The sequence below is a fragment of the Sporosarcina luteola genome (assembly GCF_023715535.1).
Lineage (GTDB): Bacteria > Bacillota > Bacilli > Bacillales_A > Planococcaceae > Sporosarcina > Sporosarcina luteola_B.
On record NZ_JAMBOI010000001.1, the window covers coordinates 1 to 115,343 of the forward strand.

At 47.2% G+C, this 115,343-nt stretch carries 97 protein-coding genes; 14 read left to right on the top strand and 83 right to left on the bottom strand.

Features of this window, described 5'->3' with window-relative positions; all coding sequences use genetic code 11:
* Window positions 1–153 precede the first annotated feature (153 nt).
* Window positions 154–363: a hypothetical protein gene (locus M3191_RS00005; protein ID WP_251697407.1), complete on the top strand. Its 210-nt coding sequence runs from the start codon at window positions 154–156 to the stop codon at window positions 361–363.
* A 39-nt stretch (window positions 364–402) separates the two neighbouring features.
* Here the strand turns inward: M3191_RS00005 and M3191_RS00010 are convergent, their stop codons facing one another.
* From M3191_RS00010 to M3191_RS00030, 5 genes are all read right to left on the bottom strand, one after another.
* Window positions 403–2,781 carry a bifunctional 2',3'-cyclic-nucleotide 2'-phosphodiesterase/3'-nucleotidase gene (locus M3191_RS00010; RefSeq protein ID WP_251697408.1) on the bottom strand — a complete coding sequence of 793 codons (2,379 nt, stop codon included), beginning with the start codon at window positions 2,779–2,781 and terminating at the stop codon, window positions 403–405.
* 169 nt (window positions 2,782–2,950) lie between these two features.
* Window positions 2,951–4,327, bottom strand: coding sequence for an ABC transporter substrate-binding protein (locus tag M3191_RS00015; protein WP_251698042.1), 1,377 nt, complete (start codon window positions 4,325–4,327; stop codon window positions 2,951–2,953).
* Window positions 4,328–4,361: 34 nt separating this feature from the next.
* Window positions 4,362–5,180 (bottom strand): carbohydrate ABC transporter permease, encoded by an 819-nt coding sequence (locus M3191_RS00020; protein ID WP_435368124.1) that lies wholly within the window; start codon window positions 5,178–5,180, stop codon window positions 4,362–4,364.
* Window positions 5,177–6,061: a carbohydrate ABC transporter permease gene (locus M3191_RS00025; protein ID WP_251698044.1), complete on the bottom strand. Its 885-nt coding sequence runs from the start codon at window positions 6,059–6,061 to the stop codon at window positions 5,177–5,179. The genes M3191_RS00020 and M3191_RS00025 overlap by 4 nt, the downstream gene beginning before the upstream one ends.
* A gap of 14 nt (window positions 6,062–6,075) precedes the next feature.
* Window positions 6,076–7,209 (bottom strand): ABC transporter ATP-binding protein, encoded by a 1,134-nt coding sequence (locus M3191_RS00030; RefSeq protein WP_251697409.1) that lies wholly within the window; start codon window positions 7,207–7,209, stop codon window positions 6,076–6,078.
* A gap of 138 nt (window positions 7,210–7,347) precedes the next feature.
* On the opposite strand from M3191_RS00030, the gene M3191_RS00035 reads away from it, so the two are divergent.
* Window positions 7,348–8,214 carry a glycerophosphodiester phosphodiesterase family protein gene (locus tag M3191_RS00035; RefSeq protein WP_251697410.1) on the top strand — a complete coding sequence of 289 codons (867 nt, stop codon included), beginning with the start codon at window positions 7,348–7,350 and terminating at the stop codon, window positions 8,212–8,214.
* Between the two features lie 144 nt (window positions 8,215–8,358).
* Here the strand turns inward: M3191_RS00035 and M3191_RS00040 are convergent, their stop codons facing one another.
* From M3191_RS00040 to aceA, 4 genes are all read right to left on the bottom strand, one after another.
* A complete protein-coding gene (locus M3191_RS00040) occupies window positions 8,359–9,525 on the bottom strand; it encodes a pyridoxal-phosphate-dependent aminotransferase family protein (protein WP_251697411.1) in 1,167 nt (388 codons plus the stop codon).
* Between the two features lie 131 nt (window positions 9,526–9,656).
* Window positions 9,657–9,782 (bottom strand): YhfH family protein, encoded by a 126-nt coding sequence (locus tag M3191_RS00045; protein ID WP_251625604.1) that lies wholly within the window; start codon window positions 9,780–9,782, stop codon window positions 9,657–9,659.
* Between the two features lie 19 nt (window positions 9,783–9,801).
* On the bottom strand, window positions 9,802–11,376 hold the full coding sequence (gene aceB / locus M3191_RS00050) for a malate synthase A (protein ID WP_435368127.1): 1,575 nt from the start codon (window positions 11,374–11,376) through the stop codon (window positions 9,802–9,804).
* Between the two features lie 67 nt (window positions 11,377–11,443).
* Window positions 11,444–12,715: an isocitrate lyase gene (aceA, locus tag M3191_RS00055; protein ID WP_251697413.1), complete on the bottom strand. Its 1,272-nt coding sequence runs from the start codon at window positions 12,713–12,715 to the stop codon at window positions 11,444–11,446.
* Window positions 12,716–12,899: 184 nt separating this feature from the next.
* Here aceA and M3191_RS00060 point away from each other — a divergent pair, with 184 nt between their 5' ends.
* Window positions 12,900–13,361 (top strand): LytTR family DNA-binding domain-containing protein, encoded by a 462-nt coding sequence (locus tag M3191_RS00060; protein WP_251697414.1) that lies wholly within the window; start codon window positions 12,900–12,902, stop codon window positions 13,359–13,361.
* Window positions 13,362–13,385: 24 nt separating this feature from the next.
* On the top strand, window positions 13,386–13,580 hold the full coding sequence (locus M3191_RS00065) for a hypothetical protein (RefSeq protein ID WP_251697415.1): 195 nt from the start codon (window positions 13,386–13,388) through the stop codon (window positions 13,578–13,580).
* A gap of 38 nt (window positions 13,581–13,618) precedes the next feature.
* Here the strand turns inward: M3191_RS00065 and M3191_RS00070 are convergent, their stop codons facing one another.
* The 3 genes from M3191_RS00070 to M3191_RS00080 all read right to left on the bottom strand — a co-directional run bounded on the left by M3191_RS00070 (window position 13,619) and on the right by M3191_RS00080 (window position 18,947).
* Window positions 13,619–14,764, bottom strand: coding sequence for a polysaccharide pyruvyl transferase family protein (locus M3191_RS00070; RefSeq protein ID WP_251697416.1), 1,146 nt, complete (start codon window positions 14,762–14,764; stop codon window positions 13,619–13,621).
* Between the two features lie 231 nt (window positions 14,765–14,995).
* Window positions 14,996–17,251: an S-layer homology domain-containing protein gene (locus M3191_RS00075; RefSeq protein WP_251697417.1), complete on the bottom strand. Its 2,256-nt coding sequence runs from the start codon at window positions 17,249–17,251 to the stop codon at window positions 14,996–14,998.
* A gap of 232 nt (window positions 17,252–17,483) precedes the next feature.
* A complete protein-coding gene (locus M3191_RS00080) occupies window positions 17,484–18,947 on the bottom strand; it encodes an O-antigen ligase family protein (RefSeq protein WP_251697418.1) in 1,464 nt (487 codons plus the stop codon).
* Window positions 18,948–19,222: 275 nt separating this feature from the next.
* Between M3191_RS00080 and M3191_RS00085 the strand changes: the two genes are divergently transcribed.
* Window positions 19,223–21,217 carry an S-layer homology domain-containing protein gene (locus tag M3191_RS00085; RefSeq protein WP_251697419.1) on the top strand — a complete coding sequence of 665 codons (1,995 nt, stop codon included), beginning with the start codon at window positions 19,223–19,225 and terminating at the stop codon, window positions 21,215–21,217.
* 44 nt (window positions 21,218–21,261) lie between these two features.
* Here the strand turns inward: M3191_RS00085 and M3191_RS00090 are convergent, their stop codons facing one another.
* The 23 genes from M3191_RS00090 to M3191_RS00200 form a co-directional block, all read right to left on the bottom strand.
* Window positions 21,262–23,526, bottom strand: a complete 2,265-nt coding sequence (locus tag M3191_RS00090; RefSeq protein WP_251697420.1) for an S-layer homology domain-containing protein — start codon at window positions 23,524–23,526, stop codon at window positions 21,262–21,264.
* Between the two features lie 108 nt (window positions 23,527–23,634).
* A complete protein-coding gene (locus M3191_RS00095; RefSeq protein ID WP_251697421.1) occupies window positions 23,635–24,600 on the bottom strand; it encodes a hypothetical protein in 966 nt (321 codons plus the stop codon).
* A gap of 184 nt (window positions 24,601–24,784) precedes the next feature.
* On the bottom strand, window positions 24,785–25,369 hold the full coding sequence (gene leuD, locus M3191_RS00100; RefSeq protein ID WP_251697422.1) for a 3-isopropylmalate dehydratase small subunit: 585 nt from the start codon (window positions 25,367–25,369) through the stop codon (window positions 24,785–24,787).
* 32 nt (window positions 25,370–25,401) lie between these two features.
* Window positions 25,402–26,811 (bottom strand): 3-isopropylmalate dehydratase large subunit, encoded by a 1,410-nt coding sequence (gene leuC / locus M3191_RS00105; RefSeq protein WP_251697423.1) that lies wholly within the window; start codon window positions 26,809–26,811, stop codon window positions 25,402–25,404.
* A gap of 19 nt (window positions 26,812–26,830) precedes the next feature.
* Entirely contained in the window at window positions 26,831–27,931 is a 1,101-nt protein-coding gene (leuB, locus tag M3191_RS00110; RefSeq protein WP_251697424.1) for a 3-isopropylmalate dehydrogenase, read from the bottom strand.
* A 381-nt stretch (window positions 27,932–28,312) separates the two neighbouring features.
* The gene (locus M3191_RS00115; protein ID WP_251697425.1) at window positions 28,313–29,857 is read right to left on the bottom strand and encodes a 2-isopropylmalate synthase; all 1,545 of its coding nucleotides are present in this window, start codon (window positions 29,855–29,857) and stop codon (window positions 28,313–28,315) included.
* Window positions 29,844–30,878 carry a ketol-acid reductoisomerase gene (gene ilvC / locus M3191_RS00120; protein WP_251697426.1) on the bottom strand — a complete coding sequence of 345 codons (1,035 nt, stop codon included), beginning with the start codon at window positions 30,876–30,878 and terminating at the stop codon, window positions 29,844–29,846. Before ilvC ends, M3191_RS00115 begins: the two co-directional genes overlap by 14 nt.
* Before the next feature lie 34 nt (window positions 30,879–30,912).
* Window positions 30,913–31,428, bottom strand: a complete 516-nt coding sequence (gene ilvN, locus M3191_RS00125; RefSeq protein ID WP_251693811.1) for an acetolactate synthase small subunit — start codon at window positions 31,426–31,428, stop codon at window positions 30,913–30,915.
* Window positions 31,425–33,152, bottom strand: coding sequence for an acetolactate synthase large subunit (ilvB, locus tag M3191_RS00130; protein ID WP_251698045.1), 1,728 nt, complete (start codon window positions 33,150–33,152; stop codon window positions 31,425–31,427). Before ilvB ends, ilvN begins: the two co-directional genes overlap by 4 nt.
* 375 nt (window positions 33,153–33,527) lie before the next feature.
* Window positions 33,528–35,195 carry a dihydroxy-acid dehydratase gene (gene ilvD / locus M3191_RS00135; protein ID WP_251697427.1) on the bottom strand — a complete coding sequence of 556 codons (1,668 nt, stop codon included), beginning with the start codon at window positions 35,193–35,195 and terminating at the stop codon, window positions 33,528–33,530.
* Window positions 35,196–35,700: 505 nt separating this feature from the next.
* A complete protein-coding gene (locus M3191_RS00140) occupies window positions 35,701–36,243 on the bottom strand; it encodes an IseA DL-endopeptidase inhibitor family protein (protein WP_251697428.1) in 543 nt (180 codons plus the stop codon).
* An 83-nt stretch (window positions 36,244–36,326) separates the two neighbouring features.
* Window positions 36,327–37,298 (bottom strand): bile acid:sodium symporter family protein, encoded by a 972-nt coding sequence (locus M3191_RS00145; RefSeq protein ID WP_251697429.1) that lies wholly within the window; start codon window positions 37,296–37,298, stop codon window positions 36,327–36,329.
* Window positions 37,299–37,363: 65 nt separating this feature from the next.
* On the bottom strand, window positions 37,364–37,669 hold the full coding sequence (locus tag M3191_RS00150) for a Zn-ribbon domain-containing OB-fold protein (RefSeq protein ID WP_251697430.1): 306 nt from the start codon (window positions 37,667–37,669) through the stop codon (window positions 37,364–37,366).
* 4 nt (window positions 37,670–37,673) lie between these two features.
* Window positions 37,674–38,807, bottom strand: coding sequence for a thiolase C-terminal domain-containing protein (locus tag M3191_RS00155; protein WP_251697431.1), 1,134 nt, complete (start codon window positions 38,805–38,807; stop codon window positions 37,674–37,676).
* Window positions 38,804–40,285: a class I adenylate-forming enzyme family protein gene (locus M3191_RS00160; protein ID WP_251697432.1), complete on the bottom strand. Its 1,482-nt coding sequence runs from the start codon at window positions 40,283–40,285 to the stop codon at window positions 38,804–38,806. The genes M3191_RS00155 and M3191_RS00160 overlap by 4 nt, the downstream gene beginning before the upstream one ends.
* Before the next feature lie 5 nt (window positions 40,286–40,290).
* Window positions 40,291–40,764, bottom strand: coding sequence for a PPC domain-containing DNA-binding protein (locus M3191_RS00165; RefSeq protein ID WP_251697433.1), 474 nt, complete (start codon window positions 40,762–40,764; stop codon window positions 40,291–40,293).
* A complete protein-coding gene (locus tag M3191_RS00170; protein ID WP_251697434.1) occupies window positions 40,757–41,515 on the bottom strand; it encodes an SDR family NAD(P)-dependent oxidoreductase in 759 nt (252 codons plus the stop codon). The genes M3191_RS00165 and M3191_RS00170 overlap by 8 nt, the downstream gene beginning before the upstream one ends.
* Window positions 41,516–41,527: 12 nt before the next feature.
* On the bottom strand, window positions 41,528–42,847 hold the full coding sequence (locus tag M3191_RS00175) for a TRAP transporter large permease (protein ID WP_251697435.1): 1,320 nt from the start codon (window positions 42,845–42,847) through the stop codon (window positions 41,528–41,530).
* Window positions 42,844–43,329: a TRAP transporter small permease gene (locus M3191_RS00180; protein WP_251697436.1), complete on the bottom strand. Its 486-nt coding sequence runs from the start codon at window positions 43,327–43,329 to the stop codon at window positions 42,844–42,846. Before M3191_RS00180 ends, M3191_RS00175 begins: the two co-directional genes overlap by 4 nt.
* A 15-nt stretch (window positions 43,330–43,344) precedes the next feature.
* Window positions 43,345–44,367, bottom strand: coding sequence for a DctP family TRAP transporter solute-binding subunit (locus tag M3191_RS00185; protein ID WP_251697437.1), 1,023 nt, complete (start codon window positions 44,365–44,367; stop codon window positions 43,345–43,347).
* Window positions 44,368–44,371: 4 nt separating this feature from the next.
* On the bottom strand, window positions 44,372–45,697 hold the full coding sequence (locus tag M3191_RS00190) for a (Fe-S)-binding protein (protein WP_251697438.1): 1,326 nt from the start codon (window positions 45,695–45,697) through the stop codon (window positions 44,372–44,374).
* Entirely contained in the window at window positions 45,690–47,102 is a 1,413-nt protein-coding gene (locus M3191_RS00195) for an FAD-linked oxidase C-terminal domain-containing protein (RefSeq protein ID WP_251697439.1), read from the bottom strand. Before M3191_RS00195 ends, M3191_RS00190 begins: the two co-directional genes overlap by 8 nt.
* Window positions 47,103–47,297: 195 nt before the next feature.
* Window positions 47,298–48,401: a CdaR family transcriptional regulator gene (locus M3191_RS00200; protein ID WP_251697440.1), complete on the bottom strand. Its 1,104-nt coding sequence runs from the start codon at window positions 48,399–48,401 to the stop codon at window positions 47,298–47,300.
* Between the two features lie 322 nt (window positions 48,402–48,723).
* On the opposite strand from M3191_RS00200, the gene M3191_RS18620 reads away from it, so the two are divergent.
* The gene (locus M3191_RS18620) at window positions 48,724–48,900 is read left to right on the top strand and encodes a sporulation histidine kinase inhibitor Sda (protein ID WP_353056486.1); all 177 of its coding nucleotides are present in this window, start codon (window positions 48,724–48,726) and stop codon (window positions 48,898–48,900) included.
* Between the two features lie 21 nt (window positions 48,901–48,921).
* Here M3191_RS18620 and M3191_RS00210 read toward each other — a convergent pair whose 3' ends face one another.
* Window positions 48,922–50,310: a S41 family peptidase gene (locus tag M3191_RS00210; RefSeq protein WP_251697442.1), complete on the bottom strand. Its 1,389-nt coding sequence runs from the start codon at window positions 50,308–50,310 to the stop codon at window positions 48,922–48,924.
* 239 nt (window positions 50,311–50,549) lie between these two features.
* On the opposite strand from M3191_RS00210, the gene M3191_RS00215 reads away from it, so the two are divergent.
* Window positions 50,550–51,695: a polysaccharide deacetylase family protein gene (locus tag M3191_RS00215; RefSeq protein WP_251697443.1), complete on the top strand. Its 1,146-nt coding sequence runs from the start codon at window positions 50,550–50,552 to the stop codon at window positions 51,693–51,695.
* Window positions 51,696–51,908: 213 nt separating this feature from the next.
* Here the strand turns inward: M3191_RS00215 and M3191_RS00220 are convergent, their stop codons facing one another.
* Entirely contained in the window at window positions 51,909–53,405 is a 1,497-nt protein-coding gene (locus M3191_RS00220) for a class I adenylate-forming enzyme family protein (protein WP_251697444.1), read from the bottom strand.
* Between the two features lie 170 nt (window positions 53,406–53,575).
* Here M3191_RS00220 and M3191_RS00225 point away from each other — a divergent pair, with 170 nt between their 5' ends.
* Together M3191_RS00225 and M3191_RS00230 are read left to right on the top strand one after the other, a co-directional pair.
* Window positions 53,576–54,508 (top strand): LCP family glycopolymer transferase, encoded by a 933-nt coding sequence (locus M3191_RS00225; protein ID WP_251697445.1) that lies wholly within the window; start codon window positions 53,576–53,578, stop codon window positions 54,506–54,508.
* A gap of 84 nt (window positions 54,509–54,592) precedes the next feature.
* Window positions 54,593–55,825, top strand: a complete 1,233-nt coding sequence (locus M3191_RS00230) for a cytochrome P450 (RefSeq protein WP_251697446.1) — start codon at window positions 54,593–54,595, stop codon at window positions 55,823–55,825.
* 106 nt (window positions 55,826–55,931) lie between these two features.
* On the opposite strand, the gene M3191_RS00235 is transcribed toward M3191_RS00230, so the two are convergent.
* The 38 genes from M3191_RS00235 to M3191_RS00420 all read right to left on the bottom strand — a co-directional run bounded on the left by M3191_RS00235 (window position 55,932) and on the right by M3191_RS00420 (window position 99,479).
* Window positions 55,932–56,585 carry a pilus assembly protein TadG-related protein gene (locus tag M3191_RS00235; protein ID WP_251697447.1) on the bottom strand — a complete coding sequence of 218 codons (654 nt, stop codon included), beginning with the start codon at window positions 56,583–56,585 and terminating at the stop codon, window positions 55,932–55,934.
* Entirely contained in the window at window positions 56,582–56,938 is a 357-nt protein-coding gene (locus M3191_RS00240) for a pilus assembly protein (protein ID WP_251697448.1), read from the bottom strand. Before M3191_RS00240 ends, M3191_RS00235 begins: the two co-directional genes overlap by 4 nt.
* Before the next feature lie 51 nt (window positions 56,939–56,989).
* Window positions 56,990–57,397 (bottom strand): hypothetical protein, encoded by a 408-nt coding sequence (locus M3191_RS00245; protein ID WP_251697449.1) that lies wholly within the window; start codon window positions 57,395–57,397, stop codon window positions 56,990–56,992.
* Window positions 57,385–58,053, bottom strand: a complete 669-nt coding sequence (locus tag M3191_RS00250) for a hypothetical protein (RefSeq protein WP_251697450.1) — start codon at window positions 58,051–58,053, stop codon at window positions 57,385–57,387. Before M3191_RS00250 ends, M3191_RS00245 begins: the two co-directional genes overlap by 13 nt.
* Window positions 58,050–58,397 carry a hypothetical protein gene (locus M3191_RS00255; RefSeq protein ID WP_251697451.1) on the bottom strand — a complete coding sequence of 116 codons (348 nt, stop codon included), beginning with the start codon at window positions 58,395–58,397 and terminating at the stop codon, window positions 58,050–58,052. Before M3191_RS00255 ends, M3191_RS00250 begins: the two co-directional genes overlap by 4 nt.
* The gene (locus M3191_RS00260) at window positions 58,394–58,990 is read right to left on the bottom strand and encodes a hypothetical protein (RefSeq protein ID WP_251697452.1); all 597 of its coding nucleotides are present in this window, start codon (window positions 58,988–58,990) and stop codon (window positions 58,394–58,396) included. The genes M3191_RS00255 and M3191_RS00260 overlap by 4 nt, the downstream gene beginning before the upstream one ends.
* 3 nt (window positions 58,991–58,993) lie before the next feature.
* Complete coding sequence (locus M3191_RS00265) at window positions 58,994–60,721, bottom strand: hypothetical protein (RefSeq protein ID WP_251697453.1); 1,728 nt, start codon at window positions 60,719–60,721, stop codon at window positions 58,994–58,996.
* Between the two features lie 15 nt (window positions 60,722–60,736).
* Window positions 60,737–62,146, bottom strand: coding sequence for a vWA domain-containing protein (locus M3191_RS00270; RefSeq protein ID WP_251697454.1), 1,410 nt, complete (start codon window positions 62,144–62,146; stop codon window positions 60,737–60,739).
* Between the two features lie 23 nt (window positions 62,147–62,169).
* Window positions 62,170–62,376 carry a hypothetical protein gene (locus M3191_RS00275; protein WP_251697455.1) on the bottom strand — a complete coding sequence of 69 codons (207 nt, stop codon included), beginning with the start codon at window positions 62,374–62,376 and terminating at the stop codon, window positions 62,170–62,172.
* Between the two features lie 29 nt (window positions 62,377–62,405).
* The gene (locus tag M3191_RS00280; RefSeq protein WP_251697456.1) at window positions 62,406–63,338 is read right to left on the bottom strand and encodes a type II secretion system F family protein; all 933 of its coding nucleotides are present in this window, start codon (window positions 63,336–63,338) and stop codon (window positions 62,406–62,408) included.
* Between the two features lie 4 nt (window positions 63,339–63,342).
* Window positions 63,343–64,269: a type II secretion system F family protein gene (locus tag M3191_RS00285; RefSeq protein WP_251697457.1), complete on the bottom strand. Its 927-nt coding sequence runs from the start codon at window positions 64,267–64,269 to the stop codon at window positions 63,343–63,345.
* Window positions 64,263–65,615 (bottom strand): CpaF family protein, encoded by a 1,353-nt coding sequence (locus M3191_RS00290; RefSeq protein ID WP_251697458.1) that lies wholly within the window; start codon window positions 65,613–65,615, stop codon window positions 64,263–64,265. The genes M3191_RS00285 and M3191_RS00290 overlap by 7 nt, the downstream gene beginning before the upstream one ends.
* 13 nt (window positions 65,616–65,628) lie before the next feature.
* The gene (locus M3191_RS00295; protein WP_251697459.1) at window positions 65,629–66,789 is read right to left on the bottom strand and encodes an AAA family ATPase; all 1,161 of its coding nucleotides are present in this window, start codon (window positions 66,787–66,789) and stop codon (window positions 65,629–65,631) included.
* A gap of 33 nt (window positions 66,790–66,822) precedes the next feature.
* Entirely contained in the window at window positions 66,823–67,599 is a 777-nt protein-coding gene (locus tag M3191_RS00300; RefSeq protein WP_251697460.1) for a flp pilus assembly protein CpaB, read from the bottom strand.
* Window positions 67,600–68,082: 483 nt separating this feature from the next.
* A complete protein-coding gene (locus tag M3191_RS00305; protein ID WP_251697461.1) occupies window positions 68,083–72,609 on the bottom strand; it encodes an endonuclease in 4,527 nt (1,508 codons plus the stop codon).
* A gap of 367 nt (window positions 72,610–72,976) precedes the next feature.
* The gene (locus M3191_RS00310; RefSeq protein ID WP_251697462.1) at window positions 72,977–74,722 is read right to left on the bottom strand and encodes an AAA family ATPase; all 1,746 of its coding nucleotides are present in this window, start codon (window positions 74,720–74,722) and stop codon (window positions 72,977–72,979) included.
* 480 nt (window positions 74,723–75,202) lie between these two features.
* Complete coding sequence (locus M3191_RS00315) at window positions 75,203–76,300, bottom strand: ABC transporter ATP-binding protein (RefSeq protein WP_251697463.1); 1,098 nt, start codon at window positions 76,298–76,300, stop codon at window positions 75,203–75,205.
* A 33-nt stretch (window positions 76,301–76,333) separates the two neighbouring features.
* Entirely contained in the window at window positions 76,334–77,059 is a 726-nt protein-coding gene (gene nagB, locus M3191_RS00320) for a glucosamine-6-phosphate deaminase (RefSeq protein WP_251697464.1), read from the bottom strand.
* On the bottom strand, window positions 77,052–78,209 hold the full coding sequence (gene nagA / locus M3191_RS00325; RefSeq protein ID WP_251697465.1) for an N-acetylglucosamine-6-phosphate deacetylase: 1,158 nt from the start codon (window positions 78,207–78,209) through the stop codon (window positions 77,052–77,054). Before nagA ends, nagB begins: the two co-directional genes overlap by 8 nt.
* A gap of 17 nt (window positions 78,210–78,226) precedes the next feature.
* A complete protein-coding gene (locus tag M3191_RS00330; protein ID WP_251697466.1) occupies window positions 78,227–79,105 on the bottom strand; it encodes a MurR/RpiR family transcriptional regulator in 879 nt (292 codons plus the stop codon).
* A gap of 19 nt (window positions 79,106–79,124) precedes the next feature.
* A complete protein-coding gene (locus tag M3191_RS00335) occupies window positions 79,125–80,075 on the bottom strand; it encodes a GNAT family N-acetyltransferase (protein WP_251698046.1) in 951 nt (316 codons plus the stop codon).
* Between the two features lie 16 nt (window positions 80,076–80,091).
* A complete protein-coding gene (gene murQ, locus M3191_RS00340; RefSeq protein ID WP_251697467.1) occupies window positions 80,092–81,000 on the bottom strand; it encodes an N-acetylmuramic acid 6-phosphate etherase in 909 nt (302 codons plus the stop codon).
* Window positions 81,001–81,011: 11 nt separating this feature from the next.
* On the bottom strand, window positions 81,012–82,178 hold the full coding sequence (locus tag M3191_RS00345) for an exo-beta-N-acetylmuramidase NamZ family protein (RefSeq protein WP_251697468.1): 1,167 nt from the start codon (window positions 82,176–82,178) through the stop codon (window positions 81,012–81,014).
* Between the two features lie 2 nt (window positions 82,179–82,180).
* The gene (locus tag M3191_RS00350) at window positions 82,181–83,152 is read right to left on the bottom strand and encodes a carbohydrate ABC transporter permease (RefSeq protein WP_251697469.1); all 972 of its coding nucleotides are present in this window, start codon (window positions 83,150–83,152) and stop codon (window positions 82,181–82,183) included.
* 14 nt (window positions 83,153–83,166) lie between these two features.
* Complete coding sequence (locus M3191_RS00355; protein ID WP_251697470.1) at window positions 83,167–84,120, bottom strand: carbohydrate ABC transporter permease; 954 nt, start codon at window positions 84,118–84,120, stop codon at window positions 83,167–83,169.
* 93 nt (window positions 84,121–84,213) lie between these two features.
* Window positions 84,214–85,539 carry an extracellular solute-binding protein gene (locus M3191_RS00360; protein WP_251697471.1) on the bottom strand — a complete coding sequence of 442 codons (1,326 nt, stop codon included), beginning with the start codon at window positions 85,537–85,539 and terminating at the stop codon, window positions 84,214–84,216.
* A gap of 210 nt (window positions 85,540–85,749) precedes the next feature.
* Window positions 85,750–86,907 (bottom strand): anhydro-N-acetylmuramic acid kinase, encoded by a 1,158-nt coding sequence (locus tag M3191_RS00365; RefSeq protein WP_251698047.1) that lies wholly within the window; start codon window positions 86,905–86,907, stop codon window positions 85,750–85,752.
* Between the two features lie 115 nt (window positions 86,908–87,022).
* Entirely contained in the window at window positions 87,023–88,585 is a 1,563-nt protein-coding gene (gene nagZ / locus M3191_RS00370) for a beta-N-acetylhexosaminidase (RefSeq protein ID WP_251697472.1), read from the bottom strand.
* Window positions 88,586–88,614: 29 nt separating this feature from the next.
* Window positions 88,615–89,322, bottom strand: coding sequence for a PIG-L deacetylase family protein (locus M3191_RS00375; RefSeq protein WP_251697473.1), 708 nt, complete (start codon window positions 89,320–89,322; stop codon window positions 88,615–88,617).
* Window positions 89,323–89,334: 12 nt separating this feature from the next.
* Complete coding sequence (locus M3191_RS00380) at window positions 89,335–90,387, bottom strand: serine hydrolase domain-containing protein (RefSeq protein ID WP_251697474.1); 1,053 nt, start codon at window positions 90,385–90,387, stop codon at window positions 89,335–89,337.
* 5 nt (window positions 90,388–90,392) lie between these two features.
* Window positions 90,393–91,349 carry a GNAT family N-acetyltransferase gene (locus M3191_RS00385; RefSeq protein WP_251697475.1) on the bottom strand — a complete coding sequence of 319 codons (957 nt, stop codon included), beginning with the start codon at window positions 91,347–91,349 and terminating at the stop codon, window positions 90,393–90,395.
* Window positions 91,346–92,329 carry an N-acetylglucosamine kinase gene (locus tag M3191_RS00390; protein ID WP_251697476.1) on the bottom strand — a complete coding sequence of 328 codons (984 nt, stop codon included), beginning with the start codon at window positions 92,327–92,329 and terminating at the stop codon, window positions 91,346–91,348. Before M3191_RS00390 ends, M3191_RS00385 begins: the two co-directional genes overlap by 4 nt.
* Window positions 92,330–92,359: 30 nt before the next feature.
* Entirely contained in the window at window positions 92,360–93,934 is a 1,575-nt protein-coding gene (locus M3191_RS00395) for a SpoIID/LytB domain-containing protein (protein ID WP_251697477.1), read from the bottom strand.
* 411 nt (window positions 93,935–94,345) lie between these two features.
* Window positions 94,346–95,491, bottom strand: a complete 1,146-nt coding sequence (locus M3191_RS00400) for an ABC transporter ATP-binding protein (protein ID WP_251697478.1) — start codon at window positions 95,489–95,491, stop codon at window positions 94,346–94,348.
* Window positions 95,492–95,509: 18 nt separating this feature from the next.
* Entirely contained in the window at window positions 95,510–96,280 is a 771-nt protein-coding gene (locus M3191_RS00405) for an HAD family hydrolase (RefSeq protein WP_251697479.1), read from the bottom strand.
* On the bottom strand, window positions 96,277–97,098 hold the full coding sequence (locus tag M3191_RS00410) for a carbohydrate ABC transporter permease (RefSeq protein WP_251697480.1): 822 nt from the start codon (window positions 97,096–97,098) through the stop codon (window positions 96,277–96,279). Before M3191_RS00410 ends, M3191_RS00405 begins: the two co-directional genes overlap by 4 nt.
* A 12-nt stretch (window positions 97,099–97,110) precedes the next feature.
* Window positions 97,111–98,082, bottom strand: coding sequence for a carbohydrate ABC transporter permease (locus M3191_RS00415; RefSeq protein ID WP_251697481.1), 972 nt, complete (start codon window positions 98,080–98,082; stop codon window positions 97,111–97,113).
* A 71-nt stretch (window positions 98,083–98,153) separates the two neighbouring features.
* Window positions 98,154–99,479: an ABC transporter substrate-binding protein gene (locus M3191_RS00420; RefSeq protein WP_251697482.1), complete on the bottom strand. Its 1,326-nt coding sequence runs from the start codon at window positions 99,477–99,479 to the stop codon at window positions 98,154–98,156.
* Between the two features lie 621 nt (window positions 99,480–100,100).
* Here M3191_RS00420 and M3191_RS00425 point away from each other — a divergent pair.
* On the top strand, window positions 100,101–100,787 hold the full coding sequence (locus tag M3191_RS00425; protein ID WP_251697483.1) for a C40 family peptidase: 687 nt from the start codon (window positions 100,101–100,103) through the stop codon (window positions 100,785–100,787).
* A gap of 47 nt (window positions 100,788–100,834) precedes the next feature.
* On the opposite strand, the gene M3191_RS00430 is transcribed toward M3191_RS00425, so the two are convergent.
* Window positions 100,835–101,755, bottom strand: coding sequence for a patatin-like phospholipase family protein (locus tag M3191_RS00430; protein ID WP_251697484.1), 921 nt, complete (start codon window positions 101,753–101,755; stop codon window positions 100,835–100,837).
* A 96-nt stretch (window positions 101,756–101,851) separates the two neighbouring features.
* On the opposite strand from M3191_RS00430, the gene M3191_RS00435 reads away from it, so the two are divergent.
* Window positions 101,852–102,415, top strand: coding sequence for a hypothetical protein (locus M3191_RS00435; protein WP_251697485.1), 564 nt, complete (start codon window positions 101,852–101,854; stop codon window positions 102,413–102,415).
* Here M3191_RS00435 and M3191_RS00440 read toward each other — a convergent pair.
* A complete protein-coding gene (locus M3191_RS00440; RefSeq protein WP_251697486.1) occupies window positions 102,385–103,404 on the bottom strand; it encodes a C40 family peptidase in 1,020 nt (339 codons plus the stop codon). The genes M3191_RS00435 and M3191_RS00440 overlap by 31 nt on opposite strands.
* Before the next feature lie 143 nt (window positions 103,405–103,547).
* Here M3191_RS00440 and M3191_RS00445 point away from each other — a divergent pair, with 143 nt between their 5' ends.
* Window positions 103,548–104,606, top strand: coding sequence for a YsnF/AvaK domain-containing protein (locus M3191_RS00445; protein ID WP_251697487.1), 1,059 nt, complete (start codon window positions 103,548–103,550; stop codon window positions 104,604–104,606).
* 384 nt (window positions 104,607–104,990) lie between these two features.
* Here the strand turns inward: M3191_RS00445 and M3191_RS00450 are convergent, their stop codons facing one another.
* On the bottom strand, window positions 104,991–105,467 hold the full coding sequence (locus tag M3191_RS00450; protein ID WP_251697488.1) for a hypothetical protein: 477 nt from the start codon (window positions 105,465–105,467) through the stop codon (window positions 104,991–104,993).
* A gap of 151 nt (window positions 105,468–105,618) precedes the next feature.
* On the opposite strand from M3191_RS00450, the gene M3191_RS00455 reads away from it, so the two are divergent.
* Window positions 105,619–106,041, top strand: coding sequence for a general stress protein (locus M3191_RS00455; protein WP_251697489.1), 423 nt, complete (start codon window positions 105,619–105,621; stop codon window positions 106,039–106,041).
* Between the two features lie 76 nt (window positions 106,042–106,117).
* Here the strand turns inward: M3191_RS00455 and M3191_RS00460 are convergent, their stop codons facing one another.
* The 5 genes from M3191_RS00460 to M3191_RS00480 all read right to left on the bottom strand — a co-directional run bounded on the left by M3191_RS00460 (window position 106,118) and on the right by M3191_RS00480 (window position 113,776).
* Window positions 106,118–106,915, bottom strand: coding sequence for an ABC transporter ATP-binding protein (locus M3191_RS00460; RefSeq protein WP_251697490.1), 798 nt, complete (start codon window positions 106,913–106,915; stop codon window positions 106,118–106,120).
* Window positions 106,890–107,942 carry an ABC transporter permease gene (locus M3191_RS00465; RefSeq protein ID WP_251697491.1) on the bottom strand — a complete coding sequence of 351 codons (1,053 nt, stop codon included), beginning with the start codon at window positions 107,940–107,942 and terminating at the stop codon, window positions 106,890–106,892. The genes M3191_RS00460 and M3191_RS00465 overlap by 26 nt, the downstream gene beginning before the upstream one ends.
* Window positions 107,943–107,959: 17 nt before the next feature.
* Window positions 107,960–108,946: an ABC transporter substrate-binding protein gene (locus M3191_RS00470; protein ID WP_251697492.1), complete on the bottom strand. Its 987-nt coding sequence runs from the start codon at window positions 108,944–108,946 to the stop codon at window positions 107,960–107,962.
* Between the two features lie 236 nt (window positions 108,947–109,182).
* Window positions 109,183–109,926 (bottom strand): hypothetical protein, encoded by a 744-nt coding sequence (locus M3191_RS00475; protein ID WP_251697493.1) that lies wholly within the window; start codon window positions 109,924–109,926, stop codon window positions 109,183–109,185.
* A gap of 19 nt (window positions 109,927–109,945) precedes the next feature.
* Window positions 109,946–113,776, bottom strand: a complete 3,831-nt coding sequence (locus M3191_RS00480; protein ID WP_251697494.1) for an AAA domain-containing protein — start codon at window positions 113,774–113,776, stop codon at window positions 109,946–109,948.
* Between the two features lie 187 nt (window positions 113,777–113,963).
* Here M3191_RS00480 and M3191_RS00485 point away from each other — a divergent pair, with 187 nt between their 5' ends.
* Window positions 113,964–114,905 carry a general stress protein gene (locus M3191_RS00485; protein WP_251697495.1) on the top strand — a complete coding sequence of 314 codons (942 nt, stop codon included), beginning with the start codon at window positions 113,964–113,966 and terminating at the stop codon, window positions 114,903–114,905.
* Window positions 114,906–115,343 lie beyond the last annotated feature (438 nt).

Consider the following 115,343-nt stretch of genomic DNA (forward strand, 5'->3'; position numbering starts at 1 on the left):
CCATATCTAGGTTAAAATTAAGTTGGGCCATTTTCCATTCCTCCAAATGTTTATCGTGGTTGAAAACATTTTATCACAGGGGATGGAAAAGGCCTTTTCCTATTTACACAATTATATGGACTCAATCTTGCTTTGGACGCGCGGGAACTCGCTTTGGACGCGTGGCCACTTACTTTGGACGCGCGACGGCTCGCTTTGGACGCGCAGCGGCTTGCTTTGGACGCGTGGCAACCCACTTTGGACGCGCGGCGACTTGCTTTGGACGGGTGGCCACTTGCTTTGGACGCGCGGCGACTCACTTTGGACGCGCAGCGACCCACTTTGGACGTGCAGCGGCTCACTAAGTATGCAGATACAATATAAAAAGAGCAGGAAAAATCCCCTGCTCTTCTCGCTTTATAATTACTTCAATTGAATTGAAAAGTTGGCAAATCCGTCTTTCGTCGGTGCGACAAATTCGATTCCGCTATCTGCTGGAATCAAGTCTTTCGCTTTTGCCGATGTTTCAAATACGATTTTCACATCTCCATCAACCGGAACGAACTTCCAATTGCCGTCAGTCGATGGATCGATTGTTTCTTCCGCAATCATATAATCCATGATCGCTTCACGATTTTCATATGCATATTCGATTTTATCGGATGCATTGATGACACCTGGGAAGCTTCCGCTGCCACGGTAATTGTTCGTCACGACGATGAATTTCTGTGCGAGATCGATTTCCTTGCCGTCAAACTGTAAATTGACGATACGGTTTGCATCAGCATTGATCGTTTTTCCGGCATAGTCGTATTTCGCTGGTTGAGTGACGTCGATTTCATACGTCACGCCGTCAATCACGTCGAAGTTATACGTACGGAATTCCGGATTGATCAAATTTTGCTGTTCTGTTGAAGCCGGGTCGATTTGATTGAATTGACCCGCTGACATTTCGAGCCATTCCTTCACATCCGCGCCTGTCATGACGAGCGCATTCACTGTATTATCAAAGACATACAAGTCTGCTACGTTCTTGATTGCAACTTCCCCCGAAGGAATGTCAGTATAGTAGTTTGCCCCGTTGCGTCCGCCCGCTTTGAACGGTGCACCCGCGGAAAGGATTGGTAGGCTATCATACTCTGTGCCTTTCAATTGCTCTTCGACATACCATTTCTGTGCGTTTGTAACGATTTGAATGGATGGGTCATCTTTCACTAAAGAAAAATAGCTCGTAATCGCGGATGTCGTTTTGCCGACAGGGCTGCGGACATATTCGATTGTACCTTCATGGGCTTCTTTCACAGCTTTGATGACTTTTTCCGAAGCAGCGTCCGATTTCGAGTCGATTTTACGGACAGCGCCTTTCCCGCTTACTACTTTCCAGCTGTCGCCGTCTTTTTCAAGAACAAGATCCATGACGCCTAAATGGCTTCCGAATTTGCCCGGCATGACGACAGGAGTTCCGTTCACTGTGCCGTTATCGCTGTCGACATTTTTCAAATCGGCAAAATCACCCGGGAATACGGAGTGGTTATGGCCAGTCAGAATCGCATCGACTCCATCAATTTGGGAAATTTGATAAACAACATCATCTTCCCCTTTCGTATGGGTTTCATCTCCCATTCCTGAGTGGGAAAGAACGATGACTACATCAGCGCCCGCCTCTTTTATTTCAGGGACGAATTTTTCGACAGTGTCTGCAGCATCTTCCGCAGTCACTTTCCCTTCAAGATGAGAACGATCCCAACGCATAATGCCCGGAGCGACAACACCGATGACGCCGACTTTAAGCTCATGCTTCGCACCGTTGCCGTCAACAACTTCCTTATCCATGATGACGTATGGCGTGAAGCGGTTCTTACCCGTTTCTGCGTCATAAACGTTCGCATTCAATACCGGAAATGACGCTTCCGACAAGACGAGATCCAAAAAGTCTAGACCGTAATTGAACTCATGGTTCCCTAATGTGCCTGCATCATAATCTAGCGCTTGCAAAGCTGCCAACGCCGGGTGAAGCTCCCCTTTTTCCAATGGATCAACAGACACTTTATATCCGCCAAGCGGCGTTCCTTGAATCAAATCCCCATTATCGAATAATAGGTTATTCGGATTTTCAGCGCGTGCAGCGTCGATAAGAAGAGCTGTTTTCGCCAATCCGAACTCATTTGTCGGCTTGTCCTGGTAATAATCATAGTTCACAAAGTTCGTATGCAAATCGCTCGTGCCGAGAATACGCAATGCGACAGCATCTTTATTCGTTTCTTCCCCTTCAGGTGCGGCATTATACACCGCGAGCAATCGTTCGATGATCTTCTTCACTTGTCCTTTTGTCACGACTTGCTGAGGTTTCGCAGTGCCGTTCTCATATCCTCTGAATAAATCAAGTCCGACGCTTTTCGCCAGTTCTTCAGGTTCATCCGTTTTGAAGTCCGCCTTATCTTTGAAGCGGTCCAATAACGTGACCGGATAAGATTCTTCCGATTTCACTGCACGTGATGCGATTAAAAACGCGTGCTCGCGTGTCAGCTTCTCGTTCGGTCTGAGTTCGGTCGAAGTGGAACCTTTTATGAGTCCATTTTGTTTTGCCGCTTCAACGATAGGAGCCAACGTTGAGTCGACGTCCGTAAATTCATTTGTGCTTCCATCTCCTAATTCGAGATCGAGCGCTTCCACGACAGCCGAAATGAATTCACCGCGTGTCACATCTTGACTCCCTGCCGCCTTCGCGACAGACATTGAAAAACCGCCGAATGTCAGTGCCAATACAGCAATCCACATTCCAGCCTTCCGAATGAAAGACATAATTCCATCTCCCCTGCTTATTTATTATTTCAAGTGCAATTTTGCACATAAAACCAATTTTGGAAATCTACTAATCTTTATACTAACATAGTTGGCTAATAGCTCTATCCGTTATCTCATGCACAAAAGCCGGCCGGCAATCGATAGTTGATTGCCGGACAGCCTCTACTCATTTTTTCGTCTTGTTTGCGATTTCCATCGCACGGTTCGTTCCTTCAGCAGCCTTATCAAGGACTTCCTGCGGACCTTTTCCTTGGTAGAGCTCTTCCAAGGCTGTTACGATCTGCTGTCTAGATTCAGGGAAGACGGAAATGAGCGCGCCTTGTGTAGCAAGCCCTGGAACCGTATCTTGAAGCTGATCCACCGTCACTTTGAATTGCGGGAATTCAGCCCACTTGTCTTTTACGTTCTGCTCTTCATACGCAGCAGGGTTGATGGCGAAATATCCTGTGTCAAGATGCCATTTCGCTTGGACTTCAGGCGTCGTCATGTACTTCATGAACTCCCATGCCGCTTCCTGATCCTCTTCTGCAATCCCTTTGGACATCCATAACGAAGCGCCGCCGATGACTACGCCGTTCCGCTTTACTTCATCCGCATGCGGAATATAAGCGACACCGACGTCAAATGGAGCGTTCTTGATTGCGCCCGCTACACCCGCAGACGAGTCCATATACATAGCAACTTTACCCGTAGCAAATGCGGAGCGGATATCATCCCAGTTCGTTCCGAAGTTTCCGAAAGTACCTGCTTTGTTCATCGTATCGAGGAAACGGAATACGTTCAGCCCTTCAGGACCATTGAATAAAGCCTCAGTTGCATCTCCCGATCTTCCGTTGTCTTCATTTACATACAAGCCGCCCTGCGTCGCAACGAGCTGCTCGAAGAACCAACCGTATGTCAGCATGGAAAACCCATACATCTCATCCGTTTTCAGCTTCGCAGCCGCGTCGATCACTTCCGCGAACGTTTCAGGAGCTTTATCAGGATCAAGCCCCGCCGCTTTGAACGCGTCTTTGTTGTAGATCATGACAGGCGTAGATGAGTTGAACGGCATTGAATAAAGTTCACCGTCGACGCGGTAGTAGTTCAAAATATTCCCCTCAAGCTGGGAAAGATCATAATTGTCTTCGTCGATGAATTTCTGCATCGGCTCGATATAGCCGCTGTCGATCATATATTTTGTTCCGACTTCAAACACTTGCGTTATGGCAGGAGCATCCTTCGTTCCACCGACGCCGCGGAGCTTCGTCAACGACTCTTCATAGGACCCTTGGAATTCCGCCTTCACTTCGTATTTGTCCTGGGATTCATTGAACCCTTTGACGATGGCGTCGATCGACTCCTGTCCTGTGCCAGACATCGCATGCCAGAACTCGATGGATACTTTTTCGCCAGTCGCGGCGCCATCGGTTTTCGTCCCTTCCGTTTCTGAAGATGTGTCATTCGTTTTTGGTTCATCCTTATCCTTGCTGTCGCTGTTCGTACAAGCCGTCAAAATTGCAACAGCCAAAATCAACATCCAAAACAAAGACGATTTGATCATTTTCTTCAATTAACAAGCACCCCTTTTTAATCGATTATTTCAATGCGCCTTGTGATAATCCTTTTTGCAGCTGCTTCTGTCCGATGAACAGCAAAAGCAGCGTCGGTATGATGACTACGATGACTCCTGCCATGACCACCCCCCATTCGGTTGCGATTTCTTGGGACTGCAGCTGCTTCAGGCCAATCTGTACGGTCCGCACGGATTTATTTGTCGTAATGAGCAGCGGCCATAAATACATATTCCAAGTCGTCAGGAAGCCATAGGCGCCCAATGTGACGAGGCTTGTTTTCGAAACTGGCAGGACGACCCGCCAGAAAAAGCGGAACCGGCTTAAGCCTGCAATTTGTGAGGCTTCGTGCAGCTCCTTCGGAATTGTGAGGAAATGCTGGCGAAGCAGGAATGTGCCGAATGCGAGCGCGAAAAAAGGCAACGTGAGCCCCTGGTACGTGTTGAACCAGTCAAGCTTGCGGATTGTGAACACGTTCGGAATCATCGTAGCTTCCCAAGGAATCATCATTGTTGAAATGAACAGGAAGAAGATGAAATCCCTTCCTTTGAATTTTAAAAAGACGAATGCATAGGCAGCAAGACTGCAGACGACGAGCTGGCCAAGCATGACGCTCACCGAAACGATGAAGCTGTTCAATAAGTAGTTCAGCAAAGGCAATCGGCTGAACACTTTGCTGTAGTTTTCAAAACTGAGCGACTCCGGAAAAAATTTACCTTGGATGATCTCCGGCCCCGTCATGAATGAAATCATGAATGCGTACAATACCGGAAAGAAGACGAATGCTGATGTGACAATCAAAAGGAAATAAATCCATATCTTTTGAGGGAGCCCCATTTTCATTGGTAATGCACCTTCCTTTCACCCAATTTGAATTGGAGGATGGTGACAATCAAGATGATGAGGAATAAAATGACGGCTTGTGCACTTGCGGTTCCGAACTGATAGTTGATGAACGCCTCCCGGTAGATCGAGTAGACAATCAAGTTCGTCGACTGCGAAGGTCCGCCTTTCGTCAAAATATCGATCTGGCCGAACGTCTGGAACGCATTGATGAGGGAAATCGTGATGATGAAGAACAGCGTAGGCGACAGCATCGGCAAGGTGATGCGCCTCAATCGATAGAAATAGCCTGCACCATCGATTCTCGAACTCTCGTAAAGATGTTCGTCGATGTTTTGCAAACCACCTAGCAGAATTAGGAATGAAAAACCAATATTCATCCAGATCGTGGAAATTGATACGGATAACAATGCCCATTCAGGATCGAGCAGCCACTGGATCTGCGGAAGACTCAAGACGCCCAGCAACCGGTTGAACATCCCGATGCTTGGGTTGAACATGAATAGCCAGATGACGGATGATGCCGCCACCGAGATGCCCATCGTAGACGAATACATCGTCCGGAAGAAGCCGATGCCCTTCAATTTTTCATTTGCAAGCAGCGCGAAAAACAGCGCAAGAACGATTGTAATTGGAACTGTATACAAGACAAAAAGCCCCGTCGCTTTCATGCTGTTTTGGAATTCAGATGAGCCGAGCAAGTACACGAAGTTTTCAAATCCAACCATTATGGCGGCATTTCCCGTCTGATCCGTTAGGAAAAAGCTCAAATAGATCGTCCGGAACATTGGATAGAATACGAAAACGGAAAACAGAATAATAGAGGGTAATAAATAAAGGGCAGCTGTCCGGCCGTCCACGGTTTTCCGCCACATCGTCATCGTTGAAGGACGGGTCATGGTGACACCTCTTGCTGCTTGACGTAATTGCCATAGTCGATCGTCTTTTTAATGAGTTCTCCGCTCTGTTCGTCAAAGATGGACAAAGATTCGAATTCCATTCGGACAGGTATCCGGTCGCCGATGTCGATATGCCATTGACCGCTCCATTTCGCCATCCATTCCTCCTCACCCATTTTGAATGAAAAGACGGTTTCATTCCCGAGGATTTCCACATTCGTCACTTCCACGTGGAAAACGTCTTCCGCTACCGTTTCCGGTGCTATCGGATGAAGGCTTTCCGGCCGGACCCCGACAGTCATGGATTGCCTTGGGAGTTTTCCGATGTCATCAACTGGTACGGACAACCGCAGCGCATTACCGATGACCAGTTCAGAAGCCGATAAATCGAATTCAGCTTTTGCCAGGTTCATCGGCGGTGCTCCAATGAACGTCGCGACGAACGGATTTGCAGGATAATTGTAAATATCGATTGGCTTTCCGATTTGCTGGATCTTTCCTTCATGGAGGATCATTATTCGGTCGCCCATCGTCATCGCTTCCACTTGGTCATGGGTGACGTAGATCATCGTAATGCCAAGGCTCCTTTGAATCCTTCTGATTTCCGAGCGCATATGGGCCCGCAGTTTGGCGTCCAGATTGGATAAAGGCTCATCCATCAGGCAGATCGGCGTCTCACTGACAATTGCTCTTGCAAGGGCGACGCGCTGCCGCTGCCCGCCGGAAAGTTCACGCGGCTTGCGCTCGAGATAGTCCGTCAAGCCGAGCATTTCCGCCACTTCGACCGCCTTTCTCCGCTGCTCCTCCTTCTTCATCTTTTTCACATCGAGGCCGAACGTTATATTTTGCTGAACCGACAAATGCGGATATAGTGCATAATTTTGAAAGACCATTGAAAGATCACGTTTATTAGGAGACAGGTTATTCGCGACCTTCTCCCCGATTTTCAATGTCCCGCCGGTGATTTCCTCTAGACCTGCAATCATCCGGAGCATCGTGCTTTTTCCGCATCCTGAAGGACCGACAAGGACAAAAAACTCGCCCGGCTCAATTGTAACGTTTATATTGGATATAACGTCCACTTGCTTATCGTATGATTTAGAGACGTCTATCAATTCAACTCTTTTCATTGATCAAATTCCTTTCTGTAAATACCTCTATAGTAATCTGAATAAATGTACTAGTGACACACTTCGATAAAAGGCGTCATGATTCCTTCCTTTTTTCAAAATCTTTACAATTACTTTACGTTCAAGGAGGAAATATCCGTGAAAAAAGGGGTTCTTCTAAGCTTGCTTATCCTTCTATCGGCATGTTCGACGGCATCTATGGCGGCATCTTTGCCTGCCGACAAGTTTCTGATCATCGCGCATCGGGGGGCTTCCGCCTATGCCCCGGAGCATTCCTTGCTTTCCTATGGATTGGCAGTGCAGATGAAGGCGGATTATATCGAATTGGATGTGCATATGACGAAAGACGGAGAACTAGTTTCGATGCATGACCCTTTCGTTCATTTGCCGGATGGCAGAAAACAGATCGCAGAAGTGGATTTCCAGGAGTTAAAAGAAATTCGCCGTGAGTCTGACTACGACGGGAAGCTTTCGGTTTCATTGCCTGAAGGAATCGATCCGCTGCGCATCGTCAGTACGGAGGAGATTTTTTCGTACTTCCAAGATGATGTCAATTACTATATCGAACTGAAGACACCCGCCTCCTACCCGGGAATCGAGGACGCTTTGCTCGGACAGCTAAGGGCATTCGGGCTGCTGCCGTTAGAAGACATGGAACTGCCGAAAGTGATCCTGCAATCATTCGATGCCAGATCTCTAAAGAGCATCCATGAGCAGGAGCCGGCCATTCCGCTTATTCAACTGTATTCGGTGAAAAATGAAACGATGCTAACGAAAAAACGATTGGAAAAAGTCGCGGAGTATGCGTCAGGCATAGGCATCGATAAGTCGGTTGTAACAGAGGAGTTGGTTGAGCTTGCACATGATGAGGATTTGCATGTACATCCGTTCACTGTGAATGAAGAGAAGGAAATCCGTCGCATGATTGAAATCGGCGCAGATGGCATCTTTACAGATGTGCCGGATGTCGCGGTCGAGGTGGTTGAGGAGATGCGGGGTGAGTAAGGGTTTTCCAGCTGAATGGGAGTGGCCAAAGTCCCGGAATGAGCATAACTGTGGTATAGTCGCGCATAACTAGCGCAAACTCGCGCATAGCTTTTCCAGGCTAGAAAAAACCTCCCTATTCGATAGAATAGGGAGGTTCTGTCTTCAAACGAGTGATTTTACTTCTTCCTTGAATCGGTTTACGGCTAGCTCGATCGGCGCTTCGTGACCGGCTTCCTTCAATGCTTCACCGATCTTTTCGATTGCAGAAATAAGCATCTGTTCCGTCGTGTTGCCCATATGGCCGAGGCGGAATGCTTTGCCGCCAAGATGTGCCAACGCGCCGGCGACGATAAGTCCTTCTTTCGCCAATGCGGACCTGAATTCAGCGTCATCCAAGCCTTCCGGATACTGGAAGCAGCTCAATGTCGATGCCGCAACCGCTTCGTCTGCCAACGGCTTCATGCCGTATTCCCGGAGTGCAGCGCGGACGCCTCGTCCAAATGCCGTATGCCTCGCATATCGTTTTTCCAAGCCTTCCTCCAGAACAAGTCTCATGCCTTCATCATATGCATAAATCAAGTTAACCGGAGGCGTTGCGAAGTATTTCGACGGATCATGCATGATTGGAATCCAGTTTTCAATATCGCAATAGTACGCCGGAATATGTCCGAGCTGCTTGCGTGCATCCAATGCGGTTTGATTGAACGCGACAATCGCAAGTCCCGGTGGAACGCCGATCGCCTTTTGGGAGCCCGTAAGCACAACGTCGATCTTATAGCCTGCGCCGCCATACTCCTTGCTCATATCCTCTTCCATCGCGGCAGTTGCGCAAACTCCGTCCAATATGACGAGTGCGCCGTGTTTTTTCACGATCGGAACGAGCGCTTCCAAGTCGGCAGCCACACCTGTGGACGTATCAGCGTGTGTGATCGTCACCGCCTTGTATGTATGCTCCGATAATTTGCGCTCCACTTCTTCCGGTGCAACCTGCTGTCCCCATTCGGCTTGAAGGACATCAATCTCGATTCCGAACGCCTTCCCAAGTTGAATGAAACGGTCACCGAAATATCCGTGGCTGATGACCAATAGACGTTCTCCGGCACCGACCGTATTGACAAGAGCCATTTCCATGCCGATCGTACCCGACCCGGCGATGACAAATACCTCTCCATCTGTTTTGAACATCTCGCGCGTCCTCTCGATCGAACGCTTGTAAATCTCGACAAAGCGCGGATCTGTATGCCCTCTTGTCTCACTTGCCATTGCATCGTAAATCGAATCGACGACAGGCGTCGGTCCAGGAATCAATAACATCTCTTCATTTCGCAAAACGACATCCCCTTTACGTTAGATTTCCTCTTCTATTATACCCCATTCTCCGTGAGAGGTATGAAACCCTCTTTATTCTAATGAAAAATAGAGAAAACCCGTTCCCCATTTGAGGAGACGGGCCAATTTCTTCAATCCTTATGCTTGCCGATGCAGCGTTCGCATTCATAGAGCAGGGATTCAACTTTCTCAACGATTTCACAACCGCATTCCCGGCAGATCTTTTTCGACTTTTGCATTTCATTCGTCTTTTGCATAATGAACCTCCTCCTTTTCCTATGATAGTTTTCTATATCCCGGCAATGTCAGGAATTCCTCAAACTCATCTCGAAGCGTCAACTCGACGAACAGCTCAGCCGCCTCTTTGAATTTGCCGAAACGGTATTCCCGTTCGCCGAAGGTTTTCTTTAATTTCTTCATCTCCTCGGCAAATACATTCATGAATAAATCAACATCGATTTTCCTGCCATCCTCCAACTTGCCTTCCGGATGGCGGATCCATTGCCATACTTGAGAGCGGGAGATTTCCGCGGTAGCCGCATCTTCCATCAGGTGATTAATCGGCGCTGCTCCATTCCCTTTCAACCACGAAGCGATGTACTGGACACCGACGCTGCAATTCATCCGAAGCCCTTCCTCCGTAATCGTCCCGGTCGGCACTTCCAGCAACTCAGCCGCCGTCACTTGCACATCTTCCCGTTTCCTGTGAACTTGATTAGGCGTTTCCATATGTGCATCAAATTCAGCCATCGCGACCGCGACTAGGCCTGGATGAGCGACCCACGTTCCATCATGCCCATCCGTCACTTCCCGGCGTTTATCCTCGGCGACCTTCCTGAATGCTTCCTCATTCGCTTCCGGATTGTTGCGGATCGGAATCTGAGCCGCCATCCCGCCCATCGCAAACGCGTTCCGCTTGTGGCATGTCTGGATGCATAGCTGTGTATAGGCTCTCATGAAAGGCGATGTCATCGTCACTTGCCCTCGGTCCGGCAAGATGACATCCGGTTGACTGCGGAGGCGTTTGATAAAGCTGAATATATAATCCCAGCGGCCGCAGTTCAGCCCCGCAATATGGTCTCGCAGTTCATAGAGAATTTCATCCATCTCGAATGCAGCGGGAATCGTTTCAATCAACACCGTCGCACGGATCGTACCAGTCGGAATGCCCAGTTTCTCCTGCGCGAAGACGAATACTTCATTCCACAATCTTGCTTCCAAATGGCTTTCGAGCTTCGGCAAGTAGAAATACGGACCCGTTCCCCGTTCCAATAATTCCATTGCATTATGGAAGAAATAAAGCCCGAAATCGAAGAAGCCTCCTGCCATCGGTTCGCCGTCAATTAGGATATGCTTTTCATCCAAATGAAGACCTCTTGCCCTCACCATTAAAACGGCTGTCTCTTCATTCAAAGAGTACTTCTTTCCATTGGAAGCCTGCTCGAACGAAATTGTCCTTCTTATGGCATCTTTGAGATTCAGCTGACCGTCTATCATATTCGACCACGTCGGCGAAGTCGCATCTTCAAAATCAGCCATGAACGCTTTCGCTCTGGAATTAAGTGCGTTGATAATCATTTTCCGATCGACGGGGCCGGTGATTTCAACACGCCGATCCTGCAAATCGGGAGGAATCGGCGCCACCGTCCAATCTCCTTCCCGAATATGCTTCGTTTCTTCAAGAAAGCCCGGCTTTTCGCCAGCGTCAAACCGGCGTTGCCTCGTCTCCCTTGCCGCCAGCAATTCCTTTCGCCGGCCATTGAATGTTTCGTGCAGGCTATAAAGGAATTCGAGCGCTTCCGGCGTCAGGATTTCCTCCGTCCCCGCCGTCATTTCACCGATTACATCCATATTGAAACGCGTCTGTTGAGTTGTCAGTTGAATCATCCTTTCATTTATTCGTGGAATCGTTAGGTAATTAAACGAATTGCGCCTCTTCCGTCGACCCCTTCATGGCCGTTGTTGAGGAAGTGCCTCCTGAAATGACCTGTGCCACTTCGTCGAAATAGCCCGTTCCGACTTCGCGTTGGTGGCGGGTCGCTGTGTACCCTTTCGATTCATTCGCGAATTCCGCTTCCTGCAGCTTCGAATAGGCCGCCATCCCGTCTGTTTTATAGCCATGCGCCAACTCGAACATGCTGTGATTCAATGAATGGAAGCCCGCCAATGTGACGAATTGGAATTTATAGCCCATCTTGCCGAGCTCGCGCTGAAATTTGCCGATTGTTTCGTCATCCAAGTTCGATTTCCAGTTGAATGAAGGCGAACAGTTATAGGCGAGCATTTTGCCCGGGAATTTCTCATGGATGGCGTCCGCAAAGCGTTTCGCTTCTTCAAGATCCGGCGTCGATGTTTCACACCAGATAAGATCGGCGTATGGCGCGTAAGCGAGCCCGCGGGCAATCGCCTGCTCGATGCCGGTTTTCGTCCGGTAAAATCCTTCCGGCGTGCGTTCTCCGGTAATGAATGCATGGTCGCGTGGGTCGACGTCGCTCGTGATCAAATCCGCCGCATCGGCATCCGTCCTCGCGATGATGATTGTCGGGACACCGGATACGTCAGCAGCCAGCCTTGCCGAAATCAAATTCCGGACTGCATTCTGCGTCGGAAGAAGCACTTTCCCGCCAAGATGGCCGCATTTTTTTTCCGAGGCGAGCTGATCTTCGAAATGGACGCCCGCCGCACCTGCTTCAATCATCGCTTTCATCAATTCGAATACATTCAACGGACCGCCGAATCCAGCTTCCGCGTCGGCAACAATCGGAGCAAACCAATCGAATCCATCAAGCCTGCCTTCCGCGCAGTCAATCTGATCCGCACGCTGCAACGCCTGATTGATACGTTTGACGACATTCGGCACGCTGTTCACTGGGTATAGGCTTTGATCCGGGTACATCTGCCCCGCCATATTCGCATCCGCCGCCACTTGCCAACCGCTTAGGTAAATTGCCCGGAGTCCCGCCTTCACTTGCTGGACGGCCTGATTGCCTGTCAAAGCGCCGAGCGCAGCGATGAAATCCTCTTCATGAAGCGATTTCCAGAGCCGCTCCGCCCCTCTCTTCGCCAATGTATGCTCAATTTGAACAGATCCCTGTAATTTAATGACGTCCTCTGCACTGTATCCACGCTCAATCCCTGCCCACCGTTCATCCTGCCAGCTTCTCTCCAACTGCTCGACTTGTTCCTTCATTTCATTCCTCACCTTTCATTTGATAGAGTAATTGATACTTTCCTACTGTTCCACAACAGTATTAGTTGTTATACATTACTATATAACAGAATAATTAAACTGTCTGTGCATTCCGACAAAACGATAGTTTCATAGGATGAATGGGGAAATAGCTCGATGAAATCGAAAAGGGGAAGATGAATCAATGGAGAAAAAGAGGTCGCGCGAAGAATTCTTTCAGCAATTTGCCAATCTAGATTGGATTCCCGTCAAAATAAACGGCGAGCCTGCTGCACTCGTCGTCAACCTTCCGCATGATTATGAATTGGTTAAAGCAAGTCCGCTTCGGTTGCTCACCGGAAAGCTCGGGGATGAATGGTACCCGGTACCGATTGAACAGATCACTCATATCGAAAGCTTTCAGAAGAAGACGTTCTTCTATACAGAGGACGGGCAATTCAGCGTTTCATGCACTTTGAAGGAGCTGGATAAGCGACTTCCTGAGGTGTTTTTGCGTATTCACCGCTCATACATCGTGAATACGGCTAAAATTTCGAGGATCTCCCGCGATTTCTCATCGAACCTTGTCGTAACATTAGTGGATGGCACTGAACTGCCAGTGAGCCAGTCGTATGTGAATGATGTGAAATGTGTGCTGGGGTTTTGATGAGAGGGAGTTTTGGAGGGGCACTTGGACGCGATAGGCACCGCTTTGGACGCGCAACCGTTCACTTTGGACGCGGGAGGCACCGCTTTGGACGCGCAACCGTTCACTTTGGACGCGGGAGGCGCCGCTTTGGACGCGCAACCATTCACTTTGGACGCGGGAGGCGCCGCTTTGGACGCGCAACCGTTCACTTTGGACGCGATCCAAAAAAAGCTCTAAAAAAACCGCCGGATGAGAACTCATCCGGCGGCACTACATCATTTATTCAATGCATTCGTAAATTGTACCGTTCCATTCATCGCTTCGTCGTACAGCTTCCTAGAAAGCTGCTCCGTTTGCTGCAAAGTCCCTTGCCAGTCGGCACTCATTTCATTAAACGCCCCAAGGAAATACTCGTCATTTTCATGGAGCTCGTCGATCGGGAATGAAAAGCGGTCCAGCCCTGCCAAGCTCATGAAGTCTTTCACTTTATGGTGATATGAAATCGCCATGATCGGCGTTTCTGTGCACGTCGCCAAAATCAAGGAGTGCAAACGGGTTCCGATGACGATATCTTGTTGCTCCGTCACATCCAAAATCTTGGACGGCAACAGGTTTTCATCGATGATCGTCGTTTTTGCTTTCTCCGCCATCAAGTCTTGAATATCCTTCGTTACATTTGCGTCCTGCGGAAATTTCGTCGCAAAGAACGTGATGTCGACATTGTGCTCTGCAGCGAGCTTGTCCAGATTTTTCGCCATGCCCACTATATACTTCTGATATTTATCAGGATTTCCTTCCGGCCAGTAATCTGCGTTGTAATAAGGGACTGCGGTCACACCGATTTTTGTCGGCTTATCGGATTTCGCAGCGACACCTTCTTCCCGCAATGAAAATGCAGGATCGCCGATGACATCGACTTTTTCGTTAACGCCGATCGATCGCAATAACTCCGCGGATTCCGGGTCCCGAACAGAGACACTTTCAGCATGCTTACACATATAGCGGATGAACCATTTCCCTAGAGATGTATGCAATGGACCAGCTCCGCAGCCATAGATGACATATGGTGTACTCGACTGCTTGGCCATCATCGCATACGATCCGTACAAAGGCGCTTCGCGACGATACAAGTCCATCAGGATGCCGCCGCCGCCGATGATGAGCAGATCGAGCTTTTTCACGACTCTTTTATTTTGACGGAACGTCTCGATGAACGTCTTGACGGCATTCCCTTTTTTATAATACAGCGGATAGCTTTCCACTCCGTAACGCTCGGCTGTCTGCTTCGGATTGTTACTGAAAATGGTCAGCTGAGACGTACTGATATTGAACGTGGACGTCACTTGTTTCACGAGGCTGAGCAGAATCGCTTCGTCCCCGTTATTATCGTTACCGTAATTTCCTACAATTCCTATTCTCATAATCCAACTTCCTTCTACAAATAATGTACCCATTATAACATGCAAAAGCGGAGGGCGCCTGCATAGAGGCGACAGGCATAAGACGAAGATGCGGCGTGGCGGTTTTTGCCACAGAGCAGCTTTGACTTATGCCCCCGAGCCTCTGGCGCCCGCAGCTAGATGATAATGCTTCATTGACAAAGAAAAAAATGCCGCGGACCGGAAATTCGGTCCGACGGCATATCTATCATCTTATCGATTAATGGCGCGGTATAGGAATGCGCTGAATTGGGCGCGGTTCACCGGTTTATTCGGTTCGAAGTTCCCCTTTTCATTCCCAGTCGTAATTTTGTGGTTCGCTAGGGTATGAACTTGTTTGTACGCCCAGTGGCTGGAAGGTACATCCTTGAATTTATTCGCGGATTCCCCTTGCAACTCATAAGCTTTTACGAGAATCGCAGCCATTTGAGCACGTGTCAATTGACCGGCAGGGTCGAATGTGCCGTCCCCTTTCCCTCCGACGTAGTTCGCCGATGCAATCGCATTGATTTCGTTGAAGTAACGATGCGTCGTTGGGACGTCGCTGAATTTCTGGGCTCCTGCGCTAGATGTATCCAAGTTGAATACGCGGCTAAGGATGACAGCTGCATGCTCTCTTGATAACGTCTGGCCCGGATTGAACTTGCCGTCCAGATCCCCTTTAATGTAGCCGAGATCTTTCAGGAAACGGATTTCCGTGTAATATGCGTAATCGGATGATATGTCCGTGAATGCTGGCGTGCCGTCCGACAATTCGATTGGAAGTGTAGCCGTTTTCGTTCCGAGCTTCACGACGACGGACCCTTTACCAGGCACTTTGGACGCCTTGAATGTTCCTGATTGTGTAACGGTCCCGACATTGCCGGAGACGCTCCACGTCAATTGTTCCGGTGAATAAATGATCGGTTTTCCTTGCGCATCGGTAGCTGTCGCTTTGAACGATACAGTCGAACCAGGCTCGATCGCCGATGTGCTAGGTGAAATCGTCAATTTGGCAGGCGCATCGACAATTGTGATCGGGAATGATTGAGTTGCTGCGCCGTATTGAACATTGATTCGATCTTCGCCGGCTGCTGTTGCTGTATATGTTGTTCCTGACACGGATGCTTTTCCGTTAGCGGATGTAATCGACAATTGGGAAGCATCCACCTTCAATGGATTGTAATATGCATCCAAAACGTAGTTTATCGTCAATGGGACGCTTGCGCCGACAAGCATTTCGCCGACTTGTCCACGTGAAACGCTAATATGTGCCGGATCGCTGAGCGGTGCCGTGCTGATCGCCTCAATGATTGCTGAAACTCTCCGCTGGCTAGTATCCGTCGTCCTGTTTGCCAAGACAACCGTATTGCTGCCATGTTTACGGATTCCCATCGTCGTCGAGCCCCCACCGTCAAAGTTAATGGCGCGGTCGTACCCTTGGGATGCCAAATAATTCGCGAACTGGGTCAGCGTCATACCGTTGCTGTATCCGCTTCGGCTATCCACTGTCACAAGGTCGACTTTTTTCTTATCTTTACTGATAGCAATCGCCGTGCGGGCCGTCATCGCTTTTGCACGCCAGTTCGATGTATCCATCGTAATGTACGGTATACCGTCCTTCAGGAGCATTGGTCCGCTCGCCAACATGAACGAGGAATCCATCCACTTTGAATCTATGGACAGATTAAGAGAAACACTTTCGCCTACTTTAATTCCTTTCAATCGTTCCAACGGCTTTTTGCCATGTGCAGAAATGACAAAGCCTGTTTTCGGGATCGTGATTTTTTCCTTTGATCCGTAGTCCCTTACTTGAACGACTTTTCCAGTCAATTGCTGTCCGTAATATGTAGACGTGATTGGCGAGCCGGTATCGACGACGATTTCGATGCCGAATTCATTCGACCCCGTCGCAGAAGAAATATGTTGTGGTGTAAATACGATTGTCTCTTCGGCTTGCCTTTCACGGTTCAACCCTGTCATCTTGTAGTCAGTGCCTTGATGATTAATCGACACGTTGAAATTGAATTCGTCAATTTCAGCGCGGCCGTCATTCATCACGCCGAATGCGATCGGCTTGCTGACATAATATTCTCGTGAACTTGAGATGACGCCCCCGTTGATTATTTCATTGCCTTGCGAGATCAAATACATCGGCATTCCGGATGTCATGTCGAAAAATGAAGCATTCACTGCTCCGACCACACGGTTCCCATCTCGTGTATCCCGATTTGCAAGTGTCGTTGTCGCTTCCCGTTTCGCAATAGGAGACGGCAATCCTATATCCAGTTTCGTGTAAGGGTCATTCAAATCGACACTCACGTGATTGATATGGCTTTTGCCAGAATGTGTGTAATGCGTATACGTCACTCCGGATGAAACCGGATAGCTGTCCAATGTCTGTGTGTTCGCCGAAGCTCCTCCTGGCACTGCCACTAAGAGCGAAACCGCAGCCGCTGTAATTGCGACTTTTTTCCCGAAATTCTTCAATGAATCTACTTTAGTAATGATAAGTCGACACCTTCCTTTCTATGAATCAATGTCAAGCTTACCAAATCATTCGACAAAATACTATAATCCATAAGAAGGAAATAGCCGGAAAGGCATTGCCCTGTCTAGATTTCAGTGTGCATCCATTGGAAAATATTATTTAATTTAGAAAGGGGCATTGGAAAAACGGCATAAAAAAACCATCCAGCGAGGAATGCCGGATGGTGTTTGATCAAAGATCTTTCACTTTGAATTTCGTGTATTGATTTGTCATGGAAGCGAAGACGCCGAACAGGATGAAGTAGAACATCGTGTAGAGCTTCAGTTCCCATATATTATAGTAGAAGCCGGAGAAGCCTGTTGCAAACCAGAGCGCAATCATGAATTTGCCCATCGGTGTCTTCCGTTCCTTCCAGAATAGGTACAGCATGCCGAGCAGGAAGGCAGCGAATAGGATGACTCCGATGACTCCAGTCTCCGTGATGATCTGGATGTATTGGTTATCCGAATAGAAATACTTGCCTCCGTAAATATCAGAGCGGATGCCGTAATGGTCATAAATTGGCGAACCGTATGATAATGTCGCGGAACCGCCGAATGAACCGAATCCTGATCCGGCTATCGGATACTGCTTGAAGATTTCAAATCCTTTATTGATATAGAAGAAACGTCCGCTCTCAGTCATGAGTGCTAGGTTCTGTTGATCGAACGTCTCTCCGAAACGCCCAGCTATACTGCCCGTGTCCACTTCCTCCGGCTCAAATCCGAATTTTGCAACCAACTTAACGCCTAAGTTCACCGGGTAATAAATGAGTATGATCGATGCGACACCCGCGATGACGAGGCGTTTCAGCAAACGCCAATTCCGCGTCGTCAAGATGAAAATCGCTCCTAGGACGAACGCTGATATCCATGTTCCACGTGAATACGTCAAGATGAAAACTCCGAAGAAGAGCACTAAATTGATGTTCAAAAACCATTTATACTTTTCGCCCTTGTAAACATGCTGTAGGAAAAGCAACGACATAATTCCGAACAACAACAGTAGCGCCAGCGAGTTCGGATTGCCAGGCAAACCGTAAATCCGGACAAAATTTGTTGCGCTTAACGTCTTGTATTTCCAAACGTCCGGCAATAACAGCTGTCGCATGGAAAGCTTTTCAATGAGGCCGTGGATGCATGATATCATACTAGTCCACACCGTGACCCACGCAAGTCTCTTCAACCAATCATCAGGTAAAACCATTCTAGAGATGATGTAATAGAGCAAATACATAATGACGAATGTCCGCACTTGGAAAATGACAGCCGCGGGCAGAACGTCTTGGACCAATCCACTGATTGATCCGGCAATAAGTAAAGCGAAAAACGCCCATTCAAACCATTTGAATGAAAACAACGTCTTCCAATTACGTCCGCTTGAAATGACAATCTTGACGAACGCAATGAAAGTGATCAGATCCCCGACGAGCTTCAAGCCCGGGTTCACTTCCACGAGCAATGGACGGATGCTTACATAGATGACGAGAAACAGCAGACTTTGCTGCGGCCTGAAAAATGCAAAGAGAACAAAAAACAATGAAGTCGCGACGAGTGCAATGGACGAAGGAAGGAAAAGCGCGACCACGACGATCGCCAATGCGACTAGAAAATAAACTGTATCTTTTTCCTTCAATTTGTTTGTAAGTGTTGTCATTAACAATAAAACCCTTTCCACGAATGATCTTCAATAAGGTATATGGGCATGACCCTTTGTCATTATAGCATCTTATACGACGTTACGGTTTACTGTTTAGTTGCATTTTCAAAAAAATCGACACAAGCTTGTCGAAAAACCCCGTTTTATCACTTCTTGTAATTCATCTCGACAATATATTTCTTCCAAAACGGAAATTCACACCAAATTACACCTTATTATTTAATAAAAAATCTGATAGTATAATAGAAGATGTACATGAAGGAGGTTTATTGGTGAAAAAAATTATAACTTTTGCCTTAGTTATGCTGATGATGTTTACTCCTCTGTTCCATAATCCGGTGGAAGCGAGCACTATCAAAGGACACCAGATGGAAACAGAGTTGAATTATTGGATTCAGAAAGACGTCATTCGGACAGACAGCAAATTTAATCCGAATAAAGCTGTCACTCGGGGCGAGTTTGCTTCCTATCTCGCCCGCGCCTTGGAATTGCCCACTTCGACAAAATATACGTTTAAAGATTTGAAGGCGAATTCCGGCTTGACGATTGAAATCCAAAATGCTGCTGGCGCTGGATTGCTTTCCGGCTATCCTGACGGCACGTTCAAACCGAATGAAAAGATTACACGCCAACATATGGCGGGAATGATATACAAAGCATTCCGTTATATGGATCTTCCTATTCAAAAGACAAATTTCACGTTCAAAGACACGAATAAGATTTCGGCTAATTTCCGTGACGCAGTCTCGGCAGCAGTCTACCTGGGCATTATCCGCGGAGACCATCAGAAAAACGGAGTTTATTTCAAACCGCAAGATAACGCGACAATCGCGCATGCAGCCGCATTCCTGTTCAGGATGAATGCAGCAGCAGAGCTTTTGAAGCCAACTGAACCGACAAATCCGTCCGACCCTGAAACACCTGATGTAGACCCTGAAATCTACAAGGTCAGTTCTGTTTCAAATGGACAAGTCAACCCGACACCCGCAATATACAAGACCTATGAAGATGCATTGGCAGTCTACAATGCATCTTCATCCATTCAGGTCATCCAAAAAGGAAGCGACATCATTAAGATGAAAGCGGGTCGTGCGTTCGGTGCGAATAACTCGAAGAACTATACATCCTTTTACAGCGATAAGTCATTGCGGAATGAAGTGACGTATATTACTAGAGGCCGTGAAATGAAATACATCGGCAGCGGTGCGGAATATGTAATCGTTGAGTTTGCAGGATCGACATTCTATGCAAAACATAACGAGGTCGACCTCGTCCCGACAGAACTTGTCACCGGCTCCGATTACTATGAAGTGATCAATGGCGTTTTGGTTCACTCAACTTATGATAATTTGAACAAAACAAGAGGCGTCTATAACGTTGGACCTGCAGGACCTGGGATGCCGAACGGCAAGAAATACACGAGTTTTGACGGCGTCCATTTCACGGAGTCCGGAACGAAGAATGTGATCACCTATTACCCATACTTTCAATTCCAATCCGTAAGGCAGCCAACATCCTATACGGCAGCGGAGCTTAATTCCTACATCGATTGGGCACTCCGAGACCGTGAAAGTACAGGACATGCCCGTTACAAAAATGCGTCAGTCAACTCGAAGCTGATTGGATTAGGCGAATATTTGAAGTCCATCGAAGAGACATACCGTGTAAACGCGATGTTCATCCTCGCGACTGCAATCCATGAAAGTGACTATGGCATCAGTCCCAATGCACAAACTAAGAATAATATCTTCGGAATCAGAGTCTTTGATTCTTCCCCTGAAATGGGAGAAGTGTATGCGACTCCTGAAAATAGCGTCAATGCTTTCATCCAACGCTATATCAACTTGAATTATGCAAACCCGCTTGGCGCTCATGCGAACGGCGCGGTACCAGGCAATAAAGCGGTCGGCATCAACGTAAGATACGCATCCGATCCGAACTGGGGAAGTAAAATTGCAAATCATATGTGGATGATGGACAAATTCCTCGGAGGACGCGACTATAAGCAGGTACAATTAGGCAGCATCAATTTTACCGGCAAAGAAGGCGTCAACGTAAGAACGAGCCCTGAAGTTCGTTCTGACAATAAACTATTTACCTACAAACCGAAAGATCCCGGCTTAAACGCGGCATTCGGCTATCCGGTCGTCATTGTCGAAGAAGTTGCTGGAAACGACGGATATGTATGGTATAAAATATTAGCAGACATCAACCCACCGTCCGATTATGGATGGATCCGATCCGACCTTGTGAACAAGATTAAATAAGAAAAATCCCGTACTGAAGAATTCTCAGTACGGGATTTTTTTCGTTATAGTGCATCTGTATGTTCAACGCCTGCCGGCAATAATTCCGGCATGCCGATGCGGTCTAGGCCTTCTTTGATTTTCGTCGTGTAGCCTTTATTATTTTTATCCATATAGCCCGCCTTTGAAATGATCATCTTTTCAAGGACTGCAGTCTTCGAAGGATCGATTTCAGACCACATTTCATAAGAATGGATGAGATCCTCCAATGTCAAATGCACGTAATCCTCTCCGACAAATGTACGGTCAGGCGATATTTTATACCAAATATCCCCATTCGGCCGAATCCATTTATTCACATCCTTCTCAAGGGCGGATTGGATACTTTCAGCCGTTTGCAAGTACACGGGATCACCAAGTTCCTTATAGGCAAGCAAGAGGATATTCATTCCTCCGAGCAAGTGGTTCATCGAGCTGTGCGTCTTCACGTTTTGCTTTGAAGGGAAATAATCCTGGATGTAAAACGAGTTGGAATCCACTCTGATGATATTGCCTTTCCCTTTTTGGGATACGAGCAGATCTGCATAGTTTTTCAATCCAAGCGTATAATCGTCATGCCCGAACGCCTTTCCTCCGTTATAAAGGAAGAGAGCAATCTGTTCGTTGAATCGCGTATCCACGAATGGAGCCGTAATGCCGAACAGGTTTTTCAAGTACGTACTCGTCACTTCAGTTTCCCAATACGTGCGCTCGCCCCGGAAAATATCGAGGTTTGCAAATGAATTGAATAGCAGGCTTTCAAAATAGCGTTCTTTCGTTTGATTGTACATCGCCATCGTACGGTCCTCTTTTACGAGGAGCAAGTTGCGGCCATAGCCCCGTCCTGATTTCGGCATCGGCTCGATGGTTGTCGCCATTTTGTTGTATGGACCATTCGCTGTATACCATTTGTTGCGCTTCTTATAGTATGTGGCTGATTCAAGCATCCACCGATCCATGCTTTGATGGTTGGAGAAAAGCAGTTCATCGGAAACGAGAAGCCATTGATCGACAATGTCATACCCTCTTGACTTCAATGTATAGACGGAAAGCTGTGTATCCCCAAGAAGGATTCCGCTGAATGACTCACTTTCATCCATCAATTCACGTGTATGGCTGCTTGCGCCGTTTGGATACGTTTGTGTCAGCTCTCTCGATCGGTACGCTTTCCCGATCATCCGCTGCGCCTTATCCCCTTCGGCAGATGTCTTTTCAAAGACGCCGGTCGGATATGTTGTTAGATCGAAACCGAATGTGCCGTCCGACTCTTTTTTAATCGGATAGCGGCTGTACTCACGCAAAATGCCTTTTTCTACATTGCTTTCAGTCTGAATGACATCAATTGTGATCGGCATCCGTTGAGGGTTTCTCAGTTCCGTGAAAATGAAATAATCGCCATTTTCAAGCTGTCGTTTTGTAACATTTACAACAGCAGGTGATAGGCCGCCAACTTTATACGTATAAGTGATATCCGTTGAATGGGCGTGCTTTCTCGTCTTTTCACCCGCGAATTGCAAGTAGTTATTAGAACGGAGATATGTTTTATCCCCTTCTGTAATCGGCACTTCTACAAAATTCTGTTCGTGACGAACCGTTTCATAGTTTCCAAGCATCGGCGGTTTATTGAAGACAATTTCTTGACCCTCTTCAATTTTCCCCGTTTGCACCATCGCACGATGAAGGAATACAACGTAAGTTGCGCGATTCACCGCAGTTTTCGGATCGAACGTGCCATCTTCTTTACCAGTCGTGATCCCGTGCTGCGCTAGAATTCTAACGCCATCTTTATGCGATGCGCTGATCCGGTTTTCATCCTTGAATCGGATGTCTTCACCCGTATCCTGCAAGTCGAAGGCACGTACGATGACCGTCGCCATCTGTTCACGTGTCAATGAATCCGCGACACCGAATGTGCCGTCCTCTTTTCCAAGGAAGATTTCAGCTTTGTACGTCGACATCGCCCCTTTTAGATGGGAGGACTTGCTGCTGACATCCTTGAAAATCGGTTCATATGGCGCGTCGGGTAATTGAAGCGCGCTTGATAAGAGATTCGCCGCCTGACCACGTGATACTTCAAGCGCCGGTCTGAACTGCTTGTCCGGGTAGCCATTAATGATTCCCATATCGACAAGCTGCGTGACTTCGTTTTTAGCCCAAAACTCATTATGTATATCAGAAAAGTTCTGATCCATCGCTATTGTATTTGCATCTGTCTGGCTGCAGCCGAATAGCACTAGCGCCAAGGACATCACGCTCGCAAGCACGGCAGTCGTCATTTTATTTTTTGTCACTTCTTTTCAACCTCCTAAACTTCTAGAATCTTGTCCTATCATACCACACAAATCGACACAAAAACCCCCTAGTTTTTAGGAGGTCATAGGTGCTTTCTTGTTTTTCAATTAGACAATGCTATACTTCCGTTCTTCTGCCTGTTGATTCAGACGGTCCCGCAAAGCATCGCTAGACGATTGTGCTTCGGGCCGTTCTTTCTTTTCAAATAGCTCCGATGCAAGATTGACTGTGCTGAACTGGCGAGCGAACTGCTCCATTTTTGCGACTGTCGCTTCGGTAAGTGCGGATGATGCTTGCTCCACAATTCCGACGTTTACCGCTTGATCATTTTGTTGAGGAACTTGGTGTTTCGCTTCTTCAATAATTGACGGTTGTACCGGTATTGTATTGAATGAAGAGGATGCGACATTCCGCTCATAAGCGCCTTTATTGATGGATGCTGCAATTTTCGCGATATCCGGCCGATATTCTTGCACAGCTTCCAACGCAAAAGCCATTTCGTTCGGATGATCCGCGAAATAAGGGTTTTCATACCAATATTGATCTTCGAAGCGCCCTTGTGACGCGGCAAGTGAATTATTGTACGGCGAATTGTACCAGTCACTCGATGGCTTCGAAATGCCATGAGCTGCTGCCAATTTAGGGTCTTGGGCGAATGCAATGACGTGCGGTACTTCTCCCGGAGCGTTTTTGAAATCTGTAATAAGCTCATCCAGACGTGCTTTCCGTTTCGCGATTTCCGCCTGATCGCCTGACTGGACCGCCTCTTTCAATGAACGGTTTTGCACATCGATGAGGTTGCCGTAATACAGCTTATTCTGCTTCATTTCACCGCCGACTTTGTCGTACCAGGCTGGATGCTGTTTTGCTTGAAATTGATGGTAGTCTGACCAATCATTCGTGCGCACCGCTTCAAGGATCAGCGAGTTGCGGCCTTGGTTCACTGCAGCCAACGGATTAATCGCGGCCGCTTCCTTGCCCCATACTTTCCGCCAACCGTCACCCGTTGTGCTGTTGACATCCTTTACTTGCATCGAGAAGGATTGCCGGTCATTCAATACGGAAACAAACACTCGAACACCCCTTGTTTAAAATAGTATCTATGTCATTGACAAAATTCAGTACGTTTTTCTCTATTGTACACTATTTCGACAGGAGTAGACAGATAATATAATAGATTCAATGAGAACCTTTTTAGGAGAACGAGAACTCCATTAAAAAATCCACCTCCCGTTTGATGGAAAGGTGGATCGATAGTTAAGCATGCTGTTTTTCGTATGCGGCGATTTGCTCTTCATATTGGAACGTCAACGAAATTTCGTCCCATCCATTCAATAACATCTGCTTGTAATACGGGTCGATGTCGAATGTATATGTTTTCCCGTCTTCGCCTATTACCGTCTGCTGTTCAAGATCGATTTCCAATGTATAAGGAGCGGTCTCGCCTTTGGTTAAAAGCTCTTCGACCTCCTCAATACGAAGCCGGATCGGCAGGATGCCATTCTTGAAGCAGTTATTATGGAAAATATCCGCAAACGACGGAGCAATGACGACTTCGAATCCATAGTCCAGGATTGCCCACGGCGCATGCTCCCTGGAGGATCCGCACCCGAAGTTGTCATGGGCGACGAGGATCTTGGATTCTTTAAACCGGTCTTCATTCAGGACAAATTCTTTGTTTTCCGTACCGTCCGCCTGGAATCGCCAATGGTGGAAAAGGTATTTTCCGAAGCCGGTCCGTTCGATACGCTTCAGGAATTCCTTTGATATGATTTGGTCCGTATCAACATTTTTTCGATTCAAAGGCGTTATGACGCTGCGCACTTCATTGATCGGTTTCATGGAATCATCCTTTCTTCATCGAGCTTTGTTCATTAAGCGTGGGCCAATTTCATTGTACGAACGTCTGTAAAATGTCCGGAAATCGCTGCAGCCGCCGCCATTGCAGGACTCATCAGATGGGTGCGGGAGCCCGCCCCTTGCCTGCCTTCAAAGTTCCGGTTCGATGTTGAAGCGCATCTCTCGCCAGCCGGTACGACGTCATCGTTCATCGCGAGGCACATGCTGCAGCCCGATTCGCGCCATTCGAATCCGGCTTCGAGGAACACTTTATCCAAACCTTCCTCTTCTGCCTGCCGTTTCACCTTGCGCGAACCAGGAACAACGATTGCCGTCACATTCGGATGCACTTTCTGCCCTGCGATCACTTCAGCTGCGGCCCGTAGATCGCTCAAGCGGGCGTTCGTGCAAGAGCCGATAAATACGTGCTGGATTTCAATTGAAGAAAGTGGAGTCCCTTCTTCGAGCCCCATATAGGCGAGCGCTTTTTTCAACGCTTCCTTATCGGATTCATCCGCAAAATCTTCCGAGGACGGCACATTTGCGCTGATGCCAGACCCCATCGAAGGATTTGTGCCCCAAGTGATAAACGGCTCAATTTCATTAGCATCGATTTCAAGAACTGTATCGTATGCCGCCCCTTCGTCAGTTGCCAATGAAAGCCATTCTTCCGCAGCCTCATCAAACGCTTCGCCCTCGGGGACATGACGACGCCCTCTCAAGTACTCGATCGTCGTCTCGTCCGGGCTGATCAAACCGGCTTTCGCTCCTGCTTCAATGGACATATTGCAAATCGTCATCCGTTCCTCCATCGTCATGGAGCGGATTGCTTCGCCTGTATACTCAGCGATATGCCCCGTTCCGACGTCAATGCCGAATTTAGCGATAATGGCTAGAATGACGTCTTTCGCAGTAACGCCGAATCCGAGTTTGCCATTGATCCGAATTTCCATCGTTTTCGGTTTTGATTGCCAAAGCGTCTGTGTCGATAGGACGTGCTCGACCTCGCTCGTGCCGATTCCGAATGCGATGGCTCCGAATGCGCCATGTGTAGATGTATGGCTATCCCCGCAGACAATCGTCTTACCGGGCTGCGTCAAACCGAGTTCAGGACCGATAATATGGACGATCCCCTGGTCCGGATGCTCCATATCGGCAAGCTCAATGCCAAACTCCTCGCAATTTTTCTCCAATGTCGTGATCTGCTTTTTAGCAATCGGATCGTTGATGATCGGCAAATTCCGGGTCGGAACGTTATGATCCATCGTCGCGAAGCAGAGATCGGGGCGCCGCACTTTCCGCCCCGCCAGCCGCAAGCCTTCAAACGCTTGAGGTGAAGTCACTTCATGCAATAAATGAAGGTCGATATATAAGAGGTCAGGTTTCCCCTGTTCTTCGTATACGATATGCTGCTCCCAAATTTTTTCGATGATCGTCTTAGGCATAGTAATTTCTCCTTCCGTTTCAGACATATGAAAACATGATGCTATTCGAGACGAACTGCAAATCCAGCTCACCGATCACTTTATCCGTCCAATCCATCGTCGAAAGGGCACGATCTGATCCACCCGCAAGGTCCGCAGTAAAATGCCCATCCTCAAATACGGTATCAACCGCTTTTTCGATAGCCGCCGCTTCCGTCTCCATTTCGAATGAATAACGGAGCATCATCGCCGCCGACAAAATGGCTGCTGCGGGATTCGCGATGCCCATGCCCGCAATCTCAGGCGCTGAACCATGGACAGGTTCGTAAAGGCCGAATCCATCGGAACGAACGCTTGCAGATGGCATGAGGCCGAGCGAACCGGTGATGACGGATGCTTCGTCGCTTAAAATGTCGCCGAACATGTTTTCAGTGACGACAACGTCAAAGGATTTCGGATTTGTAATCAATTTCATTGCCGCCGAGTCGACGAGCTGATGCTCGACTTCGATATCCGGATATCTTTCGCGCTTTTCTTCGACAACTTCACGCCAAAGCTTACTTGACTCCAACACATTCGCCTTATCGACGGATGTCACTTTTCCCCGTCTCATCCGCGCCAGCTCAAACGCCTTTTCAACGATGCGTTCGATTTCTTCACGTGTGTAGACGAGCGTATCGACTGCGGAAGTCGGTGTCTTGCGGCTCGGCTGTCCGAAGTAGATGCCGCCTGTCAGTTCTCGGACGATCATCATATCGACTTCCCGAACAATTTCCTCTTTAAGAGGAGAAGCTTGAAGCAAGGAAGGGACTGCCTTGACCGGCCGCAGGTTCGCGAATAAATCAAAGTGCTTCCTGATGGCGAGCAACCCTTTTTCCGGTCGCATTTCTGACGGATTCCGATCCCATTTTGGACCGCCGACAGCCCCTAAGAGCACTGCATCAGCTGATTCACAGAGTTCAACTGTTTCCTTCGGGAGCGGGTTATTGAATGAATCGATCGCCGCTCCTCCGATTGAACCGTAATTGAAATGGAATGTGTGGTTGAATCGTCTTGCAACCACTTCAAGAACTCGCACAGCCGCCGACGTTACTTCCGGTCCGATTCCATCGCCCTGTAATACAGCTACTCTTTTTTCCATTGAACTTCTCCTCCTTGTTGTCTTCCTAATTTACGTAATCTTCAGACTGAAGAGCGTGTAAATAATCCGGATTTCCGCTTCAGGCGGAAGCTTTCCGTGGGCGTCGCTTCAGCCTCCTCACTTCGCTTTCGCTCCGTTGCGGGGTCTTCTGCTGACGCTTTTCCCACAGGAGTCGCCGCCTTCCGCTTCAATCCTTATAGATCCCGTCTAAAATATAACTTCTATATACTAGAAACGCATAAACAGCTAGAATTACGCATAAATCCTTGTAAAAGCTCATAAACTGCAAAATTCACTCATAAACTGCTAAACTCACGCATAAATCGTGATATTCACGCATAAATCCCCACAATTACGCATAACGCAATTTCATGCCAGCTATTATTGACTAACTGTTTCCGCCACTTTCACTTGATCTTTCACTAATTTCCTATTAATAGCGTTCAAATAAGCTTTTGCGGATGCTTCCAGGACGTCTTGTGAAACGTCGCGTCCTGTGAACGTTTCGCCGTTGAAGCGCAAGTTGACGACTGCTTCTCCTAGTGCATCGCGGCCTTTGCCGATCGATGTGACGCGGTAATCCAGTATATTGACTTGCCCTTTGACGAGGAGTTCAAGTGCATTGAAGATCGCTTCGACTGAACCTGCGCCCGTTGTGGCAACGACAACGTTCTCCCCTGAAGGGACATTCGCTGCGATTGTTGCCGTAGGAACATTGGACGTGCCATATTGGACTTGCACATTCGTCAATTCATAGATCTCTGCATCCGCGTAAGCAATCTGCTTTCCTGTGAAGAGGACGAACAGATCGTCTTCTGTAATTTCCTTCTTGCGGTCGGCGAGCTTTTTGAACTCGACAAACGCTTCATTCATTTGCGCGTCGCTCAGCTCAAAGCCCATTGATACAGCTCGATCCTTGAATGCGTGGCGGCCTGAATGCTTGCCGAGTGCTAACGGAGCCGTCGTTTCACCGATCAGTTCCGGTGTGATGATTTCATACGTTTCCCGGTTTTTCAGCATGCCATCCTGATGGATTCCGGATTCATGGGCGAATGCGTTTTTCCCGACAACCGCCTTGTTCGGCTGGATGACGACGCCTGTCAACTGACTGACCAATTGGCTTGTGCGCTTGATCTCCTGCAAGTTAATGCCCGTTTCAAACCCATAAACGTCTTTGCGTATATGAAGTGCGACTGCGATTTCTTCGAGCGCTGCATTTCCAGCCCGTTCACCGATCCCGTTAATCGTGCCTTCGACTTGGTCGGCACCATTTTCAATCGCTGCGATGGAGTTGGCGACAGCCATTCCTAAGTCGTTATGACAATGCGCGGATAGCTTCACACGCTCAATGCCTGTCACATTCTCCTTCAAGAATTTGAATAAAGCGCCGTATTCCTGAGGCGTTGCATAACCGACCGTGTCAGGGATGTTAATTGTCGTCGCACCGGCTTTGATTACTTGATTGATGATCCGGACGAGGAATGCAGGGTCGGAACGGAATGCGTCTTCTGCTGACCATTGAACGAGTGGAAAGAATTTTTTTGCGTATTTTACGGCTTCAACTGCAATGTCTACGACTTGGTCAGGCGTCTTCATCAATTTATGCTCCATATGGATTGGAGAAGTGGCCAAGAATACGTGAAGATGAGGTTGCTGTCCGCCTTTCAGTGCTTCCCATGATGTATCGATATCGCTTTTCATTGCTCGGGCAAGCCCTGTGACAGTCGAGTTCTTGACTGTATTTGCAATTCGCTGCACTGCTTCAAAATCACCAGGTGAGGAAGCAGGAAACCCTGCTTCGATCACCGTAGCGCCAAAACGTTCTAGTTGGCGGGCAATTTCCATCTTTTCGGCCGTGTTCAGATTGATCCCGGCCGATTGTTCACCATCACGAAGTGTCGTATCAAAGATGTCAATTTTTCGCACTACCCACCACTTCCTCCTGTTTTGATTTCTTGCCTTCATTCACGAATGGCATCATCGCACGAAGCTTTTCGCCGACGACTTCAATTTGATGCTTCTCTTCCGATTCCTCATATGCATTGTAATTCGGACGGCCGTTTTCATTTTCTGCAATCCAGCCTTCTGCGAATTTGCCTTCTTGAATATCCGTCAAAATGTCTTTCATGCGTGCTTTCGTATCCGCATCAACGACACGCGGTCCTGACACGTAATCGCCCCATTCAGCAGTGTCGGAAATCGAATAGCGCATTCCGGACATGCCGCCTTCGTACATGAGGTCGACGATCAGTTTCAATTCATGCAACGTTTCGAAATAAGCAAGTTCAGGCTGATAACCCGCTTCCACCAACGTTTCGAAGCCTGCTTTGACGAGGGAAGTCAATCCACCGCACAGTACTGCCTGCTCACCGAATAGATCTGTTTCCGTCTCTTCTTTGAATGAAGTTTCAAGCACGCCTGCACGAGCTGAACCGATTCCTTTCGCATATGCGAGCGCAACGTCTTTTGCTTGCCCGGAAACGTCTTGGTATACCGCGAATAATGCCGGTACGCCAGCGCCTGCTTCATATGTTCTGCGGACGAGATGCCCCGGGCCTTTCGGAGCGACGAGGAATACGTCGACGTCTGCAGGAGGTACGATCTGTCCGAAGTGGACGTTGAATCCGTGAGCGAACACGAGTGATTTGCCCGCTTTTAGTGCCGGTTGGATCTCTTCTTCATACACTTGCTTCTGTCTTTCGTCTGGAAGGAGGATCATGATAAGATCCGCTTGTTCAGCTGCTTCAGCTACTGTTTTCACGTCTAGTCCGTCTTCTTTCGCTTGATCATATGATTTTCCTGGGCGTACGCCGACGACTACGTTGAATCCTGAGTCTTTCAAGTTTTGTGCATGTGCGTGGCCTTGCGATCCGTAACCGACGATTGCGATCGTCTTTCCTTGTAGTAGTCCTTCATTGATATCCTGGTTATAATACATTTTAGCCATTGTTAGTTCCTCCTCGAATTTAGGTTTTATCTATTTATTTTAAAATGGATAACTGTGGTGAATTGACCTTTTGGATTTCACGGGTGAATGCCGTTGCTCCGGTCCTTGATAATTCTTTGATGCCATAAGGTTTTACGAGATCGATGAATGCCTCGATTTTCTCGGGGGCGCCTGTCACTTGATACGTGACGACGTTTTTCCCGGAGTCGATGACCGTTGCGCGGAACGGTTCGATGATGCTATTGATTTCGCTTCGCGCATGCGGTGGAGAGACGACTTTCACAAGCGCCAGTTCCCGCATGACGATTGCCTTGTCAGTGATGTCATTCACTTTGATGACGTCAATCTGCTTTTGCAGCTGCTTAAGCAGCTGTTCGATTTTCCGTTCATCCTCGACATGGACGATGAATGTCATTTTTGACATGCCCGGCTGTTCGGAATGCCCGACTGTGATGCTTTCAATGTTGAATTGCCGTTTCATCAGCAATCCAGTCACCCGGTTCAGCACCCCGCTTTGATTGATGACCGTCACTGTAATAACTCTTCTCATTTGCTCTTCACCCCGATCATTTCCTGTAGTCCTTTTCCTGGGGCAACCATCGGATAGACGTTTTCCAGCATTTTCACCCGGCAATCGATGAGTACTGGTTCATCCGACAGAAGAGCCTCCCGGAAAATTTGTTCAGCGTCCTCTTTTTTCGTGATGCGGTACCCTTTCAGGTCATATGCTTCCGCAAGCTTGACGAAATCCGGCTGGACGGGAATCAATGATTGTGAGTAGCGTTCATCGTAGAACGTCTCCTGCCATTGGCGCACCATTCCGAGAGCTCCGTTATTCAAGATGACGACTTTTACCGGGATTCTCATCTCTTGGAGGAGGGATAGCTCCTGCGCTGTCATTTGGAAACCGCCATCGCCCACGATCGCGACTACCCTTTCATCCGGCTTCGCGATTTGCGCGCCGATTGCAGCGGGGAATCCGAAGCCCATCGTTCCGAGCCCCCCCGACGTGACCCAAAAGTCGGGATTGTTCAATGAATAATATTGGGCCGCCCACATCTGATGCTGTCCGACGTCAGTCGTGACGATTGCATCCCCCTCGGTAATGCGGTGAATCATTTGGATTGCTTCCTGAGGCAAGAATTCGTGCTCGTCGACGTTGTACCATAACGGCGCTTCTTCCTGCATACCTCTCAAATATGCGAGCCACTCTTCAGTGTCCGGCGCATGGAATTCCTGGTTGAGCAATGCTTGCAATGCTTCCTTCGAGTCCGCCACGATCGGGATTTCGGTCGGGACGTTTTTTCCGATTTCCGCAGGGTCGATGTCAATATGAATGATTTTTGCATGCGGTGCGAAAGTTTGCAGATTTCCTGTCAGCCTGTCGTCGAAACGCGCACCGACGTTTATCAACAAGTCGCACTCGCTAATTGCCATATTCGCCGTATATGTTCCGTGCATGCCTGCCATGCCTAGGAACAGTTCATGGTGTCCGGCGATGCTGCCGAGTCCAAGCAGTGTGTTCGTGACTGGAATCCGTTTTGTTTCCACCAATGTTTTCAGTTCTTCCATCGCCTGCCCGTGCAATACGCCTGCCCCGGCCAGGATGAGCGGCTTCCGTGCAAAGCGGATCGCTTCCGCCGCCTTCTGTATTTGCAAGTAATTCGGAGTGGTCGTAGGCTGGTAGCCCGGCAGATTCACCTCAGCATCGCGTTCCTCTTCCGTGACGAAGATTTCCGTAGCCACGTTTTTCGGAATATCAACGACAACTGGACCGCGTCTTCCTGTTGAAGCGATATGGAATGCTTCTTTGATGATCCTCGGAAGGTCCGCGACGTCTCGCACCTGGTAGTTATGCTTTGTGATCGGCTGCGTAATTCCGATGATATCCGCCTCCTGGAATGCATCCGTCCCGATGACGGTGCTTGCCACTTGTCCTGTGAAAACGACGAGCGGCAATGAATCCATCATCGCATCCGTAATCCCCGTCACCAGATTCGTCGCGCCCGGACCAGATGTCGCAATGACAACGCCCGGTTTTCCGGATACTCGCGCATAGCCTTCCGCTGCGTGGATGGCTCCCTGTTCATGACGGGCAAGCACATGGGGAATCGGATCCTTGTATAATGCGTCATAAATTGGTAGGACGGCACCTCCAGGGTAACCGAAAATGACTTCGACACCTTGGTCTTTCAACCCTTGAATCAAGACCGCAGAACCATCCATCGGTTGATTATTCTGTTTTTCGTCTTGAGATTTCGGCGTCATTTCCATAACTGCCTGCTTCGTTTGAACTTCCGCACTCATATACGAACTCCTCCTTACTTTTCTAATGGTTAATTTTTATTAAAAAAGAAAAGCCTTTTCTCCCCACACAAAGAAACCTCGTTCTTCGTATAAGGGATGAAAAAGCTTTTCATGGTACCACCCTTGTTCGCGACATTTGCCGCCTCGTGAACAGTCGCAAGAGAGCGACCATTCGCTGATAACGAGCCCGTCGTCTTGCACGAGCCCGGGATTGCCTACTCGGTTTCCCTTTCAGCAGTCCACTCCGAGGTGATATCGCGGATAGTTGCATTGCCGGCTTCCAGCACGACCGGCTCTCTGTGAATGCAAGGATCTATCCCCTTTTGCCCCATCATCGAATTGTTATATTTTCATCACTCCGCCTGTACTTGCGGACGTGACAAGTTTTGAGTATCTGGCCAAATAGCCTTTTTTGATTTTAGGTTCAAATGGTTGCAGCTTCGATTTGCGCGCTGCCAATATTTCGTCTGACACTTTCAACTCGATGGTCCGGTTCGTCAAATCGATGTCGATGATATCTCCATCTTCAACCAATGCGATTGGACCGCCTTCAGCTGCTTCCGGTGAAATATGGCCGATGGAGATGCCTCGGGATGCTCCGGAGAACCTGCCATCAGTAACGAGCGCCACTTTCGTTCCTAATCCTCTTCCCTGGATGGACGACGTCGGAGCCAGCATTTCCGGCATGCCCGGCCCGCCTTTCGGACCTTCGTAGCGGATGACGACGACATGCCCTTCACGGACCGTGCCGTTGTCGATGTTCTCCTGCGCAGCTTCCTGGGATTCGAAGACGATCGCTTCACCAGTGAACTGCTTGATCGAAGGATCGACCGCTCCCACTTTGATGACTCCGCCGTCAGGAGCAATATTTCCAAATAGGACAGATAAGCCGCCTACCGGACTGTACGGATTATCCTTCGTCCGAATCACTTGATCGTTTGTAATATGATAGTCCTGGACGTCCTCCCTCATCGTTTTTCCTGTGATGGTAATACGATCAGGATGGATGGCTCCAGGTATTTTTGTAAGTTCATTGATAATGGCACTGACGCCGCCTGCTTTGAAAATGTCATCCATTGAGATATCGGATGCCGGCATGATTTTCGCTAAATACGGAACCCGTTCGGCAACTGTGTTAATATCCTGGACGCTATATTCGATTTCCGCTTCGTGTGCAATCGCCAATGTATGTAGAACCGTATTGGTCGATCCGCCCATCGCCATATCGAGTGCAAAAGCATCATCGATCGCTTCCTTCGTAATGATGTCACGCGGTTTGACATCCTCTTTCACCATGCGGATCAAGTTCTTAGCCGCTTCCTTGATCAGCCTGTGGCGTTCATCGGAAGTTGCGACGATTGTTCCATTGCCGGGCAACGCCATTCCTAGCATTTCCATGAGGCAGTTCATAGAGTTCGCCGTGAACATTCCTGAGCACGAGCCGCATGTCGGACATGCATTGGCTTCTATGTCGAGAAGCTCTTCCGCCGTCATTTTTCCAGATTTGTATGCTCCGACCCCTTCGAATACGGATGTAAGGGACAGCGGTGAACCTGACGAGGAAACACCCGCTTCCATCGGTCCACCCGATACGAAGACGGAAGGGACATTCGTCCGGACTGCCGCCATGAGCATGCCCGGCGTGATCTTGTCACAGTTCGGAATGTAGAACACTCCATCGAACCAGTGGGCATTGATGACCGTTTCGGCAGAATCCGCAATCAGTTCGCGGCTCGGCAGTGAGTAACGCATTCCGATATGCCCCATCGCGATTCCATCATCTACACCGATCGTGTTGAACTCGAATGGAACCCCGCCTGCTTCCCAAATTGCCTCTTTTACAATTTCAGCAAATTTATTTAAATGTTTGTGACCTGGAATAATATCAATATATGAATTACATACACCGATGAAAGGTTTCTCCAAATCTTTCGTTTTAACACCCGTTGCGTAAAGGAGACTCCTATGAGGCGCACGGTCAATCCCTTTTTTAATCATGTCACTTCTCATTGCTATCTCTCCTAATCAAATCATCCAAGAACATTCTCACTAAATGAATTGCGTGAAATGAATCACATATCTAAATAGATTGTTGCTATCATATATCGTATTTTTGCCTACGTCAACCGTCTTTTTATAATTATTGTTCAATTATGAATTATAGTATATTTTGTATCCGCTTACATCGGCGATATATTGCATATCATAGGAAGTATGACAGTTTGAAAATATTTTTTATTTCATTGTTGCTGTTGGTGATTGATGAGTGGAACTTTAGTAAGTAGATGGAATTGATTCCGCGGATTGAAGACTTTTAGTAAGATTTTATGGAGAAATTTAAAAACGCTTTTGCTGAATGGCAAAAGCGCATAAATTTGAAACGACGCGCATAAGTCACTCCGGAAACGCATAAATCGCAGCAAACACGCATATTTTTTTTATGCGCACTAAGAATGATTTATGCGTCATTATTTGGATTTATGAGTGTTTGGGGGAAGTTATGCGCTTTTCCCTGCTATTCATTGAATTTATCGATCCGCCAGCCTGATTTCTTCACGTAGTCGTAGCTTACGATGATCGTCTCGGCGGTTCGGGTGTCTCCGATAGGGACGGTGATTTCGAACGTCTTCCTGTCTTTTTTCGATTTTAACTCTCTTGCTGTCGCAATCTCCCATTGGAGCAGCAAGCCCGGTGCTTCTTCAGCGACAGGCGAGGCCAATTTCCCTTTATGTTTCAATATGCCGTTATCTTTCATAAACCGTTTCGCTTTTTTCTTCGTGACGAATTTGTGCAGTTCTGCTTTGATCTTCTTCTTGGAATCCAAGTGGGCGGCCAAATAGCGATATTCCAATCCTTTATGGGCGAATGTCTTATACTCGCCTTCCTTGTACAACCCGCCGGCCTTGATGATTGCGGCCGATCCGGTCCATGCGGTTGCAAGTTCAACGGCCCCTTTAGGCGCAAGGTCGGCTTGGCCAATTGGTCGTTTCCCGCCGCAAGCCGATGTCGTGAGCAATAGTAAAATGACCGCCACTATGTTCATTGTCCTCTTTTTCAATGTGCAACCCCCTGACTGGCTAATACTTAAACGTATGAACTAGTAGGAGGCGGCATACGCCGAGATGGCGATTTCAGCGTTTTTCATTCACTCACTGCAACGGAATCGTTCTTTTGCAATTTGAATTTATTCTCAAACAGACTTGCCACAAGTGCCCCGACTGTCAGGTTGACGACCATATTGGCGACGGCGGGAACAGCAGCGAGCGAGCTGACGTGCTCCATCGCAAGCGTCGCGGCAAGGGCAGTGTTGCAGATGCCTGTATGAAAGAGGATTGCGCGGGCGTTCTGTTCGGGCACCTTCAGCAGCTTCGCGATGAAATAGCCGCCAGCCATCGGGATGCACACTTGAAGGAAGACTGCTGCGAATACGAGTGGCAGCACCGATAAATTCTGCTCCAATGATTGCTGTGCGCTCGAAATGACAGAAAGAATAACGATGAACAACGCGAGCTGGGAAAGGACCGATGTGTATGGCTTGATGACTTCGACCTTTTTTGTCCACTTCCATTGGATGAACAATCCTGCCAATAATGGTATGAACACGATATAAATGATATTCAGGAACAGCGGCCAAAACGCAATCGGTATCAACTTTCCTGCAAACACTTGCACGAGGGTCGGTGTTAATATCGGCGAGATGAAAGTATCCATCGTTGCCATCGTAATGCTTAATGCCACTTCGCCGCCCGCGATGAATGTGTAGATGTTGGCCGACGTGCCGCTTGGTACGGTCCCCGCCAAAATGACGCCTGTCGCAATTTCCGCTTCGTCCTTGAAAAATAGATAAGCAATCACAATCGAAACGCCGACTGTCATTGTCCACTTGAGGAAGACACCGATGAATGCGAATTTCGGGTTTTTGATGACCTCCATCAGTTTATCCGTCGATAATGATAGGCCCATCAGGAGGAAGATCGTTCCGAGTCCGGCGCCTGTCAAACTGCGTATCGGAATGAAGATACCAGGTGCCAAGTAAGCGATTACGGATAGCAGGACAATCCATATCGGCAAATATTTCGAAACGATTCCTGTTGCCACTTGCAATGCTTTCAACGGATTTCCTCCTTTACAAAAAGACATGCGCCTGGAATCAACAAACCGATTCCAAGCACAAGCCGTCATATTCTCGTATATAAATACGCGCCATTCTCAATTTTGTCCAAATCAGCCTTATCACCGATCTGAACCGGGTTATCCATCCTGGCGGTCACTTTAACATTTGCCTCGTCAAGTTGGATAAGCGCAATTGTATATGGAGCGATATCCGCAAACTCGGCAGGGGCGATATGGATGTCCGTGAAGCTGAATACCGTTCCTTTCGGAGACACTTCCTGCGCTTCAAGCTTGCCGGTTCGGCACTGCGGGCATGTGTATTTCGATGAGACGCTTGCGTAATCGCATGAATTGCATTTAAAAATCTTCATGTCTTCACACCCTCTCCAAAATATGCACCGTTGAATACGAGCCTGTGCCGCCCAAGTTTTGAGCCAATGCAAGCTTCGCCCCGTCCACTTGGTTCGGAGCCGTGCCCCGAAGCTGCCTGACGAGTTGGTAAATTTGAGCGATTCCCGTCGCACCGATCGGATGTCCTCGCGATAGCAATCCACCGCTCGTATTGACCGGCTTGTCCCCAGTCGATTTCGTCCGTCCTTCTTCGACTGCTTTCCATCCTTCACGCTTGTTGAAGAATCCCAATTCCTCGATGGCGAGCACTTCCGTCATCGAAAAGCAGTCATGAATTTCTACTACGTCGATATCTTCCGGGCCGACGCCCGCCTTTTCATAGGCAAGACGGCCAGATTCCCGGATGGCCGGAATCGATAACAGATCATCAGCGTCCTGCATTTGAGTAGGACCCGAGTTTTGGGCGGATGAGCGGATATGCACGCCCGACTTCTTCTTCGAGATGACGAGAGCTGCTGCCCCGTCCGTCATCGGTGAGCAATCGAACAAGCCTAACGGATTCGTGATGATCCGCGCATTCATGATTTCATCCAGCGTTGCAGGCTTTTGGAATTGTGCAAGCGGATTATTGAGTGCATGCTCGCGGTTCTTCAAGGCTACCATCGCCAAATGTTTTTTTGACGCGCCTGTTTCGTAGAAATACCGGTTGGCCAATACGCCGAAAAATCCTGGGAACGTCAATCCAGCCTGCTTTTCATTTGAATCATTATCCATCGCTGCATTGATTGCCTGTGTCACGTCGGATGTGGACGCATGCTTCATTTTCTCAACGCCCGCCACGAGGACCGTTTCGTATTCCCCGCTTAAAATCCCCATAATTCCTTGCCGCAAAGCAATTCCGCCTGAAGCGCAAGCTCCCTCGACCTTCGCTGTCGGAATGAATCCTAGTCCCAATTCATTGGCGACGATCGCACCAAGGATTTCCTGGTTATAGATGGCGCCTCCCATGAAGTTCCCAACATATACAGCATCGACTTTCGGATTTCCCGCATCTTCCAATGCTTGGATGCACGCTTCCAACAATAATTCCTTCATTGACCTGTCGACGAACGTCCCGAACTGTGTCATTCCAATTCCGTGGACATATACACTAGTCATACTTTGACCTCCTCATGCTTGTTCCGGAGTTCCCGTTTCAGGATTTTGCCGTACGAGCTCTTCGGCAGTTCATCCACGATATGAATCTCTTTCGGTTTTTTGAAGCTGGCCATGTTTTCGATGCATAAATTGATGAGTTCCTCTTCCGTCACTTCTGCCGTACCATTCAAGACGACATATGCGATGACATTCTCACCCCATTTGTCATCTGGAACGCCGATGACGCAAGTCTCCTTCACGCCCGTATGCAAATAGAGCACTTCCTCCACTTCACGCGGATAAATATTGACGCCCCCTGAAATGATGACGTCCTTTTTGCGGTCGACGATATGAAGATACCCTTCCGCGCTCTTCCAACCGAGATCTCCAGTATGGAGCCAGCCGTCCTTCAACGTCTCTTCCGTCGCCTGCTTATTATTCCAATAGCCTTGCATGACGAGGGATCCTTTGCAGATGATTTCGCCCACTTCTCCGTCAGCGACTTCATTCCCTTCGTCATCGACGATCTTCATATCGACGAAAAGTCCTGTGCGCCCGCATGATTCAAGCCTGTTCGCCATTTCCTTCTTCGGCATCATCGTAATGCACATCGGTGCTTCTACTTGTCCGTACGTCTGAGCGAAAATCGGACCGGCGAGCGACAATGCCTGTTCAAGCTTAGATGCAGCAATCGCAGAGCCTGCCATATTGATCGTCTTCAACGTTGACAGCTTCGCCGGATCGAAATTCGGGTGTTGGATCATCAAGTTCACCATCGTCGGCACGAGGAAAATCGTCGATACTCGCTCCCTCGCCAAGTCACTGACGAATTCTTCCGGCTCGAATTTATCGAATACGACTTGCGTCAATCCATACAGCCAGGCGACATGTGAAAGGAAGTTGCTGCCGTGCGTCAATGGCGCGACATGCCCGATGATGTCGTCGTAGTCCGTATCACAAGCGGCTGCAAGCGACAAAGCGCCCGATATCATATTGCGGTGTGACAGCATGACGCCTTTCGGATTGCCCGTCGTTCCCGATGTATACATGATCGCGAACAGATCGTCTTCCCCGATTTCTTCTATATAATGTTTTCCGAGGTGCGCTTTGACGGCTTGTTCATAGTCCTCCCCGATATTCAGTACGGCTACATCCGTTCCGATTGGTTCAATCAATTCCGGGTCCCCGATGACCAGGCTCACGTCGGCATCTTTCAGCATATAGTCATGCTCCTTCGGATGTAGCCGATAATTCAATGGGACTTTGATGACACCAGTGAGCGCTGTTGCAACGTCAAGTTCGATATGTTCGAGTCGATTCGCCATAAGGATACCGACCCGATCGCCTTTGCGCAGTCCCGTTTCATGGAAATATGCTGTCAGGGCGAAAACCCGTTCCATCATTTCCCGATATGTAAGTAACCGATCCTTATCCTTCACAGCCACCTTGTCCGGATAGGCGGCGGCCGATTTCATTGCCAACTTCCCCAATGTTTCCATGCCCCTCACTCCTTCTCCCTAAATTGAAATACAGGTATGCCGTAAATCTCATCCAATCCCCGTTGCATCTGGATGCCGTTCAATGGAAAGAGGGCAAACTCAATCGTGACGGCGACCGGATTCTTGCCGTCGATGAAATGCCCCCCGTTCAAATTCTTATTACAGTCGACGAACATCCCGTGGAAATGCACTTCCAGCTTACCTTCCATGTCGAGGCCGACAAAGCCGGTCCCTGACAGCAGTTCAACTGGTGTATCTGTTTCGGTTTCTGACGAGTATTGCAGAGTGTTGTCATCATTAAGGTCCAATTGTACATAAGTTGCGTACTCAAGCGATCCAAGGCATTGAAACTGCGCCGCTTCCACCCCGAACTCCTTGCAGACGCCTTTGATACCCTCAAATAGGTCAATGCCTTTCATAAAGCGTCCAGCAATCCGATCAGATTTCTTGTCATGCACAGCTTGAATACGCTTATCCAAAGCTATAGCCCCCGTCCACTTTCAACACTTGTCCGGTTGTATAGCCTGATTCCGGCAATGCGAAGTAAAGTACTGCTTCCGCAATATCGGCGGTTGTTCCCATCCGTTTGATAGCTTGCTGACTGACGTCATAAGGAACTCCGGAAGTGATCCCCGTCTCAGTTGCCCCCGGCGCCACCGAATTGCAAGTGATGTCAAAGACGCCCAATTCCTTTGCCGCCCATTTCGTCAAGGCGATGACAGCCCCTTTCGATGCCGCATACGCCGGACCTGATCGTCCATTCGCGCCGTCTCCCGAAGTAACGCCGCCGTTAAGACCCGAAATGGAGCTGATGTTAATGATCCGTCCATAATTCTGTTCGACCATATGTGGATAAACCACTGCTTGCATGAACAGGAAGGCGGCTTTCACATTCGTGTCCATATCACGGTCCCAAATTTCAAGAGGCGTATTGTCGATTCCTAGCCTCCCGCAAGTTCCCGCATTGTTCACCAAAATATGAAGTTCCCCGAATGAATCGGAAGCACGCGCGACAGCGGCTTTCACGAATTCCGGGTCGCGGATGTCCCCGAGACATTCCATTACTGTCGCTTCCGGTCTTACTGCTTGTATGGAATCAATCGTTTTACTACAAGAATTCAAGTCGATCAGGACTAGATCCGCTCCTTCTATCGCAAGCCGGATGGCAGACTGAGCCCCTATGCCGCTCGCCGCTCCCGTAATGATCGCTGTGTGCCCCTTAAGTTTCATGCCAAATACCCCCTATTTGACGTTTAATAAATCCGGTAAAAATGTTGATATTTGCGGTATAAATGTAATGAGCAGCAGAATGATGATCGAAGAAACGATGAACGGCATAACCCCTATCGATAACCTGCCGATCGATGTCCCCGAAATGCCCGCCGCGACAAATAAGTTCAAGCCTACAGGCGGTGTGAAGAGTCCGATTGCCAAGTTGACTGTCATGAAAACACCGAAAACCGTCGGATCGACATCCATGAAAAGCATAATTGGTAATAGAATCGGAATGAAAATATAGTACGCGGAAATTGCATCGATGAACATTCCTGCAATCAACAGCAAGACGTTGACAAGCAATAGGATGATGATCGGGTTTTCAGAAATTCCGAGCATGGCACTGGAAATCTGTCTTGCAATTTGCTCCGTCGTAATGATATACGCATAGACGGATGCCGCACTGACGATGAACATGACAGTCGCCGTCTGAACCGATGCTGCCACTAAAATATCGTATAGTTTCTTCAAGTTCAGTTCACGATAGATGACGAAGCCGACGAATAGACCGTAAAACACTGCGACTACCGCAGCTTCTGTCGGTGTGAAATATCCGCCATAGATACCACCTAAAATGATAATAGGTATCATTAATCCCCAAAACGCACTCACAAACGCTTTCAAACGCTCTTTACCCGTTGCTTTCTCCGGAACGAAGCCTTCAATAGGACCTTCCGCGCGTTCCTGTTTCCATCTGACATACATTGCAGCAAGAATGAATCCGCCTCCGAGCAATAATCCCGGGACGATGCCCGCTATGAATAACCGTCCGATCGATACAGGGATCTGATCGCCCGCAACGACAGCAAACACGATGAAAGCAATGCTTGGCGGAATGATGATACCAATTGCACCTGAACTTGCCACTAGTCCTCCGGCCGTCTCTTTCTTATAACCATTCTTCACCATTGCGGGAATGAGGATTCCACCGATTGCCGCGACTGTTGCCGGGCCTGATCCTGAAATTGCCGCAAAGAATATCGCCGTCATGACTGTGACGAAGACGATTCCGCTTTTCCGATGACCGACCAACGTCTGCGCAAAGTCGATCAGCCTTTTTGAAATGCCCGCCTGCTCCATGATGACTCCCGCCAAAATGAAAAACGGGATCGCAAGCAACGTGAACTTCGATACGCTTGAGTACATGATATCTGCAACCAATTCAAGTCCGAACATCCCGCTGCCCGTGAACAGCACAGCAATGGATGAAATGGCAAGCGCCACCGCAATCGGCAGCCGAAGCATGACGAGCAAGAAAAACAGACCAAATAATATTAAAGCCATCATAGCGCCTGCTCCCCTTTCCCATTTTGCTCACGGTATTCCTTGATCGTCGCCTGCACAGTCCTGAACAGACATAAAGACGCACCAATCGGCATCGCCATCGAGAACATCCATTGCGGCCATCCGAGTGCCGGTGTTTTCTGGCCCATCTGTACTTGGAACAAGAGCATTTGAATCCCGAAATAGACGAGTATGACAAATAAAAGCGACATCAAGACGCCAACGAGGATTGTGATGATATTTTTCACAACTATATTCGCCAGATCATAAATCAGTGTAAAGCCAAGGTGTGCGTATTGGCGCACACCTATGGCTGTTCCGACAAAAGTAAGTGCTACGAACAAGTTCACCGTAATTTCTTCGGCAAAGGAGAACGAGTAGCCTAAAAATCCCCTTGAAACGATATTGACAAAAGCAATTGTGGACATGATGGACAAAACGATTACAACAATCCACTCTTCTAATCTGCTAATCACTCTTTCCATTCATGTTCCCTCCACTTATTGATCTTGGAACGCTTTCAGCAAATCTTCGCCCCAGATGTCTTTGTATTTTTCGTAAAGCGGTTGAACAGCGGCTTTAAACTCTTCCATTTCCGCTTCAGTCGGTACATAGAATTGCATGCCCGCAGCTTTCAACTCTTCAATTTGCTTAGACTCTTTTTCGCGTGCAAGCTCGATTTGGAAAGCCGCGGCTTCTTTTCCAAGTTTCTTGAACAGCTCTTGGTCTTCCTTGCTCATCGAGTCGAATAGCTTCTTGTTAATGCCAAGCACTAGCGGGTCATATGAATAGTTCCATTGCGTCAAATAATCTTGGACTTCATTCAGCTTGGAAGAATGGATGACATCAATCGGATTTTCCTGCCCGTGGATCGTGCCTTGCTGCAATGAAGTGAACACTTCAGAGAATGCCATTGTCGCAGGGTCCGCACCTAATGCACGATATAGATCCGTGTACATGTTAATGCCAGGGATACGGATCTTCATGCCTTTCATATCCGCAGGCGATTTGATCTCATGCTTGCTGTTCGTCACTTGACGGAAACCATTTTCTCCGAATCCAAGCAACTCAACACCTTTTTCATTCAGGATTTCCCCGATCATTTCACCGCCCTTGCCACTGAACACTTTATCCGCTTCAGCATGTTCACTGAACAGGAATGGTGCACTTGCAACTCCGAATCGGTCGTCCAAAATAGAATAGATGATTGTTGAGTGCAAGCTTAAATCGGTCTGCCCTTTCGCCAGCAATTCGACGCCTTTCCCTTGGTCCCCGCCAGATAACTGCTCATTCGGGAACACTTCGATATTGATCCTGCCGTCTGTTTCTTCCTTCATGTCATTGGCGAGCTTCTCTGCTGCCTTGTACCAAGTGGATGAGTCATTCACCGTCACGGACATTTTCAAATTGTATTTTTTTTCGTCGCTTGATGCGCTGCCTGAATCATCTTTTGAACATGCACCAAGCATGAGCATTGCCGTTAAACCGATTGCCCCTAAAATTCTGCCTTTTTTCATCTTCATCTCATTATCCTCCAATGGATTCCATTATTTTTTCGTGAATAAAATCGACTACATGCATGGCGCGGGCAGTTTCGGACAAGCCTTCCCTTTCAACGCCGACTTTCATTTGAAGCAGACATCCTGGATTCGTCGTAATGATTGTCGTTGCCTGAACCCGTTTCACCTCTTCCATTTTCGAACCAAGAATCCGTGATGCCATTTCTGGTTGAAGTAAATTATAGATACCGGCGGAACCGCAACATAAATGCGCACCGGGCATTTCCACAAATAAACTGCCTTTGGCTGCTCTCAAGATTTCCCTTGGCTCGTCCTTCACACCGTTCACATTCCGTAAATGACAGGAATCCTGATAAGTGACGATTTCAGTTGCTTCCGTCTGCGGTTGCTTTGCCAGTTCATCAACAATCCCTAACTTCACGAGCAATGAGGAAATATCAATTTGCTTTTTGCTGAATTGACGTGCCAATGTATGCAACGTCGGATTCTCTTCAAATAGCCTGTCATACTCGGACAAGAATGCCCCGCAACCACCGGCATTGTTGACGATGTAATCGATACCTTCGAGGGAGAATGCTTCCAGATTCGCTTTCGCGTTCCTTCTCGCCCGTTCCATTTCACCGCTATGCCCTTGCAAAGCTCCGCAGCATTGCTGGTTTTTCGGAATGACCACTTCACAGCCGAGCATGTTCAACAGTTCGATCGTATTCCGGTTCGTCTCCTGGAACATCGTATCCATGAGGCAGCCGGCGAAGAAGGCGACTTTTGTTTTCTTTTCGGTTTGGGCCGCCTGTGCTCTGCGCTTCTTCGGCGGGTCGGGCAGCGACCTTTCCATCTCTTTCATGAATGGTGGGAAGAGCTCAAGGAATCCGACTTTCCGCACGACTTTCTGCAATCCTGATTTCTGATAGAATGTCACTAGCTTCACAGCGGTCTTCATCTTCCGCTGATCGGCGAAAAGATGGTCGAACGCCCCTTTTCGAATCGTCTTCTCTTTCAATGACTGCGATTTCACGGATAATACCGCTTCGCGCGTCTCCTCGATAAGTGTTCCGTATTGGACACCGGCGGGACACGCGGGTTCGCACGCCCTGCAACCGAGGCATAAGTCGAAAGCCTCTTCGATGGATCCGTCCCATTCGACATCTCCGTCACGTACGGCCTTCATAAGTGCGATCCTGCCGCGGGGCGACTGGGTTTCGTCATAATCGGAATAGATATATGTAGGACAGGCCGGTAGACAGAATCCGCATCGCATGCAATCCATCAGTCTGTTTTCATCGACATGGGTGACGAATGAGTGCCTGATCAGCTCAGCTTGTGCATTACTCATGCTGCACCACTACCCTCTTCTTCGTCGACTTGGCGAATATTTTTCCCGGGTTCATTATATTAAGGGGATCGATTGCCAATTTGATGCTTTTCATCGTGTCCATCCCTGCCTTGCCGATCTTCCATTCCAAATAAGGAGCCTTCATCTCACCGACCCCATGTTCACCAGTAATCGTGCCGCCAAGCTTGATGGCATGGTCGAAGATTTCCGCAAATGCCATTTCCACTCTAGCCATTTCTGCATCGTCCCTCACATCTGTCAATATGGTCGGATGCAAGTTGCCGTCACCCGCATGTCCGAATGTGCAGATAAGCAGATCGTATTTCAACGCAATTTCCTGGACAGCCTTCACCATCTTTGCAATTTCGGAGCGTGGGACGGTTGCATCCTCTAGAATTGTCGTCGGCCGCTTCCTTGCGAGCGCCGACAAAGCGACCCGGCGTGCTATGCTCAACTGCGCAGCCTCTTCAACAGTCTGCGCCATCTGTGTCGACGTTGCGCCATGTTCCATACATAGTTTGTGGACGTGCTCCATATCCTTGTCGACAACCGCCGGATCTCCATCCTGTTCGATGAGCAGCATCGCTTCACAATTCGTCGGCAAGCCGATTTTCATGAACTCTTCGACCGCTTCAATCGTTCCTTTATCCATGAACTCAAGTGTCGCCGGCACGATTTTTGCTGCAATGATCGATGAAACGGTCTGCGCCGCCTTTTCAAGCGTGTCATAGAATACTAACAGCGTCTTTTTTGTCTCAGGTGCAGGAATCAGGCCTAACGTGATTTCTACAATGATACCGAGTGTCCCTTCCGAGCCGACGAACAAACTTGTCAGATCATATCCCGCTACATCCTTCGCAAGCTTTCCGCCTGTCGTCAACAGCTCCCCGCTCGGCAGGACGATTTTCAACGCCTTTACATAATCGCGTGTGACGCCATATTTCAAGCCACGTAAGCCTCCAGAATTCTCGCTTACATTCCCTCCGATCGTCGAAATGCTCATCGAACTCGGATCGGGCGGATAAAACAACCCTTTTTCTGCAACCAATTCATTGATTGCCTGTGTGATGACGCCCGGCTGGACCGTCAACGTTAAGTTTTCTTCATCCAACTCCAGGATCCGATTCATTCTATTGAATAAAACGACGACGCCTCCGGAAGTCGGCGTCGTCCCCGCCGCAAGATTCGTCCCGGAACCCCTGGAGACGATCGGAACCCCGTACTCTGCACATACTTTTACAATTTCTTGAATTTCTTCGACGGAAGAAGGAGAAAGGACTATATCCGGCAGTGCTTGAAAATTGGCGGTCGCATCATAGGAATACGCAAGCTTCTGTGCTGTCGATGTCCTCGCATGAGCACTACCCGTGATGGCAATCAATCGTTCTTTCACTTGCACATCCATGCAGCAGCCTCCTCTTAAATTCTAATTCTTTGTTTAATTCTAATAGTGCAATGATTAGGAAGATATAGGCACACGCACAACATTTACCTCATATTTCAATATATTTTTGTTCACTCAAACAAAAATCGCTGAATATATTGAATTTCAAGGTAGATAAAAAGGCCCTTTTGAATTATTCATTCAAAAGGGACCTTTTTACTTCATTTCGTCTAATAGGCGGATGCCTAGGTATAGGAGGAGGACGTCATGGACATTCGAAACGGAAAGCCCGGTAAGCTGCTCGACCTTTTGCAGACGATAGGAAAGCGTGTTTTTATGGATATGCAGTTTTTTCGCCGTATTCTGCATCGATTGATTTTCATTGAACCAAACTTGGAGATTGTGCAACAGGTCCGGGTCCCCGAGTAGCGGAGCAATCGTCCGCTCGATGAATTCCTGCCGGGTCGATTCCCCGATGCTTTGCAGAATCAGCTCAAAACGAAGCTCGTGTTCAAACAGGACCCGTTTCAGCTTTTTTGAAGCATTCGCCGCCCGCTCCGCTTGTATGAACGACTTGGACAAATCACTGTAATTCATTTTTCCGCCGATGCCCGCCGCGACTTTAATCTTTTTCCTTCTTTTGATCGATAAAAGGAAATAGTCCAGTTCACTCTTCAATATGTCCTGATTCATGTCCGGCAACAGCAGGAGGATCTTATCTTGCCCCCATCGGATCATTTTCAGGTCGGGGTGGATGTTTTGATTGGACATGAAGCTATCCACTTCGTCAATTGTGAATTGGTCTTCCGTGTTCATCACCTCAATGACGACGACTTGCCTATATAGGCTCACTTCGATGCCGAGCACCGCCCCTCTCTCACGAAAGCGGCCATCTTTCTTTGCCGAGGTGAGCCAATCGAACACGAAAAATTCAATGTCACGCACTTTTTCCTCTTTCTGTTTCCGTTTCATCGCATCTTGGATGAAAAGCTCCGCCACCCGCAGGATAAGTTGCGCCTGCGGATGGATATTCATAGGATCGCCTGTTATACCGAGCACGGCAATCGGCTCTCCTTCGATGACGATCGGCAGGACGACCCCTTTTCTGACGCCGCGCAAAAGGTTCAGCTCTTTATCCGTCATATGGAGGATCTTTTTTTCCCGCAGGCTGAGCAGCGCACCCTCATGGAATTGGTTCATCCTCTCAGGGTCGGTGCTTGCTTGAATGAAACCGCGTCGATCTGTAAGTATCACTTGTTCCTGTATCAAGTTGGAGAGTTCTTCCACAATTTCCTGGCCAAGCGTATCGAATTGAAACACTTTTCCTCTCCCCCAATTGTTTTTCATCTAATAGTATGGGAATTCAGTCGAAAGTTCAATGTAATTTCTTGTAAAAATTAACTTTACGAAAAAATCTTTCGACAAATTTCGCGTTTTTCCTTTCTGTGGATAACCTTGTCCACTTCATCCACCATATACCCATTGACTTATACGACTTACAAACAAGTTAACCACAACTTATCCACGTTCGGCTGTGGATATCGGAACGATTGTTCTCACAATTGAAATTTGGTAAGGTGAAAACAGCCAAACTTCAAGATATGCAACCGGAAACGATTTGATGACAAGGAGGAGACACAAATTGTTAAGTATACCGGATGATTTTCTAATGGATTCGTATAAAAAAGCGGTTGCGCTGAATCTTTGCCCCCATTTCATTAAACTTTTGGAGAATGAAATAAGAAGACGCTCCATGCATTCCTCGAAATGTGGAATGGAATCTGCTTATAAAGAAAATGAGAGCTCATCCATTCATTGACGGACAAGCTCTCATTCCCTTCTATTTTACTGCCACATCCAGATAGATCCCTTTCTTCAATACTTTTCCCTTCTTATCCATCCAAACAGGATGGATGATCAGCACATATTTTTTGCCTGAAAGCAATGGTGCTTCAGGAATCACTTCGATAGTCTTGCCATCCTTCACTTCAAAGCGGACATTGCTCTCTTTTCCACCAATTTCAATCAATTGGACCGATTGGTTTCCAATTTGTCGCCAGTCCATTTCCTTCGTCATGTTGACTGTGAACCTCTTCGTAGTCTTTACATTTTCCAATTTAGGAAATCTGGTATAGCTTTTATACTTTTCAAGTAGCTGCTCATAATGCGCAGTCGTCAACTCTTCATTTTCTCGCGTCTTTATGTCAGGCGATACACCGACTTTATCGACAGCAATGCCTTTCGGTGAATAAAAACGGGCAGTCGTCATTTTCAGTACACTGCCATCGTTGAAGGCGTACATCGATTGCATCGTCCCTTTTCCATATGTGCTCTCTCCATACAGCGTAGCGGCTTTCTGCTCTTTCAAATTGACGGCCAGCATTTCCGATGCACTTGCACTGTATTTATTGATGAGCAATGATACGGGACCGGTGATTTTCTGTTTTTGATTGACGGATGGATAAATTGCCGGCTTCTTATTTTTCTCGCGCAATTGGAATGCTTGCTCCACTTCCGGGAAAAACCCTGCAATCTCCTGCGCAGCTGTAATGTAGCCGCCTCCGTTGTTCCGGATATCGACAATGAAACCTTCAGCACCTTTAAGTGAACGAATTGCTTCCTCCATGTCACGAGTGGAGTCGGTCGCGAAACTGTTCAACCGGATGTAGCCGATATTACCGCCGAGCATTTCCGACTCAACTGTCGGCAAATGGATCTCCGCCCGGCGTATTGTCATTGTAACCGGCCGTTCTGTCTTATCCCGTTCTATTGTAAGGGAAACGTCCGTGTTCTCTTTACCGCCGATCAAAGGGACTGCCGCTTGCACGGTCTTTCCTTTCAAAGATGTCCCGCCGACATGCGTGATGATATCGCCGGGTACAATGCCGGCTTTGAAAGCAGGACCATCTTTAATGACGGAAATCACTTTTATACCTTTCTCGCTTTCCTCAAGCACGACGCCGATACCGACGATGCGCTGCTCGATTCCGTTAATGAAGGCTTCGTACTCCTGCTTGGACATATAGGCGGAATGCGGATCAAGACCATTTGTAATTTCTTTTCCGGTGCTTCTTGATAATACCGAGGCGGGCACATCATCAACATAATAGTCTTTGATTAGCTGCCGAATTTCGTCGATCGGTTCTGTTGCTGCGGATGTCGTGAGCGGCAGCATGACGAACAGAATAGCAAACAGCATGATGAATCGTTGCATCTGATTTCTTAACAAGTCGGGTTCCCCGTTTCTGAATTGAGTTGCTATTATTATACTGCCTTTTCATAGTTTCGGTAAGTCGATTAAATCATATTTCATCATCCAGACGACATGGTGAATCGAATCCGCAAATAACAATTTTATCTAACATCCTGCACCTTCCCGCCGATATAGATAAATAGTTAATTGAATTCACTAGGTGGCATGGTTTTCCAGTTCAATTGCAAGACGAGAAATGAAAGGGAGTAAGAACATTGAAGAGAGTTTTTTGGTTGGCGCTTATATTTGCTCTGGCTTTTCCACTGATGCCAGAAGCGGGAAGCGTTCCGACCGTCAACATCATAGAAAATACACCTGTTTATAATCAGTCGCAGAAAATCGCGGTAATCATGAAAGGCACTTCCACTTCCATCGTGAAGGAATCGGACCGTTATTATCATACGGTCATCGGCGGAGATGAAGTGATGTTTTCGAAAAAGCGGGCTAAAGCCGTGGCGGACAGCTACGGGTCAGTGAGAGGAGCCTATCCGGTACGGGCACTGACTAAGAAGCATGTTCCGATTCTGAACGCGCCGAAAAAGAACGCAAAATCGATTGGTCAACTGCAACCCAATCTGACAATTCAGCTTCAACGGGCGCAGGGCAACTACTATCCAATTAATTTTGGCGGAAAGACAGCCTATATTGATAAGAAGGATATTGTTATCGATTCCGGCATTCCGGTTCTCATGTATCATGACTTGACGAAGGTCAAGCGGAGCGATAATGTTTCTGTTCTCGAAGTGAAGAATTTCGAGGAGCAGATGGCCTATTTGAAGAAGAACAATTGGACAACGATTACGTCGAGGCAATTGGAATTATGGGTACAGGGCAAGCTCAACTTACCTGAGAAATCCGTTCTCATCACATTCGACGACGGGTATGAGTCGACGATCGAATTGGGCTATCCGATTTTAAAGCGCCACGGGCAAAAGGCAACGTCCTTCCTGATTACAAGCAGGATCGGCAAGCCGGGAATGGTTTCCAAATATGATCTTCAATCAACGACGGATGTGTATTCCTATCAAAATCATACACACGCTTTCCATATGTTCAATTCGCTTACCGGGTTGAGCTATCTGCAGTCTGAATCGCGCTTTGCCATCCGTGCCGACTTGGGGGAGGCGAATGAAACGATCGAGGAGATGTTAAGCGGCCATAAAGTGAAAGCCCATGCCTATCCTTACGGGAAAAGCAGTCCTCAAGCTGTTCTGGCAATGAAGGACGCTGGCATTACTATCGCTTTCACGATCGAGGAAGGCAATGTCCACCGCGGCGATCCAATTTATGCTTTGAACCGGCAACGCGTCCATTCACATATGAGTTTGAAGGACTTTGCGGATAAATTGAAGGGCATGTGATGAATTGGCGGGAGGATATTTGCGTTGATTTCGCTGTTTATGCGTGAATAATTTCGTTTATGAGCTTTTCTGGAGATTTATGCGTATCTGGAGCCGTTTATGCGCCGATTTTGGGATATATGCGTATTTGTGAGCATTTATGCGTGGATTATAGATTTTATGCGTTTTTGGAGTTAAAGGAGCCCCTTCCTCAGCCGAAGGGGCTCCTTTTTATTAGATTGTTGAGTGCACACCGGATCGCAGTGTATGCTTCAACACTTTTCCAGATGCGTTCCGCGGAAGTTCATCGAGGAATTCGATTTCTACGGGTATTTTATATTTCGCGAGATTGCTTGAGCAATATTTGGTTACGTCGGCTTCGGTGAGGGTCGCTCCTTCTTTCGCGACGATATATGCTTTAGGAACTTCTCCTAACACTTCGTGTGGAACGCCGACGACTGCCGCTTCAAACAGTCCCGGAATTTGATAAAGTACTTCTTCCACTTCTACCGGGTAGACGTTTTCCCCTCCGCGGATGATCATGTCTTTCTTCCGGTCGACGATATAGAGCAGACCATCTTCATCCATTCGACCAAGGTCGCCTGTATAGAGCCAACCGTTTTTGATTGCCCGTCTTGTCTCCTCTTCATCTTTCAAATAGCCTTTCATCACTTGTGGGCCGCGCATGACGATTTCCCCTACTTGGCCGGTCGGAAGCGGTTCTCCGAATTCATCTACGACCCGGACTTCGGTCTGCGGCAACGCCTCTCCTACCGAACCGATTTTTTCGAGGGCAAGATGATCTTTCAGTGTGGAGGCGGCAGGCGAGTTTTCCGTCTGTCCGTACAGATTTTGCACTTTTACATTCGGGAATGTTTCTTTCAGCTTCTTCAATATTTCAAAGGGCATGGGCGCGGCGCCATATCCGAACAAGCGAAGGGATGGCAGCTCCATTTTTTTTATTTCCGGCAGGTTCAAGATAATGGTGTACATGGCCGGAACGCCGAAAAACATTGTCGGTGCTGTTTTTTGCAATAAATCCAGTGTGCCTTTTGGAGAAAACGCCTCCTCGATGATGACCGTCCCGCCTTTGTATGTGACAGGAATCATGAAAACATGGCAGGCTGCGCAATGGAATAGGGGGGTGGAAATGAGCATCCTGTCTTCACCCGTGATCGACATCGCCTCCGACCAGATTTCCGCGGTCGATATGATATTCTGATGTGTCAGCATGACCCCTTTCGGCTTGCCCGTCGTTCCGGATGTATACATGACGACCGCCGTGTCTTCTCCTTTGAACTCCACCGGCTCGAACTTACCCGCTCCGCCTGCAAACAAGCTCTCCATATTCTCTTGTATCGACAGTTTCTCATTGAATGGATGCTTCGATTGGTTAACAATCTCTTCCAATCTTTCATCATAAATTATCGCTTTTGCCTCCGAATGGTTGAAGATGAACTCCACTTCACGCGGCGCCAGCTTCGTATTGACCGGCATGACAGTGAAACCGCCCAATTGAATGCCGAAATAATAGACGAGAAAGAGATCGGAGTTCAGCGAATAAAGGGCGATGATATCCCCTTTTTCATACCCTTCTGCCTGGAAATGCCCTGCGACTTTCATCGCTTTTTCATAAAACTCGCCATAGGTCCACTCCCTGCTGTTATATGAGGTGAAAACTTTATCCGGCTGATGTTTTGCATACTCCCCCAGCACTTCTGTCATGAACATGGATACTCTCCCCTTTGCATTGCGTTATCTACTTATATTCTAGCAACCGATATTTCAGATTACAAGTTATATAGCTAATATTCTGATAACAATTAAAGTGTCTATTTTTTTATTCTCTGCGTAAACTGCTACTAAGTATCATTTTTTATTATGTATGGCGGGAGAGAAGAATGGCGGAAGTCCAGAAAAAGTCTCATAAGAAGCTGTTACTGTGGGCTGGCGGGATTGCTTGCCTCCTAGTGAGTAGCGTCATTTGCTATGCGCTTTTCGTTGTGAATGCATTGACAGAAACGGCGAAAGAGATCCACGAACCGATGGAACGCGTCTTCTCCGAAAAGAGGGAGGATCCTGTCGTTTTCCATGAGAAAGATCCCTTTTCCGTACTTATTTTAGGCGTGGATGAAAGGGAAGGTGACAAAGGCCGATCTGATACGATGATCGTCCTGACAGTCAATCCAACGCTTCAATCAATAAAAATGGTGAGCATCCCACGGGATACGTACAGCGCAATTGTCGGGATGGGATTCGAAGATAAATTGAATCATGCCTATGCATTCGGTGGGATTGAAATGTCCCTTGCCACCGTCGAGCATTTTCTTGACATTCCGATTGACTATGTCGTCCAAGTGAATATGAAAAGCTTCAAGGAGATCATTGATGCCGTCGGTGGCGTCTCCGTTACGAATACGCTCGAATTTGCAGTGGATGACCATTCGTTTCCGAAAGGCGAGCTGATATTGTATGGTGAGGAAGCACTCGCCTATGTCCGGATGCGCATGGATGATCCGCGCGGTGATTTCGGTCGGCAAGATAGGCAGAAGCAAGTCATTCAAGGGGTATTGCAAAAAGGCGCGAAGCTCTCCAGTTTGCTGAAATTTAAAGGCATATTTGATGCGATCGGCAATAATGTAAAGACGAATATGACGTTCGATGAAATGGTGGATGTGCAAAAAAATTACCGGAACGCCGCAAAGTCCGTTGAACAAATAAGGTTTGAAAAAGGCGAAGGGAAACGGATGGACGGAATCTGGTATTATATGATGGATTCTGGAGAGCTAGAGGACGTGAAGGAGGAACTGAAAGCACATTTGGGAATGGAATAGTTTACAATCCGCTTTCTCGTGTTAAATGATTCTCAAACAGGGAATATTCACAGTAGCACACTGTGAATAGGAGTTGGAAAACGAATGCAAATACCTGTGGACAAAGGCTTTGATCATACTTTTGATTTATTGACGGAAGGTTATCATTTTATGCGAAATCGGTTTGACGAACTTGGAACCGATATTTTTCAGACGAGACTGATGGGGAAAAAGATGACTTGTATGAAAGGTTCTGAGGCAGTGAGGCTTTTCTATGATACATCTCGTTTCCAACGATCTGGGGCTGTTCCCAAGCGGATTCAAAAGTCACTTTTTGGGGAAGGCGGCGTGCAGACGCTTGATGGGAACGCTCACCAAGTCCGGAAGCTGATGTTTTTATCACTAATGACAGAGGCTGGGATTAGACGAGTTCACCAACTGACATTGGAGCAATGGAGATTACAGTCAAATCAATGGAAGAGCGGTCAGGAAGTCATTTTATTCGACCAGGCTGAGGAAGTCTTATACCGGGTTGCATGTTTATGGGCAGGTGTGCCGCTGAAAGAATTGGAAGTGGCACAACGGGCGTATGATTTAGGAGCGCTGATCGATGCATTTGGAGGAGTCGGGCCGAGATATCGGGAAGGACGTAAAGCAAGGGAACGGACTGAGGAATGGATCCGCTCCTTGATTGAAAAATACCGTTCGGGTGCTGTCGAAGGTGTCAATCATGCACTCGAGGTCATCGCAACTCACCGCGATGAAAATGGACAGTTGTTGGATGCACAAATTGCAGCGGTCGAATTGATCAGCGTCATTCGCCCGATTGTAGCAGTTGCTCGGTTTATCGTTTTTAGCGCACTTGCTCTTCATGAATATCCACAGCATCGCTTAGCATTGCGTTCTGATGATAAATTTTTGGAAGCATTCACCCAGGAAGTCCGCCGTTATTACCCCTTCACGCCATTCCTAGGCGCGATGGTCCGGCATGATTTTGAATGGAGAGGTTATCAATTCAGCAAAGGTGATACGGTACTCGTTGACGTATATGGTACGAATCACGATCCGAAGAGTTGGAATGGCCCAGAACTGTTCAATCCTAAACGTTTTTTGGAAGAGACGGTAACTCCCTATAATTTTGTACCACAAGGCGGCGGAGATCCTGCGCGGGGCCATCGCTGTCCAGGGGAGGATGTAACCGTCGCGATCATGAAGGCAAGCCTTTCCTTCCTTGTAAATGAACTTGACTATACAGTCGTGCAGGGTCAGGATTTAACAATTAACATGAACCGTATGCCGACTCTCCCTGCAAGTCGAATGATTATAAAGGTGAAATGAAAATTGAAAACCGCCTGGTATAGCATGGTGATCGGAATAAAATACACCTGTTACCTTGGGCAAATTAAAAAAGATGAGGGAAATGTTGTATTTTCCTTCATCTTTTTTATTCGCCCAACGTAACACCTTTTAAAAACAATAATGACGGGCCGGATCCTATTTGCGGAATTTCTTTTGTCATGCTATTAATGAATTCCTCGGCACTGTCCGTAATTGATTCATATGTAACATCTGCTTTCACTTCAACGCGGAAGTCCGATGTGAACGTAACGTCGATTCGTTCCTCGTTGCCGCCATTTTTCTTAACTACGTCGCGAACTGTCTGATTAAACTTCCCATGTACACCACCCACATGGATATTCACCAAAGAATTCAATAGTGCATAGGCGGCCATCCGTGGCGTCAGGATATCATTCATCGCATTGATGTATGCAATGTCCCTTGCCAGACCTTTATCCTTGTACTCCTCAGCCTTTTCGTCAACAAGGACACCGATAGATTTTCCATCGTCTACTTCTAACTGTAAGATCACATCTTCAGCATCCGCTTGCAAATCGAATTCCTTCATCGCGTCCTTCCCCGCATTCACCAACACAGATGTTCCTGCAAGCGCAGCCAATTGCGTTGCATTTGCCGCCTGTTGCTTCACGGCATACACTTTCGCGATATTCAAGACGATGACACAAATAACGATTGATGTAACCATGATCCAGAGGATATACACTAGGCCGCTGCCACGTTCGTTATCAATATACTTCACTTTAGCATCACCTTGCCGGCAGCTTTCGAATCGATGGCAACCGACATCGTTGACTTCCACTTTTCGGGGATGAACACAAGTGGATGCCTCGCTGAAATCTTCAAGTCGAATAGCCCGTCCCCACCATCTGATGTAACGGTGACTAGCGGATTTGTGAGCAGGCTACTATCGCCGATCGATTTATTCACAGCGTCAACGGCGTCATTATAACTTTCCGTCAAAGCGTATACCTGTGCACCGTCATTCGCCGCCGATTTCAAACTTAGCACCGCATAGCCAGAAGCGACAACTTGCCAAAGCAATAGGAAAAACAGAAAGTAAAAAGGGAGTATGCCTATGAACTCGATGCTCATCGATCCTCTTTCATTGCGGATGGATTTGAATTTTTTCAGCGTTAACACCCCTTATTCATATCTATTGATCTTATATTGCAAATACCAGATGTGAAATAAAATCAATAACACCCGATTAAAAATTTTGTCGCCTGTATTGTGTTCAATCGCCTCCGCAACACGGAAAACGGAATAGTATGTAATGCCGAGCCCGAAGAATGTGATGATAATATTGAAAGTATCCATAAAATCAATCCCCATCTCGGTCAGGAATGCGCCTCCGATTACAAAATAGAATGCAAGGAATGCATATATGACGAATAGGAATTTCAACCAATTGTAATTCAGTTGCACTTTGCCGAGTTGGCTGATCGAATCTCTCCGTGAAATGAACCAATACGGCAAGTAAACGCCAAATGTCACATTCGTCAGCACAACAGCGAGAGCGGTATTTGTCTTCTTAAATGTCAGTTCGCCCATTCTTCTTCCCCCTCTTCTGTCATGCTTAGAAATTTTTCGGATAATGCGAAAACCATAAAAGGGAAAATTGCTAACGAGAAGACCAATCGTGTAATGTTGTATGCGTCATAGCTCATTTCCAAGGAGGAGGTGACAAACAGAACCCCCGACCATACTAAGGTCACGAGGGATGTCCAGATGATGATTTGCACCCACACTTGAACGAAATGACTTATGTAGAAATCAATAGTTGTCCGAATCCATTTGCGAATGGAAATTGAGCCGCTATACATGAAAGGTAAAATGAATAAAATCGGAGCAAGCAGAATTCCTGGAACATAAAATGCGAAAATTCCTCCGTATACTAATACCGAAAAGAATAATCCCAGTACCAAAAGTGGTCCGATTGACCAAATAAATTCTTTAATCATTTCCTTGAATTCCAATTCTTCGCTGACACTGACTCTTTTATATAAGGAGAAAAGAGGTCGGACAAAAATGACGAACATGATGATATTCAATAAGATGTTTATTAGATTTTCCCTGCCTCCCCATTCGACGGATAACAGGAGTAAACTATAATTGGAAAAAATCAGCCATGCTGGAACCATCACGATAAGCCCATATGCAACAATCTTTAACAACTGCTCATTATAATATTGTGCCGCTTCTCTCAACTATGAGCCCTCCTTGCCTCAATCTTCCTGAAAATGAACACACTTGCAATGACAATTGCACAAGCATTAATAAAGCTGAAGAATGCAATATCCGGTTCAAATAATAAAGGTATCTCGAAAAAGAAATGTGAAAACAGAATATTGATCACGACCAATGCGCATGCAAGCATGTAGGCAGTAAAGTAAGGGAAATGAAAAGAGCGGGAAAGATACCCTAACAAACCGTATGAGAAGACCATTACGATGATCGAATGAATCAAATAATGCGGAATGACAAGAACCATGATAAAGCTGAATACAATCATTGAGATGGTTACAATCCCTAACACTTGAACGTATTTCATTTCTCCAAATAACCCTCCTTTACATGGGATTTATATGCTACAGAGCTTAACAGGAAAAGTAGCCAGCAAGAAAGTAGATAAAGTATGATAGAAAGGTATGGAAACATAAATTCATCGCCGAATATCTGGAACGCCGTGCGTGTAATGATATAGTTTCCTCCGAATCCAAGGATGATCAGCAAAATTGGAATTGCATAGTAGACATATGCAATCCATTTCTTCTCTTTATCTTCATCCGGGTAAACGATTGGCACTTCCGTTTGTTGGTCGTATCTGGCTAAATAGTAAATACTAATGAAGACAATGAGTAACAGCAATTGAAAAATGATATTTTCCTTTACCATTTTTAGCAGAGGGAAAGTGAAAAAGAAGGTGAAAGCGTACAATTGAAACATAAGTGTCAATCGATACGCTTTCTGCTTATTTGATGGGAAGCGGAATGATAATACGATCGGCATCACCAATAATATGACAAAGATCGCTGCAGCCCATTTTACGAACAGCACGTCGTAATCTGGGACGATCGCCACAATCCCTGCCGCCAATAGCGGTAAAAAATATCCCATTATCATTGCCTTAAATGGATTCCCCATTAACTACGACCCCCAACCAAGCTTTTTAAATAGGTTCTTTCCAATATTTTTCGCACCTTCAAATACATATTTTACGCCAGCTTCAATTTTTTTAGTTGCCGCTTTGCCCCATTTTGTTTGGGTTGCAAAGCCAATACCTATACCTACTAATGCTCCTGCAATTGTACCGACACCTGGAACGACACTTCCAAATGCCGCAGCTGTCATTGCCGATGCCGCCCAGCCCGCGCCCGCACTTACAAATGTAGTTGCAGTGCCGACCATAACGTCTGTTGTAATTCCCGCAGCCAAGTCGGTCCCTGTCCTTGTCGGATCATTGTAATTTTCGATGAGACGGGTTCCAACACTTAATACTGCATTGGTCAGTCCGTTTCCTTTAATCATCGTTTTCAATTTGAAGAAGTCTTTATTCGGCACCCAATTGGATTTTAAATAGCCTTTGACTTCTTTACCAATTTTACTGGGTGACGTGACTTCTTTTAAAAAACCTTGTAGATGCTTCTGTTTGATTTCGCTATTTGTACGTGGGGCATATGTTACATCATTGTGGGTGCGTTTTTTTATCTCGTACCACTTACGTTTATATTCGCCTTTGCTATCTCCTTTGACAACGTCTTTCCTGTTTTCAAAAGAGCCAAGATAGTTGGAGTAGCGTTTATTTACCCAATTGCTGACAAAGTTATCGCCTTTTAATATTTTGGCGTTGCCGTCAACGCGATACAGGTTTTTCTTCCCAGATGCCGTCTTTAAATCTGTAACCTTGAAGCCTGCCGCCGTAGCCAAAATCCCGTCAAACACTTTTAAGTAGCTTTTAACTTGACCGTTCTTTTTCTTAATGTCTTTAGCTACTCCATGCGCTGCGATAAGTGCATCAATCGTCGGTCCTCCGCCTGTCGCATCACCGGATGTGCCATCACCCGAACCGGTTGAGCCACCGGATGGCCCCGTTCCACCAGTAGGACCATCACCACCGTTTGGACCATCACCGCCGGTCGGGCCATCACCGCCGCTTGGACCCTCACCGCCGTTTGGACCTTCACCACCGCTTGGACCCTCACCGCCGTTTGGACCCTCACCGCCGTTTGGACCTTCACCGCCTTTAGGACCTTCGCCGCCGTTCGGACCTTCACCGCCGGTCGGACCTTCACCGCCGCTTGGACCTTCGCCGCCGTTTGGACCTTCACCGCCGCTTGGGCCTTCACCGCCGCTTGGACCTTCACCGCCGCTTGGACCTTCACCGCCGCTTGGGCCTTCACCGCCGGTCGGGCCTTTTCCGCCATTCGGGCCTTCACCACCGCTAACTGCTTCCCCGGATGTAGGAGGGGTTCCAACAGAGCCTGGAAACTGACCGTCAGAAGGCGGCTTCCCTCCGGAAATGGCATCTCCCGCCTTCAGGAATTCACCGTAAGTTGTGCCATTCAACGTGCTAGGAATTAAGAACAATCCTTTATTTTCGGCAGTTACGGGAACAATAACCGTTCCTGATGTCAAAGTGAATTTGCCTGTAAATGCCTTGCCATACGTATAGACTTCTCCAGGGGTCATGAACTCGCCGCCCGAAATTGGTTCGCCGCCCGTGATTGCTTGACCGCCGGTTATCGGTTCCGTTTCTGAAATCGCCTTCCCGGCTTTCAACCAGTCCGCCATGGCAATCCCGGGCAGAATGTTCCACGAGAGGATCACGGCCAACATGAAGATAGCGTACGACTTTCTCAACCGTCTACTGTTCAAATTCATCCTCCTTTCTTAGTCAGGAGAGTTTTTCAAATATTTTTTTTCCAATGCTTTAATCGCCTCATTAAATTGCATTTCATTTGATTCGCGTAATGATTTTTTAAGTTCTTCATATTCATCATTTATCCATTGATGATATTCAGTGTTTCGATTTGTCAAGTACTTGTAACTTTCTTCCGACATTACTTTTTTAGTTTGGTATAAATACTGTAACGTGAAGCCGACTTGCTTTCGTTCGTCCACTAATTTACCAAACTCATCTACACCATATATAAATATTTCAAGCTTATTATCTAATAACTGGTTTTCAAGTCCGGCTTCTTTATCTTCTTTCCACTTGGCCCACTTTTCAGCAATTTCAGTTGCCTGATCCAATTCGTTTTGAAGTGTTTCCGCGTCCGTTACATCTTGGTATGTTCCCTCGACAGCTTTTGCCATTTCTTTCAACTGTCTTTGTCCATCATTGTCCACATTGAAACCAATAATATTAATGATGGGTGTAATTTCAGAATCATATAAAGCTTTTGCAGCAGCTACTGGATTATCATCGCAAGTTGATACGCCATCGCTTACTAGATAGACAATATTCGTATTGTTTTCCCCGTCAAATCCGGCCAAGTCCTTCTGCGCCTCCTCCAAAGCAAGCTCAGTAGGCGTCCAACCTGCCGGTTTCACCTGATCAAGGGACTTTTTGAAAGCACCTTTTTCATACGGCTTAAGCGGGTAAATCAAATCACTGCTTGCACATGACATAGCTTTATCTGCAGAACTTCCAGTCCCTTTATGTCCGTACACACGAAGGCCGACATTTGCTTCCTCCGGCAAACTTTCTACAAACTGGACAATTGCCTTTTTCGCAGCAGCCATTTGGGTTTGACCACCAATATCCACACCCATGCTTCCCGACCCGTCCAATATGACAAGGACATTTAATTTGTCTTTAAACTGCATGCGTGGATCTTCGATGTCTGGGTTGCCTAATGCTTGGAATTTCATTTTGGCGATTATTTCTTCCGGACCGAGAAAACCTTGTTGAAAGATTGCTAATAATTCATTGTAATAATTATTCAGCTGATTCTCAGTTGCCCCGCTGGAAATATCGGGCAATTCCTTGGTCAATTCATCTATCTTTTTCTGGTCACTTTCATCAGTAACGGATAAATAGCCCGTATATCCAGATGGTAAAGCAGCTAATTCTGAAAGTGTAGAAGGAAGAGACGCTGCGCTAATTTCCTGTTCCTCTGCCTTGTTCTCATTTTTTTCTGTAACAGCTGTTTCGGTTTCACTTTTTTTAGTTAATGAGTCATCCAACGAAACAGGATCATTCGGCTTATTTCTTTCAGCCTGCTGTTCATTGTCATTACATGCTACTAGAATAGTAATCATTGATAACAGTATTATAGTTAGTAAAGCCCTTTTCATTGGTACACCCTTTCTATTTCAGATCACCCGACCATTCCACTGATTTTATCGACAATACTTTTAACCAACGCCGTAATCGAAGCAGATTGACCACTCAAAGCAGTCGAAACGATTCCAAGCACCAAAATAAGCAAAGCCGCAATCCCTAGCCATTCCAACGATTGTGCTCCTTTTTCATTTTTCACCGGGAACATCATTTTCGACCAAGCCATCATCAATTTTTCTTTCATCTTCAATTCTCTCCTTAAATTAATATATTTTAGTTGAATAACTCAAAAATCCCTTTGTTCTGGTTGAATATATTTATAATCATCAAGCCTCCGATTAGGACGAGGGCAGAAGGTAAGACGAGGAAAGTAGTTACTAACGTCACTTTTGGCGATGCTTTGGCCGCCTTCTCCTTGATCAATTCTTTCTTTAACTTCCTCATCTCTTCGGCTTGTTGTTTAAACGTGTCTGCAATCGGAACACCAAGACGTTCCCCTTGCAACAATGATTTGATTAAAATCTGAAATTCTTTGCTGTCATTTCGATTGAGCAATGATTTATACGCTTCCGACCGTGGTACCCCGACACTCAATTCCTGGATGAAACGTCCGAACTCCTCTTTGACGGGCCCTTCGAAATAGTGCACGATGTCGCGTAGCGCCTGGTCCATTCCGACCCCTGCCTGCAGCGTGACACTCATTGTGTCGAGGAAGTCAGGAAGCTGGTAGGAAATTTCTTCTTGCCTCTTTTTCGCCTTTCCCCTAAGCCAAAGGACGGTTCCGCCAAATCCTGCAATTGGCATAAGAATCAGCATGAATTGTGACAAAGGAAATCTGAGGATGAATAAAATCCCACCTATGAAAAACCCAACAATCAGCATGAAAATTTTCAGCCCTTGAAAACGGGAGACCGTCAATCCATATGGATATCCTGCTTGTATGAGGAGCTTTTTCACCTCTACGTTTTCACTGAAGAAATTGACTCGTTGCCCGAGATCTGAAAAGTCGTCTGCGGACTTAAAAAGCTTTTCCAGGACTTTCTCTTTTCTCGACTTCTTCTTTCGTATCCACGTTTCGATATAGACGGATTCGTCAATTTCTTCACGTAAATTCCTTTTTTCATTCAAATAGACATAGTAAGCTCGCAATGAGATTCCGATTGTTGCTACAACTAGAAACGTAAATAAAGCAATTATGCCATCCATTCATTCACACCCTGATATTCGTAATTTTCCTGACGATGACAAATGTCAGAACGGTCCCAAACAAGAAGAACGTCAATAGGATTAATCCGATGCCTGTAAAAAGGGGATCGAGGAAGCCGTCGATGATATTGTTCATCATGAGAACTAGGAAAATCGGGATGATCGGAACTAGCATCGAGACATACCGTTGCTCCGCGGTCATCGTCTTCACTTCCTGCTTGAGCAGCTTCCGTTCGTCAAGCGTCTGGCTCATTTCATCAAGCACTGCGGATAAATTGCCACCCGCTTTTTTCTGGATGAGCATCGTCGCCGCGAACAATTGGAATTCCTTATGATCGATCCTTTTTTCCATCGTCCTAAGCGCCGTTTGAAATTCAATGCCTAATGACAGTTCATGTGCCATCCGTTTGAACTCCCTTTTTGCCGGCTCATTGATTTCCTGCGTGACGAGCTGGATCCCTTGATTCAACGTCATCCCTGATCGGGTCGAGTTTGCAAGTATCCGGCAGATTTCAGGCAGCTGGTCGATCAGCATCTGTTTCTTCTTGTTCTTCCTAAGCAGGAATAAAAGTCTTCGTGCACCTTCAATCAGCAGCATTCCAACAAGAAGTGCCGGCACCAAATCCAGTTTGAACATGTTGACGAGCATGAAGACAATGCCCATATATCCGACAATAAGGGCGCCGAAGAACTCGGATGGAGTGAACGGGATGTTGGCATCTGCAAGTTTCGGCTCCAATTCCTTTGCCGTCTCCGTCTCATCGAATTTTGTGCCGATGAGGACGATGACACTTTTCCGCTTTTCCCCATCCAGGTAAAACTGTTCAACTTCCTTCCGCCACTCTCTCTTCGACTTCCGGTAATCAAGAAGGAAGTAAACTGCGATCAGGAAGACGAAGACGGCCGCTGCCGCAATGGATGCCTCTACCATGTTGCAACCTCCTCTTTCACCCGGAAGTCCGACTTATCCATATGGATGCCGAATATCTTGAGACGCTCCAGGCAATCAGGTATTTCACCGGTTGCCGTAAAGTGGCCAAGGACCGTACCGTCTTCCAGCATGCCTGTCCGTTTGAACTTGAAGATTTCGGCAATCCGGAAGGTCCCGTCATCCTCATTCTTCTGCACTTCCGAAATGGAGATGATTTTCCGCGTTCCGTCCGTCAATCGCGTTGCCTGGATGATGATGTCAAGTGCTCCGACGATATATTCACGGATGACAGTCGAAGGCAGATCCATCCCCGCCATGATGACCATCGATTCGACACGTCTCAATGCATCGGCAGGCGAATTCGCATGGACAGTCGTCAAGGATCCTTCGTGCCCTGTGTTCATCGCCTGAAGCATGTCGAAAGCTTCACCGCTTCGGACCTCACCGACGATGATCCGATCGGGGCGCATCCTAAGTGCGTTCCGTACGAGGTTGCGGATCGTCACTTCCCCCCGGCCTTCTACGTTCGCTGGCCGCGCCTCCATGCCGACGACATTCGGCCTATCAAGGCGCAACTCGGCAGAGTCCTCAATCGTGATAACCCGTTCGCCATGCGGAATTGAAGCGGCGACGACATTCAAAAGCGTCGTCTTCCCGGAGCCCGTACCGCCAGAAATGAGCGTGTTCATCTTCCCTTTCACGACACCTTGAAGGAAGCGGGCCATCACTTCATTCAATGAATCAAATCCGAGAAGGTCCTCCATTTGGAATGGCTCTTCCCGGAACTTTCGGATGGAGACCAATGTCCCTGACAAGCTGACAGGCGCGATGACCGCGTTGACACGGCTGCCGTCCGGCAATCTTGCGTCAACCATCGGAGAGCTTTCATCGACACGTCTCCCTAGTGGAGCGACGATGCGGTCGACGATATGCCGGACATGTTCATCATCTCTGAAAGCGACGTCCACCATTTCAAGGCGACCTTTTTTCTCGACATACACCTCATCGAAACCATTGATGAGGATTTCCGTGATTGCAGGATCTTTGATGAGCGGTTCCAGCGGACCATATCCGACCGCTTCGTCAAGAATCCTTGTGATCAGCAAGTCTTTATCATTCCGTGAGATGATCACTTTCTCCTCAGACATGAAATGAGAGACATATTGTTCGATCCGCAAACGCATTTCACCGGATGACAACTGGGTGAGCGCCTCCAGATTCGTATCCCTCAGCAATCTCGCTTTATAGTGATCGACCAATTCATCGACAAGATGATTCTCATACTTATAAGACGATGATTGCTGTTTTGCCAATTTCTCTTTGCGCCGTTCGAATAAAGAACTCATCGTTCACCACCTCCTACTGCTTTGCGACTTGACGGGCGAATTTCCGTATATCCTTTGCAAACGGGATCAGTTTCCTCTCCTTGGCTTGCTTCCGTACAGGTTGCCCCTGGTTGATGAATGTTTGGAGACCTTTCGTATCTTGCCTGATCGAAGCGATGATCGGGTAGCGCAATACATTTTTCAAATCTTTCTGCTTCACTTCATAGTTCTTCGATAATTTATTCAATACGATTTCCATCCTGCTCGAAAGGACAAGCCCTAGCCTTTCAGACAGTTCCTCGTATTGCTTCATGATTTTCAATGAAGGGGTGTCTGGAGTGAGGACGTAATAGATCTTATCCGATTCCTCCATCGCTGTGACGGCAAGCCCGTTGATCGAAGATGGTAAATCGACAACGACATAATCGAATGACCGCCTGCACATCCGAAGCAGCTTCGCGATGAATTCCTCATCGAGCGTTTCCAATATTTCTGCATCACATGGACTGATGAGCACCTCCATTTTGGAATGCTCCTGCGTTTGGGAGACATTTCGGATATGGCTTTCATTCAGCTCCTCGATGACGGGCTGCAAGTCGGCAAGCGATCGGTTCGATTCAATGGAAAGCAATGTTTCGATGCCGCCGAACTGCCCGTTCAAATCAATGAGGATCACTTCCGCTGATGACTCGAGCTTCATCGTTTGCGCAAATGACGCGGCGAGCAGGGAACAGCCGCTTCCGCCTTTTCCGCTATAAAACGAAATGATCTTTCCTCTGCCGCGACCAAATGTTGTAGTAGCCGATTCTTCATTCTTCGCCTTCTTTGCCGCATAGCCTTTAACGATATTCGGAAATCTGCTCGAGAATAGGCCTGATTCTTCCGGAAAGACAAAAAACTCATCTGCTCCAGCCCTCGTCATATTGCGGAGCAAGCCGAAGTCGGATTCATTAGCAATGAACAGAATAAGTGCATTCGGGTTGATGATCTTCAGCATTTGAACGACTTCGACCGATGTATCGGCTTCCGTCTGTCCAAAAATGACGATATGCGCCATTTCCCTGTTCATTTCTCTTACCGCTTCATTCGAACGTACACCAATGACCTGCTCCGATTTTGTCTCGGCAATGGTCTTCAACTGCGACATGAGCACTTCCTCATCAGAAACAATCATAATATTCAATTTATTATCCAACTGCCTCACCCTTCAATAAGTGACTGTTCACCCTTATTCACCTGAGTCATCCGATTTCTGATCTGATGATTTTTCCGTTTTAGTAGTAGCTTCTTTTGCAGCCGATTCGTCGGTTTTTCCTTCAGGCTGTTCGCCGGCCGGCTCCTCTTTCTGTTCTTCCTTGCCATCTGTCGTCTCTATTGAATCGCCGAATGAAGACGCCTGCCCGACGTTTGCCTTCAACACACGGATATGCTCGGCATAATTTTGCATATGTATGAGGGTCGGTGCCTCTTCAGCCGTCACTTCCACCGCGATTCCGGAGAAATTATCATTTGTCCCTTCCGCGTAAGCGACGAGCACGTCTTTCATGAAGACCTCTGTCTTTTTCTTCCCATCGTTATTCGTCGATACGATGATATCGACGCGATCCAATGCCGTCAGCACTTGATCGAACTGGATTTTATCCGTCCGATACATTGTGACGAGACGATTGTTGGCATCCTGTAAATTCGAGACCGGCTTGATCATATTTTTCGTAATGATGTCCCCTGGATTTAGCGGGACAATTGATACTTGATGCTCGAACTCGTCTTCTGAAAGTATGTGGCTATCCGTCACGAACTTGTTGGGGATATCCATTTGCGTCACTTGAGAAACCTCGATTGGTGAACGGGAAGGGATGGACCCTTTCGCTATGTAAATCGAAGTCATTCCCCCAAGTTCGGCATTCAGTTCTTTGACTTTTTCCAGCACGAGATAACCTGTCACTGCAGCTAATATGAAGGCCAATAGTAAAAATATCGCCGCGCGCCTTTTTGCCTCTAACATCCCAATCCCTCTTTCATACTAAAGAAATGAAACTTTCCGCTCTCTCTTCCATTTGGTAGATTCCTATGTTCATTATTAATATCATTGTGTCGATTGTATGTCAAAATCGTGACAGATGAGCTCGAATCGTGCTGAGTCATTAGTCATTGGACCAAAGGGCAATGGTGATTGTGAATGTTTTTCCAATAGCGTTTCACTTGTGGTCCTATGATGGGAATCAAGGTCAAAAATCATGTTTTCCTTTGCTGTCCGCAACTTAAGAATCATTTTCCAGTTTTTGAAAGTCTAGAATTAGAGATATTTGAATTCAAGACTATGGTAATGCTAGCTAGATTGCTTTTTTCGTAGGAATGGAGGATGGATGTTCTTGTTGGTGTGTAGGAATGAGGTATTATGTAAAGGTTAAATTTTGTAAAATGTAATGTACATGAATACCATAATAAAAGACCAAAGGAAAGTTGATCCCCTGGTCTCACGTTTTGACTATGAAGCTTTTTGCAAAGTATTTGAACCGGCTTTTTTCCAGATCGAATTCACCCATTCAGGATGGTCAATGAACGGATTGCGGTTGCCTTGCCATTGTTCGATGATGTTGTTGCGGTTCATTTCAAATGCATCGACTGGGTCCATCTCATGCCACTCCAATAGGACGGAAAGCTTTCCATGATAAGGGTTGCTGCCGTTGTTCAGCAGTTCATTCAACTCCAGATCTACTTTGTCGCCTGCTTCGTAGCGGGTTGCCATATAGAATAGCATCCTTGCTACATCGCCTTTCACGCGATCTGGCGGTTCCCATGAATTGGCCGTTTTGAAGCAGCCGTCACAGCCTTTCACGGCACTTCCGCCATAGTCGAAGTCCAAGTTGCCGCGTGCGCTGTTCACTTGGACGTCTGTCGGACGCAAATGATGGATATCCGTTCCAGGTCCTATGCTCGTGCCGAAGTTGCCGTGAGATTTTGCCCATACATGCTCACGGTTCCAGTCACCGACATTCCCGCCGTTCCGATCTTTGGAGCGCGATTCACCTGAATAGAACAAGATGACATTGTTCGGATTGTTCGGATCTTTATCCGTCTCCTTCAATGCTTCCCACACTTGCGCGTAGGTCAGCTTGCGATGGTCAGAGATGATATCGTGAAGTGCCGCTTTCAACTCCTGCCCTTCCTTGCCGATTGCATTTTTGTAATAACCGTCTGCAGGTAGTTCCGCTTTCGTAATTGTTACCGAGAAGCTCGCCGTTACGGATTTGTCGCCGTCCGTTGCGGTCACTCCGACGATATGAGTGCCTTCCTCCAATTGCAAGTTGAGGACGTTCTTTGTAAGATCGACTGTCCCTTTCGTTGCAGAGTACGTCAGCTTATCGCCGTCCGGGTCGCTGAAATGTCCGGAGAGGACGATGGAAATCGTCTCCCCGGCTTTTGCTTCCTTATTCGGGATCGGCTTCGTGACGATTGGCGCATTGTTCAGAGTCGGCACGCCAATCCTTTTTCCTTTTGAGTTATAGAAGGTGACAGCAGAAGAATCTGCCCCTTTGATAAAGTCGATTCGCTTAATGTTTTCAGCGCCTCTGATTTCAAGGGGATTCGAGCCTTCCACAATGACATGGCCCATTTCAGTACCTTTCATATCAACAATTAAACCTTTTTTCTTTGGTTGCAAGATGACTGAGTTCGTTTTAAACCCTTCGCCTGTCAGTTCAGCATAGTCCCCTTTTAAGTAAATGCCGTCCTTCAACGATGATTGAGCATCCATATAGACAGAAACGCTCGGCTCCGCAATCATGATTTGCTTTTTATGTTCATTGATCAGGTTGTACACTTTCTTAATCGGAACTGGCTCCCATACAACTGGCGCTTCGAAACCGATCTGCACCATGACCGGATCATGGTCGCTTGCTCGTCCTGCCATATCCGTGAAGTCCGCGTTGATGTGCAAAATATCGATTTCCGTTTGATCCGCCAAGTTATTCGACACAAGAATGTGGTCGAGCACTTGAGAATTTCCTTGATGTACGTACGAATAACGGTCAGCCTTATCGACTAGATTGATCATATTCGTCATGAGGTCGCCTTCATGGATCTTCAAAGGTTCCGCAAATTGGAAGTCATTGAAATCTCCGAGAGAAACGATGTTTGCATCAGGATTATCCGTCTTGATTTCGGAGATGAAGTTATAGACGAGCTGTGCAATCTGTTTCCGCTGCGCTTCACTGCCATAGACCGGCGGCTGTTTGGAGCCGAATAATGGTGTATCTCCGGTTTTTGAATTCCAATGGTTGACGATCGCGATGACCGACTCGCCTTTGAAATCGAATTGCGCAGCGAGTGGTTTCCGGCTGCTGTTGAATGCTGCGTCATTCGGAGCGATGCGTCCCGGATTTTGCGTCAACTTGCCGTTCTCATAATGAGACGCAGTTGTCGCATCCCCTTTTGGCATGCCTTCCGTCAATGAAACGCGTGCAGGATTGTAGAGGAATCCGACACGGATATTCGCGTTCGGCTGTCCGCCATCTTCATTATTCACCGGATCGATATTGACGTATTCGTACTGCACTCCGCCTGCATCGGCAATCGCTTGGATAAGGCGCTCATAACTTTCATTCGCACGGGAATCTCCGGCATCCGGCCCGTTATTGTCCTGTACTTCCGTCACGCCGATAATGTCAGGGTTTTGCATATCCTGTACAAATGCCCTGGCCAGTTTCTTTGCTTTGTCATTTGTTGTTGTTTTGGTATTGTTCGAGAAGTTCTCCAAGTTGTAGGAAGCGATTGTCAGCTTGTCCGCATCCTTCACAATTGTCGTCTTCTCCGGAACTGCATCGCCTTTTGAATGGGCTTGTTGCATTCCACTTAAAGACGTAAAGATTTTATAGTTTTGGAATGAATAACCGACAACCCCTGTTATCGGTCCTGCGAAACGGTCGCCCGTCGCGACTTCGAAATCACGCGCCGGCCCGTTCGGCTCCAATCGGAATTGGACCCGCTCCGCATTTTGATCGTCTTCCTTCAACAGGATGCCGCCATTCAATGTTTCCGTTGGAGCATTTTCAAATACGGTGACGAGATCGCCATGTTCCTGAGGTCCGACAGCTTTCACATTACCGACTTGCACAAGCATCGCTTCACGGCTTTCCCAGAAATCCGCCGCATATTTCGCGGGATCGAATTCAGCGAACTGATGACTCGCAATTTTCTCTCCCGGCAAGTTTCTTTCATTAATAGTGAATGGAGTCGGGAGCGGAACATTACGCTTGAGGATCTTGACGTTGCCCCCACGGTCATCACGGACATTGATCTGCGTTGTTTTCAAGTCAGTCTCCTGGCGGTCCGCATACCCGTCGATTGCATACTCACTCACTTCACCCTTGACGGAAACCAGATCTCCGACGGAAAGATTCCAAGCATCTCTTCCACTGTAAAGGACGATTGCTTCGGATGTGTTTAAATTGCCGTCCCGCTTGTCGTCCGGAGTTTGGATATGGTAGTACGTCGAGCCGTTCAGCTCATATTTATACGTAACAATCCCTTCGACGCCTTCTACGGTCTGCTTATCATACGGAGATGTGTGGCCGTCCCCTTGAATGTCGTGGATTTTCAAGCTTTCCGTAATCGTATACGTAAAAGTTGATACGTCGCCGAAACTACCGTCATCCGTTTTCACGACCGCCTTCACTGTCGTATCTTCTTGGATATCGATTGGCGTTGTGTATGTCAAACCGTTTTCGATCGGACTTGTACCGTCCAATGTGTAAAGAATTTTCGCTCCAGGCGTGCCTGTATTCAAAGTAACCTTTACACTGCCTACGAACGTGCCGCCTCCCGGACTCGGTACAACCGGTTGGATGACTGAACTGTCAACAACAATATCGACCGTTGAACGTGGGATGATTTGATAATCATTGTCGAACTGTTGGACAATCCCTGTGACTGAATCATAGGCTGTCCCGACAGTGAGCCCTAATGACGCCGTCTCATCACGGACGATGAAATCACCTGTTCCGTCAGTCGCTATATAATTCGCCCAGCCACTGCCTGCTTGTACATCGGAAAGAATCGCGTTCTGGACCGTGACGAGCTGTGATTCCATTTCCTCGCCGACTTCCGAACCTGTAATGACGATAGGTTCCGGAACTCCTGCATCTTTCGTCACTTCGACGATGGCAGCTTTGTCCAATTGCAACAGACCCCGGTAATCGGCAAGTTCACCTGTCAATGTCACTTTGTCGCCGACTTGAACGTTCAAGCTTGTCGGCCTGACAGCGATTCCGCCCGTTCCGTCCTGCACTGATATCGTATTCTTCAATTTGGCAGCTACGGTTCCTTGGATTGTCACCGTTTCCCCGAGTGTCTTGGAGCGTACATCGCCGATAGTGGTAATATCGCCCGGATCATCGGGATCTCCCGGTTCACCTGGTATCGTGCCTTCCATCTCATGCGACCCTAAATGGCCGAATGTGTCTTTCGGGTAGACTGTCCATTCTTCATCACGGTTGAATGCATCTCCAGGATTCGAATCCCCTTTTGTAACCGGTGACTTCCGGACGAGCGTAACATCCGTTCCCCAATCGGCACGGGTTCCGACTTGTCCGAATGAATCGACAACAGTCCCGCCTTTTTTCAGGACGAGTGCATCATCTCCATTGAAATTGATGACGCTTCCATTCTCAAAATCTCCTTTATTCTTTATTTCGGCAGTTGCCTGATTATGATATAAGACGTACGTCTCACCATGGTTTAAAGTCCCGGCTAACGTCAGCTTGGCAGTCGCCGCTGTGGCACCGTTTGCGTACAGCTCCAACGTATAATTACTTAAATTAATAGCTTGTCCCGTTCCGTTATAAAGCTCGATTGCCTTATTGAAACTGCTCCCCTCGATATATTCGGATATGAACAGGTCCGTTGCAACCGACTCCGCTTTCACAACAGCAGGAATCGATGGCACAACCATCGTTACCGCCAACCCAGCCGCCAAAAAGCCGTTCAAACGCTTCTTCCATCTCTTATTCCGCATGTAACCATTCTCCTTTCAAATTTGAAAACATATGGTGCATTGCGTGAAGATGTCCGTAACCGCTCCCTTTCCATTTCATTTGGTAGATTAATAGACTCTGTTTTTATCGTACCACTGCATGTATCGCATGACCATGCGACTTTTCGCAATATTTAGCGACTTTTTCATCAAACTTTTGACATGGATAGTATGGATGCATTTATGAGATTAGGCGCAGTCGTTGCGGTCGGATGGTTGTGTTGCATGGGGTGTTGGTTGTGATACACACGCCCTTGCTTGCGTTGCGGGAATTTCGATTGTGATGCAATAACTTGTTTTTATTCTACAAAAAACTCCTCAGCCCAATCGGACTAAGGAGTTCCATTCATTACACGATGATGACAAGCTCTTTCACTTCTTCGACACCTTTGCCATCGACGATTTCCTGTATTTCGGAGCCGTCCAACGTCTCTTTTTGGAATAAAACATTGACCAACTCTTCGAACTGCGCGGCATTTTCACGAATTAACGTTTCCGTATTTTTCAATGCCTTGCCAAATATCGCTTGCATTTTCAACTCTTTTTCACCTTTATTGAACGTCAGCATGAAACCGTCTTGCAGCAAACCGGTATCGACCATCCGTTCGATAATATCCTTCGCCTGCTGCACATCACCACTGACGCCGATGCTATGCTCACCGAGATATAGCCTTTCCGCGACGCCTCCTGCGAGAATCATGCTCACTTGATCGAGCAATTCACTCGCCGTCTGCAAATGGAGCTCCTTCTGGATCGGTGCCACATAACCAAGTGCTTGTCCCCGCGGAATGATCGTCGCTTTACGGACGGAACCCGGTTTCGTGAGAGCTGCAATTAATGCATGACCTGCTTCGTGGATTGCAACCCTTCTTTTTGTATCAGGATCGTTCAGCGTTCGTGATGTGCTGCCGAGAATCGTCCGGTCGATTGCGAAATCGAGATCACTTTTGCCGATCTGTTCGCGACCGTCACGGATTGCCCGTTTACTCGCCGTTTCGAATAAAGAGCTGAGCTCCGCACCGGAAAATCCAGACGTACTTTCGGCCAATACATCCAGTGATGCATACACTTCCTCCGCCAGTAACCGGCCTTTCGTATGGATGTCGATGATTTCACGACGGCCATGCGTGTCAGGCAGCGGTACATTGAACGTATAATCGATACGCCCCGGACGAAGAAACGCTTCGTCGAGCATATCTTTCCGGTTCGTCGCCGCGATGAAGAGGATTCCTTCATTATCATTGCCGCCGTCCAACTGAACGAGCAGCTCCGTCAATGTCTTTTCGGACTCCTCGCCGCCATGTTCCTTCCGTTTCCCGGCAAGGGCGTCGACTTCATCAATGAAAATGACGGCTGGCCTAGCTTTTCGAGCATTTTGGAACAAAGTGCGCACCCGTGATGCACCGACTCCGACAAACAGCTCCGTAAATGCGGAACCGCTGGATGAATAGAAAGTAGCTTCGATCTCACGGGCAATCGCCTGCGCTAGCAATGTTTTCCCGGTCCCGGGAGGTCCGTAAAGAAGAATTCCTTTCGGTGCCTGAATTCCGACTTGCGTAGCACGTTTCGGATCTTTAATGATCGACAGCGTCTGATGTATCTCTTCCTTCATCTCTTCTGGAAGCCCACCAATGTCGTTAAGTGTAATTTCCGGAAGTGGAGTCGCTTTCGATGCCCCATTCTTCATCGAAGAAACGCCGACCCCGAGCTTCCCTTTCTTATGAAGAATCATCAATGTCAAGAATGATGCGAGTATCAAACCGCCGATGAACAGGCCATTGTATTGGCTTGCATCAGCAAATGTATAGGAAAGATTATACTTTTCAACTAATTGTTCTGCCAGCTGGCTTTGCGGACGGACTTGAGTTACGTATTGTCCATCTACCGTCTGTAGTTGTAATGTGCCATCAGCCTTTTCTTTCAAAGACATGGACTGGCCTTCTTGAGCCTTGATCGTCTTCTCAAATTCAGAAAACGATACATTCATTCCCTTATTTGCACCCGAAATGACGTACCATCCGACACTTGTTGCTATTCCAATGACTAAAATGACAAGGACGACAATCTTCGTTGCAAATGTAGACTTAGGCTTCAAGCCATCCCCAACTCCCTTATTAAAGATACTATTATTATATAAGGAAATGGGCCGATTGAACAAGAAGAAAGATTTAGAAATAGTGACAATATTATTACGTTAACTGTCTTGCTTACGGACTTTATCCAACTAGCTTATTATAGTCCACAACAAATTTACTCTTGCCATCCATCCACATACGTGCTATACTAAATCAGTTAACGCCATAGTAACTTTTAAATTGACATGGCATTCTACGTACTGTTTTTGAGGACACTTATTCACACTGGCGCGGCTAAAGGGTCGCAAGGACGCAAGAGATGGTAGGGCTTGCGTTGCTTAAGGATAGAAGACACCCAGTGGAAAATGACCGCGGCATTGATCATTTTCAATAGAATCCGGATCACGGATTTTTAGATGGACATAAACTTCAACAATAAAAGTTACTATAAAAAATAAGGGTTGCTTCTCATTCTTGAGAGCAACCCTTTTCCAATTTCATTAATAAATTCGTTCTTCTGTCTCTGCATCGAAGAAATGCGCCTTTTCCATATCGAATGCTAGGGGAATCGTATCCGATGGACGTATCGACGTGTCAGAGTCAATCCTTGCAATGAAGTCGGATCCGTTCAACGTGGCGTATAAATACGTTTCCGCCCCCATCAGTTCCGCAACTTCGATTGTCGCTTGGAAAGTTGCCTTTGCATTTGATTCGATATCGGACGCTTTTGTATAAATGTCTTCTGGACGGACACCGAGAATCAACTCCTTCCCAGCATATCCTTTTCCTTTGAGCATATCGCGCTTAGCTTCAGGAATTGAAACCTTAGTATCTCCTATGACAAATCTATCTTCCATCATCATCCCTTTGAAGAAATTCATAGCCGGTGAGCCGATAAAGCCGCCTACAAAGACATTTCTAGGGAAATCATATACCTCTTTTGGTGTTCCTACTTGCTGGATGTATCCATCTTTCATGACGACGAGACGTGTCGCCATCGTCATCGCTTCGGTCTGGTCGTGTGTCACATAAATGGTCGTCGTCTGAAGTCGTCTATGGAGCTTCTGGATTTCGGCACGCATTTGCACCCTGAGCTTTGCGTCCAAATTGGAGAGCGGTTCATCCATGAGGAAAATCTTCGCATCGCGTACAATCGCTCGGCCCAGCGCGACACGTTGACGCTGCCCACCCGACAATGCTTTCGGTTTGCGCTCCAAGTATTCCTCCAACCCTAAAATCTTGGCGGCTTCGTGGACTTTCGTTTCAATTTCCTTCTTCTTCACCTTACGGAGCTTCAAACTGAACGCCATATTTTCGTAGACGGTCATATGCGGATAAAGTGCATAGTTTTGGAACACCATCGCGATATCCCGATTTTTCGGAGCTACGTCATTCATTCGCTTTCCGTCGATTTCAAAATCACCGTCAGTAATATCTTCTAATCCTGCAATCATTCGCAGCGTAGTCGATTTTCCGCAGCCTGAAGGGCCGACGAACACGATAAATTCCTTATCTTCTATATTCAAATTGAAATCCTTGACGGCAACGACACCTTTGTCATATTCCTTCGTCAAATTGGTTAATTTCAGTTCAGCCATCATAAATCCCCCCTCAATAACTTCGTTGACTACTTACTTCCCGAAGAATACCGTGACATGCGGATGTCTATGTAAACAGCTCGCCGGAAAATCCTCCGATATAACGCCACTCTTTAACCGCTCCACCGCTTCGACTTTTTGCTCCCCGAAAGCAAGAAGGATAATCTGCTCCGCCTCGAGGATTGTTTCGATACCCATCGTAATCGCTTGCCTTGGAACAGCTTCCTTAGAAGGAAAATATTTCGCATTCACAGTACGTGTCGAATCAGCAAGGTCAACGATATGCGTCCGAGTACGGAACGATGTATATGGTTCATTGAAACCGATATGGCCGTTTATCCCAATGCCAAGCAATTGCATATCAATTCCGCCACTGATACGCATCAACGTCTCATATCGTAAACATGCTTCATTCAAGTCGTCAGCCATTCCGTCGGGCAAATGCCTACTAGTCACGGGCAAATCGACTTTTGTAAATAAATGCTCCTCCATATAATTATGGAAGCTCGTCGGATGCGAAGGCTGAAGCCCTATGTACTCATCCAAGTTGAAAGTATGTGTCTGCGCAAAGGAAAACGTTCCTTGCGCATGCCGTTCTACAAGCTTTTCATAAAACCCAACAGGACTTGCCCCTGTTGCTAGGCCTAAAACGCTATCCGGCTTTCGGAGCAACTGACGTTCATATAATTTCGCGGCAAAGCTGCTCATTTCATCAAAGTCGGCCACTTTAACCCAATCAAACTCATAAACTTCATTCACGGGAATAGCTCACCTTCCCCCTGCAAATGGTCGTCCTGACTTCAAAATCGGCATCCAAAAGGACTAGATCAGCATCTTTCCCTACCTCAATACTCCCTTTTCGGTCAAACACACCTAAACGGTTAGCCGCATTGGATGAAGACATTCTTATCAAATCCGGCAAGTCAGCGGCTACGCTCCACATCATCCGAACCGCTTCATCCATTTTCAAGACGCTGCCCGCCAATGTTCCATCAGCTAATGTCGCTTTCGAACCGACCACTTTCACGTCCTGGCCCGCCAACGTATACGATCCGTCCGGCAAGCCTTTTGCCCGCATCGAATCTGTAATGAGAATTATCCGTTCAGGTCCGATTTTTTTATAGATGAGTCTCAGCATGTCCTCAGACAAATGGATCCCATCCGCAATCACTTCACAATGAAGCTGATCCAGCAAAAAACCGGCTCCGACTGCTCCGATTTCCCGATGGTGCAAGCCGCTCATCGCATTGCCGAAATGGGTTAAATGGGACAGTCCATAATTGACCGCATGGTTCACTTCCTCGAAAGATGCTTTTGTATGTCCTGCTGAAACGATGATGCCACGATCCGTGAGTCGCCTAGTCATATCCAGCCCCTCATCGCGCTCCGGGGCGAGCGTCACAACTTTCAGATGGCCAAGTTCCTTGCCAAACCATCTCTCCAGAAGCGCAAAGGAAGGTTTCTGGATAAATCGGACTGGCTGCGCTCCTGCTTGTTCGGGATGAATAAAAGGACCTTCCAAATGAAACCCGAGCATTTCAGCACCTGTTTCATTTTGTTCCATAAATCTACTGCCTGCATCGACGGCTTTCGCAATATCAACTTCGGATTGTGTCAACGGCGTTGCGAGGTATGAAGTTGTCCCTTCCTTCGGCAATGCGCTTGCAATCCTTTCAAATGAATCGTTATCACCATCCATGAAATCGGCGCCATCCGCTCCATGGATATGGATATCAATGAATCCGGGAAGAGCGATACAGCCTTGACCGTCCATCCGTGTTCCCGAGAAACCCTCGATCGCGACATCGGAAACCGTTGCAATCCTACCGTTCTCCACAATAATCTCGCCGTCCATCAGTCTTCCGTCCGGCATTGCAATTTGGATGTTATGAATTAGCAATGATGTCATAGCTGTCACCTCCCGAATTATCTTTTCCGTTTCTTGAATGTCTCGTTCCGTATGTCTTCAATCGCTTCACGGGTCGCATCCAAATACGCGATTGTCGTATCAAATTGCTTGGAAGCAACCGACATGAAAAGAATGTCCATAATGTGCAGCTGGGCAAGCCTCGACGAAGTTGCCCCACTACGGAAATTTGCTTCCTTCGCCGGTGACGTATGCAGCTGTATATCCGAAATCCGGGATATCGGTGTCTGCCCGAATTTTGTCAGACTAATCGTTGTCGCTCCGTTCGCTTGCGCTAACTCGAGGATTCTCTCAACTTCAAACGTCGCTCCTGAGAAAGAAATACCGACGACGACATCCTCCTCGTCGACATTCGCCATGATGGTAGCCCCCATATGTAAATCCGTGCTAACGGTGGAAGCTTTATGGATCCGCAAAAACTTCTGTTGAGCGTCGATAGCGGCAATCCCTGAAGCCCCCACACCGAAAAAGTGGATATTCTTCGCTTGGACAATCGCATCGACAGCATGCTCCAATTGTTTCGGATCAAGCAATTCAGCAGTTTCCAGCAATGTATGAACTGCCTGCTCCGTCACCTTCTGGATTGTCGTTGAAACCGGTTCATTCGGCTGGATATCCCTTGTCGTAATTTCCAGTTTACGTCCAAGGTCGCCATTGATGCGTAATTTTAATTCTTGGAAGCCTTTCAGTTGCAGTGATTTGCATAGCCTCGTAACTGCAGCACCGCTCGTTTGACTCACTTCCCCGAGTTCAGAAACGGTCATCGTTACGATATCTTGCGGGTTCGCTAAAATATAGTCAGCAATTTTCTGTTCCGAAGGAGGGAGCGCATGCCTCATTTCTTTCAGCAGCACTAAGCCGCCACTTGCAATTGCCATTTCCATCCCTCCTTTTTCTTCATTCCGCCAAGTCCTTCACCATAACGTGAAATGTCCGGTATGTCTTGAATCCGTTTTTCAAATACAAATGTCCCGCTGAACTCTTTTCACTCGTCCAGAGGAACCATGCCCCTTGGATCGTCCTCTGTTTCATTGAATAAAGGGCCTCGTGCAATAAAATCTTTCCAAGCCCTTTTCCTTGCTCGTTATCATCCACACCGAAAGGCCCGAATCGTTCCCGAATCCCTTCATAGCCGCCGTACATCGCGAAACCGACGACTTTTCCTTGCTTTTTAGCAATGAGAATTTGGGAAGGATCAATCCCTTGCAATAAACCTTCGCGAATCGCACGGCCCCAATCAGGATTGAAAACTGTATTGGCGAACGTGATAACAGCAGGTAAATCGCCGTCTTGAACGGTTTCAAATACGTAACCTTCCTGCTCACGCTCCGCTTTCACTGCCTTGACGGCTTCAGGATATACATAATCTGTCAACGCCCGATGCATGGCTACCGGTGAATAAGCACGCTTAAACCCTTCTTTATGGAGGAATTCGAAACCGGCTGGATAGGCTGCTTCGTCGATTCCTGGAAGGAAATAATTCGGTGCGTAAGAAGAGAAGAACACTTTCTCCGCTCCTTGACTCCGGATGTAATCACAAGCCCTTTCCATAAGTCCGTGGCCAATCCCTTGCCTTCCGACATCGGGATGCACCATGAAAAAGGTGATCCATCCTGTATCAGGTTCAAGTTCAGTTCCGATCATCGGCAGCTTTCGTGTAATGGCCATGATTGCTCCTACAATCCGCTCTCCATTAATAGCTACGATCAGGCCTGCGGGATCGAAGTTCGCATCGAGCAATACTTGTGTCCTAAAACGATCTTTATGAATCGGGTCGTGAATCAATACATCATTCCATAATCCGACAATCCCTTTTTCATCCCCGCTTTGAAACGCGCGATACATCATGATCACCCTTCTTCCCCTACTCTGTAGAAGCTAGTTTAACAGCTTTGCCTACGAAACCATCCGCGGCCTCAATTAAAGCTGAAGCTTGAGCTTGATCAACTTCCGCAAGAATCATGACGATCGCTTGCTTCACGTTATAGCTGGTCTGTTGCAGTACGGATTCAGCTTTATCTTCATCCATTTCGGTAATCGTACAAACCATCTTTTTCGCACGCTCACGCAATTTAAAGTTGCTCGCATTCACATCGACCATCAAGTTTTGATACACTTTGCCCGTCTTCACCATTGCCGTCGTCGAAATCATATTCAACACCATTTTATGAGATGTTGCTGCACGAAGCCGTGTCGATCCTGTCAATATTTCCGGTCCGGTGATGACTTCGATCGGTATATCCGCAAAGTTACTGATCAGCGAGTTTTCATTATTGGAAAGGCTGACAGTCGTTGCGCCGCATGAATTAGCGTACACGAGTGCCCCTTTCACATAAGGGGTCCGGCCGCTAGCTGCAATGCCGATGATGACGTCCTGACCGTTTATGTGAAGGTCTGCCAAATCCTTCGCTCCTAATGCCTCATCGTCTTCGGCGCCTTCAACAGCCTCATACATCGCTCCTTCTCCTCCAGCAAGTACTGCCTTGACGAGATCTGGAGAAGTACCAAATGTGGGAGGACATTCCACCGCATCCATGACGCCGATCCGCCCACTCGTTCCGGCACCTACATAAAGGAGTCTGCCGCCATTTCTAAAAGCTTCCACCACTTTTTCAACCGTCTTTTCAATTTGTGGGATTACTTGACGGACAGCGATGGCAACAGTCTGATCCTCTTCATTCATCGTTTTCAGTATGTCTGCGATTGACATTTCATCCAATCGCAATGTTTTCGGATTGGATCTTTCAGTCGTCAGAAGTGATAATTTTTCCATCGTCCGCCTTCCTATCTATATCGTAAGTAACGTTCTCTCGTTTCCATGAAATTCTCCATGTCTCTGTTACATTGCTGTAAATACGGTTGGATATTCCCTCTCAGCAAACCGTGACGTAAAACATCGTTTCCAGCAAGTAGATCGAACATCGGATGCCGCAAATTGCCGTACTCCAAAAACTTGATTTTCTCGGCATACATTGATGCAATGACTGCAAGCACTTGGATGACCGATTCAACCGGCTTGAATGCCTGGCGATCTGTAATATGAAGCTGGATTCCCTCACAAAGCTGTCCATTGTACTTTTGATATGTCGGCGTGAAAGCGAGTGCGCGCGCTCGGATTCCTTCCAATCCGAGCGAATTTACGTTGTCCTGCAACTTTTCACCGTCAATGAAAGGAGCCCCGATAATTTCAAACGGCTGCGTAGTCCCGCGCCCTTCGGAAAGATTCAACCCTTCCACTAAACACGTACCTGGATACAACAACATCATATCGAGCGTTGTCGTATTCGGCGAAGGTGGAATCCACGGAAGGCCAGTCTCCGTGTGGAATGAAGACCTTTTCCAGCCTTCCATTTCGATGACTTCCAACTCGCATCTGATGTGAAACTCTTCATTAAAATAGGAAGCAAGCTCACCGACTGTCATACCATGCCTATTCGGAATCGGATAAAGTCCGACAAACGATGTGAAATCCGGATCGACTACATTCCCTTCGATTCTCTCTCCGCCAATCGGATTCGGCCGGTCAAGGATAATCATCCTTTTCCCCATTCGCGCGCAAGCCTCCATCATATAGGCCATCGTGTAGATATACGTGTAATATCTTGCACCGATATCCTGTATATCGAAGACGACGATATCTACTTGCCTCATCATCTCGTCTGTCGGTTTCTTCGACTTGTCGTACAGGCTGAATACCGGAATGCCCGTTGAACGATGGACGGCATCAGTGAATTTTTCACCTTCCTTCGCATTCGTCAACAGCCCGTGCTCCGGTGCGAAGAGGGCTGCCAGATGCAGCTCCGGATGGTCATGGAATAATCGGATTGTAGAGATAAGATCGGAATTCGCACCTGTTTGATTCGTCAAAAGACCAATTCTTTTTCCCTTCAACTCCGACAGATTCCTGTCAAAAAAAACGTCAACGCCAAGTTTCACTTGATTGAGCCCCATCATTATTCCTTCACGCCGCCTAGTGTTAAGCCTTTGACGAAATAGCGTTGGAATAGGATGAAGACGATAATCATAGGAATTGCCGCAACCGCAGCACCGCTCATAAGCAATTTAAAGCTGGCCAAGTTTGCATCCTGCAATGTTTTCAACCCGACAGGCAAAGTGTAAAGCTCAGCAGTATTCAGTACGATAATCGGCCAGAGGAACGAGTTCCACACGTTCATGAATGTAAAGATGCCGAGCGCGGCAAGTCCTGGTCTTGCAAGAGGCAGGACGACAGTCCAAAACGTCCGCCATTCACTTGCGCCGTCCATTCGTGCAGCTTCCAGCAATTCATCCGGAATGGAATACATGAACTGCCTCATGAGGAATACGCCGAACACCATTGATAGATCTGGCAGAATCAACGCCCAGTGCGTATCCATCAGACCAAGGTTACCGACCATGATGAACAGCGGCACAAGCGTCACTTGACCGGGAATCATCATTGTGGAAATGATGATCCAGAAGATCAGGTTCCTCCCCGGGAACTTCTTCTTCGCCAGGACATAGCCAGCCATCGAGTCGATGAGAAGGATCCCTATCGTGACGACGACGGCGATATAAATACTATTGAAAAACCACTTCCCGACATCATGCTTCTTGAACAAGTTCTTGAAGCTTCCGAACGAATTTGAAACGATATGGTCCATCATGTCGCGATGATACGCTTCCTCTTCTGTATCTCCCGCCTTAGCCGCTTCCCTCGCCTCGCCCCAGTGTTTGAAATAAAGCGGAATCCCCATCGGATACATTTTCGGCGGATTGGAATCGACGTACGAAACCGGCCGCTCCATGTCTTGGGATTGGTAGCTGCTTAATTGGAGGGAAGTCGAGAACACCCAATATAAAGGAAGCAAAGAAACAACAGCGAAAACAGTGAGCAATCCGAATATAATCAGTTTATTTAAACGATCAAGCGGTTTTTTCTTCATTTCCTATCCCCCAATCACTCATCATGGCGAAGCACCCGGAATTGGATGACAGAAAAGATGAGGATAATGACAAATAAAACGACTGATTGGGCCCCTGCCAAACCGAATTCAAAATCCCGGAAGCCCGTTTTGTAAATGAGATGGACGAGCGTCTCCGTCGCGCTCCCTGGTCCTCCCCCTGTCATCATGATGATCTGCGTAAATACTTGGAATGAACCGATCGTGCTCAATAGCACCAAGTACAACGTCGTCGGTTTCAATAAAGGGATCGTAATATGGATCCATTGCTTGAACCGGCTGGCTCCATCCATCCGCGCGGCTTCATAAAGTGATTGAGAGATTGATCCCATCGAAGCCAAATACATGATGATGCCGACGCCGAATGGAATGAGGCATTGCATGATGATTAATGCCCACAACGCCGTATTTGACTGTCCGAGCCAGTTTACGGGACCTACGCCGAACCAGCCCAGCACATAGTTGAAAAGCCCGAAATCGTAATTGTACATCCAACGCCAAACCATGGCGATGATGACCATCGAAGTGACCGTCGGCAAATAAAAGGCCGACCTGAACAAGCTTTGGGACAGTTTTCCTAATTCGAAAATGAGCGTGGAAAGCACAAGGGCGCTAATAACGCCGAACGGAACCGTCACCACAGTGAAGAGCAAAGTGTTTTTCAATGCAATACGGAATGCATCACTTTCAAAAACTTTTATGTAGTTCTCGAATCCTACAAATTCACTCCCGAAAATCTTGTATTTCTGAAAGGAAAGGACGAAAGCCCACACAACGGGGATTGCAACAAAAAGCGTGAAAAGTATGAGCTTCGGAAGAAGGAAGAGGTATGCGCTGTAATTACGCTTCATCTCATAGAAAAGCTTCCTCGGATTCCCTTTCGCTTTCCCGATCACTTTCAATTTTTCGTCTTTCTTTTTCGGCACTGCACCCATAGGCATCTGAGTCATGTTGCCACCCCCTAAAAGTGAAGCAGGCGTACGCGATGCATAGCCTGCTTTCATTTTATTTCTCTAGTATGTGGTCTGTTTCTTGGTTTTCGGTTACTCTAAAATCTTATCTACCGCTTTTTTAGCGTCCGCCATGGCTTGTTCAGCAGTCTTTTCACCATTGAACACGAGTTGCAATTCATTTTGGATCGCTTCATCGATTTTTCTCCATTCTGGATGACGTGGAAGCATGACGACTTGGTCAGACATTTCCATTGCACGTGTCATTTCCGGATTGTCTTTGAACGGATCCATTTCAGAAGCACTAACGCGTGCTGGGAAGATGCCGTAATGTTGTGCCATATTGTATTGCTCTTCAGCTGTTGAAATGAATTTCATGAAGTCAGCAACTGCCGCTTTCTTGTTCACATCGTCCTGATGCATCATGACCCAACCGCCGACGCCGCCGATAGTAGACGCATCTTTATCACCGGAAGGATATTCAGCAACCATGAAGTTTGTCGGATATTTGCCTTGCGCAGCACCGATTGCCCAAGTTGCCCACGGCTGCATTGCGACTGTACGTTGCTCTTCATTCGCCCACGCTTGGAATGTGCCGCCGACGTCATTGCCGCCATGCGTTTCTGGGGCTACTTTATGCTTCAATTTCAAATCAGCCAAATCTTGAATTGCCTTGACCACTTCAGGAGAATCGAATGTGAACTCCGTCAAGTCTTCGTTCAGCGGCGATCCGCCATTTTTATAGAAGAACGGCCATGCTTCATAATAGCCAGGCAGGATGTACGTCGAGAAGCCGTGTACATCCGTCTTGCCGTCGCCATCCCGGTCGAACGTCAATTTTTCTGCTGCTGACAAAAACTCATCATATGTCCACTTTCCGTCTTTAGGCGGTTCTACGCCGGCCTCTTCGAATAAATCCAAGTTCAACAGCATCGTATGCAACGTAATACTGTTCGGAATTCCGTATAGTTTCCCATCATACGTATATGCATCAAGCGCATTTTCATAGAAATCCTTTTTCGCATCTTTATCGAAATACGGATCCAATGCTTCGATGACGCCTTGCTCGATATGGTCGATGCTCACGGCGCTGCCGCTAATATCGACAGGAGCAATATCCGGCCAAGCTTTACCAGCAATGGCGACGCCGAGCTTATCTCCCATTTCCGCCCATGGAACTTGCACCAAGTCGACTTCAATGCCATCATTCGCTTCTTCGTATTCTTTGATCTTTTCCTCTAGCCAGTGGAATTTATTATCGTCCGCATCCGGCCATCTTGGTCCATCCCAAATAGTGATCTTCCCTTTGAACTCTTCAGCATTTCCTGCTTCTTCCTTATCGCCGCAAGCAGCAAGCACTGTCGCTGCAAGCCCAAGAGTTAATGCCGCAAGAGCGGACTTCTTCCAAACTTTCTTCATTTTTTGACCCCCTATTTATTTTTCTAGTGAACTTCCCCATTAATTATTCCCAGCAGGAAAAACGGTCGTGCCCAAATACGCATAAAATCTCGAAAGCACGCATAAATTGCAGAAATCACGCATAAACGTTTCCAAATGCGCATAAATCGTAAAAATCACGCATAAACGTCGCCAATCACGCATAAATCCCAAAACGTACGCATAAACGCTTCAACCACCCCATGCGATCTTCCCCATAATCGTTGCCTTCCCCGCACCCGTCGCAGCTGGCAATGAATTCGGCATTTTATGGATGCCTAAATAGCCAAGCAATGCAAAAACGAGTGCTTCTTTCGCATCCGCATCGATTCCGAGATCGCTGGTCGTCAAGAGTTTCAAATCTTCAGGCAGCTGTACCTTCAGGAAACCCAGCAATGTCCGATTGTGCACACCACCTCCGCTAACGATCACTTCTTTCACGTCATGCGATTGTATATATCTTAAAATCTCTGTAGCTATCGTTTTTGCTGTCAGCATTGTTGCAGTTGCAATCTTATCTACGGATGACAAGCCGTGTTCATCCCCTTCCGTCCAAAACGTTTCAACGAAAGTGGCTCCAAATAATTCCCTTCCTGTGCTTTTTGGCGCAGGCGCGGCAAAATACTCGTGACCCATCAGGTGATCCAGCCATCCATTGTCGACCGTTCCGCCCTTGGCCAACTCACCGTCCTTATCGAAGGAGCTTTTCCCGCCGGTTAGCTTAGCAACACAAGCATCGATCACCATATTTCCCGGGCCCGTGTCGTAAGCGACAATTGGCTCCTCCGATCCGATTCGCGGCAGCACTGTCATATTGGCGATGCCACCGATATTTAGAAGAACACGCCCGACCGTTCCCGATTGGAATAAAACCTGGTCTGCAAAAGGTACTAATGGAGCGCCTTGCCCTCCCGCAGCCATATCACGTGTCCGGAAATCCCCGATGACGGTTTTGCCTAAACGCTCCGCAAGAACGGCGATATCACCGATTTGCATCGTATTCGGACGTGCATACGAACAATGAGGCTCAACGGATGGCTCATGCCAAATCGTCTGGCCATGCGAACTGATAAGATCGACTGTCTCCAAACTGATTCCTGCTACCTGAAGAGCTTCCATAATAGAATCGGCATATCGTTCTCCAAGATACATATTCATCGTGGATACAAGATGCAAAGGCGCCGCCGGGTCCATTAACTTGTGCAGCTCCTGCAACAGCTCATCGTCATAAGGCATCGTTACGAAATAAATCAATTCATTCTTGATGTTCCCCTCTTCATACGAGAAATCGACTATCGCGATATCGAGGCCGTCCAAGGACGTACCTGACATCAATCCACAAACACGCATTGGTTTCACGGGCATGCCCCTTTTCTAAATCTCTCATTGTAAACGCTTACTGTCATTTTAGCTCTTCTGAAATTAAATATCAATACTAATTTATTTTTCTAAAAAGAATTTTCAATCATTTAATAGTGACTGGCAATCTACCATTGATGGATGTTTTTCCTGCTAAATACTGAGCGACTACTTCAAAGGCGGACTCTGTAAATTCGTATGTGCAGATCACCCGGTTTGCATTAGAGAAATACGCAGCATCATATGGCGACCGGACGGCAACGACATCGACCGGCTTCCCGCTAGCCAATAATTCACCGACGAGTTGCCGCTGGTTTTCATGTTTATCGGCATTCAACGTCAACACGATGATATGGTCATACTTGCCCGCGAGTTCTGTCATATCAATATCAGCCGGACCTTCGCCGGAGATCTCCATCGATACTACATTCCCATGAACCTTTTTCAACTGCTCCGCCATCGTCAACGTTGCATACCGTTTATCCTCGACCATCATTGCGTATTCGTTTTTCGGATGAATGAGCAGTACACGGTCCTCCGCCGCAATCATAATTCCCGGACCTTTCACTTCCGTAATTCCTTGCTCGTAAATCTCATTCATTTCCTTATGATGCTTTTCGGAACCGACAAATTCAGCAACTGTGTTGTTCGAATCGATTTCTTCCCATGACGTGTATTTCCGCGCGAGTTTTTCGATCCTTTCAATGGATTCCTCGATCCGCCGCTCTGAAATCCGGCCGCTCTCCACAGCTTCCGCCAATCGAAATACCGCCTGCTCCTGCAGATCATGCAAATGGGATACCATCACGAAGTCCACACCCGCCTCAACCGCCTGCACGCAACCTTCCACCGTTCCGATCCTTTTCGCAATCGCATCCATTTCCATGCAATCCGTCGTAATGACGCCATCGAAGCCTAGCTGCTCCCGGAGAAGTCCCGTCATGACCGAGTGTGATAACGTCGCTGGGACATTCTCTTTTTTCTCCAAAGCCGGAAAATAGACATGCGCGCTCATGATGGCATCCGCACCAGCCGCCATGCATTCTTTGAAAGGCACAAGTTCAACAGCATGCAGCCTCTCAAGATCATGATGAATGACAGGCAAGTCGAGATGGGAATCGACACTCGTATCGCCGTGGCCCGGGAAATGTTTCAACGTCGTCATGACCCCCGCCTCTTGCATTCCTTGCATCAAACTCTTCGCCATTTCCGCTACATTCGAAGTGTCTTCTCCGAAGGACCGGACGCCGATGACAGGATTTTCCGGGTTATTGTTAATGTCCACGACAGGCGACAAATTCCAGTTGATGCCGAGCGCTTTCAATTCCTTGCCGGTCATGAATCCAGCCTTTTTGGCATTCATTGGATCATTTGTCGCTCCAAGCAGCATCGCGCCGGGAATAATCGTCGTCCCTTCCCCGAGTCGCCTGACGACGCCGTTTTCCTGATCGATGCAAATGAGCAAAGGTGTTTTATAACCCGCCTTCCTTGCCTCAGTCTGGAGGCTATTCGTCAAGGCGAGAATCTCTGCAGGCGTGCCGATATTCCTCCCGAAAAGGATGATTCCTCCAATATGATAACTGTGAATCAAATGCTTAATTTCTTCCGACATCGTAATCCCTTTAAATCCGGCAATCATCAATCGGCCGACTTTCTTTTGCAATTTCATGCTGCTCCCCCTATTCGAATCTCTTCTTCTTAAATCGGGAACCCCGGGATATGCCCTTCCTTTCTTACATGCAGCCCCCTAGAATTCTTTAACGTTTGCGCATACGTCGTGCGGACTAGACAGCCGCGCATCGTTCCTAGCGCTTTATAATAATCAAAGTAGCGGAAACTCGTGGAATTCATTATGAACCAATAGCAAGATAACGCCTCCAAATAAGCGTCGAATGAATCCGTCACATCGACGTAAATATCCGGCTCATACCCGTCCATGTCTTCCCAGTTCTCACTATGGAACACGCGGCGCAAACCGTGCGGCGGCAATCCATCGAGATCGAATCCGGGCAAGGAAGCTTTCAGCCATGCATCCTGCACAATCTTTTGGCAAAGTGCATGATCAGGATGCATGCTGTTCTCCCAATGCGTAATGACGAATTCCGGCTTCTCCCGCCGGAAAATTGTCGCCACTTCTTTGACAATCTCTTCATTGAACGTCAACTCGGCATCCCTGTGCGAAAGTGTGATGCTCGTCCCGCCTAAAACAGCCGCTGCAGCCTCAGCCTCTCGGATCTTTTGTAGACGGTACTCTTCCACATCTATATGCGGCGGGGCTCCCTTCTCCCCGGCTGTTAAATGAAGGAACGTCACCCGATAACCCGCTTGTGCATATTTATGTGCGATTGCGCCGGCCTGGATCTCCCCATCCCCGCAATGCGCTCCGACAATTAAGACACTCTGCAAACTAATTTCCCCCTATGAGAACAATGATGTATAGATGATATTATGTAAGCGGGGCCGCAAGCGGAGCATGGCAAGATGTCTTCCGAAATACACCCGGTTCGTCAGCAGCATGACCGTCAATTCCCTTTCCGGATCGATATAGAAGCTCGTTCCGGTGAATCCCGTATGTCCATACGTACCTTGCGACATTAAATCACCTGCCGGACTCGCCCCACTCCCTTTCAATTGCCATCCGAGACCTCTGCTTTCGTCGGCAAACGGCGTAAAATTCCGCCGTGAGACCGCAAGCCAATGCGGATCCAGGATTTTCTTCCCTTCATGCATCCCGTCGCTCTCAAGCATCTTCGTGAAAACGGATAATTCCTCCATCGTTGAGAACAATCCCGCATGGCCGCTTATGCCGCCCATGAATTCCGTATTATCATCGTGGACGATTCCATATTTATGGCTTCGCAAATGATCGTAATACTCGGTCGGTGCATACCGCTGCCGCTCAAACGCCGGTTTATATCCGGTATCCTTCATTCCCATCGGCTCAAATAAATGCTGCTGGGCATATTCGTCAATTTTTTGCCCGGTGACCTTTTCGATAATTTCCATCAGTAGAATGAACCCGAGGTCGCTATAGATGACTTCGGTATCCGGTACATATTCTAGCTTTTCCTCATCTATTTCCTTCAGCACTTGTGCGGCAGAAAGCCTTCTTTCAAAAAACGGCCGATGGGCAATCAACCCCGAAGAATGGGTGAGCAGCTGTTTGATCGTCACGCTTTCTTTCCCATGCTTTTGAAATGAAGGGATGAACGTCGCGACCTTATCATGCAAATGTATTTCACCCGCTTCACATAATTGCAAGATGGCAGGCAATGTCACCATCACTTTCGTCAACGACGCCATGTCGAATAGATGACTGCTCGTTAACGGCACCTTATCTTCTTCCAAACTGTTCGTCCCGAGTGCTTCATCGAGAACGATTTCCCCTTTATGCCGGACGCGGATGACTGCACCTGGTGTCACTTGCAGATCAATTTCACGCCGTAAAAACGTCCGGACCTCTTCTATCATTCATTTCACACCTCCACTATTTTCGTCATCGACTGATACTGCTTCCAAGGTTTAAAACCGAGCTTTTCATAGAAAGAAACGAGCTGCGTCCAATCGATGACGATGTCCGTCATTCCCCTACCGATCAATTCATTCGCCGCAGCCTTCACTAAATCGATTCCAAAATGATTCCCACGAATTTCTCGGTCAATCCCTAAAGGGCCGATGCCGCCCATCTCTCCGTCGCATAATGCCGACCAATAGACATTTTGTGCAATGAGTGGAGACTGCGGATCATTCAACCGACAGAATCCTTTCAATTCACTATCCACGAAAAACCCCATGAACTCTCTTCCCGTACCGCCAATCATTTCGTAATGAAGTGCTTCATAATGCCATCTGCCTGGAAAGACGCGTTCCAAAAACTGCAGCAGCAAAGGAATGTCTTTTTTCGTCAACAGACGATAATGCTCGCTCGGGTTCATCAGCCTATAGAGCCCCCTACCGCTTACATCCTTTATCAAATCCGTTTCAACCCCGCCCGTGATGTATCCTTGCTTTTCAAACCAGCTGATTGTTGATTTGTCTTCAAGTGGAATACCTGGAAAGTAATGCCACGGATCACGCCCTAATCGGATTTCATCAACTCCGGCGTTAATGAGTGCCTGTTCCCCCTTTTTTAGAAGTTCCGAACCGATCCCTTCGTTACGGAACGACTTTTCGACAAGCATGCATTGAATCCATCCGACCTTCTCCGGCATCCGGACGTCAAGCTCTTCCATATACCGCTTGCCTATGATGATTCCACGCAGCTTTCCTCCCTCCACGACGGCGAGCGAGCCTTCTTGAAGCACATTCGGCTCATTCGTTGTGTTTTGATTCCATAACGAGATGCTCATTGGAAAACGGTCGCCGATTTCCTCATTCCACAGCCTGACAATATCAGTGACATGGACTTCGGATAAAGGCACGACGACAGTCATGGCGTCACCTTCTCTTGAAGCTGTTCATTCATCCGGTTGGCGAAACCCGGATTGATGGCCGTTTGCTTTACCGCTAATCCCGCAAGAACCGCCCCTCCGACAGGCGGTACTTGAGTCGTTTGAAAAGTGGCATTCGGAATGGAATGACGGGCCAACTCTCGGAACCGCGAGATAAATAGCTTCTCATCAGTGAAAACGCCTCCAGACAGGATGATCGCTGTCGGATGATTTTCATCGAATAAACGACGATGGCAAGCTTCGATGGAATGCATCATTTCCTTGCATCCCTTCTCAACTATCCATTTCGAAACGGCGTCATCCGCCTTGGCCTCCTGCATGACTAGGCGTGCAAGAGGCGCGACGACCGAACGCGGGTGTTCGTTTCCGTATACTTTTGCAATAATATCCGGGACGTTTTGTACAGCAAAATACTCCGTGACCCGATCCGTTAAGCTTGTGCCCGCGCCGCGATTATCAAAAGAACGGAATACCGCTTTCAACGCTTCATTACCTAAATAAAACCCGCTTCCTTCATCATCAAATAAATAACCCCAACCGCCTGAACGGGCGATTTCGCCATCTTCATTAATGCCTAATGTGACGGCGCCAGTACCGGCAATCTGGACAATGCCAGGTCCGCCGAGCGTGCCGGAATACAGTGCATTGAACGCATCGTTGCGGACGGTGACTTTCGTTCCGACGGGCAGCCCACGTGCCAACAGAGCTGCCACTTCTGCATCGCGTCCACTTTCCCCGACACCCGCAATACCTGCAAAACAGACGGACAGTTGAGCGAAAATAATATCGTTCTGCTTTTTCAACTCTTTCATCAATCCGCTAAGCACTTCTTCGAATTCCGACTGCTGCAACGTGTTCGGATTGCTCCGTCCGGTTACCGCATGCATGTAAACGTTTCCAAGTTCATCGGCAACAAGCCCCGTCGTCCTGGTGCCCCCGCCGTCAATTCCTAATACATACATTTGCTGACTACCGCCCTTTTCAATGATGAATTAATATCTAGTCTCTAAATCGATTCCCGTGTAGAAATGCTTCAAAATCACATCATACGTATATCCTTTTTCAGCCATTCCGACTGCTCCAACTTGGGACATTCCGACGCCATGACCCCATCCCCCGCCGTCCACTTTATAACCGATTGTCTCTTCCGTTTCCTCATCCTTGATCGGCTCGATGATGAACAACGTACTTAACAAAACTGCTGGCGTGCCATTCGCATTAATATATTGGAGTGCCCAACGGATGCGATCCTTATATTCGTAGAACGTACCGTTTTCCGTGACGAATTCAATTTCGGCCGCGCGACCCGAGCTGGAGCGTTCTATCACATTGATCTCCAACACTCGGCCGACTTCTGCATTGAAGTAGGTTCCAACTATTTGGCTGATTTCTTCTGCTGTCCATTCGAAGTGCCAACGATAATATTTGGACCAATCCGCCTCGAAATCGCCCGTCTTCACTTCACGCAATGATTCACCTGCGCCGGTTTTCTTGTAAATGTCCAACGCTGGTACGTATTTCAGATCATTCCCTTTCTGTGCAACATGCTTCGCCCTCAAGTAAGGAGTCGCTTCTGAAGCCCATACATCTTCATTATTCGCTGTGAATCCGCCGCTCGTTGAATGGAAGACCGCTGTAATGAGTTTGCCTTCATACGTGGCGACAATGCCTCTTGTTCCGTCGACAGCTTCATTGGATATCGGATGTTCCGCTCCAAATCCGCCATACACTTGGTCGGAAGTCGTCGGCAATAGATCATAGCCGTCCGCGCTCCGCTTGCCCAAATTGGATAAAGCGTACGTCCGTGCAGCAATCGCCTGCGCTTTTTGTGCCTCGACTTCCGCATATGGAACCGGTGGAAGCTCACGAGGGACGACACCGTATAAATAGTGCTCGACGCTCAATACATTGATGCCCGCTAAAGTCCCGCTGCTATTGAAGCCGACTTCCGCGATGCCGCGATACGTTTGCCCGTTAATTTTGACAAAACCGGAAGGAGCTGCTACTTGAACTGGATTTGCAGTCTCCTTCTCTTCCCCGTTTTTCGTCACTTTCAATTGTGTTTCGCCTTCCGCAATCGTCACCACTTTCCAGAACGCGTCACTAGCTGCCAATCCTTTGGAGACGACTTCATCCTTAAATGCAGTTCTTACCGCAAAAGAGGCATCTGCCGGAAATTCGCCCAGATACAAACGCCAACCGCCGTTATAGTCTTCAACGTGCGTCGGATATCCTTCGGCGTGCGCCCGTCGAAGCCAGTCATCTAGATAGGCTTGACTCGTTGTGAATGCTACTTGCAGCCTGAAATGGCTTTGAACAGTAGAAGCTGAGCCGAGTTCCACATACACTTCTTCATCCGCTCCGGTAAATAAAACCTCCCCAGTATACTTGTCGATCAATTCAAAAGCACCTTGCCCGCTGACAGTCAATGCTCCGACACTCGGCACTACTCCAATCCGGATTGTCGGATCATCGCCTGTTTGCGCAGACGCAATTTGCCCACCTAGCCCTTGGAAAAACAATGTACACGCCAATACAGCTATGGCTACATACTTCAGAACTTTCATCCAGTTGCTCATCCTCTCTATTATTACAATTTTCGTTGCTACCAATAGAGATTCGACGAAGTTATGAAATTACCTTTTAAATTATTTAACTATTTCCGATATTTAATTTCAGAAGAGTAAAGGCTAGTTTTAGGAATGGACCCTGGAGTAGAGAGAATGGGCCCTTGCTCAATAGAATGGACCCTGAAGCTTGATGAATGGACCTTGAAGCTGAAAGAATGGACCCTTAGAGCCACTTAATGATTCTTAGATGAAATAATGGAGCTCTAGTGTAAAGTTCTCGTTCTGGTGCAATGAGTTCTCGTTTAGTCCTGAAGACTTCTCGTTCATGCAATCAATGGAACCCTACACAAAAAGGGCCGCTCCTTCTAATGAAGCAACCCCTTTTAAAGACGCATCTATTCTCACCTTTCAACTCGTTTCAACAAGTTCCGCAGCTTTCTGCACGGGACGTATACGAAGCTCCGTTTCCTTATCGAAGAAATGGACTTTATCCATCACAAAAGCAAGATTCACGTGCTCGCCGGGACGGATCGCCGTTTCCGCACTTAAACGAGCGACGAATTTCTGCCCTTCCAAACTGGAGTACACCATCGTCTCGGCACCCGTCAGCTCAGATACATCCACTTGAATGGAAACGTTGGATCTCGTTCCGCTTCCATTGCCGCCAGCTGTTCCCACTATAGCTTCCTCGATATGCTCAGGCCGGATTCCGATAATCGCTTCTTTTCCGATATAACCAAGTCCGCGCAGCAGCTCCATTTGGCTTCTGGGAATAGACAACCTTGTGTCGCCTATTCGAAACGAACCTTCATGAACGATTCCCTCGAAAAAATTCATCGCAGGCGATCCGATGAATCCGCCGACAAACACATTTTCCGGATGTTCATACACTTCCTTAGGTGAACCGATTTGCTGGATGAATCCGTCTTTCATTACGACGAGCCGCGTAGCCATCGTCATCGCTTCCGTCTGGTCATGTGTCACATAGATTGTCGTCGTTTTCAACCGTTGGTGGAGCATCGCGATTTCCGCCCGCATTTGCACACGGAGTTTTGCATCCAAGTTGGACAAAGGCTCATCCATAAGAAACACTTGTGCATCGCGCACAATCGCCCTTCCTAACGCGACACGCTGTCGTTGCCCGCCGGATAGTGCTTTCGGTTTTCTATCCAATAATTCCTCCAGTCCCAAAATCCTCGCTGCATTCATAACCCGTCGATTAATTTCCTCCTTAGGAAACTTTCTGTTCTTTAAACCGAAGGCCATATTGCCATACACCGTCATATGCGGATACAGTGCGTAGTTCTGAAAAACCATTGCGATATCCCGATCTTTCGGTGCAACATCATTGACCCTTTTCCCATTAATATAAATGCTTCCGGACGTAATTTCCTCAAGCCCCGCAATCATCCGAAGTGTCGTCGACTTCCCGCAACCTGAAGGGCCGACAAATACGATGAACTCCTCGTCTTTGATATGCAGGTGAAAATCAGACACAGCGGTTACATTCTTATCGAATTCCTTATAAATATGTTCCAAAATCAACTCTGCCATTTCGCACCTCTCCTTTAGTTATCCCCTTAAAATGGAAGGCAGTTCTGAAAGACTGTAAATCACTTCTTGAGGAACCGCTTCTTTCGGAAGCGCATTAAAATTCTGTTTCGTTTCCGTCTCCAACTTACGCAATGCGAGCTTGTGGATTTCCAATAATCCCCTTCGTTCAACCGGCGCCAGCTCTTTCATCGAATCCGGCAAATGGCGGCATATCCATACGGAGCGTATACCGATTGAATTTGCGGAAATGACGTCATGATCAATTCGATCCCCTACATGGGCAACGATTTCACCAAGTTCCAAAACAGAGCCGTACACCCTTTTATCCGGCTTCGCAAATCCTGCCTCATCTGGGGTGACAATCAAATCGAAATGCTCCGTCAACTTTAGAACGTCCATGACGGGTAATTGGTATTTTGTAAAGCCGTTCGTGACGACCGCTAATGAAAAGCCAAGCTTCTTCAGTTCACCGAGGACTTCATAGATCGAATCCTCCAGCAAATATATATTCGGTTCCTTGCAATATCCACCCAATATCTCTTCCACATTAATAGAGGTTTGCAGCTGATTTGCTTTAGAGTAACGTTTCAAAATGTCGTCCCAGTCGTATGCGGCCGCGGTTCTTCCATCGTTCAAACGCGTTTCATGTTCAAGCACGAGTTGTTCCACAATGTTTCCCAACAATTTGTTCTCGAGCAATATCCTTCTTTCGATTTCCGGAAATACATGACCGACGAAAGGATTTTGCATAAGAGTCCCATCCAAGTCGAACGTAATCCATTTCTTCATTTAACTGCCCCCGTTGTCAGCCCTTCGATGAACTGCTTAGAAGCCAATAAGAATGCCACGATCATTGGAAGAGACGAAATCGACAGTCCGGCGAACAATAGATTCCATTGTGTGTCATATTCGCCGAATAGGGAAAGCATTCCCAACGGTATGGTATTTTTCGCATCATCATGAATGAAAATCAATGGATAGAAAAAGTCGTTCCATACCCCAATCAAATTGACAATCCCCACAATTGCCAAGGAAGGTCTCATTAGCGGCAAAATGATTTTGTAGTAAATCTGGAACTCATTGCACCCATCAAGCCGTGCCGATTGATCCAAATCCTTCGGTAAAGACCTGAAAAACCCATAAAAAACGAAAACCGCAAATGGGACATTTCCTGCTATGTAGACAATAATGAGCGAGTTAAGCGAATTCAACAGCCCCAGCTTCAACATCATCATATAAAGTGGCAGGATGGCCAATTTCATAGGGATCATTAGCCCGAGCATGAAGAAAAATAAGATGAATGCATTCCATTTGAAATCATATCGGGACAAGTAAAATGCCGCCAATGATGAAAAGAAGAGGATGAAGAAGATGGACAATGCACTCACATAGACACTGTTCCACACATAACTGCTGAAATTCACTTTTTCCCATACGGTAATGTAGTTCTCTAACGTAAATGCCTTCGGAAACGAAAGAGGTGATGTCAAAATTTCGAGATTAGGTTTAACAGAAGAGAGGAACATAAGAAAGATCGGGTAAAGCGCAATGAGTGAGAACACAATCAAAATCGGATATTTTATAAATTGTTTAAGGCTCTTTGACATGCGTACACCCCTTTATTGTTCAATTTCTTTCCTTTTGAAGAAGAATAGCGAAATGGCAGTAGCGGTACAAATGATCAGGAAGAGCACAACTGCCAACGCGGAACCGAGCCCGATTGCATCCCCGCCGTCAACGGATCCAAACGCCAATCGATAGAAGAACAGTGCCAATACGTCAGTGGAATAATAAGGTCCCCCTGACGAACCCTGCATCGCAAACACCAACTCGAATGTTTCAAAAGAACCGATGAACGTTAGAATTGTCATGATCATAATGGATGGCATCGCCATCGGAATCGTAATTTGAAGAAGCATCTTCAATCCGGATGCCCCATCGATTTTTGCCGCTTCGTATATCTCCTCCGGAATCGCCTGAAGGCCAGCGAGGAAAATTAGGATTGCAAACCCGATCCCATACCAACTATTCACGAGGATAATCGTATAAAGTGCCGTTTTCGGATCCCCGAGCCAAGGATGTGCCCACTCAGCCAATCCGACCATTTTCAAAAAGCTGTTCAATGCCCCATTCGTCGGATTCAAGATTAAGCTGAATAGGAAACCAACGACGATGACTGATAATAACTTCGGCATGAAAAAAATAGCTTTGAAAAATTCCCTTCCTTTAATTTTGCTATTGATCAATAAGGCCAACGCAAACGCCAACACCAATTTAGTTACCACTGTTCCAATGAAATAAATGACGTTATGCCCGAATGCATTCGTAAAAATCGTGTTATATGGCTCTTCCGTAAACAGCCGTATGAAATTTTCCAAGCCGATAAAGTCTTGTCTTACCATTCCTTTAAAGGAATAGAAGCTGTTCACGAAGGCCGTGAGAATCGGATACACTTGAAAGCCGACATAGAAAATTAGCGCGGGCAGTAGAAAAAGATGCAGAAAGTGTCTCTTCATACTTCGTTTATTCTTGGTGGGTTTGGGTAAAACCTTTTCTTGCACTTCTACAACTTCCTGTTCCTTCAATACCATCATCTCTCCCCCTCTGCAATTAATGAAAAATCAGCCGGCGGGGTCCCGTTTACCAGCTGATTTTCGTACTATCAATTCATTGGTTCAAACCACTTATCCATTGATTTCTGCGATTCTTCAATCACGCCGTCAACAGTAAGTTCTTTGATATACAATCCTTGCAACGCGTTTTCAAAGGTCGTCTTCGTAGTCGGTGAACCGCCACCCAAATAGACAAGCATCAAATAAGGAGTCGGATTCTTTTCACCGAGTTCAGTCATTTCTTTCACTAATTCATGCTTCGGCTCAACTCCGGGAATCGCGCTGATCCTCGCCAAATCATCGCTGAACATTTGTCCGAATTCTTTTGAAGCCATGAATTCCATGAACTTCTTCGCTTCCTCTTGGTGCTTGGATGCTTTAACGACTGCATAGGAGCCATCCACCCACGTAACAAGTGGTGTCTCTCCGCCTTTTTCACTTGCAAATGAAGGTAGGATCCCGATGTTCATATCTGGATTCGTGTTTTCAAATGTCTCCAAGCGATAACTTCCGTTAATATACATAGCCGCTTGATTTGTGTAGAACAATGCCTGTGTATCTTTATCGTCCAATGCGATGAAGTCTTTCGGGAATAGACCTTCCAACTGCTCCATGCGTTTGACAGACTCAACAAAGCGCTCATCACTTAAATCCGCTTTGCCGCTCAGTAAATCATCGATATACGATTGGTCATAGGACGTGGCACCGATGACGCTATGTGTAAGAGACAGCAAATAAGCTGCTTTCCCTGCCTGTGCGATCGGAACGATGCTTTTCGCCTTCATTTCTTCTCCGACTTTCAGCAACTCATCCCATGTCGTCGGCAAGTCAAAGCCGTGTTCTTCAAAAACGTCTTTATTATAGAAAATAACTCCTGCATTCAACGACAATGGAACGCCATACACTTTGCCGTCAGAGCCCCTTGCAGCAGTCAAGTACTCATCGGAGATGTCATTGATCCCTTCAATATCGTCCAATGGTACGACGTACTCGGCATCAATGATTGAAGTGGCCCCGTCATACGGGCGCAGCTGGATAATATCCGGACCTTGCCCGGCTGTCAGTGCATTCGTCAAAATTGTTCCGTATTCCGTCGATTTATATGGCTTGAATGTTACTGTAATACCTGGATTTTGGTCTTCGAATTCCTTGATGAATTTTTCATAGGCTTCGCGATCTTCTGGACGCCAACTGTACATCATTAATTCAACTGGGTCCTTCACTTCCGCTTTTTCTTCCGTTTTCCCTTCTGTTCCGGATGGCGTTTCCCCTTCTGTTTTTGTACCTGTCTCTGCGTTATTTTTTTCTGAACAAGCAGCCAGAAGGAATATACCTGTTAACAGAAAAGCCGCCAGAAGCATGAGTTTCTTCTTCATAACATCAGTCCCCTCATTCATAATGAATACCCTCTCGCATTGAATTTTTGTTACCCCTTTTGCCAAGGCACCCCCTTATGTATCTTGGATAACATAGATGACTGAAATGTTAGTGGTTCAAATTTAATAGGAATTATCTATTCCTGACTAATCTATTTAGGAAAGCTATAGATTAAAGATCTTGTTTTCATATTCGGATCCAATAACTATGCTGTCATGAAATTTCATTTCAATAACCGGACATGCTATTCGATATTTCAAATCATTCAATCACTAATATCATAGTAAACATTCACTAGTTTTGCAACAAATTATTTAAAGATTTTAATTACAGTGACTATTACTACTAATGAGTTGTATCATGTATTTTCGAACGACAAAAACGGCCAAATGGATGTATCACCCATTCAGCCGCTACTTTTAGTTTTGAGAACCATATGAGGAAGTATTAACCTTTCCTTCTAGTATATACATTTATTAAAGACCCGTAATATCGTTGTAATGTTTTTGTAATATCATTGCCCCTGTCTTGTAACATTCGGTCTCTACAATTGGAATAGTGATCAGCAGACAATATAAAAATATAAAACCATAGAGATCAGTGGTAGATAGGGGAATAGTGTGAAGAAAGTTGCTTTATCGTTATTCGTAGCAGGTTCATTGGCATTTGGATTTACGGCAGCAGATGCGGAGGCAAGTGCTCCTTCATCACAATCCGTATCAGTAAATAAAGGTACATATTCAACCGCATATAATGTTAATCTCCGTTCTGGGGCAGGAACAAACCATAAAATTCTATCATTAGCGAAAAAAGGTACAAAAGTCACATACGTAAATGAGAAAAAAGTCGGTAAAGAAGTATGGTTTCAAGTGAAAGTGAACGGCAAAACTGGCTGGGCACTCAGCACTTTATTGACAAAGAAATCAGTTGCAAAGAGCAATACCAATGTTGCATTAGCTGACAATGTCGTGAAAAAGGCTACTGGATTGACAGGCATTCCATACCGTTTTGGCGGAACAACGACAAACGGGTTCGACTGCAGCGGTTTCGTTCAATACGTCTATAAGAAATCTGGCAAATCGGTTTCCCGTGATACGTTAGGACAATACGCTCAATCGAAAAAAGTGAGCAAGCCGCAACCTGGTGATTTGGTATTCTTCCAAAACACATATCGTAAAGGCATTTCCCACGTTGGCATTTACATCGGCAACAACAAGTTCGTTCATGCGGGCGGAAAGCAATCACAAGTCGTCAGCTTGAACAACAGCTACTGGAAATCGAAATTCCATAGTTTCAAGAGATTATAATATAAGTAAAACCGCTTGCACCTATATGTGCAGGCGGTTTTTTCGCTTTAGACAATCATCCTGAATTTCCGGGTTCCTTCCATTGAATGTGGCCAAGTCCGCAGAAACTCATTTGCACGAGACTTTCCGATCGACATGAGTGATTCTTTCTGTTCGTCCTCCATGTTGAATTGTGTCGCGCTGTATTGCTCGACGGGGATGAAGATAATATCCTTTTCGTGCTTCCTGGAAATATACCTGTCATCATGCGCATTTTTCATAGTGGAAAACAGTGCTTCGAACAAGTTGAGCGCATTGCCGATCTCCCTGCCACCCATGTCATCTTTCCGATGGCTCAGCTTCATGCCGATTAATGGCCTTTCCCGTCTTCCTTCCGAATCATCAAAGATCCACATTGGAAAATTGCTTAGCACCCCTCCATCAACAACAATCGTGTCCCCCGTCGGCGCTTTGATACGGACCGGTTCAAAAAAGAACGGGATATTGCAGCTCATCCGCAGTGCACGCGCAACTGAGAACATTCCAGGTTCGATGCCGTAATGGACAAGATCATCAGGCAGCACGATCATCTTCCCGTGCGTCAGATCGGACGCCACCAGTTTAAGTGATCCTTCCGGCAAATCTGCAAAGTTGTAGACTCCCTTTGCAGACAGTTTTTCGAAAAACCAGTCCTCCAAAGCTTTTCCTTGATAAAGACCCATGCGCCAATAGAGCAGCAGCCATTTCATGAATGGTATTGGAAGAAGAGTCTGCCTTGGATCAAGCAATGACTGCAAATCCTCTTCCTGCATCATCTGTTCGATTTCCTTGCCTGTATACCCTGCGGCAATGAAGCAAGCGAGGATCGCCCCGGCACTCGTCCCCGCCACCCGTTTGAAACGATACCCTCTCTCCTCCAACGCCTGGTACGCACCGACCAATGCAAACCCCTTCAATCCGCCACCTGCAAATACCCCATCAATTAACACAGCATCCCTCCCATGGCGTTGTTACACTATAATGTTTGGCGACGGAATGTAGAACTTGAAAAGAGTATATTGAATTTGGTTTGAACGCGGAACGCTTTGGACGCGCAACGCCTCGCTTTGGACGCGAAACTGCTCGCTTTGGACGCGCAACTGCTCGCTTTGGACGCGAAACACCTCGCTTTGGACGCGCAACTGCTCGCTTTGGACGCGCAACTGCTCGCTTTGGACGCGCAACGCCTCGCTTTAAACGCGCAACACCTCGCTTTGGACGCGCAACGCATCACTTTGGACGTGCAACTGCTCACTTTGGACGCGCAACACCTCGCTTTGGACGCGCAACACCTCGCTTTGGACGCGCAACGGCTTGCTTTGGACGCGCAACGCCTCGCTTTGGACGTGGAACGGCTCGCTTTGGACGGGGAACGCCTCGCTTTGGACGCACAACGCCTCGCTTTGGACGCGCAACGCCTTGCTTTGGACGCGCAACGCCTCGCTTTTGACGCGCAACGGCTTGCTTTGGACGCGCAACGGCTTGCTTTGGACGCGCAACGGCTTGCTTTGGACGCGAAACTGCTCGCTTTGGACGCGCAAAGGCCCCTCCACTATAGGAAGGGCCGTTCAAGATCACTTTATTTCAAATATCTCCGTGCGCCTGCGTAGTTTGTTTTGTAAATGCCCCAGTTGATGCTGACAATTTCGACTTTACGTGATGTGTTCGGGGCGTGTACCATTTTGCCGTCGCCGATATACATCGAGACGTGATACACTTTCCCTTTTCCTTTATTATGTGCGAAAAACATCAGGTCACCGGGCTGCAAGTCCTTGCGTTTCACCACTGTCCCATGGGTCGCTTGGACGGAAGAGTCACGCGGGATGAGGATGCCGTGATTCTTATACACCGAATACATCAGCCCCGAGCAATCAAACCCATACGCGGATATACCTGCCCACAAATACGGAAGGCCAATATATTGCTTCGCGCTGTCTACAAGTTCCTTTTGTGTCGGCTTCGGAATGGAGGCAAAGTCTTTGTAAACTTTGACGTCCTTTTTGCGGACATATTTTAATCCGTCCGTTTTCGTCTGCACTTGCAGCCAGTCCCTCTCCTCCTTCACAACTTGGAGGATTGTCGTGTAGCTATTATCGATGAATTTATATTTATCATGAAGTTTCGGTTCGTTATATAAGGAAGCGATTTTCGCAGTGACGACTGCAATCTCCAAATCGGCGTCTACTGGAGTATAGGCTTTGACATGTGCTTTCGGCACCCATCCCTCGTAGCCTTTCGCTTGACCTTTGTTGAACTGGTCGATAATCGCAATGTACATCCAGTCACCGCTCGTCTTCAACACTTCCACTTCATCCCCGTACAAAGCTTGCGTATCGGTCCGGCCGATCAGCCAATTCTTCTCTGCCACCGTCAATCCTTTCGTCCACTTCGCCATATCCGGCATTGCGGCGATGGAGACTGCGTCGATTTTACGGGTTTTGTTCGGCACCCGCCATACGTTTGTCACCGGAACGCTGATTGCGTATTGCAGTGCTTCCGCTTTACCGGAGGGGCTTTTGGAATCAGTAGCCGCCGACGTCTGATGAAAAGTGATGAATAAACAACATATCACAATAAACGCTATTATTTTCTTCTGCATAAACTTTCTCCCCCCTACTCTATTAATAATAATCTATTCCAAATTGATTGCATAGTAGCTCTTTCATTCAATGAAGTTTCCATCCTGTCAGAATGGGTATTTAAAAGACTGTACCATCAATCAAAGAGAAGGAGAGATATAACATGAATGATAAAAAATTTATCGGTATGTATCACAACGACTCGGAATTGATGACGAAAATAGATGACTTGAAAGCTCAAGGAATCGATGGAGAAAATATTTATGTCATTGCGCAAGATGATTCTGACGTGACGATGTTCCAAGGAATGAAATACGGTGATGTGCAGACGGCCCCGGAATCATGGTTTGATCGTTTCATGAATTTCCTGACCGGTGAAAACCATGTCCGAAGCATGCTGCACGAGGCCGGCGTCGCTGATGGTGATATGGACAATTATTATACTGAAATACAAAATGGCGGGAAGCTGCTGTACGTAGATGAAGGCGAAGTGAATCGACTTCATGCGAATAGCAACGGACGCTTCGGCGTTTCTGATGTTGGCGTCGATCCAAACTTAGGCGCAAACCGTGTCTCCGAGTTTGAGGAAAATGAATTGAATCGCTCATCATACGACGCATCATCGGCAGCATTCCAAGATTCCAATCTTTATGATGGAACAAACGAGACTATCGGACGAGTCGGTGGCGAAGCACTGCGCAGCCAGTCTGACTATGAAGCACCTCCGAACAGCGCGTATGGGTATACGAACAACTTAAATGATACCAATCAATTCGATCGAAATATGCAAGAAGAAAAAATGCGCTTACGCGAGGAACGACTCCGCGTGGATAAAGAAGAGGTCGAGAGAGGCGAAGTCACGCTCCATAAGGATGTCGTTGAAGAAGAACAGTCCTTCGATGTCCCTGTCATGCGTGAAGAAGTTTACGTTGAACGCCGTCCTGTCAATGAGTATGATTCGGATGTTGATGAATTCAAAATGATGCAGGATGAAGAAACGATCCGCGTACCGATAACTGAGGAACGCCTGGAAGTGACAAAGAGGCCGTATGTGTCCGAGGAGATTGTCGTTGGAAAACGACAATTCGTAGATACTGAATCGGTAAATGAAACTGTCAGACGCGAAGAAGCTCATCTTGAGCAATCAGGTGAAGTCGATGTACAGGATGAATTCGTCGATGAGCCTACGATGCGCCAAAAATGGGATGACGAGCGCTTTTGAGTAAGCAGAATTATATAATGGACCCGCAGAGTTGGAAAAGCTCTGCGGGTTTCTCTGTGTTAAAAGTGTCTATAGTTGGGGTGAGACACTTCTTCGAGTTGAGATGATGCGTAGTTGAGGCATTTTCGACCGCTTGATGATGGGATTACTTGGCAAGGATGCTGTCTCTGCCCGATGCTCTATTCATTTTTACCAGATGTGTAACGAATGGCTTGTTCACCTCCTTGATGTGAAGAAATCCCATCTGTTTTACAAGGGTCCTTATACAGTATTACTGTAATTTCATTACATATGGGACGTCTGCTTGGTTGTCCATAATTAATTCTCAAAATCGAAACAATTAGAGGGGAAGAACGACAAAAAAAATCCAATCCGGGAGACGCTTCACTCGTCGCCCGAATTGAACTGTCGATTTGCGAGCATCTTTTCCTGATTGGCATTGATCCTGTCGAGCATGACCAGCACATCATGCAGATCATCATATTGGTGGACCGTGAATTCGCGCATTGACATCCGATGGTTTTGAAAGCTTTTGCGTAGGCGGAAAACGGCTTGCCCCTGTTTCCCGAGCTCTTCCCGTATGGCCTCTTGCCTGATAGACTCTGCCCTCAATCTTTCATGCACTTCCCAAATCCTGTCCCGCAGATGAAGATAGCGGTTCCGTTGTGCATGCTGTTGGCTGGAAACAATGTCTAAAATTTTGCAACAAACTTTTTCCAACTTCTCGACCGCTGTCAAAAGCTGCGCATTGACCGCACTTTGATCTTTGATGAATTCCATATGCGGATTCCAGACGAATCGATCTTGATTCGCCGGAAAACCGGTCAGCTTATCCCTTTGATGAATCTTCGAACTTTCCAAATTGCAGGCTCCTCTACCGAGTCTTTCTCCTATACTATGTCGTCAGGACTGCCTATTGTTCGCATTTTAACTTGATTGGATGATCATATTTGTTTCCTTTTCCCCGAACAAGGGTATTTTCCGAAGACAAAGACGGAAGAGGAGGTACACTATGAATAAAACATTTATCGGATCATTCCCGAACAGCGAGCGATTGATGTCTAAAATATTAGAGCTAAAGCATGAAGGCGTGGAGGAAGAGGATTTGTATATTGTAATGAAGGATGATTTGGCGATTGACGAACTGCGGAGCAATGCGCTTCAGGAAGGCGAGGACTCACCGTATAACCTTTTCAATCATTTCATGGGTTTTCTTGCCGGCGAACAAAACGTGCGCCGCTTGCTGAAGGACGCCGGTTTCTCCGACAACGAAGCGAAACGGTATTTCGATGCTGTCCAAGAAGGCGCTTTGCTGCTTTATATGAACGGGAAGCTAAAAAAAGATCACAGCAATGAGCCGATTGCGGTTGAAAGGAAATATGAAGGCTACAAACCGATCCCGTTGGATGAAGCCGAGGCAAGTCCTAATAGTTGAGTCGGAAACGAGGCGTCACAGAAAGTCCGTAAAAATCGACTATTGTGACGCCCCTCATTTTTTTTGAACTATATAATTAAACTACTAGCAGCGCTTTATCGCTTGTTAATTTTTCACCGCGAATGCGTTGGAATTCAGACATCAGTTTATCAATTGTGAGTCCCTTCTTCTCTTCGGCTCCCACTTCCAATATAATCTGGCCTTTGTCCATCATAATCAGTCTGTTCCCGAGGTCCAGTGCCTGTTGCATATTATGTGTAATCATAAGTGTTGTTAATTGATCCTTCTCAACAAGTTCTTTTGTTAAATTTGTAATTAATTCGGCACGGGATGGGTCAAGAGCAGCTGTATGCTCATCTAGCAGTAAAATAGACGGTTGTGTAAATGTCGCCATTAGCAAAGATAGTGCCTGACGCTCTCCACCGGATAACATACCTACTTTTGCATTCAACCTATTCTCTAAATTCAAGTGCAATGTTTCAAGCGAGCTGCGGAAAAGTTCCCTTCGTTTTTTATCCACACCTCTTCGCAACAAACGTTTTTTATCCCTCGAATAAGCCATCGCTAAGTTTTCCTCGATTGTCATCGAGGGGGCAGTACCTGCCATCGGATCTTGGAAAACCCTTCCGATCATTCGTGAACGGACATATTCAGGTAACTTTGTAACATCTTTACCCGCAAGTTCAATCTTGCCAAAGTCAGGGGTAAGTGCACCGGAAATCATATTTAACATCGTCGATTTTCCAGCTCCATTGCTTCCGATCACGGTCACGAAATCGCCGGATGTCAACTCAAGATTGATTTCGTCCAACGCAATCTTTTCGTCAGGCGTTGCTTCATTAAATACCTTATTTATCTGTTCGAGCTTCAACAAGTGCAGTCCCCTCCTTGGTGAGAGAATAATTGCGTTCGGCCGAACGTTCCTCATGACGCCTTGCTTTTCTAGCTCTTTCACGCCTCTTTTCAAAATACTGCGGTAAAATCAGTGCACTGATGACAATAACCGCGGTAATCAACTTCATATCCCCTGTATCGAGAAAATCAACCCGCAGCGCAAGCGCTAGAACAATCCGATAAATGATTGCCCCCGCAATAACGGCAAAAGTCGTCCGTACAATTGTTTTTGTCCCAAAAATCGCTTCACCGATAATGACCGAGGCCAAACCGATGATGATCATTCCGATTCCCATGCCAATATCAGCGGACTTTGCGTATTGTGCGAATAACGCTCCTGAAAACGCGACGAGCGCATTCGAGAAACCAAGACCGATGATGACGAGTGTATCCGTATTCGCCGATAAACTCCTAATCATTTTTTTATTATCTCCAGTTGCGCGGATCGCAAGCCCCACTTCAGTTTTTAAGAACCAATCTACAATAAATTTAATGAGCAATACGATGATCGCCATGATGAAGACAGTTCCCCATGTAGAGGGCAAGTAGCGGACACCAAGCATACTGAAAAATTGATTGAATGCATTATCAATGCCAAGGGGAGCAAAAAACGCTTGAAATTTACTAAATAACGTCTCTGCATTTAATAAAGGAATATTGGGGCGGCCAATTGAATTTTCAGATGTCAGGCCCATAATGCGTAAATTGACAGAATACAAAGCAATCATCATTAGGATTCCTGATAGCAGCGGATTGATCTTTCCTTTTGTATGTAGAAGACCAGTTATACAGCCAGCCAAGAAGCCGATGATGAGTGCTACAGCCGTTGCGATGGCTGGATGATAGCCGAATAGTATCATAGTAGCTGCAACTGCAGCACCCGATACAAAACTTCCATCCACCGTCAGATCCGGGAAATCCAAAACTCGGAATGATAAGTACACTCCGAGCGCCATGATTGCAAAGATGATCCCTTGTTCAACAGAGCCGAAAATCGCTGAAAACATAAAGAATCATCTCCTATTCATTCACTAAATTCAGCTTTCCATTCATCTTTAATGGAAAGTCCAATTGTTTCTGCTGTATCTTCGTTCATGATCAGTTTCAAGTTTTGTGGGACTTGGACAGGTAAATCAGCAGGTTTATTCTCACCTTTTAAAATCTTCACAGCCATTTGACCAGCTTCATAGCCGATATCATAATACTCAAATCCATATGCCGCCAATCCGCCACGTTTGACAGAGTCGAATTCCCCGACCATCATCGGCAGTTTTTGTTCATTCGCAACTGACACTACTGATTCCAGTGCAGATACAACTGTGTTATCCGTGATGATGTACAAAGAATCCACTTTACCAATCAATGATTCCGTCGCTTGCTTCACATCTGCAGACGTAGCGACAGATGCTTCAACAACAGTCATATCCATTTCTTTCAGTATTTCTTTCACTGCATCCACTTGGGCACGTGAGTTTGCTTCTCCGGAGTTGAATACCATGCCGACCTTTTTCGCGCCTAATTCCTCTTTCAGGAACTTCATTGTATTCGGAATTGCATCTGGATGGTTATCAATCGTACCTGTTACATTTCCACCCGGGCTTTCCAGTGATTCAACGAGTTCAGCACTGACAGCATCCGTAACGGAAGTGAAAACAATCGGAATGTCTTTCGTTGCGCCTGCTACAGCTTGTGCGCTTGGGGTCGAGTTTGCAAAGATTAGATCGACTCCGGAACTTATAAGGTTATTTGCAATTGTCGTATTTGCACTGTTATCCCCCTGAGCATTCTGAGGATCATATTCAGCTTCAATTCCCGCATCTTCCAGAGCCTGCTTAAAGCCGTCAAATGCCGCATTCAAGGATGGGTGTTCAACAATTTGCGTGACACCGATTTTATAAGTCTTTGCTTTTTCACCAGTGGACGTACTTCCCCCTGACGATGTGCCGCATGCCGATAGGAGCAGTGCAGCCCCGACAATCGCAACCAATGCTTTTTTCCAATTATTCCTCATTTTTTATCCCCCTGTTGTCAGTTCTATTTCTCTACTGCTGGACAAGTTGGCAAATTCTACGAAATATTTTAACTTGTACAGCAACGTTGTAGATATTTTACATGTATTAGTCCGACATTACAAGACTATAAATATTATTGTGAATTACCAATTAACTCCTATTGTAAAAATCCACGCAAAAAAAACAGCCAATCGACGATACCATACCGACAATTGGTTGCTCTCCAAGTTGTTGATTATTCTGCTAAGTACTTCTCACGCCACTCCGTCAACTCATTTTCCATGATCTGATTTTCGAGCGTTTCGTCCCACTCACTCGTCATCGTATTCCATACACGTGCATATAGCCGGTCGTCTGCGGTTTGATGAAGTCTGAACTCAATGCAGGGGATGGATTGCCGTTCCAGTTCTTTAACGGACGTAATCGCTTGGACGACGAGCTGCACATCGCCTTCCTGATAGGTCACGTCCAACAGGTCGAGCGCTTCCCGCCACTCGTCATCAGTGAACTCCTTCAAATTACGAAGATCTTTTGCAAGCCGGTACATCTCCCCAACGCCATCTGTAGGCTCCCCCGCAAGGAATCGGCCATGAGACGGGCTGTAATGGACTGTCGATTCGTCCTTTTCCGGCGGCTGGATATATATGCCCGATTCGAGCTGCTGCCTTCCCGTTTCCGTCAATGCATAGGCGCCGCCGCTCTTTGTAATCATGCCGGCACGGTTCAACCGCTCCTTGATGTCTTCAATGAATAACGGTTCTACGACGAGCATATCGCTTAGTTCTTCGCTGGAAGAGAATCTAGATGTACGGAAAGCGACTAATAGCATTTTCATTAATATGTCCATCTTCGTACGCTTCACCGTTTCGTACTCGATATCAATCACCTGGATCGGCAATGACCATTTCACTGTTTCGAGCAATTTCACGTTCAAGTCGCGCAACAATTCATCACGTAGACGTTTTTCCAAAGCCTCCATTCATCCACCCCCTTTTCCTTCAATCATTCCTTCCAGAACCTACTAGCTCCCTGAATCCGCCCTTCAGCTTCACCTGTTCAACTAGCCGTGCGTACATTGCCTTCGTCCCGGCTTTCTTCGGCCGTTTCGTGAACATATCCGAGCTGCCGACGATAACCAGCAATTCCCTTGCCCTCGACAATGCGACATTCAAGCGGCGATAATCTTCTGCGAAGCCGATTGTGCCGCTCGGCTGATGATGATTCCGTACGAAGCTCAAAATGATGATATCCATTTCCATCCCTTGGAATTTATCGACAGAGCCAGTCCGGCAATGCAGATGCTTCGGCATGATTTCCTGTTCAATGAGCCGGTCGATTCGCTTCACCTGTTCCCCGTAGAAGCTGATGACACCGACGCTTTTCTTCTCGTTCGGCTGCATCCGGCCTTCCCGCTTCGCTAACGCCGTTGCTTCTTCGATATCCACTAGCAATTCTCGGATTCTATTCAGCTCAGCCTCATTGTAGAGACTCGTACCGCCCTTCACTTTGGCTTCAAAGTACGCAGGCTCATTCGGCATATCAAACCATAGAAGATGATCATTTCGTTTAATGTTGGCCGACGAAAGCAAATGATCGCGAGCTGCGTCAGAATCGGGTAGACCGCACTGCAGACGGTATTGGCCATCCACATAAAATGGCGCGATCGTCTCCATGATTTCCTCATGCATCCGGTATTGGATGCCGAGCATCGTCTTATTCTGCTTCGGCAACGTTCTAAACAGCCGCTCGAAAAGCGATTCCTTCAGCATCCCGCTCAGTTCTTCCTTTTCGGCCTCGTCCTTGATCTCCTCGATGAATTCCTCCATCGTCTCCCTGCCGACAAGCGGCGGTAGCTGATGATGATCCCCTACGAGGACGATCTTCTTCCCTTTCAGCATCGGAAGCAATAGTTCAGGCGGCGTCGCTTTTGACACTTCGTCAATGATGACGACATCGAATTCCGGATAATCTTCCATGAAGTCCCGGCGTGCGGAAGCGACACAAGTCGTTCCGATGACATTCGCATGCTTCACATACAGCTTGCGGATTTCATCCAAGTCGAACTCCCCTGCTCCTGCAAGCATTTCACTCCACTCATCCTGCAGCAACCGTGCGACCGGCATCCGATCAAGCTCCTGCTGTAATTCGGCGGCTTTTGCAGACTTCTGATCGATTTCCTCAATCAATTCCTTCTTCCGCTTTTCCGGTTCGGATAGGATGATTTCCTGTAGAGTAAGAATCCGCTGCTCAAGTTGTTTCATCCGGTCTATTGCCTCCGCCTCTTCCAGCAGCAATGCTTCTTGGTCAGTCCGTAAAGCTGCAAGCTGTTCGGAAGTACGGATCGACTCAGTGGAATTCTCTTCGACTGCCAGCTCAATCTGTTGGAATAAACCTTTCCGCTCCTCAAAGTCGGCAAGCGTCTTTTCAAGCTTTTCAATCTCGTCCTCGACATCCTGTCGATAAACTTGCTCGTCGACATGTACAGCGAGCTCCGAACTTTCTTCCTTCAATTCTAGAAGCTGTTCCTCGTGTTCTTTGACTGTCTGTTCGGCGGCTGCCACCTGTTCTTCGACCTCTCGAATATGAGCAGTCATTTCATCTTTGATTTCGTTTTTCAAAGTGGTGAATCGGCCCGCCGCCTCTCGGTCGGAGGATGATTTGATTGATGCAGAAATTGTCTGCACGTCCTCCGCTTTGCCGTACAAATAAGCGAGATTTTCGGCAAGCCTGTGCAGAAGAGTCGCCTTTTCGGCCGTTGCTGGCGCTGCTAAAATCCGTTTTGTCGCAGGGTTCACAAAGAATCGGCCGATTTTATCAAGCATGTCATGCATCTCTTCAGCCGTTTTGTATGTATCATCCTGTTTGCTGCGGACCTGTTCGACCGCGAAATGATGCTTCCGAAGCAGATTTGCCGCATGACTGATTCCTTTCGTCAGACGCTCCTCCACTTCCTTCCATTCGAGAAGCGCATACGGATATGTACCGTTTTGAATATCCACACGCAAACGACGGAGCGTATTCATTTCAAGGCTCGTCGGAAGCGACGGTTCGATGTTGTGTGCTGCGAAGAGCCCTTCCAGCTCCTGCAGCTTCCGTACGTCCGATAATTCTTCGATGAAACGCGGCATCGACCCCACCTTCAAACTGTTCGTTGCCGCTTCTTCCGTCAATTTCCGAATTTCCATTTCCGCGTAGTCGATCGCTTCGACCGTTTGGAAATAACGGAGCTTTTTGCGATTCAATGACAATTCGAGCTCTGCTTCAGCCATCTTGTCATGCAATTCCTGACTAATTGAAGCGACTTCCTTTTCCTGTTGCAATTTGTCCTTTTCAATCGACAGCTTTTCAAGCATCCTGGCCAACTCTTCCAATTGCTGTTCAATCGAATCCCGTCTCTCGTCTAGCTCCGACTGCAACTTTCTCAAGGAGTCCAACTGTCCATGCAAGTCTTTGTTTTCCGTTACGGCGGCTTGCTTCTCGGCTATGCGCCGGTCCATTTCATCCTGTTCCGCCTTCAGACGCCGCTTTTCCTCTTCGAGACTTTCAATCTCCTCAGCGATCTCCTGCTCCCGCGTTGCTCGCTTTTCTCGTTGCTCATTGACCGCAGCCAACGTTTCGTCCCGCCAGTAGGAAGCGACATTCTCCTCGATGAATCGCTTCCCTTCCTCTTCGATGCTCTCCGTCCGCCCATAGCGCAAAATCCGTATGCCTGGATCGGACAGCAGCCTGCCGAGCGCATTGTCCACCGCCAAATTCGATTGCGAGGCGACGAGCGTCCTTTGCCCCGCCAACATGAGCTGGTGGCAAAGCTCCGAGATGACCGTCGTTTTCCCAGTCCCTGGAGGTCCTTGGATGACATACAGATCATGCGCAGACATCGCGCCGGTGACTGCTTCACGCTGGAACTCATTCAACGGATGATGGAACTCGAGCTCCTGCCTCTTATTCGTAATTTGGACGACTGGCCGCTCCTCGAACAGTACCTTCTCCAAATTGGCATTTGCCGCAAATCCGTCCTGCAGATCCTTGAATCCTTTCCGCAGCCGACGAATTTGGCTCAGCTCGGCGAAATTGCTGAAGACGATTTCACGGGCGCCATTCGGCAATAAAGAGCCGCGCCGCGCAACCGCCTGGTATTTCCGGCTTAGCTCGATCTTCACCGACCGTCTTCCGCGATTTACGTCGACGACCGTTCCGAGATCTTCGTTCGAACCTTTCAGTTTTGCACTGAATCCGGTAATCGTACTCCAGTCTTTCGCTTCCAATCCGCTGCAACTAATTGTCAGCTGACTGAACGATTCATTGATAATAGGTTGTGAAAAATGGGCGGTTACATCCGCAACATCTGCATTTTTCTCCTCGATCTGCAAGTATCCTTCCCAGCTCTTGATCCGTTTTTCAACGTATGCTGAACGCTCTTGCGCAATCGGAAGCTCCCGAAGGCTCGTATACAGCTGGATCGGCATCGGACTGCCTGTACGCCGGTTGACTGCAAATGCCAGGCGGACGCCAAGTCGGCGATTCGTCCGGACAGGCTCTTTACGCCCTTTCACTCTGAAGCTCGTCGCGAGGAAGCCTTCGTTTTTGTAGACGCATTCCATGACGGCGACCCGTTCGTTCAAGTGGTTCGCGAGCTGCGGATTTTCCTCTGGGCCGAAGTAGAAGGAGAATGCCATGTTGTCTTGTTTTGCGGGAAGTTTTTCAATGTAGACAGAGAAATTCGCCTGCATGGAAAAGAGCTCATTTTCGTCGATTGCCCAGTTTCCGATTTCCTTACGCGCCCGTTGCGTCATATCAAGCCGGCAATTCATCACTTCGCTTTTGTTCATCATGACATCCTCCTTTCTGGTCCTTATCCGAAATAAAACCATACGTTCTATCATACAACAAAAACGGGTACTGATTCACTAAAAATCCGGAAGAAGAATTTGTTGCAATCGTTTCCCATTTCAAAGTTTCGGGTATTGCATGTAGAGATTGTAATCGCTTTCGAATAGATAGAAGGAGTGAATGAATATGCCCAAGAAAACGTTTGCCGGGTTGTACGATACAGAGGAAGCATTACTTGCCGCTGTTAAGGAGTTAGATGAAAAAGGGATTGACCCGGAGAACATATATGTCATTGCGCGAAATGAAGAGGATGTCGATTTGTTACGGCGCAGGACGGCGGAAGAGATCCAGTCGGCGCCTTCGAATTGGCTGGACCGTTTTATCGGCTATATTTCGGGGGAGGATCATGTGCGCAGCATGCTTGTGGAAGTCGGTTTTGATGAAGGGGACTTGAGGCGGTATGAAGCGGAAATCAAGCAGGGTAAGTGGCTTCTCTATGTCGATGGCGAACTGGAAAAGACCGCATATGAGCTGAATGCGGAGCGACATAAGGTGGAAACGAACCCGTTTGACCGGCCGATTTCGGAAGCAGAACGATTGAACAGGCAAGGTGAGGAGTCGCCCGTCGGCATTGGGGAGGATGGATTGCCGAAAAATGATTACCGGGATAGCCTTGCAAAGGATGCCTATGAGGGCAGCAGTACAGTCTCGCGGGAAGACCTGCTGTTCGGCCGTGCAGGTGCGGAAGCTTTATTCGACACGTCCGAATATGAACCGAATCCGCCGAACCTCTCCTCTCCTTCCCAAAAACGCGGAACGCCGTCCGGGGAGCGCGGCCATTTGCATCGGGCATCGCGGAGGAACGTAGATTGGGGCGGTATAGATCAAGAAAGCCAAAACATCATCCCTGATCCACAAAACTTCGCTGAAAGTCAGATGGATCGACAGGATGCATTGGCGCAAGCGAAAGATTTTGCTGATTTATTAGAAGGCCGCAATTCGAATGGAATCCAATCAGAGGATGACGTCAAGCCGATTAAGCCGATTGTCATCGACCTGCGGAATGTCGAAGTGGATGAAACTGCCGAATCTTGGCTGCTGCCGAAGAAACGAAAAAAGGATAAATGATGTATGCGACCATGCACCTTTCGGGTGTGTGGTCTTTTTATGGAGATGAGCTCGTACATCCGGAGGAGTGATCATAAGTCACGGCAAGTGATCATAAACCCGGAGAAGTGATCATCACTCATGCTTTATACTTATAAACGTTTCATTTAATTCCATTTTCTTCATTCACTCGTCTCCTACAAGTTTTCCTGCTATAATAATAGAGTGCTTTTGCAAAGGGGCTTTCCCTAGCTGAAACACAAAAATAGTAGACGGAGAATGTTGCATACAACATATTCCTAGCTGAGGAGAATTGTAGACTTGAAGATTTTAGTAACAATTATTGTTGGTTTGTTGTTCATTGGATTGTTATTCAAATTCCCTGTTTTATTCATTGGCATTGCCATTGCACTTTGGGGAATTAAAAAAATAAAGAAGCAAAAAGAAATGAATCAGAAG

Excerpts from the sequence above, each read along its gene's own strand:
- M3191_RS00010 (WP_251697408.1), bottom strand. The coding sequence starts at position 2,781 with ATGTCTTTCATTCGGAAGGCTGGAATGTGGATTGCTGTATTGGCACTG.
- M3191_RS00015 (WP_251698042.1), bottom strand. The coding sequence starts at position 4,327 with ATGATCAAATCGTCTTTGTTTTGGATGTTGATTTTGGCTGTTGCAATT.
- M3191_RS00020 (WP_435368124.1), bottom strand. The coding sequence starts at position 5,180 with ATGAAAATGGGGCTCCCTCAAAAGATATGGATTTATTTCCTTTTGATT.
- M3191_RS00025 (WP_251698044.1), bottom strand. The coding sequence starts at position 6,061 with ATGACGATGTGGCGGAAAACCGTGGACGGCCGGACAGCTGCCCTTTAT.
- M3191_RS00030 (WP_251697409.1), bottom strand. The coding sequence starts at position 7,209 with ATGAAAAGAGTTGAATTGATAGACGTCTCTAAATCATACGATAAGCAA.
- M3191_RS00045 (WP_251625604.1), bottom strand. The coding sequence starts at position 9,782 with ATGCAAAAGACGAATGAAATGCAAAAGTCGAAAAAGATCTGCCGGGAA.
- aceB (WP_435368127.1), bottom strand. The coding sequence starts at position 11,376 with ATGGATGTAATCGGTGAAATGACGGCGGGGACGGAGGAAATCCTGACG.
- aceA (WP_251697413.1), bottom strand. The coding sequence starts at position 12,715 with ATGAAGGAACAAGTCGAGCAGTTGGAGAGAAGCTGGCAGGATGAACGG.
- M3191_RS00060 (WP_251697414.1), top strand. The coding sequence starts at position 12,900 with ATGGAGAAAAAGAGGTCGCGCGAAGAATTCTTTCAGCAATTTGCCAAT.
- M3191_RS00070 (WP_251697416.1), bottom strand. The coding sequence starts at position 14,764 with ATGAGAATAGGAATTGTAGGAAATTACGGTAACGATAATAACGGGGAC.
- M3191_RS00080 (WP_251697418.1), bottom strand. The coding sequence starts at position 18,947 with ATGACAACACTTACAAACAAATTGAAGGAAAAAGATACAGTTTATTTT.
- leuD (WP_251697422.1), bottom strand. The coding sequence starts at position 25,369 with ATGAAACCGATCAATGAAGTGCGCAGCGTCATAACGCCTTTGAATCGA.
- leuC (WP_251697423.1), bottom strand. The coding sequence starts at position 26,811 with ATGCCTAAGACGATCATCGAAAAAATTTGGGAGCAGCATATCGTATAC.
- leuB (WP_251697424.1), bottom strand. The coding sequence starts at position 27,931 with ATGGAAAAAAGAGTAGCTGTATTACAGGGCGATGGAATCGGACCGGAA.
- ilvC (WP_251697426.1), bottom strand. The coding sequence starts at position 30,878 with ATGGCTAAAATGTATTATAACCAGGATATCAATGAAGGACTACTACAA.
- ilvN (WP_251693811.1), bottom strand. The coding sequence starts at position 31,428 with ATGAGAAGAGTTATTACAGTGACGGTCATCAATCAAAGCGGGGTGCTG.
- ilvB (WP_251698045.1), bottom strand. The coding sequence starts at position 33,152 with ATGGAAATGACGCCGAAATCTCAAGACGAAAAACAGAATAATCAACCG.
- ilvD (WP_251697427.1), bottom strand. The coding sequence starts at position 35,195 with ATGAGAAGTGACATGATTAAAAAAGGGATTGACCGTGCGCCTCATAGG.
- M3191_RS00150 (WP_251697430.1), bottom strand. The coding sequence starts at position 37,669 with ATGAAGATTTTTAAATGCAATTCATGCGATTACGCAAGCGTCTCATCG.
- M3191_RS00155 (WP_251697431.1), bottom strand. The coding sequence starts at position 38,807 with ATGACTAGTGTATATGTCCACGGAATTGGAATGACACAGTTCGGGACG.
- M3191_RS00160 (WP_251697432.1), bottom strand. The coding sequence starts at position 40,285 with ATGGAAACATTGGGGAAGTTGGCAATGAAATCGGCCGCCGCCTATCCG.
- M3191_RS00170 (WP_251697434.1), bottom strand. The coding sequence starts at position 41,515 with ATGAAACTTAAGGGGCACACAGCGATCATTACGGGAGCGGCGAGCGGC.
- M3191_RS00175 (WP_251697435.1), bottom strand. The coding sequence starts at position 42,847 with ATGATGGCTTTAATATTATTTGGTCTGTTTTTCTTGCTCGTCATGCTT.
- M3191_RS00180 (WP_251697436.1), bottom strand. The coding sequence starts at position 43,329 with ATGGAAAGAGTGATTAGCAGATTAGAAGAGTGGATTGTTGTAATCGTT.
- M3191_RS00185 (WP_251697437.1), bottom strand. The coding sequence starts at position 44,367 with ATGAAGATGAAAAAAGGCAGAATTTTAGGGGCAATCGGTTTAACGGCA.
- M3191_RS00190 (WP_251697438.1), bottom strand. The coding sequence starts at position 45,697 with ATGAGTAATGCACAAGCTGAGCTGATCAGGCACTCATTCGTCACCCAT.
- M3191_RS00195 (WP_251697439.1), bottom strand. The coding sequence starts at position 47,102 with ATGGATGTGCAAGTGAAAGAACGATTGATTGCCATCACGGGTAGTGCT.
- M3191_RS00220 (WP_251697444.1), bottom strand. The coding sequence starts at position 53,405 with ATGTTCATGACAGAAGTGCTGGGGGAGTATGCAAAACATCAGCCGGAT.
- M3191_RS00225 (WP_251697445.1), top strand. The coding sequence starts at position 53,576 with ATGGCGGAAGTCCAGAAAAAGTCTCATAAGAAGCTGTTACTGTGGGCT.
- M3191_RS00230 (WP_251697446.1), top strand. The coding sequence starts at position 54,593 with ATGCAAATACCTGTGGACAAAGGCTTTGATCATACTTTTGATTTATTG.
- M3191_RS00240 (WP_251697448.1), bottom strand. The coding sequence starts at position 56,938 with ATGAGCATCGAGTTCATAGGCATACTCCCTTTTTACTTTCTGTTTTTC.
- M3191_RS00245 (WP_251697449.1), bottom strand. The coding sequence starts at position 57,397 with ATGGGCGAACTGACATTTAAGAAGACAAATACCGCTCTCGCTGTTGTG.
- M3191_RS00255 (WP_251697451.1), bottom strand. The coding sequence starts at position 58,397 with ATGAAATACGTTCAAGTGTTAGGGATTGTAACCATCTCAATGATTGTA.
- M3191_RS00260 (WP_251697452.1), bottom strand. The coding sequence starts at position 58,990 with ATGGGGAATCCATTTAAGGCAATGATAATGGGATATTTTTTACCGCTA.
- M3191_RS00270 (WP_251697454.1), bottom strand. The coding sequence starts at position 62,146 with ATGAAAAGGGCTTTACTAACTATAATACTGTTATCAATGATTACTATT.
- M3191_RS00275 (WP_251697455.1), bottom strand. The coding sequence starts at position 62,376 with ATGAAAGAAAAATTGATGATGGCTTGGTCGAAAATGATGTTCCCGGTG.
- M3191_RS00280 (WP_251697456.1), bottom strand. The coding sequence starts at position 63,338 with ATGGATGGCATAATTGCTTTATTTACGTTTCTAGTTGTAGCAACAATC.
- M3191_RS00285 (WP_251697457.1), bottom strand. The coding sequence starts at position 64,269 with ATGGTAGAGGCATCCATTGCGGCAGCGGCCGTCTTCGTCTTCCTGATC.
- M3191_RS00290 (WP_251697458.1), bottom strand. The coding sequence starts at position 65,615 with ATGAGTTCTTTATTCGAACGGCGCAAAGAGAAATTGGCAAAACAGCAA.
- M3191_RS00300 (WP_251697460.1), bottom strand. The coding sequence starts at position 67,599 with ATGTTAGAGGCAAAAAGGCGCGCGGCGATATTTTTACTATTGGCCTTC.
- M3191_RS00305 (WP_251697461.1), bottom strand. The coding sequence starts at position 72,609 with ATGCGGAATAAGAGATGGAAGAAGCGTTTGAACGGCTTTTTGGCGGCT.
- M3191_RS00315 (WP_251697463.1), bottom strand. The coding sequence starts at position 76,300 with ATGGCTGAACTGAAATTAACCAATTTGACGAAGGAATATGACAAAGGT.
- nagA (WP_251697465.1), bottom strand. The coding sequence starts at position 78,209 with ATGACATCATTGCTAATTCATAACATCCAAATTGCAATGCCGGACGGA.
- M3191_RS00330 (WP_251697466.1), bottom strand. The coding sequence starts at position 79,105 with ATGGCAATTGCAAGTGGCGGCTTAGTGCTGCTGAAAGAAATGAGGCAT.
- M3191_RS00335 (WP_251698046.1), bottom strand. The coding sequence starts at position 80,075 with ATGATGTATCGCGCGTTTCAAAGCGGGGATGAAAAAGGGATTGTCGGA.
- murQ (WP_251697467.1), bottom strand. The coding sequence starts at position 81,000 with ATGGAAAAATTATCACTTCTGACGACTGAAAGATCCAATCCGAAAACA.
- M3191_RS00345 (WP_251697468.1), bottom strand. The coding sequence starts at position 82,178 with ATGGGGCTCAATCAAGTGAAACTTGGCGTTGACGTTTTTTTTGACAGG.
- M3191_RS00350 (WP_251697469.1), bottom strand. The coding sequence starts at position 83,152 with ATGAAGAAAAAACCGCTTGATCGTTTAAATAAACTGATTATATTCGGA.
- M3191_RS00355 (WP_251697470.1), bottom strand. The coding sequence starts at position 84,120 with ATGACTCAGATGCCTATGGGTGCAGTGCCGAAAAAGAAAGACGAAAAA.
- M3191_RS00360 (WP_251697471.1), bottom strand. The coding sequence starts at position 85,539 with ATGAAGAAAGTTTGGAAGAAGTCCGCTCTTGCGGCATTAACTCTTGGG.
- M3191_RS00365 (WP_251698047.1), bottom strand. The coding sequence starts at position 86,907 with ATGCGTGTTTGTGGATTGATGTCAGGTACGTCCTTGGACGGCCTCGAT.
- nagZ (WP_251697472.1), bottom strand. The coding sequence starts at position 88,585 with ATGAAATTGCAAAAGAAAGTCGGCCGATTGATGATTGCCGGATTTAAA.
- M3191_RS00380 (WP_251697474.1), bottom strand. The coding sequence starts at position 90,387 with ATGATAGAAGAGGTCCGGACGTTTTTACGGCGTGAAATTGATCTGCAA.
- M3191_RS00385 (WP_251697475.1), bottom strand. The coding sequence starts at position 91,349 with ATGACTGTCGTCGTGCCTTTATCCGAAGTCCATGTCACTGATATTGTC.
- M3191_RS00390 (WP_251697476.1), bottom strand. The coding sequence starts at position 92,329 with ATGTATGTATTAGGAATTGACGGCGGGGGCACCAGGACGACGGGGCTT.
- M3191_RS00395 (WP_251697477.1), bottom strand. The coding sequence starts at position 93,934 with ATGAAAGTTCTGAAGTATGTAGCCATAGCTGTATTGGCGTGTACATTG.
- M3191_RS00400 (WP_251697478.1), bottom strand. The coding sequence starts at position 95,491 with ATGGCAGAGTTGATTTTGGAACATATTTATAAGGAATTCGATAAGAAT.
- M3191_RS00405 (WP_251697479.1), bottom strand. The coding sequence starts at position 96,280 with ATGAAGAAATGGATTACGTTCGACTTGGATGGGACTCTTATGCAAAAT.
- M3191_RS00410 (WP_251697480.1), bottom strand. The coding sequence starts at position 97,098 with ATGTCAAAGAGCCTTAAACAATTTATAAAATATCCGATTTTGATTGTG.
- M3191_RS00415 (WP_251697481.1), bottom strand. The coding sequence starts at position 98,082 with ATGGTATTGAAGGAACAGGAAGTTGTAGAAGTGCAAGAAAAGGTTTTA.
- M3191_RS00420 (WP_251697482.1), bottom strand. The coding sequence starts at position 99,479 with ATGAAGAAGAAACTCATGCTTCTGGCGGCTTTTCTGTTAACAGGTATA.
- M3191_RS00440 (WP_251697486.1), bottom strand. The coding sequence starts at position 103,404 with ATGCAGAAGAAAATAATAGCGTTTATTGTGATATGTTGTTTATTCATC.
- M3191_RS00445 (WP_251697487.1), top strand. The coding sequence starts at position 103,548 with ATGAATGATAAAAAATTTATCGGTATGTATCACAACGACTCGGAATTG.
- M3191_RS00455 (WP_251697489.1), top strand. The coding sequence starts at position 105,619 with ATGAATAAAACATTTATCGGATCATTCCCGAACAGCGAGCGATTGATG.
- M3191_RS00465 (WP_251697491.1), bottom strand. The coding sequence starts at position 107,942 with ATGTTTTCAGCGATTTTCGGCTCTGTTGAACAAGGGATCATCTTTGCA.
- M3191_RS00470 (WP_251697492.1), bottom strand. The coding sequence starts at position 108,946 with ATGAGGAATAATTGGAAAAAAGCATTGGTTGCGATTGTCGGGGCTGCA.
- M3191_RS00475 (WP_251697493.1), bottom strand. The coding sequence starts at position 109,926 with ATGGAGGCTTTGGAAAAACGTCTACGTGATGAATTGTTGCGCGACTTG.
- M3191_RS00480 (WP_251697494.1), bottom strand. The coding sequence starts at position 113,776 with ATGAACAAAAGCGAAGTGATGAATTGCCGGCTTGATATGACGCAACGG.
- M3191_RS00485 (WP_251697495.1), top strand. The coding sequence starts at position 113,964 with ATGCCCAAGAAAACGTTTGCCGGGTTGTACGATACAGAGGAAGCATTA.